This window comes from Psychromonas aquimarina ATCC BAA-1526, assembly GCF_000428725.1.
Taxonomy (GTDB): Bacteria; Pseudomonadota; Gammaproteobacteria; order Enterobacterales; family Psychromonadaceae; genus Psychromonas; species Psychromonas aquimarina.
Map to the genome: position 1 here is coordinate 57672 of NZ_AUAM01000014.1, position 82467 is coordinate 140138.

General features: G+C 42.8%; 78 protein-coding genes. 32 read left to right on the top strand and 46 right to left on the bottom strand.

Annotated features, from left to right (window positions below):
* Nucleotide 1: 1 nt before the first annotated feature.
* Nucleotides 2-580, top strand: a complete 579-nt coding sequence (locus G337_RS0105845; protein ID WP_028863051.1) for a CoA pyrophosphatase — start codon at nt 2-4, stop codon at nt 578-580.
* A gap of 108 nt (nt 581-688) precedes the next feature.
* Here G337_RS0105845 and G337_RS27590 read toward each other — a convergent pair whose 3' ends face one another.
* The 3 genes from G337_RS27590 to G337_RS0105860 all read right to left on the bottom strand — a co-directional run bounded on the left by G337_RS27590 (nt 689) and on the right by G337_RS0105860 (nt 3416).
* Nucleotides 689-2014, bottom strand: coding sequence for a transglycosylase SLT domain-containing protein (locus G337_RS27590; protein ID WP_051302998.1), 1326 nt, complete (start codon nt 2012-2014; stop codon nt 689-691).
* Between the two features lie 9 nt (nt 2015-2023).
* Entirely contained in the window at nt 2024-3049 is a 1026-nt protein-coding gene (locus G337_RS0105855; protein WP_028863052.1) for an acyltransferase, read from the bottom strand.
* Between the two features lie 172 nt (nt 3050-3221).
* Nucleotides 3222-3416, bottom strand: coding sequence for a hypothetical protein (locus tag G337_RS0105860; protein ID WP_028863053.1), 195 nt, complete (start codon nt 3414-3416; stop codon nt 3222-3224).
* Nucleotides 3417-3603: 187 nt separating this feature from the next.
* Here G337_RS0105860 and G337_RS0105865 point away from each other — a divergent pair, with 187 nt between their 5' ends.
* Complete coding sequence (locus G337_RS0105865; protein WP_028863054.1) at nt 3604-5433, top strand: ABC transporter ATP-binding protein; 1830 nt, start codon at nt 3604-3606, stop codon at nt 5431-5433.
* Nucleotides 5434-5458: 25 nt separating this feature from the next.
* Here G337_RS0105865 and G337_RS0105870 read toward each other — a convergent pair whose 3' ends face one another.
* On the bottom strand, nt 5459-5881 hold the full coding sequence (locus G337_RS0105870) for a hypothetical protein (protein WP_028863055.1): 423 nt from the start codon (nt 5879-5881) through the stop codon (nt 5459-5461).
* 285 nt (nt 5882-6166) lie between these two features.
* Here G337_RS0105870 and G337_RS0105875 point away from each other — a divergent pair, with 285 nt between their 5' ends.
* The 3 genes from G337_RS0105875 (at nt 6167) to G337_RS0105885 (ending at nt 9403) form a co-directional block, all read left to right on the top strand.
* A complete protein-coding gene (locus G337_RS0105875) occupies nt 6167-7498 on the top strand; it encodes a Na+/H+ antiporter NhaC family protein (RefSeq protein WP_028863056.1) in 1332 nt (443 codons plus the stop codon).
* Between the two features lie 198 nt (nt 7499-7696).
* Nucleotides 7697-8458, top strand: coding sequence for a substrate-binding periplasmic protein (locus tag G337_RS0105880; protein ID WP_028863057.1), 762 nt, complete (start codon nt 7697-7699; stop codon nt 8456-8458).
* Between the two features lie 57 nt (nt 8459-8515).
* Nucleotides 8516-9403 carry a DMT family transporter gene (locus G337_RS0105885; protein WP_028863058.1) on the top strand — a complete coding sequence of 296 codons (888 nt, stop codon included), beginning with the start codon at nt 8516-8518 and terminating at the stop codon, nt 9401-9403.
* A 64-nt stretch (nt 9404-9467) separates the two neighbouring features.
* Here G337_RS0105885 and G337_RS0105890 read toward each other — a convergent pair whose 3' ends face one another.
* Nucleotides 9468-9728, bottom strand: a complete 261-nt coding sequence (locus G337_RS0105890) for a hypothetical protein (RefSeq protein ID WP_028863059.1) — start codon at nt 9726-9728, stop codon at nt 9468-9470.
* A gap of 312 nt (nt 9729-10040) precedes the next feature.
* Between G337_RS0105890 and G337_RS0105895 the strand changes: the two genes are divergently transcribed.
* Together G337_RS0105895 and G337_RS0105905 are read left to right on the top strand one after the other, a co-directional pair.
* Nucleotides 10041-11276, top strand: a complete 1236-nt coding sequence (locus tag G337_RS0105895) for an outer membrane protein transport protein (protein WP_028863060.1) — start codon at nt 10041-10043, stop codon at nt 11274-11276.
* 308 nt (nt 11277-11584) lie between these two features.
* Complete coding sequence (locus tag G337_RS0105905) at nt 11585-12628, top strand: outer membrane beta-barrel protein (RefSeq protein ID WP_028863061.1); 1044 nt, start codon at nt 11585-11587, stop codon at nt 12626-12628.
* 121 nt (nt 12629-12749) lie between these two features.
* Here the strand turns inward: G337_RS0105905 and G337_RS0105910 are convergent, their stop codons facing one another.
* From G337_RS0105910 to G337_RS0105940, 7 genes are all read right to left on the bottom strand, one after another.
* On the bottom strand, nt 12750-12974 hold the full coding sequence (locus G337_RS0105910; RefSeq protein ID WP_028863062.1) for a PA3496 family putative envelope integrity protein: 225 nt from the start codon (nt 12972-12974) through the stop codon (nt 12750-12752).
* A gap of 529 nt (nt 12975-13503) precedes the next feature.
* Nucleotides 13504-14298 (bottom strand): M48 family metallopeptidase, encoded by a 795-nt coding sequence (locus G337_RS0105915; protein WP_028863063.1) that lies wholly within the window; start codon nt 14296-14298, stop codon nt 13504-13506.
* Nucleotides 14299-14488: 190 nt separating this feature from the next.
* On the bottom strand, nt 14489-15268 hold the full coding sequence (locus G337_RS0105920; RefSeq protein ID WP_028863064.1) for a hypothetical protein: 780 nt from the start codon (nt 15266-15268) through the stop codon (nt 14489-14491).
* A 79-nt stretch (nt 15269-15347) separates the two neighbouring features.
* The gene (locus tag G337_RS0105925; protein WP_028863065.1) at nt 15348-18494 is read right to left on the bottom strand and encodes an efflux RND transporter permease subunit; all 3147 of its coding nucleotides are present in this window, start codon (nt 18492-18494) and stop codon (nt 15348-15350) included.
* Nucleotides 18491-19927: an efflux RND transporter periplasmic adaptor subunit gene (locus G337_RS0105930; protein WP_028863066.1), complete on the bottom strand. Its 1437-nt coding sequence runs from the start codon at nt 19925-19927 to the stop codon at nt 18491-18493. The genes G337_RS0105925 and G337_RS0105930 overlap by 4 nt, the downstream gene beginning before the upstream one ends.
* Before the next feature lie 12 nt (nt 19928-19939).
* The gene (locus G337_RS0105935) at nt 19940-21205 is read right to left on the bottom strand and encodes a TolC family protein (RefSeq protein ID WP_028863067.1); all 1266 of its coding nucleotides are present in this window, start codon (nt 21203-21205) and stop codon (nt 19940-19942) included.
* 192 nt (nt 21206-21397) lie between these two features.
* Nucleotides 21398-21775: a hypothetical protein gene (locus tag G337_RS0105940; protein WP_028863068.1), complete on the bottom strand. Its 378-nt coding sequence runs from the start codon at nt 21773-21775 to the stop codon at nt 21398-21400.
* 285 nt (nt 21776-22060) lie between these two features.
* On the opposite strand from G337_RS0105940, the gene G337_RS0105945 reads away from it, so the two are divergent.
* The gene (locus G337_RS0105945) at nt 22061-23023 is read left to right on the top strand and encodes a glucosaminidase domain-containing protein (protein WP_028863069.1); all 963 of its coding nucleotides are present in this window, start codon (nt 22061-22063) and stop codon (nt 23021-23023) included.
* 75 nt (nt 23024-23098) lie between these two features.
* Nucleotides 23099-23569, top strand: a complete 471-nt coding sequence (locus G337_RS0105950) for a YcxB family protein (RefSeq protein WP_028863070.1) — start codon at nt 23099-23101, stop codon at nt 23567-23569.
* A 70-nt stretch (nt 23570-23639) separates the two neighbouring features.
* Here G337_RS0105950 and G337_RS0105955 read toward each other — a convergent pair whose 3' ends face one another.
* From G337_RS0105955 to G337_RS0105975, 5 genes are read right to left on the bottom strand one after another with little or no spacing between them, the layout of a single operon-like run.
* Entirely contained in the window at nt 23640-23960 is a 321-nt protein-coding gene (locus G337_RS0105955; protein WP_028863071.1) for a YqfO family protein, read from the bottom strand.
* A gap of 1 nt (nt 23961) precedes the next feature.
* Nucleotides 23962-24357 (bottom strand): hypothetical protein, encoded by a 396-nt coding sequence (locus G337_RS0105960; protein WP_028863072.1) that lies wholly within the window; start codon nt 24355-24357, stop codon nt 23962-23964.
* A gap of 14 nt (nt 24358-24371) precedes the next feature.
* Nucleotides 24372-25160 (bottom strand): hypothetical protein, encoded by a 789-nt coding sequence (locus G337_RS27595; protein ID WP_028863073.1) that lies wholly within the window; start codon nt 25158-25160, stop codon nt 24372-24374.
* Nucleotides 25153-25977, bottom strand: a complete 825-nt coding sequence (gene truC / locus G337_RS0105970) for a tRNA pseudouridine(65) synthase TruC (RefSeq protein ID WP_084605295.1) — start codon at nt 25975-25977, stop codon at nt 25153-25155. Before truC ends, G337_RS27595 begins: the two co-directional genes overlap by 8 nt.
* A gap of 17 nt (nt 25978-25994) precedes the next feature.
* Nucleotides 25995-26342 carry a YqcC family protein gene (locus G337_RS0105975; protein ID WP_028863075.1) on the bottom strand — a complete coding sequence of 116 codons (348 nt, stop codon included), beginning with the start codon at nt 26340-26342 and terminating at the stop codon, nt 25995-25997.
* A gap of 100 nt (nt 26343-26442) precedes the next feature.
* Between G337_RS0105975 and G337_RS0105980 the strand changes: the two genes are divergently transcribed.
* From G337_RS0105980 to G337_RS0106005, 6 genes are all read left to right on the top strand, one after another.
* Nucleotides 26443-27486 carry a DUF3549 family protein gene (locus tag G337_RS0105980; protein ID WP_037027126.1) on the top strand — a complete coding sequence of 348 codons (1044 nt, stop codon included), beginning with the start codon at nt 26443-26445 and terminating at the stop codon, nt 27484-27486.
* Between the two features lie 10 nt (nt 27487-27496).
* On the top strand, nt 27497-27811 hold the full coding sequence (locus tag G337_RS0105985) for a DUF3301 domain-containing protein (protein ID WP_037027127.1): 315 nt from the start codon (nt 27497-27499) through the stop codon (nt 27809-27811).
* Between the two features lie 27 nt (nt 27812-27838).
* Nucleotides 27839-28174 carry a hypothetical protein gene (locus G337_RS0105990; RefSeq protein ID WP_245597635.1) on the top strand — a complete coding sequence of 112 codons (336 nt, stop codon included), beginning with the start codon at nt 27839-27841 and terminating at the stop codon, nt 28172-28174.
* 2 nt (nt 28175-28176) lie between these two features.
* Nucleotides 28177-28953, top strand: a complete 777-nt coding sequence (locus G337_RS0105995) for a Zn-ribbon-containing protein (protein ID WP_028863079.1) — start codon at nt 28177-28179, stop codon at nt 28951-28953.
* Nucleotides 28954-29003: 50 nt separating this feature from the next.
* The gene (locus tag G337_RS0106000; protein WP_028863080.1) at nt 29004-29498 is read left to right on the top strand and encodes a CreA family protein; all 495 of its coding nucleotides are present in this window, start codon (nt 29004-29006) and stop codon (nt 29496-29498) included.
* A gap of 226 nt (nt 29499-29724) precedes the next feature.
* The gene (locus tag G337_RS0106005) at nt 29725-29982 is read left to right on the top strand and encodes an HP1242/YdcH family protein (protein WP_028863081.1); all 258 of its coding nucleotides are present in this window, start codon (nt 29725-29727) and stop codon (nt 29980-29982) included.
* 71 nt (nt 29983-30053) lie between these two features.
* Here G337_RS0106005 and G337_RS0106010 read toward each other — a convergent pair whose 3' ends face one another.
* Nucleotides 30054-31622, bottom strand: a complete 1569-nt coding sequence (locus tag G337_RS0106010) for a GGDEF domain-containing protein (RefSeq protein WP_084605296.1) — start codon at nt 31620-31622, stop codon at nt 30054-30056.
* A 561-nt stretch (nt 31623-32183) separates the two neighbouring features.
* Here G337_RS0106010 and G337_RS0106015 point away from each other — a divergent pair.
* Complete coding sequence (locus tag G337_RS0106015) at nt 32184-33149, top strand: TerC family protein (protein ID WP_028863083.1); 966 nt, start codon at nt 32184-32186, stop codon at nt 33147-33149.
* Nucleotides 33150-33235: 86 nt separating this feature from the next.
* On the opposite strand, the gene G337_RS27600 is transcribed toward G337_RS0106015, so the two are convergent.
* Both G337_RS27600 and G337_RS0106025 read right to left on the bottom strand, forming a co-directional pair.
* Nucleotides 33236-34114: a cupin domain-containing protein gene (locus G337_RS27600; protein ID WP_028863084.1), complete on the bottom strand. Its 879-nt coding sequence runs from the start codon at nt 34112-34114 to the stop codon at nt 33236-33238.
* Between the two features lie 33 nt (nt 34115-34147).
* Nucleotides 34148-34504: a DsrE/DsrF/TusD sulfur relay family protein gene (locus G337_RS0106025; protein WP_028863085.1), complete on the bottom strand. Its 357-nt coding sequence runs from the start codon at nt 34502-34504 to the stop codon at nt 34148-34150.
* Between the two features lie 316 nt (nt 34505-34820).
* Between G337_RS0106025 and glpA the strand changes: the two genes are divergently transcribed.
* From glpA to G337_RS0106045, 4 genes are all read left to right on the top strand, one after another.
* On the top strand, nt 34821-36473 hold the full coding sequence (glpA, locus tag G337_RS0106030; RefSeq protein ID WP_028863086.1) for an anaerobic glycerol-3-phosphate dehydrogenase subunit A: 1653 nt from the start codon (nt 34821-34823) through the stop codon (nt 36471-36473).
* Complete coding sequence (gene glpB / locus G337_RS0106035) at nt 36463-37773, top strand: glycerol-3-phosphate dehydrogenase subunit GlpB (RefSeq protein ID WP_028863087.1); 1311 nt, start codon at nt 36463-36465, stop codon at nt 37771-37773. The genes glpA and glpB overlap by 11 nt, the downstream gene beginning before the upstream one ends.
* Nucleotides 37770-38978, top strand: coding sequence for an anaerobic glycerol-3-phosphate dehydrogenase subunit GlpC (glpC, locus tag G337_RS0106040; RefSeq protein WP_028863088.1), 1209 nt, complete (start codon nt 37770-37772; stop codon nt 38976-38978). The genes glpB and glpC overlap by 4 nt, the downstream gene beginning before the upstream one ends.
* Before the next feature lie 106 nt (nt 38979-39084).
* A complete protein-coding gene (locus tag G337_RS0106045; protein WP_028863089.1) occupies nt 39085-39642 on the top strand; it encodes an NnrU family protein in 558 nt (185 codons plus the stop codon).
* 29 nt (nt 39643-39671) lie between these two features.
* On the opposite strand, the gene amrS is transcribed toward G337_RS0106045, so the two are convergent.
* The 10 genes from amrS to G337_RS0106095 all read right to left on the bottom strand — a co-directional run bounded on the left by amrS (nt 39672) and on the right by G337_RS0106095 (nt 53451).
* Nucleotides 39672-40757, bottom strand: coding sequence for an AmmeMemoRadiSam system radical SAM enzyme (gene amrS, locus G337_RS0106050; protein ID WP_028863090.1), 1086 nt, complete (start codon nt 40755-40757; stop codon nt 39672-39674).
* Between the two features lie 55 nt (nt 40758-40812).
* Nucleotides 40813-41844, bottom strand: coding sequence for a M14 family metallopeptidase (locus G337_RS0106055; protein ID WP_051303000.1), 1032 nt, complete (start codon nt 41842-41844; stop codon nt 40813-40815).
* On the bottom strand, nt 41841-43307 hold the full coding sequence (locus G337_RS0106060) for a glutamate-cysteine ligase family protein (protein ID WP_028863092.1): 1467 nt from the start codon (nt 43305-43307) through the stop codon (nt 41841-41843). Before G337_RS0106060 ends, G337_RS0106055 begins: the two co-directional genes overlap by 4 nt.
* Nucleotides 43308-43415: 108 nt before the next feature.
* Nucleotides 43416-44201 carry an alpha/beta fold hydrolase gene (locus tag G337_RS0106065; protein ID WP_028863093.1) on the bottom strand — a complete coding sequence of 262 codons (786 nt, stop codon included), beginning with the start codon at nt 44199-44201 and terminating at the stop codon, nt 43416-43418.
* A gap of 47 nt (nt 44202-44248) precedes the next feature.
* The gene (locus G337_RS0106070; protein WP_028863094.1) at nt 44249-44530 is read right to left on the bottom strand and encodes a hypothetical protein; all 282 of its coding nucleotides are present in this window, start codon (nt 44528-44530) and stop codon (nt 44249-44251) included.
* Between the two features lie 218 nt (nt 44531-44748).
* Complete coding sequence (locus G337_RS0106075; protein WP_084605297.1) at nt 44749-48369, bottom strand: LamG-like jellyroll fold domain-containing protein; 3621 nt, start codon at nt 48367-48369, stop codon at nt 44749-44751.
* Nucleotides 48370-48460: 91 nt separating this feature from the next.
* The gene (locus G337_RS0106080; protein WP_028863096.1) at nt 48461-49171 is read right to left on the bottom strand and encodes a porin; all 711 of its coding nucleotides are present in this window, start codon (nt 49169-49171) and stop codon (nt 48461-48463) included.
* A gap of 43 nt (nt 49172-49214) precedes the next feature.
* Nucleotides 49215-51161 carry a TRAP transporter large permease gene (locus G337_RS0106085; protein ID WP_084605298.1) on the bottom strand — a complete coding sequence of 649 codons (1947 nt, stop codon included), beginning with the start codon at nt 51159-51161 and terminating at the stop codon, nt 49215-49217.
* Between the two features lie 81 nt (nt 51162-51242).
* Nucleotides 51243-52232: a TRAP transporter substrate-binding protein DctP gene (gene dctP / locus G337_RS0106090; protein ID WP_037027128.1), complete on the bottom strand. Its 990-nt coding sequence runs from the start codon at nt 52230-52232 to the stop codon at nt 51243-51245.
* Nucleotides 52233-52266: 34 nt separating this feature from the next.
* Nucleotides 52267-53451 carry a glycoside hydrolase family protein gene (locus G337_RS0106095; RefSeq protein WP_028863099.1) on the bottom strand — a complete coding sequence of 395 codons (1185 nt, stop codon included), beginning with the start codon at nt 53449-53451 and terminating at the stop codon, nt 52267-52269.
* Between the two features lie 270 nt (nt 53452-53721).
* Here G337_RS0106095 and G337_RS0106100 point away from each other — a divergent pair, with 270 nt between their 5' ends.
* On the top strand, nt 53722-54783 hold the full coding sequence (locus G337_RS0106100) for a LacI family DNA-binding transcriptional regulator (RefSeq protein ID WP_028863100.1): 1062 nt from the start codon (nt 53722-53724) through the stop codon (nt 54781-54783).
* Nucleotides 54784-54913: 130 nt separating this feature from the next.
* Here G337_RS0106100 and G337_RS0106105 read toward each other — a convergent pair whose 3' ends face one another.
* From G337_RS0106105 to G337_RS0106115, 3 genes are read right to left on the bottom strand one after another with little or no spacing between them, the layout of a single operon-like run.
* A complete protein-coding gene (locus tag G337_RS0106105; protein ID WP_028863101.1) occupies nt 54914-55576 on the bottom strand; it encodes a YoaK family protein in 663 nt (220 codons plus the stop codon).
* Between the two features lie 45 nt (nt 55577-55621).
* Entirely contained in the window at nt 55622-58054 is a 2433-nt protein-coding gene (locus G337_RS0106110; protein WP_211235783.1) for an ABC transporter permease, read from the bottom strand.
* A complete protein-coding gene (locus G337_RS0106115) occupies nt 58051-58728 on the bottom strand; it encodes an ABC transporter ATP-binding protein (protein WP_028863103.1) in 678 nt (225 codons plus the stop codon). Before G337_RS0106115 ends, G337_RS0106110 begins: the two co-directional genes overlap by 4 nt.
* On the opposite strand from G337_RS0106115, the gene tesA reads away from it, so the two are divergent.
* Both tesA and rarD read left to right on the top strand, forming a co-directional pair.
* Complete coding sequence (gene tesA / locus G337_RS0106120) at nt 58727-59329, top strand: multifunctional acyl-CoA thioesterase I/protease I/lysophospholipase L1 (protein WP_028863104.1); 603 nt, start codon at nt 58727-58729, stop codon at nt 59327-59329. The genes G337_RS0106115 and tesA overlap by 2 nt on opposite strands.
* A 243-nt stretch (nt 59330-59572) precedes the next feature.
* Nucleotides 59573-60469, top strand: a complete 897-nt coding sequence (gene rarD, locus G337_RS0106125; RefSeq protein ID WP_028863105.1) for an EamA family transporter RarD — start codon at nt 59573-59575, stop codon at nt 60467-60469.
* Nucleotides 60470-60487: 18 nt separating this feature from the next.
* Here rarD and G337_RS0106130 read toward each other — a convergent pair whose 3' ends face one another.
* The 4 genes from G337_RS0106130 to G337_RS0106150 form a co-directional block, all read right to left on the bottom strand.
* Nucleotides 60488-61234: a substrate-binding periplasmic protein gene (locus G337_RS0106130; protein WP_342665390.1), complete on the bottom strand. Its 747-nt coding sequence runs from the start codon at nt 61232-61234 to the stop codon at nt 60488-60490.
* A gap of 601 nt (nt 61235-61835) precedes the next feature.
* A complete protein-coding gene (locus tag G337_RS0106140; RefSeq protein ID WP_028863108.1) occupies nt 61836-62114 on the bottom strand; it encodes a helix-hairpin-helix domain-containing protein in 279 nt (92 codons plus the stop codon).
* Between the two features lie 36 nt (nt 62115-62150).
* Entirely contained in the window at nt 62151-62384 is a 234-nt protein-coding gene (locus G337_RS0106145; protein ID WP_028863109.1) for a hypothetical protein, read from the bottom strand.
* A gap of 215 nt (nt 62385-62599) precedes the next feature.
* Nucleotides 62600-63496 (bottom strand): dihydrodipicolinate synthase family protein, encoded by an 897-nt coding sequence (locus G337_RS0106150; RefSeq protein WP_028863110.1) that lies wholly within the window; start codon nt 63494-63496, stop codon nt 62600-62602.
* Between the two features lie 336 nt (nt 63497-63832).
* Between G337_RS0106150 and G337_RS0106155 the strand changes: the two genes are divergently transcribed.
* The gene (locus G337_RS0106155; RefSeq protein WP_028863111.1) at nt 63833-64705 is read left to right on the top strand and encodes a MurR/RpiR family transcriptional regulator; all 873 of its coding nucleotides are present in this window, start codon (nt 63833-63835) and stop codon (nt 64703-64705) included.
* A gap of 13 nt (nt 64706-64718) precedes the next feature.
* On the opposite strand, the gene nagA is transcribed toward G337_RS0106155, so the two are convergent.
* Nucleotides 64719-65879 (bottom strand): N-acetylglucosamine-6-phosphate deacetylase, encoded by a 1161-nt coding sequence (gene nagA / locus G337_RS0106160; protein WP_084605299.1) that lies wholly within the window; start codon nt 65877-65879, stop codon nt 64719-64721.
* Between the two features lie 322 nt (nt 65880-66201).
* Between nagA and G337_RS0106165 the strand changes: the two genes are divergently transcribed.
* From G337_RS0106165 to G337_RS25705, 5 genes are all read left to right on the top strand, one after another.
* A complete protein-coding gene (locus tag G337_RS0106165; RefSeq protein WP_028863113.1) occupies nt 66202-66897 on the top strand; it encodes an N-acetylmannosamine-6-phosphate 2-epimerase in 696 nt (231 codons plus the stop codon).
* The gene (locus G337_RS0106170) at nt 66894-67772 is read left to right on the top strand and encodes an N-acetylmannosamine kinase (RefSeq protein WP_028863114.1); all 879 of its coding nucleotides are present in this window, start codon (nt 66894-66896) and stop codon (nt 67770-67772) included. Before G337_RS0106165 ends, G337_RS0106170 begins: the two co-directional genes overlap by 4 nt.
* 40 nt (nt 67773-67812) lie before the next feature.
* Complete coding sequence (locus tag G337_RS25700) at nt 67813-69312, top strand: sodium:solute symporter family protein (RefSeq protein WP_051303003.1); 1500 nt, start codon at nt 67813-67815, stop codon at nt 69310-69312.
* Between the two features lie 62 nt (nt 69313-69374).
* Nucleotides 69375-69848, top strand: a complete 474-nt coding sequence (gene nanQ, locus G337_RS0106180) for an N-acetylneuraminate anomerase (RefSeq protein ID WP_028863115.1) — start codon at nt 69375-69377, stop codon at nt 69846-69848.
* 169 nt (nt 69849-70017) lie between these two features.
* Entirely contained in the window at nt 70018-71082 is a 1065-nt protein-coding gene (locus G337_RS25705) for a porin (protein WP_051303005.1), read from the top strand.
* A 51-nt stretch (nt 71083-71133) separates the two neighbouring features.
* Here G337_RS25705 and G337_RS0106190 read toward each other — a convergent pair whose 3' ends face one another.
* The 6 genes from G337_RS0106190 to G337_RS0106220 all read right to left on the bottom strand — a co-directional run bounded on the left by G337_RS0106190 (nt 71134) and on the right by G337_RS0106220 (nt 77073).
* The gene (locus G337_RS0106190; protein WP_028863116.1) at nt 71134-72666 is read right to left on the bottom strand and encodes an HD domain-containing phosphohydrolase; all 1533 of its coding nucleotides are present in this window, start codon (nt 72664-72666) and stop codon (nt 71134-71136) included.
* Nucleotides 72667-72675: 9 nt separating this feature from the next.
* Complete coding sequence (locus tag G337_RS27605) at nt 72676-74322, bottom strand: sensor histidine kinase (RefSeq protein ID WP_051303007.1); 1647 nt, start codon at nt 74320-74322, stop codon at nt 72676-72678.
* Between the two features lie 336 nt (nt 74323-74658).
* Nucleotides 74659-75183, bottom strand: a complete 525-nt coding sequence (locus G337_RS0106205) for a CPBP family intramembrane glutamic endopeptidase (protein ID WP_028863117.1) — start codon at nt 75181-75183, stop codon at nt 74659-74661.
* 31 nt (nt 75184-75214) lie between these two features.
* Nucleotides 75215-75772, bottom strand: a complete 558-nt coding sequence (locus tag G337_RS0106210; protein WP_028863118.1) for a HEPN domain-containing protein — start codon at nt 75770-75772, stop codon at nt 75215-75217.
* Nucleotides 75773-75883: 111 nt separating this feature from the next.
* On the bottom strand, nt 75884-76375 hold the full coding sequence (locus tag G337_RS0106215; protein WP_037027131.1) for a GNAT family N-acetyltransferase: 492 nt from the start codon (nt 76373-76375) through the stop codon (nt 75884-75886).
* Between the two features lie 332 nt (nt 76376-76707).
* The gene (locus G337_RS0106220; protein ID WP_028863120.1) at nt 76708-77073 is read right to left on the bottom strand and encodes an OmpH family outer membrane protein; all 366 of its coding nucleotides are present in this window, start codon (nt 77071-77073) and stop codon (nt 76708-76710) included.
* A 146-nt stretch (nt 77074-77219) separates the two neighbouring features.
* Between G337_RS0106220 and G337_RS0106225 the strand changes: the two genes are divergently transcribed.
* Nucleotides 77220-77843 (top strand): hypothetical protein, encoded by a 624-nt coding sequence (locus G337_RS0106225; protein ID WP_028863121.1) that lies wholly within the window; start codon nt 77220-77222, stop codon nt 77841-77843.
* 61 nt (nt 77844-77904) lie between these two features.
* Here G337_RS0106225 and G337_RS0106230 read toward each other — a convergent pair whose 3' ends face one another.
* Both G337_RS0106230 and G337_RS0106235 read right to left on the bottom strand, forming a co-directional pair.
* Nucleotides 77905-78699, bottom strand: coding sequence for a hypothetical protein (locus tag G337_RS0106230; protein ID WP_028863122.1), 795 nt, complete (start codon nt 78697-78699; stop codon nt 77905-77907).
* Nucleotides 78700-78841: 142 nt separating this feature from the next.
* Nucleotides 78842-80140: a C45 family autoproteolytic acyltransferase/hydrolase gene (locus G337_RS0106235; protein ID WP_028863123.1), complete on the bottom strand. Its 1299-nt coding sequence runs from the start codon at nt 80138-80140 to the stop codon at nt 78842-78844.
* Between the two features lie 229 nt (nt 80141-80369).
* On the opposite strand from G337_RS0106235, the gene G337_RS0106240 reads away from it, so the two are divergent.
* Nucleotides 80370-82091 carry an amidohydrolase gene (locus tag G337_RS0106240; protein ID WP_028863124.1) on the top strand — a complete coding sequence of 574 codons (1722 nt, stop codon included), beginning with the start codon at nt 80370-80372 and terminating at the stop codon, nt 82089-82091.
* Between the two features lie 109 nt (nt 82092-82200).
* Nucleotides 82201-82467, top strand: a 267-nt coding sequence (locus G337_RS0106245; protein ID WP_211235784.1) for a transposase domain-containing protein, incomplete at its 3' end; no start/stop codon positions are given.

An 82467-nucleotide genomic window follows, 5' to 3' on the forward strand; every position in this document is an offset into this window, starting at 1 on the left:
TATGGACAAACAAACCTTTTTAAATCGCTTTTTATTTCATCATCAGCAGGTTAGTGACAAAAAATCATTAAATGCAGATAATAAACGCTTAAAAAAAGCGGCCGTTCTAGTGCCGCTGGTAAAACGCCGCCAGGGCTTAAATATAATATTTACCGAACGAGCACTGCATCTACGGCATCACCCTGGCCAAGTCAGCTTTCCAGGAGGGAAGTATGAACAGAGCGACGGAAGCCTGCAGCATACCGCATTACGCGAGACGGAAGAAGAGATCGGCATTTTACAAAATCAGATTAATGTTTTCGGTTCTCTACCGCAGCTGCCGACGGTAAGCGGCTTTGTAGTGAGTCCTTACCTGGGATTTGTTAACAGTAATCACTCGACCTTAATTGATCCGCAGGAGGTAAAAAGTGTTTTTGAAGTACCGCTTGAATATCTGCTCAATAGAGACAATTTTCATAAACAGCACTTATTAGCCAATAAAAAGCGCCATTATACCTATTGTATCGCCTACCAGAATCGAATGATCTGGGGAGCAACAGCGCAGATGATTATCAATCTACAAAAACATCTGGCAGGTTAATCATCTCTGCTGATTATCAATTTACAAAAACATCCGGCAGGTTAATCATCTCTGCTGATTATCAATTTGCAAAAACATCCGGCTGATTAACTGCTCTCCCCATTATCTTCAGGTTTTTGATTCATACAAAGCGATACGGGAATTAACACGTTCCAGATAATGCTTAGTTTCATCATAGGGTAATTTAAACATTAACTGCTGGTAAACCTGATCCGGGGTTAATTTATTAATAATACGTGATGCCTTATTAATACTGCGGGAACCGTCAGAATTAAACACTCTGGCGACATTACCGGCACCGGTATTATAGGAAGCAATCGTACAGTACAAACGACTTCGGTCATTTTTAATCGCTTTCAAATAGCGTTTATCTAAAATATCTAAATAAGCAGTACCTGTTTCTACATTTATCTGCGGTACATAGAGATCATCTTTATTCATAGGTTTATCAATATTACGCACCAGCTTGTTGACATCATGACCGGCAGTTCGCGGCACAATCTGCATTAATCCATAAGCGGGAACTGCTGATTTAGCGCGGGGATCAAATGCAGATTCAGAGTGCATAATCGCCATTACCAAAGCAGCCGGGATTTCACGAATCTGCCCCTCTTTTTCAGCATAACCAGAGTATTTAGCGGCACGCTTAGCCAGGCTGTTTTTAGGCAGCCTCACTTTGTATAAAACAACCTTCTTATCCGGTACTGCCTCAACTGCTGCCTTATCGTAATTTTCCGCAGCGCTGTCAATGCGGATCTGGCTGGATTCAAGCAGCTGCTGTTTTTCTTTAACAGCTAACTGCTGTGACTGGCTTTCCGTTAACGGGCTGTCCGGCAGCTGCGCGCGATCTGTTTTTTTATCAATCTCCTGTGCCTGTGCCTGAGTCTGTTTAATAATAACGTCCTGCATCTGCTGCTTTTTCTCGTCGGAGTACTGCACTTCGCTGACAGAAACCTTACCCTTTTTAATCGAACTGTCGCCTTCAAAGATGCGCGCTATATTAGACTGTTTATCCGCCAGCAGCTGATCGATCTGTACCTTAACCTGTTTTTCCGCCTCTTCTAAGGACAGATCTTTATCAACTAAAACTGCAATGCTGACCTCTTCAGCCTGATAATCTACAACGGATTTAACATTTTTATCTTCGCTGAATTCCACATTGCGGTCTTTTTGTGAAACATCCCCTTCCCCCCACTTATTAATCAGCTCATTCTGGAACTGATCAAACTCTTTTAAATATTGAGTCTGCCAGGTCTGATATTCCAGTTCCCGGGCTTCGACATATTTCTGAAAACTGTCTTCCAGCTCAATCGAGCCGACAGATTCCTGTTCATATAGGGACATCTCTTTATCTAAATCAGCAAAAGGATCACCGGCATATAAAGGCGCGCTGCCGAGCACACCTAAGCTAAGCAATAAGTAACTGTATTTCATTATTTTTCCTTAAGGCACTAAACGTTTGATAAACGGTATTTTTACTAAAAACATAGTACATAACAGTGAGATAAGCATGATGATAATAGTAATAACAGGTATCGCGAGCCAGTTAGTGCCGAACAAACTGTACACACCATTGTCTAAATTACGCACCGGAATCAGCAGTATAGGATGGAGCAGATAAATACCTAAGCTGTATTTGGAAATAACCAATACCAGAGCGCGCAGTTTACCGCTGATTTTATCGGCATAAGTTTGCGCCGTAACAAATAACATAGCACCGATAATAACTGTATTCAGTGTTTTATATCCCATAAAGAAGCTGCTGTATTCACCACTTTCAACCGCCATCTGCCAGGAGCCGAAAAAATTAAACACCAGCATGCAGCCGCCGCCGATCAGCCAGTATTTAAGCTCTTTGCTGTTATCGCGGTTAAACAGATACCAGCCTAAAACCAGGTAACCAGTATAAAGAACCAGGTTCTCCAGTAAAAAGCTTTCCACTTTTAACCAGTTCATCAGAAACATAACCATCCAGCTCATAACGGCCAGCTTAACAAGCTCCGGACTGGCTTTTTTTAACACCGGAATCAAAAAAGGGATCACAAAATACAAAGGAATAAAGTCGTAAAAAAACCACAGGTGATACCAGACGGGTTCGTTAGGCGAATCATTCAGTATCTGCATGACGGCCGTACTTGACCACCCTCCGCCCGTAAAGCCCCCGATCACTGCATAAATAAGTGTCCAGCCGACAAAGGGAACAGCAACTTTAGACAGGCGTTTTGTGAGGTAGTGTTCACAGTTAAAAGCACGTTCGCTTGAAAGCAGCAGCGCCCCGCTGATCATCATAAACACCGGCACAGCCCAGCGGGTTAAACTGTTAATTCCGGTCGCGGCTAACCACTCTGAATCCGGTATTTCACCATATAAATATCGGAAAGGCCCGAGAACATGGATAGCAATAACAGCCAGAGCCGCAATACAACGTAAAAAATCGAGATAAAATATTGAAGGACGTTCCTGACTCATAATTATATTCTTCTTATTTTATGGATGAAAAGGCGCACAATTCAACAAACTGCTTATCGAAAGTACATAACTTACACAGCAATTACTACCAAAGAGGTGTAAAAATTGTCTGAATTTTCCCAGCGGGTGCAAATTATTAATATCCTCTTCGCCGAATCCGTACCTTAAGCATTTATAACCCCTGCTCTTTGAGCTGTTTATCTTTCTGCTCCTGCAGTTTTAATAAATCCTTTTCCAGATCTTTTGCTTTATCCAGCGCATCTAACTGCGCCTGCGGAATAATAATCTGCTGCTGCTTTTTCTCCGCTTCGCAGGCCGTTAGCAATCCACATAAAGCAGTTAAAAGCAGTACACTTGTTATCTTCATATTAAGTCCCGTAATCCGTGGTTATCCATGCTGAAAATCCTTACACAACAAATAAGTACTTGTGTTGTTTTTTGATCCCATTACTATCAAAGGTCAACTGTAATTTCTCTCTAGTGTGTTTTTATTTATAAAAGAAACAGTCACCTAAATCTAAGTGGTTTGAGTATAACCATTAAAAGGCAGCTACATGTTTAAATTTTTTGAAAATTTAGTACCGGCACTTAACGATGCAGAGCCCAGGCAACCACCCGCTACATTAATCGCTTTCTGCCTGCATTACACTAAAGGTTACGGGATTCCTCTGGCTATAATGACTCTACTGACTGCATTATTAGCAATGCTTGAAGTCTCTCTGTTTGGTTTTATGGGACAGCTGGTTGACTGGCTGATTACTAAAAACCCTGAAACATTATTACAGGATGAAGGGTTGACCCTGCTTGGCATGGCGCTGATGGTTTTAGTACTTATTCCGCTGCTGACCATTCTGCATTCACTGGTTGTACATCAGATCCTGCTCGGGAATTATCCGATGTCAATCCGCTGGTTTGCGCACCGTTACCTGCTTAAGCAGAGTGTTTCATTTTATCAGGATGATTTTGCCGGACGCATTGCAACCAAAGTCATGCAGACAGCCCTGGCAGTACGTGAAACGGTAATGAAACTGCTCAATGTGATGGTTTACGTGTTAGTTTATTTTATCTCTATGCTGGTTATGGTCGCACAGGCTGACTACCGTTTAGCCCTGCCTATGCTTACCTGGCTGATTGTTTATATCGGACTGCAGTATTATTTTATTCCGCGTTTAAAAAATGTGGCTGCTGAACAGGCTGATGCACGCTCCACCATGACCGGGCGCATCGTTGACAGCTATACCAATATCTCCACCGTTAAGCTGTTTGCTCATACCGACTCTGAATCCGCTTATGCTAAGCAGGGCATGAAAGGTTTCTTAGATACGGTTTACCGGCAGATGCGTTTAGCAACCGGCATCAACGTCAGCGTACAGATAGCCAACTACATATTAGCCTTTGCTGTCACCGCATTGGCGATTTCATTATGGATGCAGAGTGCCATTACGGTTGGCGCAATCGCTATTTCGATCAGCCTGGCACTGCGTTTAAACGGCATGTCACAGTGGATAATGTGGGAAGTAAGCTCCCTGTTTGAGAATATAGGCACAGTTACAGACGGTATGAATACCCTGGCCAAACCCAATATTATTGAAGATCAAAAAGATGCAGCCCCCCTGGATGTTACCCATGGAGCTATTCATTTTGCTGATATCAGTTTCCATTACGGCGAGCATAAAGGAGTTATCGACAATCTTAATCTGAATATTAAAGCCGGTGAAAAAGTGGGTTTAGTCGGGCGATCCGGGGCAGGAAAATCCACCCTGGTAAATCTGCTGCTGCGTTTTTATGATGTTGAGCAGGGAAAAATAATTATTGATCAGCAGAATATTAACCAGGTGCAGCAGGAAAGTCTGCGTTTACAAATCGGCATGGTTACTCAGGATACCTCACTGCTGCATCGCTCAATTCGTGAAAATATTCTTTACGGACGCCCTGATGCCACTGAACAGGAGATGATCCAGGCTACAAAGCAGGCGCAGGCACATGAGTTTATTATGGGCTTAACCGACAGTTCCGGTAATAGTGGTTATGACGCGCAGGTAGGTGAGCGTGGTGTAAAACTCTCCGGCGGTCAGCGGCAGCGCATTGCTATTTCCCGTGTATTACTAAAAGATGCACCGATTCTAGTATTAGATGAAGCCACCTCTGCACTGGACAGCGAAGTGGAAGCCGCCATTCAGGAAAGCTTGTATGAGCTGATGCAGGGAAAAACAGTTATTGCTATTGCCCACCGTTTATCAACGATTGCCGCTATGGACCGGTTAATCGTTTTAGATCAGGGCAGAATAATTGAACAGGGAACTCATCAGGAATTAATTTACGGAAAAGGCATCTACGCACAGCTTTGGGCTCATCAGACCGGGGGGTTCCTAGGCATGGATTAACACTAAATGGCGCGCCTGCGCCTTTTTAATCTATTTTTTCTACGTTTGTAAAGCCTGCAAACCCTGAATTATGCAGTGCTTTTAAAGCAAAACTTTCTGATGATGCTGAATAAAAGCGGCTTCGCATACGTAAAATATCATCAAAGCCGGCCAGAAATATTTTATAAAAACCAGCCTCGGGTTTATCAATACGGGCGGTTGCTTTAAGCCCCTGCGCAGCCCATACCTCAAGCGCTGTTTCCCAGGCCAGAAAGCACTGCGGGGTAATACTTTTAACATTACTGGTATCAACAATTAATGCAAAATCTTCATTCTTCTGCTGACTTACAAAGTCATTAATAGACTCAATACATTCTTTTGAAAGTTCAGGCTTCCAGACACCATTACCTATAAAAATAATAATATCCTGATCCTGAGACAGGCTGTAATGCTGATTGTGTACATACATAACAAACCTCATTCTTCATATTATTGTTATAACAGATAAACTGCATCTGCTTGCCCGCGGGGTTCTGCGCAGTCCAGATAAACCTGCCTGCTGAGTATTCAGCAGGGCGCCTGCTCTCGTACATAAAGTATAGAAAAGAAGAGACAAAGGTGTAAAAAATATATACAGCATCAGTTAGTTTCATTGATACAGTGCAATTAAACTACGTATTTATAACTGCATGCCGTAGAATGCGCTTCAAAATTTCTTTACACAGTTAACTTCCAATTCCCAATGAGGCTTTAAGTGAATAACCCCGAATCTACTCCGCAGCACTGCCCTGCCCCCTCTTTTACAGCACTTTTTCCGCTGTTTTTATTTTTAGCGCTGTTTATTGGTGCAGGAATTTATTATCAGCAGCAGGGTGTTGATTTTGCGTTTTACCAGCTGCCGAGCGTAGTTGCTATTTTACCGGCAATTATTCTGGCATTAACCTTGTCTAAGCAAAAATTAAACTCTGCAATTGAAACCTTTATCGAAGGTATCGGCCATGCCAATATCATTGCTATGTGCCTGATCTATTTGTTAGCGGGCGCATTTGCAGCTGTGGCCAAAGCAACCGGAGGTGTTGACGCAACGGTTGCACTTGGACTTTCACTTATTCCCTCTAATTTACTGCTGCCGGGCTTTTTCTTAATAGCCGCCTTTATCGCCACAGCAATGGGCACATCTATGGGGACAATTGCTGCCGTTGCACCGATAGCATTAGGCATTTCACAGCAGGCTGATATTGATTCAGCACTGATGGCCGGTACGGTTATTTCCGGTGCATTATTCGGCGATAACCTGTCGATTATTTCTGATACCACTATTGCTGCTACACGCACGCAAGGTTGTGAAATGAAAGATAAGTTTAAAGAAAACCTGATATTCGCATTACCAGCAGCCGCTGTTACCTTAGTGTTATTAACTCTGGCTGGACAAGGTAGTGCAGAGCTTGCTGCGCAAGAAATCGATTTTTTGAAAGTACTGCCGTATTTAACAATACTGATCTTAGCAGTTTCCGGTTTAAACGTATTTGTTGTACTAACTACGGGGATTCTACTGGCAGGGTTAACAGGGTTTATAACTATAAATTACTCAGTAACCTCTTTTGCCGACGATATTTTTACTGGTTTCAAAAATATGCAGGAGATCTTTGTATTGTCTATGCTGGTTGGCGGATTGGCGGCCCTGATGCAGCGGCAGGGAGGACTGGCTTTTATCAGCTTAAAAATTGAAAAAATCATCGCCCGTTTTGCTGCCAGACAAAACAAACGCCTTTCTGAATTAGGTATCGCTTGTTTAGTTTCCTTAACCAATGCCTGTGTCGCTAATAATACCGTCTCAATTATTGTGACCGGTAATATCGCCAGGGAGCTTGCAGAGAAACATGCAGTAAGCCCGAAACGCTCAGCCAGCCTGTTAGATATCTTCTCCTGTGTAATACAGGGAATTATCCCCTACGGTGCCCAGGCATTATTAGCGGCTTCAATATTCAGTATCTCACCGTTAGCGGCGGCAGCTAATGCCTGGTACTGCTTTGTTTTAGCAGCAGCGGCAGTATTAATTGTCAGTTTAAGAAAACATTCCAGTTAAGCTCCTTTCTGCAGCCGGCAAGGCGCACCTGCGCCCTGCCGGCCGCATCATAAATACTCAACAGAAAAGCAAAGATTAATCGTTAGTTATTTAAAAGAATGCTGCCGATAGGTTAACGCTTTTGCAAGTAAACTAAGGCGAATATACAAGGATAGCGCTATAGTAGCTAATGCTGGCTTGAATCTGCAGGAGCACTTAATGATCCGCACACTTTTTCTGTCCTTTTTTATCCTCTTTTCAGCAGGTATACAAGCCAATGCCTGTGTTATTGATATCTATGCAAACGCCAGACAAAAACCCAAAGTTTATTATGAAAACGGCCGCGCCCAGGGTGTGCTTATTGACATGATGCAGTATGTCGGGGCTGATATCGGCTGTCAGTTTAATTACCATTTTTCAACCTGGGCAAGAGCTTATAAAAGTATGCTAGACGGCAAAGGCGGCGTTATCGGTCTTTCCATCAGTCAGGAGAGGCAGAAATTAATCGACTATTCGGATATCATGTATTTCGATGATATTTTATTAGTCACCCATATTGATAACGCTTTTACCTACTCGGGTATTGAGGATCTGGCCGGCAAAACACTAGGTGCTCCCAGGGGGGCAAGTTACGGCGATGAATTTGAAAGAGGCATCAGAGAGAAGGTGTTCACCGTACTCCGTGATAACGGCGACCTGGCATTACGTTTAAAACGCATAGCCAAAGGGCGCCTGGATATCGCAGTTATTAACCCTGGAATACAGCCCTTTAATGAATTTTTCAAAAATAATCCGGAACTGCTCGGTCTTAAGTCACAACTGTATGTTGTGCCTACCCCTTTCTTTAGAGATCCCAATTACCTCGGTTTCTTAAAAGAAAATGACCGCAAAGAATTTCTCATAAAATTTAATCAATCAATGAAAAAAGCACGTGGGAACGGGATATTTCAAGCAATTGAAGCAAAGTATCAGAATCAGTAAAAATACTATGTTAAAGTGATTTTTATATATAAATCAATCACAAGTACTATCACCTCGATGATTAAAAACCAAAAAAAAGCCACCTTGTTTGCATTACTCGCCGTATTAATGTGGTCAACCGTCGCCACTGCATTTAAAATTACACTCAGTTATTTCTCTCCCATACAGATGCTGTTGGTTTCATCATTCACTACCATTGTGTTGTTAACCTGCATCTGTCTGCAGCAGAAAAAACTGCACCTTTTAAAAAGCTATTTCTTAAATCGTCCCTGGTTTTATCTGACCATGGGACTGATTAACCCCTTCTTTTATTACCTTATTTTGTTTGAAGCTTATAATCTGCTGCCGGCGCAGCAGGCGCAGTCATTAAATTACACCTGGGCAATTGCACTGAGTATTTTAGCCGTACCTTTCCTCGGTCAGAAACTCAGCAGAAAAGACATCACTGCAATTATTCTCGGTTATAGCGGAGTATTGATTATAGCCACCAAAGGGGATCTTTTAGCACTGGATTTTGCCAGCCCGCTTGGCGTATTCCTGGCAATGCTCAGTACACTGCTGTGGGCTATGTACTGGATACTAAACAGTAAAAACAGTGCAGATCCGATTGCCTCTCTGTTATTGTGTTTTTTACTTGGTTTTCCGGCGATCTTAATTGCGACACCAATGCTTAGTGATTTTAATATGCCGGGCTGGCAGGGGTGGTTAGGAGCAGTTTACATAGGACTTTTTGAAATGGGCTTTGCTTTTGTCGCCTGGTTAAGTGCATTACGTTATGCACAGAATACCGCTAAAATAAGCAACCTTATTTTCATATCCCCTTTTGTTTCACTGCTGCTGCTGAACTGGATTATTAAAGAGCCTATCTATCCGGCTACCATTATCGGGCTGGTGTTTATTATCAGCGGTCTGTTAATTCAGCAGATAAGATCTAAAAAGAGCTGAGTATTCAGCCGCTGTAAAATGAATCACAACTGCATCTTAAAGCGGCAGATTTAAATCTATCTACTTAATCTTTTTTAATCTCCAGCAGCGCTTCTTGGGCTTTCTGCAGATCCACTGAATCAGCGGCTTTTTCTTTATCAACTGCGTCGTATGCTTTTTTATAATTAACATCAGTTCCTTCAACGGAATCCATTAATTTTTCAGTATCGACAGAATCGCCGGCTTTTTCTTTATCAACCGAGTCTGCCAGCTTACCAAAATCAACAGCCGTGGACAGCGTTGGAAAAGAAAATAACAGTACAGCGAATAAGAGAATTTTTTTCATAACAGGTGCTCCTTTTTGGGGGGATTACTGACTTACAATATACACTAGGAATACAGTGTATATGATTTATTTGAGGTGCTTACACCTACTTTTACGGCATTTCCCCCGCCATAAGTACCAATAATTCAGCCACAGTTCAAATATCCGTCAATATAAAACTCATTATTCCGTATTCACACCGTATTAGGGTTTCTTATTGACTCATCTACCTATAGAATCCCGGAGCCCAAAAAACAACTAACACAAATGCAACATAAAAAAAATAACAATTGAGACTATTTTCTCAAAATTAAGACTGAATACGGAAAAAAAATGAATAAACACAAGCTGCTCCCAGTAACACTTTTAGCCTCCACGGCAGTATTAACATCGACACAGGTAAATGCAGCCGGCTTTCAGCTTAATGCCCAGTCAGCAACCGGTCTTGGCCGAGCTTTTGCCGGTGATGCCGTTATTGCCGATAATGCCTCGGTTATGGCACGTAATGCAGCAGCCATGGCTTTATTTGATGAAACGGCACTGTCATTAGGTGTAAATATGATTAAAACTGACATCAATATCAGTAATGCATCATACAGCCCCTCCGCTGGTCCGGCTGCCGGAGCTTCTTTCGACTCAGACTATGATAATGCCGGTGATACCTCCTACGCGCCTAACCTGCATCTGATTGTGCCGCTGAACGAACAGTTTGCAGTAGGTGTAAACCTGTATTCAAACTTTGGTACCAAAACTGAATTTGATGACAGTTTCAGCGCTTCTGAATACGGCGGTTTAACCGATGTTAAAAGCATGAACCTCGGCCTGAGTGTCTCCTACCGTTTAAATTCGCAATGGAGTATCGGCGGCGGTTTAGATGTTATTTACGGGCAGGGAAAACTACAAAGATCCGGCAGCAAAGCACTCGGTTCTCAAAAGATATTAGATATTGACGCGGCCGGTGTCGGCCTTGGCTTTAACCTGGGCACAGTCTTTGAATTAGATAATAACAACCGTTTCGGCCTCTCCTATCACTACAGCCCGAAGTTAGAAGCAGAGGGCGATATTTACTACAAAGGTGTAACAACAGCTGATGATACTCTGTTTATACCACTGCCGGATATGGCAGAGTTCTCCGGCTACCACCGCCTGCAGGGAACTAAATATGCCGTGCACTACAGTGTACAGTGGATCGGCTGGTCTGCATTTAAGACCTTAGAATCACAAGCAAACGGCACACTTAACGAGTATCAGTGGAAAGATGCCATGCACTTTTCACTCGGCGCCACCTATTACCTGAACAAGGAGTGGACTCTGCGCACCGGATATATGTATGACCAGAGTGCCCAGGATCAGGTTACTTCAGTATCTGTACCGGATTCAGATCGTCAGTGGCTCTCTGCCGGTTTCACTTATCATTTTGATAAGAAATCTAATATCGACTTTGGCGCCACTTACCTGCTTGGTAAAGATGTCAGCGTGACTGAAAAAACTGAGCATGTTTCCGAGCTTTCTGCCACCACTCATGCAGATGCACTGTTAATGGCCGTTCAGTACAGCCGCACTTTTTAGAATAACAACAGCTGCAGACCACCTGATGTTCTTTCAGGTGGTTTCCTTCCGTGCAGATACACTCTCTTCAAAGCACTATAAATTAAACCGTAATTTATACAAAGATCCCTTTATTTTTTCAGCTTTTATCTATACTTATGCTTTATTTGCTTTGTACAAGGCAAATAAATAATGTTCTGTTAATATGTCATCAACAGAATCTTTTTTGATTAATTTTTGCTAAACAGACAAGAAAGAATCTGATTAAAAATAACAATAGAATTTATTCACGTTTTGCGTGATAAAACATATATTAAAAGGATGAAAATATGACTAAGGTAAATTATATACTTCCAGTTGCCCTGCTCTTTTCCGGGGCAGTAACAGCCGCCTCAGAAAATCCCTGGTATGCAGGCGCCCGCCTTGGAGGCACATATTACAATGATCTGTCCAGCAATATGCTGGATGCTAATACGCTGGATAAAAATGATGTCGGTGGCGGTGTTTTCTTAGGTTATAACTTTGTTCCCTGGTTTGCCCTTGAAACGGGTTACACCTACCTGGGGAAAATGGGGCCTGCTGAAATTGAAAATATGGGCTCAATTAAACAGCAGGGTATGGATCTTGTTGGTAAATTTACCTGGAATGCTTCGGATTCTTTAGATATTTTTGCAAAAGCCGGTGCTTTCTACTACAAAGCTGACGGTCAGGACCAGCTCAGTGCTTACGATGATTCAGGTGTGGCTGCAACTGCAGGCCTGGGTCTGGAATACTTCCTTACAAAAAATATTTCAACGCGTCTTGAATATCAGTTTTACAACGAGCTTGAGCTGCAGGATGCAGGTATGAACAGCAGCTGGAATACACACTTTTACGGCTTAAGCCTGGTTTACGGCTGGGGCGCACCGGCACCAGTTGTTGTACAGGATGCACCAATGGCAGAGCCGGAACCAGAGCCGATGGTAGAACCAGAGCCGGAACCGGAGCCTGTAGTACTGCCGGCAATGGTTAAAGTTGAACCGCTGACGGTTGAACTGCCGTTTGCCTTTGACAGCGACGAGCTGCCTCAGGAATATCTGGATCAGTTAGCACCGATTGCAGAGCATTTAATTGAATATCCGGAAGCAGAGCTGTTTGTTATTGGCCATACTGACAGCCGAGGTCCAGAAGCCTACAATCAGAAACTTTCCGAAGAGCGCGCAGCATTAATCGGTGAATACCTGGCGGCTAAATTTAACATCGACAAAAGCCGTATTGTTGAGGAAGGACGTGGTGAGTTAGAGCCTAGAGCAACTAACGATACAGACGAAGGCAGAGCTTTAAACCGCCGCGTATCAGTTTATACACCGGGCTTAGAAGTACAAAACAAATAACTTTCTAGTACTTAACTTATTAATGCAGTGTTATTAATAAATAAGACTGCATTAATTTTTACAACTTCCTCAGCGTCGATACAATCCGGAAGCAGAGCTGCTGTAATACTAATCAGCCCCCTTATAGATCGTAATCATCCCCGAGCAGTTCCTTTAAGCGTCTTTTTTCTTGTATCTCTTCAATATTTCGGCGTACTTGAGCTCTTTTTTTATCGCAGAGCTCCTCTTTTGCGGAAGCAGGCTTAAGTGAGCTGTCCACTTCGTCCCAGTCTTCCTCGTTTAAACATTCCTCAATATCCTGCTGCTCGTTTTCGGCTTCTAGAGAATTATTGTTATTATTTCCCATATAAATCACTCCAACTAATTATCAATACTCAGCTGCGCCTTTAATTTTTTTATTTTTATTAACATGGTGAAATTAAAGGCTAATAAGTATTTTTGAGGTTATCAGCAGCGTCTGATAAAACAAAAATACATGCGGCTATTATTACCGTAAAATTTTATTATTTTCGACAAAAAAAGCGATAGTTACGTCACTATAGTCATAGTTAGCATGCAAATATAACAATACAGTGACAGATTATTTATATTATAGATTAACTTGTATTCACTGCTTACTCGGATAGAGGTTTTGTACATATAAATCACAGATAAACACCGGCCGTCATCATGCTGATTATATTGATGAAAATATGTCTGTGAGTGCCGGTTAATAGAATAGTGTGATATACCCGTTATCATTCTAGATGCAAAAATCAGCAGATCGTGAGGTGAACAAACTCTAGGCGTGAAGGAGAATATCTAACGGATATAAGCAGACAAGGCGCAGCTAAAAGTGAAACGGCACTATTGCCTGCTGTAATACCTGGAATAATTTACATTTTACAATTCTGACGCGGCGCTTTACCGGCGCCTAGTCTGGCAATTTCTGCATTTAAATCCGCAATACGTGTTGAGTGTGAAGGGTGAGTTGATAATAATTCCGGAGGCTGACTACCGCCCGATGCTTTTGCCATATTTTTCCACAGCTCGACACTCTGATTCGGATCAAAACCGGATTCAGCCATCAAATGTAAGCCGAGAATATCCGACTCGCTTTCCTGTGCCCGGCCGTAGGGCATCAGCACACCATACTGCACGCCTAAACCCAGTCCGGCCATGGTAATACTCTGGTATTCACTACCCTCGGTCAATAAACTGCTAAACTCTAAACCGGCATTAGCTATCTGGCTGCGGGAGAGTCTTTCGTTGCTGTGTCTTGCTGTTACATGCGCAATTTCATGACCAATCACAGCGGCTAACTGATCCTGATTCTGTGCCACCTTAAGCAGACCGGTATAAACACCGATTTTACCGCCGGGCAAAGCAAAAGCATTAACCTGCTCGCTGTCAAAAACCACTACTTCCCAGCTACTGAAGTTTTCCTGGGGACCTAAACGGCTTGTAACTGCATTTGCCACACACTGCACATAAGCATTAGTTTTTTTATCAGTACTGATCTTCTCCTGTTTTTTCAACTCTTCAAAGGACTGAGCCCCTAACTGCGACATTTCACTGCCGGAAAAAAGCAGGACCTGCTGGCGTCCAGTGGGTGAATTTGCGCAGGATGAAATTAATAATGAGGATGAAGCCAACAGGGCGGCTGATAATAAGAAGCGTGTAGTCTGCATATGAATGTTCCCTTTTATTCATTAACGGATATTTGTATTTCACACATTAGCATACAATAAATAACAGTAGGCGGGCAGAGGCTGTTAGTCAAAAGAGCAGCTGCCTGCAGCTCTTTTAGAGGAAATTCAAGATATCAATAACAGGCAGCTCTATTCAACAGAGCTGCTTTTTAATTGTTAAAATTGCGGATCAGCTGCAGTTCTGACGGAAAGCCTGATGACTTTTCTTACTATGCTCTTTAATCTGTCCAAGAATTGTTTTTACCTGCTCCGGGCTCTGGCTTTGCGCTAATTCCTTAAACAGCTCCTGCAGCTTAGTTATGCCCTGCATATACATCATATGCTGATGGTGCTGCTGGTCGGTCATGCCGGCCATACTTCCATGGTCCATACCCTTCATATCTGCCATATCGCTATGATCCATCTGCGAATGATCCATACCTTTCATATCACCATGGCCCATCTGCGAGTGATCCATGCCCTGCATATCACCATGGCCCATCTGCGAGTGATCCATGCCCTGCATATCACCATGGTCCATCTGCGAATGATCCATACCTTTCATATCGGCCATATCACCGTGATCCATGCCTTTCATATCTGCCATATCGCTATGATCCATCTGCGAGTGCTCCATGCCCTGCATATCACCATGGTCCATCTGCGAGTGATCCATGCCCTGCATAGCACTTTTATCATCATTGATCATTTTAATTTTCACCGGCGTCTCATTAACCGCCAGTTCACTTAGCTTTAACAGCTCATTAAGGTGCAGCTGCATTTTTTCCTGATCCTGCCCCTTAAAACCTTTTACATAACCGCGCAGTTCACTTTTCATATACTTCATATAATCACCCAGCTGGGTATCTTTAATTTCACAATGCTTTTCATGGGCAAAAGCGGATACAGGCAGTGATAAAAACAGCACAACGCTCAGTGCCGGCAGTATTCTGTTTTTTAGAGTTTTCATATTATTTTCCTTTCTATTAAATAAAAAATGTTTTGCGTAAAGCGCCCGGCGGTGGCCGGGCAGCTATCAGTTATACTTTTTAATTTTCTTCAGCAGACTCAAGCATCTTAAACTGCTTAGCCATGCTGACTTTTTTCCACTGGAAATAAGCAGCCGGCAGAATTAACAGCGTGAGAATAACGGCACTGACCATACCGCCGATCATAGGAGCCGCAATACGCTGCATCACTTCAGAGCCCGTACCGTCGCCGTACATAATCGGCACTAAACCGATAACCACTGTTGCCACTGTCATCATCACCGGGCGAACACGCAGGCCCGCCCCCTGCAGAACCGCGTCTTTTAAATCATCCACATTAAAGTGCGCAAAGCGCTGCTGTTTTTTAGCTTGTAATGACTGATTTAAATACAGCAGCATAATGACCCCGATCTCAATGGAAACCCCGGCTAAAGCAATAAAACCCACACCGACGGCAATTGAGAAGTTAAATCCTAGCAGATACATCAGCCAGACTCCGCCCATTAACGCAAAGGGTAAAGTAGCCAGAATCAGCAGTACTTCACCAACCCGGCGAAATGCCAGATAAAGCAGGATAATAATGATCACAATCGTAACAGGAATCACCTTAGCCAGACGTGCATTGGCTTTTTCCATATATTCATACTGTCCGGACCAGAGCAGTGAATAACCAGCAGGCAGCTGCAGCTGTTCATTGACAACCTGCTGCGCATCCTGAACATATGAACCTAAATCTCGATTTTCAATATCAACAAAAATCCAGCCGTTAAGACGCGCATTTTCAGTTTTAATCATCGGCGCTCCCGCTTCGATATAAACATCCGCCACATCACTTAAACTGATATTTAGTTGTGCCGGGGTAACAATCGGTAAACTTTTCAGAGCGGTCAGCGAATCACGGTAGTCATTCGGATAACGCAGGTTAACCGGATAACGCTCTAACCCTTCAATGGTTTCGGTGATATTCTGACCGCCGATTGCCACGGCGACCAGCTGCTGAATTTCAGCAACATTTAATCCGTAACGCCCGGCCTTTTCTCGATTGATATCCACCTTTACATAACGCCCGCCGCTGACACGCTCTGCGTATACAGAAGCAGTTCCCTCGACCTCTTTTAAGATTGATTCAACCTGTTTACCGATTTTTTCAATTTCATCTAAATCGGCACCGGCAATCTTGATACCGATCGGTGTTTTAATACCCGTTGCTAACATATCGATACGTGTTTTAATCGGCATAACCCAGGCATTCGTTAAACCCGGAAACTGAATCAGACTATCCAGCTCCTGTTTAATTTTCTCTTTAGTCATTCCCGGGCGCCACTGCTCAGCAGGTTTAAACTGGATAGTGGTTTCAATCATGGTTAACGGTGCCGGATCCGTTGCAGTTTCTGCTCGGCCGATTTTACCCCACACGGTTTTCACCTCGGGCACAGCTTTAATCAGCTTATTAGTCTGCTGCAGCAGCTCCCTGGCTTTACCAATTGAGATACCCGGATAAGTGGTCGGCATATACATCAGATCACCTTCATCCAGCGGCGGAATAAACTCGCTGCCGATTTTATTAACCGGATAAAATCCGACTAATAACAGTGCCAGAGCAAAACTGATAATTGATTTAGGAAAACGTAAGCTGAAGCTCAGAACCGGTTTATATAAAGCCACCATAAGACGGTTTAAAGGATTTTTATGCTCAGGTAAAACCCTGCCGCGAATAAAATAGCCCATTAATACCGGGATCAGAGTAACAGCTAAACCAGCGGAAGCAGCCATGGCATAGGTTTTAGTAAACGCCAGCGGTGAAAACATTTTTCCCGACTGCCCTTCTAAAGCAAATACCGGCAGAAAACTAAAGGTGATAATCAGCAGCGAGAAAAACAGTGCCGGCCCGACTTCATTAGCGGCTTTACTGATCACCTGCCAGCGGTTTTTATCGGTTAGCTCGGTTTTTTCCATATGCTTATGGACGTTTTCAATCATCACTATCGCACCGTCAACCATCGCACCGATAGCGATTGCGATACCGCCTAAGGACATGATATTGGCATTAATGCCCTGCCATGACATGACAATAAAAGCGGCAAATATACCCACGGGCAGACTTAACAGCACCACTAAAGAAGAACGGAAATGGAATAAAAACGCGGCACAAACCAGAATAACTACAATGAATTCTTCAAGCAGCTTGTCATATAAATTATCAACAGCCGAATTAATTAATTCTGAACGGTCATAAGTCGGCACGATCTCCACACCATCCGGCAGACTTTTCTGCAGCGTATTTAGTTTATCTTTAACCGCTTCAATCACCCCCTGGGCATTTTCTCCAAAACGCATCACCACCACACCGCTGACTACTTCACCTTCGCCATTGAGTTCAGTAACACCGCGGCGCATCTGCGGACCTAAATTGATTTCTGCTACATCGCCTAATAACAGTGGTGTACCTTTGCTGTTTACCTGCAGCGGCACAGCCTTTAGATCTTCAATAGAGGAGATGTAACCCGATGTACGCACCATATACTCAGCTTCAGCCATCTCGATAACACTTGCACCGCTTTCCTGATTGGCATTTTGAATCACCTGGCTGACTTTATTAAGCGGAATGTTATAAGCGCGCAGCTTGTTAGGATCAACACGTACCTGATACTGTTTAACCATACCGCCGACCGATGCAACTTCAGAAACTCCCGGCACAGTCTGCAGTTCAAACTTAAGGAACCAGTCCTGCAGACTGCGCAGCTCACTTAAATCAAGTTTTCCGCTTTTATCCACTAAGGCATAACTGAAAATCCAGCCGACACCGGTTGCATCCGGACCTAATGCACTGCGCGCCTGTGCAGGCAGATCCGGCGCTACCTGTGACAGATATTCCAGCACTCGTGAGCGTGCCCAGTACATATCGGTATTATCATCAAAAATAATATAAACGTAAGAATCACCAAAAAACGAATAACCACGTACTGTTTTTGCCCCGGGTACCGATAACATCGCGGTCGTCAGAGGATAGGTGACCTGATCTTCCACCACCTGCGGCGCCTGTCCCGGATAACTGGTTTTAACGATAACCTGCACATCAGAGAGATCCGGAATCGCATCAATAGGGGTTTTCTGCAGCGCATACAAACCATAAACAACCACAGCTGCTGTGATCAGCAGAACCATAATCCGGTTTTTAATTGACCAGTTTATTACCTTGGAAATCATAACAGCACCTCTTTCGCTTTCATAACCTGCGCGGGTGGAACAGAGCTAAGATCTAACCAGTCAAGATCTTCATCTTCGATGCTCGGATCGTACTGCGGCTGCGGGCGGGAGGTTTTATTCTCTTCAACGGGCTGCATACGTTCAAAATCAGCACTGATACTGGACTCTGAATCTAATAAAAACTGTGCTGAAGTAACAATTTTCTGTCCTTCGCTAAGCCCGGATAAAATTTCCACTGAATCTTTGTTTTCCAGGCCGAGATTAACCAGCACAGATTTAAACTGACCATCGCCTAAGGCTAAGACTACACGGTTCATACTGCCCGCATAAATCACCGCTTCACGCGGGATCTGCAGTCTTTGTTTGTTCATTTCAGGCATTAATTTAACACTGGCAAACATATTCGGTTTAAGCTCAGCCGTCGGGTTGGCAAACTGCAGGCGCACACGTAATGTACGGTTATCGGCATTCATTTCCGGATAGATAAAATCAACCTGGCCGCTCCATGTTTTCCCCGGGAAATAATCTAAAACCATACTGGCTTTATCACCCAGTTTAACCAGCGAAGCCTGCGCGGCAAAAACTTCCACATCCACCCATACCGTATCTAAATTTACCGCTTTAATAACCTGAGTTGCCGGAGAGATATAGGCGCCTTCATTTAACTGCAGCTCGGAAATAGTGCCTTTCTGCGGCGCATAAACAGTAATATTCTGTAACACTTTTTTATCTTTAATGATTTTATTTATCTGACCACTGCTGACTCCTAATGCTTTTAAACGTGCTTTTGAGGAGCTGACTAACGCGCTGCGGTTAAGATTTAAGGCGTTAAATAAAGACTCCTGTGCTTTTACCAGCTCCGGAGAATATAACTCAAACAAAGCCTGACCTTTTTTGACTTCAGTCCCGACCGATTTAACGTAAAGCTTTTCAATCCATCCGGATACACGGCTGTTAATCTGCCAGAGCGCATCATCATTTGCCTGTACCGTGCCCAGACTATTAATACTGATAGTAAACGAATCTTTAACCGCCGTGCCGGTGCGTACGCCGAGATTATTTTCAACGGCAGGTGAAATTTTAACTAAGCCCGCTTCTGAATCCCCGCCAGCCTCGGCATAAACAGGGACGAGATCCATACCCATCGGCGATTTTCCAGGTTTATCGCGGCGGTAATTGGCATCCATCGGCGCAACCCAGTATAAAATTTCCGGCTCAGCTGCGGCTGCTTTTTCCTGCTCGGCATAAACCGGGACGAGATCCATGCCCATTGGCGACTTACCGGGTTTATCGCGGCGATAATTAGCGTCCATCGGCGCAACCCAGTATAAAACTTCCGGCTGTGCGGCTTGTGCCGTCTTATTGATTTGTGCATTACTGCCGGCAAAGAAACCAACCGTTAAAGCGGCTGTTAAAACTAATAAATAATACATAATATTTTCCTGTTAAAGTGCCTGAAAATAACGAATCTGAGAAAGGCTTTTAAGTCCGTCAAAATACAACTGCTGATATTCAATACTGAGGTTCTGCTCATTGATATAAGCTTGAATAACTTCTTTGAAAGGACGGGTATTAGACTGATAACTCTGCTCTAAGAGTCTGCTCTGCAGCTTAGCCTGCTTAAGCAGAGTCTCTTTGTAGCGAAGCTGGCGGGCGGCAAGCTGCTGATAGTTGATAATCTGGGCATCTAACAAAGCATTAAGCTGACGTAATAACAAACGGTGTTCAGCTTGTTTCTGCCCTTTAATCTGCTGTGCAGAAATCATTTTCTGATCCTGACGTTTATCAGTAAACAACGGGATATCCATGGACACAAAACCACTAAGCAGATCCGGTCTCGCCATGCCGTCGTCCATTTCACTTAAGCGGTGACCGTAACCCACCTCTACTTTAAAGCTGGGTTTATAATCCTGCTCGGCAAGCTTTATGTTATTATCAGCAACTAAAATATTCTGCGCTAACATTTTGACCTGCGGATGACTGCTTAACAGCTGGTAATGCTGCTCAGCACCTTTGCCTGCTTCAATATAAGCCAGGGTATCCCTCCACTCGGGAATGTCGGCAGCTAAACGACCATAAGCATTCTGGCCAATCCACTCGCTTAACAGAGTGCGGTAATTTAGTGACTGCTGAGTTAACAGAGCTGATTTTTCGTCATATCTGCTCAGTTCAATTTCAGCCGCAATCAAGTCTTCATTATCAGCTAGACCTAATGAAAACTGTGACTGCAGGTCGTTATAAAAGCCGCTGAACAGCTTTTTATTTTCTGCGACCAGTTCCTTGGATTTTTCCACAAACAGTATGCTGAACCATAACTCACGTACTGTTTTTTTAACCGTCAACTGACGATCGACAGCGGCATAAACTGCTGTTTCTGACTGCTGATTAAATCCCTTCCGGGCAAGCTCCAGCTGTGAACCGCGGCTGAACTGCTGCGATAAACCGACACTTAGCTGGGTCATGGGATCCTGATCTAACTGAAAACTATCAGTCGGGATATTTGCCATTCCCAGCTTTATCATAGGATCCGCCAGGGTAGAAGCACTCACTCCCTGTGCTCTTAGCGCGCTCTGCTGCGCCTGATATATTTTCTGCGCAGGGTCGGAATTAACCGCCATATGCTCGGCTTCGCTTAATAAAAACCCCTGCGCAGCCAGCTTAAAACTAAGCAGCAGGGTCAGGCTTAAAAAGAAATATTTTCTGACATTCATATTCACTTTCCTTTTTTTACTGCTCCCTTTAAAAACTTAACAAGTTGATTTTTAAAATAAAAAACCAGCCGCTTGCAGTTTTAAATAAAGGCAGTTAAGTAAAAATTAATTAATTTGTTTTTTTGATAAATAGGCTGGTAGAAACACTACAAATCAATATTCCGGGTCAGTTCAAAACTGACCAAAAAACAATTAACTTAGAAAGGGAGGGCGATATAAGGATTCGGGGAAATAATAAGGGGCTTCATTAACAGCAGCTGGATAAGCCAATATAAACTGCGCTTGAGTAACTAAATGATTATCTTCAACAAAGTGCAGCATAAAACCGCCGCTCATTAAATTACAATCATTCTGACAGTCCATCGTATGGGCCATTAGTTCAGCAGCACAATCGCCAGCATGATCCATCTGCTCTGGGCCGGTAGAAGGCATACTGTCGGACATAGACGGCATAGGACAATCAGCAGTCATCACCATATTACTCTGCATTACAAAAGCAGACGCCGTCACTTTCTGAGTGAAAGTTAACAGTGTGCTGAGTATCAGTATTAAAGTAATAAAACGGTTCATATTTAACCAGGCAGCTTATTGAATAAATCCATTGTAGAGGCTTACCTAAGGGTAAGGTCAACAGCTGCACCACGATTAAGCAACATTTTATTACTGCAGATAAAAAGCTGTATTTTCAGTACGTTAAGATAGTAAAAACAAATACTGAAAAGTCGTTAAGGATAATAATGCATATTAACTAAATTCTGCTAAACTGCCTGTTTTTAAAACAAGCAGTAAACGAACAATATGGTCGCTTAAGGAACCAGCAGCTTACGACTATTTTAATCCTTAGGAAATTACACAATGATAAAAGCTATTTACCGCACTACGGCATCGTTACTGGTCAGCACCTCCCTGCTGCTGGGCGGCTGTATTGAACATACAGAAAAAGAAAAGGAAACTGAGACAACAACAGAAACTACGGCGGCCCCGAAAAAGAGCCAGGTAATAACTAAGCCGCTTGAAGTTTCCGTCAACTCACTTGCTGAATTAAACGCCCTGTTTGACAAGTACCAGTACAGCAGTCAGAACTGGTTAGCAGACAGCCGGAACATTCCGCGTTTAACTTTTTCCGGTATCAGTAAAAAATGGCAGACGCAGTCTCATAAACTTGCCGTCAACACTAAAAAAACCGTGTTTTTCCGTTTAATGACACCATTGATACTGCTCTCTAATGAAAAAATACTTAAGGAACGTGAAACAGCAGCAGACAGCGCGTTAGACTCGCCTGAATTAATCAAGCTTGCCCTGAAATACCGTATTATCAAAGACAGTAAAACAGCCTTAGATGAAACCTTACGTGAATCTCTTCTGCAGCGTGTTGATATTCTGCCGCCTTCCTTAGCACTGGCACAGGCAGCAGAGGAAAGCGGCTGGGCAACATCGCGTTTTGCCCTTGAGGGAAATGCCTTTTTCGGTCAGTGGGATTTCAGCGGTAAGGGTATGAAACCCAAAGCACAGCGTAAAGAGCTGGGAAATTACGGTGTGGCGCGTTTTGACAGCCCCCTTGATTCGGTAGAAGCTTATATGCTTAACCTTAACAGCGGCAGTGCTTATCAGCCGCTGCGTATTTTACGGGCAGAATTACGCGCCGGAGATCAGAAAATCAGCGGTTATAAACTGGCGGCAACGCTGGATAAATACTCAGAGCGCGGTCAGGCTTATGCGCAGGGATTACAGAAAATGATCAGTTATAATGAACTGGCAGAGGTAGACCAGGCTTCTCTTGCTGATAATCAGCTAGTGCATATCACCAGCAGTGACTAACTAATTTAACGGCAGTACAAGCGGTATTAGTCATAATGCTGCTTTTATTTTATCCCAAATATTAAGGCATGCTTTATGCAGTTTGAATCTGAATTTACACTCAACCGCCAGCACTTCGAAGAGTGTTTTGATCAGTCATTACCCTTTACAAAAAATAAAACGCCAAGATACAAGTTTATCGCCGCTTTACTTCTCGGCGGCCTGCTTATTATCACTTTTACACAGGAGCAGAAAACCTTAGGTTTCTTTTTGCTGGCATTAGCAGGCTTAGAATATTTCAGCTTTCGCTACCGGCGCGCCTGGTGGTTAACCAGACAGATGTGGAGTAAAAACTCAGGTAATACCATCAAGCTGAATATTGATGATCAGGGAGTGAAAATACACAGCTTACATAACAATACGCAGCTGCAGTGGTCAGAAGTCACTAAGGTCGATGAAACCCCTAAAGGACTGATGCTGACCTTAGAAAACGGCAGCTTTAACTACCTCTCTAAAACGGCGCTCAATGAACAGGTGATCAAATTTATTCTGCAGCAGAATAAATAAAACTACAGAGGATTATATCGGGCACCTTAAAAATTAAACGCTTTTAAGATACCCTGCTCATAATAAGTGCTTAGAAATCCTCTATGGTTTTCATTTCAAAAACGCTATAGGCCGCTGTCTCATAGGGATGGCTGCTAATTAAAGCTGTCAGTACTGCTTTGATAAGCTTTTTCTCACAAACCATCTCCACTTTATACTCTTCAACAGACTGCAGCTGATTAACAGAGCCGATAAAGGGGCTGCTTGCTGCAAGCGGACGAAACTGTCCGCTGCCCGGAGTCTGCCAGCAGCACTGTTCATATTCGCCAATTCGCCCGGCTCCGGCATTAAACAGCGCAGATTTAACCTTCTCAACGTACTCGCCGGGTACATAAAAGACCAGTTGATACATTTTATCTTCCTCTTTTGTGCAGATATAAAAGTACGGGCAGCAGCACCACACAGGTGGTCAGCATATCCGCGACACTATGATAATCAAGCAGCCGCATCAGGTAAAAATAGATGCATAATGACAACGGTGCCAGCAGCCGCAGTTTTCGATTCTTCATACTGAGATCTATAACAAACACTAATGCCAGTGCGCTATGGGTACTATAATCCATTGCTAATGCCGGCCAGATTTGTAAGCTGTTATCCACAAACATCAGACCATAAACAAGGGTTAAAGAGAGCAGTAATATAATAAAACGCAGGCGCCGTTTTACCTGAGGCTCTTTCTGCCAGTAATACAGATAAGCAAGCACCAGAAGCGGTGTATATAAATCAGCAATAACAGGCAGAAATGTCACTATTCTGCAGCCGCTTAAGGACGGGCTCTGCTGTAGTCAACAGTATGATCACAGCTTCCCTCGGACTCGCAGTCATTAATACCGTCCCGGTTTTTATCCCAGCTGGAGTGCATACGTTTTACCTGTTTAAATTCAGCTTGACCGCCGGCTGGTGATAGATTTAACAGCAACAGAGTTTTTTCAGCCTTCTCTGTCGGGTAATCGGCAGTGGACTGCCCTTGAGCATGGGTTAAATAATCAACACGGATTTCATTATCGAGCAGATTAATACTCTCTTCACGAATACGGTTTCCCAGCAGTACTGAATCTAAATGGCTGCTTTGTTTAGTAACAGAATCATAGGAAAACAGACCGACATAAACAAAAACGCCGCTGCCGGCAGTATTAACCACAAAAGGGGCTGCAAAATGAATAAGACCCGTTTCTGCTTCAGTCAGCAGCGCCATTTTAGACATATTCAGGTAAAGGGAGCCGCGGTCATAAAGCGCCTCTTTACCATCAGCCGCTTCCTGTAAAACTTCCTGGTAGTGACCGCGCAGATAGAAGGTATTATCAATCTGCTCCTGTTTATCTAAAACCACCTGCTTATCTGTTTCCGGATAATTCATAGCAATAGGATAACCGGCAGACAGGTTTTCATAAATCATCTGAGTAACAGTCTGTTCACAGCTTTGTTCAGACTCATTCCAGACACCGGCAATTTTTTTACACTCTTCAGGCGAGTTAATTTTACTGTTCAGAAAATAGATCCCTCCAAATACAACAAACACCACAAAAATAATCTGATTAATTCTTTTATGCATTTTCACTATCCCGGTTTAATTTTATTTTGGCTAACAGGTTCTTAAATTCATCATCTAAGGGCGCATTAACTGTTATTAATTGATCTGTTTTAGGGTGCTTAAAGGATAAAAACTCAGCGTGCAGCAGTAAACGATGACTGGTAAATTTTTCACGGAACATGGCGTTATGTTTGCCGTCGCCATGTGACGTATCCCCGACAATGGGGTGACGAAGGTGTGCCATATGACGGCGCAGCTGATGTTTACGTCCTGTTTTCGGAGTCAGCGACATCAGGCTGTAACGAGATGAATCATAGGGTCTGACTGCAATCGGCAGCTCGGTCTGCGCCAGGCAGCGGTATTCAGTGAATGCCTGCTGCGCCGGTTTATCAACAGCCGCTTTTTTATCCGCAATTTTATCGAGAATTTCTTTCAGCGCATAATCCAGCTCTCCGTCTCCTAAGTGTCCGCGCACCACGGCTAAATAAGATTTTTCCATGCTGTGTTGAGCAAACTGATGCATCATATTACGCGCACTTTCTTTATCAAGCGCAAACAATAAAACCCCGGAGGTCGGCCGATCTAAACGGTGCACCGGAAAGACATATTGACCGATCTGATTTCGTACTTTCTGCAGCGCAAACTCTGTGGCATGACTGTCTAACCAGCTGCGGTGTACCAGAAGCCCTGAAGGTTTATTAACGGCAACCAGATATTCATCCTGATATAAAATATCCAGATCCGGGCTGCTTCTCTCAATATTAAGATCCTGATCTTCAAGCGCCTCATCGAAAAGCAGATCCTGGTTTTCAAGCAGATTATTTTCTATATCACTCATTCTTTTTCGCTTAAATTTCAATTATTGTCATTAAAAAGACTGTCGATAGAGGCAATGATCTTCTCTATTTCGGTGCTGTTAACGGGCAGAGGTTTAAAATATTCTTCGGCCATTGCTGACAGCGACAACCTCTCCGGCAGCGCCCCTGAAAACTGTAAAATCTTCCCCATTTTTACAATAAATATAAACTGCAGCCACTGCACAAAACTGAGTTTATCAATGGAAAAAGGCTCAGTGCTGTTAAGCGCATCGGCATCGGGTTTCGTTTCCTGCCATAAATTCTGACGGCGTAATTCACTTTCCAGCTGCTTTAAAAGCTCAAGTAAAAGGCGGCGCTTTTTTAATTCACTATCTCTATCTGTCATATCTGTTACTTAGCAAAATTATTAAGTGACATAATATACCAGCTAGTTATGCAATGGGGTATAATCATCAGCACGTTATGAACAACAGAATAAAACTATTATGAGCATAAATACCCTTACTGAATTTTTACAAGAATCTAAATGCCAGTTTCGAGTTTATGATTTAGGACGTAAAGTCAGCAGAATATCCAGCAGTGTTTTCAAAAAAATTGCACATAATGAACAGCCCTACCCCTATCCGATACAGCAGCATGCTTATATTGCTCTGACTTTCTGGCAGAACAGCGCACAAAAAGAGCATTTCATCTGGTTTTTAAAGATGCCCTTAGATGAACAGGGGCTGATGAAAATCCCCGCGCAAAGCAGCTTTATAAGAATGGTGGTTGAAGCTATCGGTGAAGACCTAACTGCAGATATCAGCAAAAAACTGCAGGAACGTCTGGCCGGCAACCCCTTTGTATTTAAGCCCGGAGCTGAAAAATTAGCTATTTTTAATGCAGCCGTGAATGCCGCTTTTATCCGCCCGCCCTCCTCTTTTTATCAAGGTGCTGTGCACTACTTTTCAGGCGCGGCAGGCTGGAATAACTGGCAGGAATTAGGCATTCAGGGCATTGCAGATTTAACGGCCCGTTTAAATCATGATAATAACCAGGAGCAGTTAATTAATGCTCTGCCGTTTTTACCGCAGCAGCCTCTGCAGTCATTAGCCTTATGTTTAGAGAATCAGGATCAGATAAGTACCAGCCTGGCAGAAGCACTTTCCCGGCAGGCAGATATCGAGCTGCAGGCGGATCACCAGGACAGTGCTATTTTATTATTACGCGCTTTAGCCAGTGCTCCGGCAGCCGGGATTACTAAAACACTTTTAGAAAAGCAGTTCAGTTCGGAGTTAATTCATAACCCGCACTGGTATGTTGGTATCGCCGGACGATTATGGACCATGCTGGAAGATGAAACACTGCTCAACCGTTTTCTGGAAGCCTTAGCGAATCATCAGCCGTCATTGTTTCCGCAGCTGTTTGCGGATTTAGTCGCTATTCCCTCTCTGCGTGATAAGGTGCTTAAACAATTACGCTTACCAGCGCGTTCACCGGCATTAACAGAAGCTATCGGCGTCCTGTTTTCAGGCATAAAAACAACTTAACGGAAAAATTATGTGGGATCTGCTATTTATTTTATTTTGTGTTGCCGCGGGTACGCTTATCTGGAAACTGCGCCAGCAGTCAGAATACGCGAAAGAGCTGATCACTCAGCACTGTTTTAAGCTGGATCTGCAGTTATTGTCAGTTTCCCGTTCTAATTTTAATTTCAAACTGGGCAGGCACTTTCTGCAGGCTAGTTTTGTATTTGAGTTCAGCAGTGATAACGATAACAGTTACCAGGGGCGGCTGTTATTATCAGGGTTACGTAAACCGCGTTTCGAACTGCCTGTTTATCGTACCTTTGAAGATCCCAATACACTGCATTAATTTTTCATTTTTATACAGGATATCCCTATGATGGACCGTATTATTTTAGTTGCTCAACAGATTGCGAAAGAAGGTAAGGTACCTAATACCGCATTAATCAAATCACGCCTGCCGAAAAATGTACCGCTGCCGGCAATTATTCAGGGCCTGAAACTGTGGAAGGAAAACCCGCAGAAAGAGATAGATACTCCAACAGAGCCGGCCCTGACAGCAGCTGCAGGCGGTGAAGGTTCAACAAGTTTTGATGCTTTACTGGAAATAAAAATAGAGCAGATGATAAGGCCACTGGTCACTGAAATAGCTGATTTAAAAGAGCAGCTTGCAGCCTTAAAAAAACAGATTAAAACAGAAGATAAAGAATAGCCGTGTTTATTAAAGAACTCACTTTTGAGTGTTACCAGAATACTCAATACGCAGCCGTTGAAAGAGCTGTTAACAACTACTTTGATATGCTGCGTTATAACGGACAGATCTTAGGCCGTGAATTTCCAATTGCCATGTTTGAAGGCTGGTTTGTCAGCCGTTTAGTCTGCCCGGAAGAAAACAGCTTAGACGAAGCTTTTAACAGCCCGCAGGTAAAGCATGCTTTAAATCAGTTAACCGAAGCGGGTTTACTGGCCCCTAAAATTAAAACCGTCGCTGAAGACTTAAATTCAATGGAATGCGCCCCTCACTTTCAGCCAGGCTGGCAGGTTTTATACACCACATTTCTGGATACCTGCTCACCACTTCGCTGCGGTGAAACGCTTGCGCCGATCCCGCTGTACCGCACTCCGGAGGCAGTCAGTAACGGCGACCGTAAAAGTGTTCTAAAATGGCAGGAGGAGTGGATAAACTGCGATGAACTGCAGATGAACGGCTCCGCAGTTTCCAGCGCGGCATTAAAAGAGATTGGTGAAGTCGACAGTAAACTCTATTACCGCGGCTACAATCTGTGTAAGCGCATTGAATTTGTAACCAGGGTACCCACTTACTATTACCTTTACCGGGTTGCAGGAAAAAGCCTACAGGAAGAGCAGCAGCGTAAGTGCCCGAGCTGCGGTGGTGAGTGGAAATTAGCTGAACCGTTATTTGATATTTTCGATTTTAAATGTGATAAATGTCAGCTGGTTTCTAACCTGTCCTGGGATTTCAAAAAATAAACGTCAGCCCGTTTTCCGATAACACTTTAATAATTAAAGGAATAAACACCATGTTAAAAAAAATAAAAATATTCGCCGTCCTGCTGGTTGTGCTGGTAGTTGTTTTTTTTGGATTAAGAGGCTGCTCTAAAGATGAAGTCGGTGATGTTTCCCTGGGCATGTTTACCACCAAAGATATTAAAATTGAAAAACTAAACGATCCGGTTGTTTCCGGTGTAACCTGCCATATTTCCAATATTGTTGCAGATCTGGACTTTTCTGATCCCTCAGACTCCTCAATCAGCTGCCGCCAGACAGGTGAAATCACCCCGGCAATGCTGACTCAAATAGACAAGTCTAAAGGCGGTGAATTAGTTTTTAAAAAATCCAAAAGCATTCTCTTTAAGAGTTTGAAAATAAAGCGTATTTTTGACCAGTCAACACAGACGCTTATTTATATCGCTTTCAGCACTAAAGAGCTAAACGGCAGCTTTAAGCACTCGATGTCTACCGTTCCACTATGGGGAACAGAAGCCTACAGCACACCGGTTGTTGAAACTAAATAGAGAGTAAAAAGGAGCTGAGCGCGGCTCCTTTTCAAACATCATTCCGCCACCACCTGCAAAAAACTCCGTTCTCATAAATAAAAAAACATAGACTAGTTTTATTTGTGATCTCTCCTGCTCAAAAAAATTTCACAAGAAGCTCAGCTCGACATAAACGAGTTAATTGTATTTGCTCAAATATATACAATGCTATAGTAAAGTTAACTTTCTTTACTGAGGGATCAATATGTTAAATGAAAATCATGCGCTTATTCTCGACTTTCCTGAACTAAAAATGGACATAGTTCATCTCAACCATGACAGTCCGGTATTTAAAGAAAAATCACAGCAGTACCACCAGCTCGATTATGATATTCGCCAGCTTGAAATCGCCGGAAGCCCCACCAATGATGAACATATGAATCAGCTGAAAATAAAAAGAGCGCAGTTAAAAGATTTATTATATCTGCAGTTAAAAGAGCATCACGGCAGCTCAAGCGAGTGAATATTTACAGTTTCACAGCGCTTAACAAAATTTAAACGCCTTTCCTTCATTATATCTGCAGTGATTATTAATCAATAATCACTGCAGAATGACGATTCTTTTTTACTCTTTTTACATGCATACATTTTTTGATCTGCTTCTTTGATCAGCTCATCAATAGATAAATTGTTGGCAGTGGAAATTTCAGCTAAGCCGTAACTAAATTCAATATTTCTTTCACTGATAAGGTGGGGGGTTATTCTCTTCTCTATTATTTCCCGAGCTTGTTTTTCATTACTGGGATTAAATATTATCAGAAATTCATCTCCACCTATTCTACAAAAATAATCTTCTTTCCTTAAATGACACCTAGTCAATGAGACAAAATCTGCCAGATATTTATCACCAATATGGTGGCCAAGGCGGTCATTTATCATCTTCAAATTATCTAAATCAATAAATGCTATGGTCATTTTATTCGCGGACCGTTTTATCTTGCACAGCTCTACCTCTAAAAACATATAAGCGCCGCGGCGATTAAAACATCCCGTCAGTTCATCGGTAATAATCTGCCTTTCGAGTTTATCTTCCAGCTTTTTTCTTTCGGATATTTCTGCATGTAAATTTAAATTAATCGCTTTTAAGTCTTTGGTTTTTTCATCCACTTTTTCTTCTAAGCTGTGATATAAACCGCTAAGCTGCTCTATCATTAAATTGAAATATCTGCCCAGCTCTCCAATTTCATCTTTTGAATCAAAGCCTTTAATTTCGCTTAACTCTTTACTTTCATATATCTCTTTAGTTTTATTACGCAGATTTTCAATTGGATTTATTATCTGCTTTCTTACAAAGAGCACCAGCGAATAGAGTACCAGTACAAAGATCCCTAATATTATTTTTACTTCCAAGTTAATGCTAGCGATTGTCTGTTCAATAAATTTTTCCTGCTCAAATTGAAATGCATTTATTTCTTTATCTGTGATCTGCAGATAAGTGTTATATTCCAGCATTTTTTGATTCAGAGTTTTATCGAAGAGATTAATTTCTAAAAGTAGAAATTTAATTCTTTCACTTGTCACTCGGTATCTATCAATTTTCTTAATTAATTCTTTATCTGTAACAGCGGCTTTCAAGTTGGTGATTATTTCAATCCAGTAATTAAAATGTTCTAAATCTTGGTACTGAAATATTGCCTCTTTACTTTTATAGCTCAGTTCTCCAAACAGTTTTATCTGATGAAGATTTTGCTCTTTATATATTTCATCTCTAATAAGATGTCTGCTGTTTTTTTCATTTTTATAAATAGCGTTAAATTCATTCAATGTTTCTAACTTCAGATAATGTGCCTTTAATATCTGCTGCTCTAAATCCAACATATCAAAAGAGGAATATCGCGGCTCAAACTTTGAGTTTTTTGCAGTGAGCCTATTTTTTTCAAGTCGGTTTTCAGGTTTTTCTAACTCTGAAAATGACTCAATCATTAGAATTCTTCTGATTTGATCTCTGCGTTTGTAAATATTGTCGATCACTTTTTCATTCTCAGAAACTTCTGAATAAGCACTTTTCAGTTTACTCATGCTGAAAGTTAAGCTTATTAAAATTCCTGATATAGATATTAAAAAGAAGGCAGCGGACACACTAAACTTATACTTTATCTTCATCTCTTTTATCTTCTGTTTTTATTAAATTAAAATTGTTTAGTGTATTAGACTTTCTAATTCTCTTATTTTGATAGATTTTATTCGCTGATTATTATCCCGAATAATATTCGCTAAATGTATCGGCTGCAGAGCCTAAAAGCTTAAAAGCTTAAAAGCTTAAAAGCTTAAAAAAAACATGATAATACTGAAAAAGACTTAATTTAACAATTAGTTGTCACAAAACCACCCCAAAAACATAAATTACAATTAATTTTAAAAATTGAATATTATTTGCTGACAAGCACCTGAGTCACTCATTTATCAATTACAATTTAACAGTAAAAAACAGCGCTAGATTATTAATATTAATAGGAATAACATTCGCGTGTTTGGGGAGTAGTCACCAATTTGTCTGTCGTCATCACGAAGCCCCATGCTTCCGGCAGCCGAGAGCCGCGTTATTAATATGATAAACGCACTCTGACGAGACCAACGCCATTACTGCATCTTAGGGTGTGTTATTGTAATGCGCGGATGGTCACGATTAATCCCCCCTTCCGCGCTTTTTAGGAGGGAAAAGAAATGAGCCTGTTTAGCTATGAAGGTTTTGCCGTTTTAACCGTATTAATGCTGGCTGTGGATTTATACCAGACCCGCGGCGGCACAGTCACCATCAAAAAAGCCGCACTATTGAGCCTGTTCTGGGTGTCACTCGCCTTAATCTTCAATGTTATTATCTACCTGTACTGGCCTTTAATGGCACCGCAAAGCAGCTATTCCAGCAGCCAGGCTGCAGTGGCCTTTTTAACCGGCTACCTGCTGGAAAAATCACTTAGCGTAGATAATTTATTTGTCTTTGCACTGATTTTCAGTCAGTTTGCTGTGCCTGAACATTTACGCCCGCGAGTACTGATGCTCGGTGTTGTTGGAGCGCTGATTCTGCGCGCTGTGATGATTGCAGTCGGCGCGCAGCTGCTGGCTGAATTCCATTGGGTTCTGTACATTTTTGCCGCCTTTTTACTTTATACCGGCTTTAAATTATGGAAAGAAGATGAGCACAAGAGTGAAGATTTTTCGGAATCTCTGCCGGTACGTTTAGTTCGAAAATGTTTTCGCGTAAGTGACCACTACCAGGGTTCCAGTATATTGATTAAAGACAATAAGGGCTGGCTGGCAACACCGCTGATGATTGTCGTGACTGTGATTGCCCTGACAGATGTTATGTTTGCGCTAGATTCTATTCCAGCCATTTTCGCGGTCACTAAAGAGCCGTTTATCGTACTTAGCGCAAACGTCTTTGCGCTGCTTGGTTTACGCTCTTTATATTTCGTACTGCAGGGGTTATTAACACGTTTCTGCTACCTGCGGGCGGCTCTGGCATTTATTCTCAGTTTTATCGGCATTAAAATGCTCCTGATTGAAACACCATGGGCAATTCCGACATTAATCTCTCTGCTGGTTATTGCAGTATCACTCACCACCGCTGTTACAGCATCGCTATGGAAAACTAGAGATAAAACAACAGATTTATCGACATTAACAAAATAAAACAGTTTTTATAAATCAGAACTGATATTACAAGGGCAGCCCGGGCTGCCCTTGTAATTCCTTAACTGAAAAACTGCGAAGTTATCTTAATCAGCAAACCCTTCCGGCATATTTTTATGCTCTCCGTTAACTGACATCTTATTAATAATTTCAGCTCTGTCGGGATACAGTTCCAGCAGTTCAGAAGCCAGCCCCGCTTCAAAGCAGGTTCCGGTAAACCCGGGAGCCATGGTACAGCCGAACAGTGCATAACGGCCGCCTTCATTAAGGCAGCCGGCCTGCCAGACACCTGCCGGAATAACATATTGAACATGCTGCCCCTGTAGAATATCCAGCCCCATAATTATCTCTTCAGTCCGCCCGTCTGCATAAAACAGATAAAGTGTAAAAGGGTCGCCGCCGTATACATGCCAGATCTCGTCATAATCCAGCTTATGGAAACACGACAGACTTTCCGGCTCATTAGCATAAAGCCCGATCATCGCAGTTCCAGAAGGTCCCTGCTCAGCAGCTGCGGCTTCTCCTCTCCAGGTGCTTTTGAACAGCGTTCCTTCAACGGGCAGTCTGGCAAAACGATAATGACGCAGCACAGCGGCAGTATCAGGATGTACTGGTTTGTGGTTAAAACGATTTAAGTCAATAACATCAATAACCGCATCTCTGTTTAAAGGACCGTATAAATGCGGAAACAGCTGCTGTTTAGGAAAATCATCGGGTAAGCTGCCGCTGGGGGCTTCAAAACGAAGTTCAGAATGCAGCAGACTGACATCAACAACCAACAGTTTAAGATCCGTTTGATTCGGATAAAAAGCTTCCACTACCGCATCAACCTGACTGCAGCTGCAGAAATGAATAAATCCCTCGGTGTTTAAGCTCGGATCACTATACAGCGTTTCCTGAAGAATGCCGGCAAGCTGATTTTCTGAAGCGATATAAAAAATACAAGTTTCTACTGACTGGTGCATATTATTTCCTAAGTGTTTTTTACCTAAAGCGCTTTAAAATGTCAGCACTTTCTGTGCATCTAATGTCCACTGTGATAAATCAATTAAAGTACCGATCCGGATACCTTCAATCAGGCTCTGCTCTGTTACCCCGCGATCTTGGCAGCAGGTTCTGCACAGCTTAATATCGACTCCCTGTGCCAGCAGTATCTCCAGCATCTGCTCAATATTATAGCCCTCCGAAGGACGCTGATTATGCAGCGCGGCAGTCACCGCATCGGACATTAAAAAGAGCTTAAGTCTCACATTTTCTTCATGCTGTTCTTTGATATTTAATGCCAGACGCAGCGCATTGAATGTTTTCTCTGAACCATAGGGTCCATTATTTAAGATAAAAAGTAAGGTCTGCATAAATTATTACGCTCACTATTAATAGAATAATCAAGGATATACCCGTCATATTAACTCAAAATAAAAACTGTTCGTCTTGTCTTATCTCAAAAAAATAAAATAGACTTTAATAAAAAGAAATTATGCAGTGCCTTAAAAGAATAACAGAAGGCAGTAAATCTCCCCACACAGCTCTCGTACTCCAAACAACCATAAACAGCTCGATAAACAAGCAAACGAAAGCGCGAACGAGCATTTGCGATATAGATCACTTAATAAATTATTTTTGTTAGCCATAATCATAACCAGTTAATTGGGCTGACTAATTGGATGAATTATGGGACATATAAGCCGTTATGAAACAGAAGTTTTAATTATCGGTGGCGGTGCTACTGGTACAAGTATCATGCGCGATTGCGCATTACGCGGCATTAAATGTATGCTGCTTGATAAAAATGATATTGCATCGGGGACAACAGGGCGAAATCACGGCCTGCTGCATTCTGGTGCACGTTATGCAGTCACTGATTCTGAGTCAGCCCATGAATGTATTCAAGAAAATAAAATTCTCAAAAAAATAGCCAGTCATTGTGTGGATAAGACCGATGGACTGTTTATCACCCTGCCTGAAGATGACCTTAGCTTTCAAAGTACCTTTATTCATGCATGCAGCAGTGTGGGTATCGACACACAAAAGCTCACACCAGAGGAAGCACTCAAGTTAGAGCCTAATGTAAATCCCAGTTTATTAGGCGCAGTCAAAGTCCCCGACGGAACATTAGATCCTTTTCGTTTATGCGCATCAAATGTATTAGATGCTAAAAAATACGGCGCGCAGATTTTTACCTACTCAGTTGTGCAGTCATTTATCCGGGCCGGTGAACGTATTATCGGCGCATCCTGCTTAAATGTTCGAACTAATGAAAAATTTGAAATATTTGCACATGAAGTCATTAATGCCGCCGGTATCTGGGGAAAAAATATCTGTCAGTATGCAGATCTGGATGTACAGATGTTCCCTGCCAAAGGCTCGCTGCTGGTGCTGGAGCACCGCATTAATGAACTTGTCATTAACCGCTGCCGCAAACCTGCTGATGCCGACATTTTAGTGCCCGGAGATTCGATTTCATTAATTGGAACAACCTCGGAAGAGATCGACTACAGCGAAATAGACTCGCTGCGGGTCACAGATCAAGAGGTCAATATATTAATCGCAGAAGGTGCAAAATTAGCACCGATCTTAGAAAAAACCCGAATTTTACGTGCTTATGCCGGTGTCCGTCCTTTAGTTGATGTCAGCGGCGGCAACGGCCGTAATATCAGCCGCGGCATTGTTTTACTGGATCATGCACAACGTGACGGGTTAACCGGGCTGACCAGTATTCTCGGCGGAAAACTGATGACCTGCCGCTTGATGGCGGAAATGACCACAGATGTGGTGGCAAAAAAACTAGGTAACAACTCCCCCTGTACCACTCACCTGCAGCCGCTGCCGGGTTCCGTTGAAACAGCAGATAAACAGCCTCAGAAAAAAACCGCGTTAACCTCTAAAGCAGCCGCCTATCGTCACGGCGAAAAGGCGGTGCAGTTATTCGATCAAAGTGCCAAGGGAAAATCCATTGTCTGTGAATGTGAAATGGTTTCCGTAGGCGAAATTGAATATGCCATCAAAAAGCTGGATGTGACTAATCTGGTAGATCTAAGAAGACGCACACGACTAGGTATGGGCTCATGTCAGGGTGAGCTGTGCACCTACCGCGCTTCCGGACTGTTTTGTGAATATGGTCAATGCAGCGGCCATGATTCGAGCAAACTGCTGATCCATTTTTTAGAGGAAAGATGGAAAGGCATCAAACCAGTTTTATTTGATGACGCACTTAGAGAAGCCGAGTTCACTTACTGGATATATGAAGGACTGTTCGGCGCGGCCGATGTCACTCTTCTCGGTACAGCACAAAACGATGAAAAAAAGGAATATTATGAAATTTGACAGCATAATTATCGGCGGCGGTATTGCAGGATACACAGCCGGCCTGCGCTGCCTTGAAGCGGGATTAAAAACAGCAATTATCTCTAACGGCCAAAGTGCCCTGCATTTTTCATCGGGATCCATTGACCTGCTTTCACATACCCCTACGGGAAAAATTATCCGTAATCCTGAAGCTGTCTTTGAAAAATTTGCCCGGGAATTTCCGGAGCACCCCTACAGTAAAGTCGGCAAAGAAATAGTTTTTGAGTCACTTGACTGGTATAAAAAAATATTAGCTTCAGCCGGTATTCCTTTAACACACCAGGAAAATGGTGATAATCATTTCCGTATTACGCCGCTGGGCACATTAAAATCCACCTGGATGTCACAGCCTTATATTTATCAGCTGCCGGTTAGGCTTGAAGAGCATCAAGTACAGCGCATTATTGTTGTGCAGATTGATAATTTTAGAGACTTTAACTCAAAAATGGTGAGCGATAATTTAAGTCAGATCCCTGAGTTTAAAGATATTAAAATAAAAAATGTGTCTGTTTCAATTGACGGGTTTTCCGGATTAAAAAGAAACCCATGTGAATTACGTTCAATTGATATTGCCCGTATTTTAAGTGATGACCATGAAATCAGCTTATTCGCCGAAAAATTAAAAAAAATCGCATCTCCTGATGATATCCTGATTTTACCCGCGATTACCGGCAATGGTGACGGACTGGCAGTACTCAATAAACTGCATCAATTAACCGGCTTAACCATTCACGAAGTGCCGACTATGCCCCCCTCTTTACTGGGCATCCGCCTTGAAGAAGCGATGAGTAGACTGTTTATCAATAACGGCGGCGCGCTGTTAAAAGGTGATCAGGTTACTAAAGGAGACATGGCTGAAGACGGTGACACACTGCGCCTTAAAAGTATCTACACACGTAACTTTAAAGAGATGCCGTTAACCGCGGCTAACTTCATTCTAGCCTCCGGCAGTTTTTTCAGTAAAGGTTTTAAAGCCCATTACAACCAGATTAAAGAGCCCGTTTTTGATTTAGATTTAAATACGATCGAAGAGAGAAAATCATGGCACCAGGAGCAGTTTTTTTCGCAAAAATCTCATCCGTTTTTATCCATAGGCATTAAAACCAATACGGCATTCAATCCGATGCACAAAGGGGTTGTGGTTAATAACCTGTTCTGCACGGGTTCAAGTCTCGCAGGATATGATCCGATAGCCCAGGGGTGCGGCAGCGGTGTTGCCATCAGCACAGGTTATTACTCGGTAAACCAGATGCTTAATAACAGCGGAGTAAACAGATGAATATCGCGCAAAACAGTTTTGAAAAATGCATAAAATGTACTATTTGTACCGTGTACTGCCCCGTTGCTAAAGCCAACCCGCATTATCCCGGCCCCAAAGAGTGCGGCCCTGACGGCGCACGTCTGCGCATAAAAAGTCTGGATTATTACGATCAGGCATTAAAACTGTGTACCAACTGCAAACGCTGTGAAACCGCCTGCCCGTCGAATGTTAATGTCGGCGATATTATCGCCGTTGCCAGAGGCAAGTTTGAAAAGAAAGTTATTAACCCTAAGCTGATGAGAGATTTCATTTTAAGCCGGACGGATCTGTTCGGCACACTGTCAACGCCCTTTGCACCTGTTGTTAATAAAATTACCGACTCACAAATCATTAAAACAGTAATGCATAAAACCATAGGTATTGATAAACATAAAGCGCTGCCGAAATATTCACAGGGTACTTTTAGAAACTGGTTTAAAAAGAATGCCCCGGACCAGGAGCAATACCCGCGTCAAATCAGTTATTTCCACGGCTGTTATGTTAATTATAATGACCCGGATCTGGGTAAAGATCTGCTCAAAGTATTAAATGCAATGAACATCGGACTTAAATTATTAAACAAAGAAAAATGCTGCGGGGTGCCGTTAATTGCTAATGGATTTCACGATAAAGCACGTAAAAATGCGCACTTTAATGTAAAAAATATGACCGAAGCAGTCGAAAAGTTTAATACTCCTATTTTATCGACCTCTTCTACCTGTTCATTTACCTTAAAACAGGAATACCCGCATGTGCTGGATGTGGATAACAGTCAAGTCGTGGATAAAATTGAATATATCACCTCATTTTTACTACGTGAGTTTATGAACGGCAATGCACCGAAACTCAAAGAGATAAATAAAACCATTGTTTACCATACCCCCTGCCATCTAGAGCGAAGCGGTCTGGCAATTTTTACCATTGAACTGCTGCGGGCAGTTCCCGGTTTAAAAGTCATTGTTCTGGACAGCGAATGCTGCGGCCTGGCCGGCACCTATGGTTTTAAAAAAGAAAACTATGATGTGTCCATGAAGATCGGTAAACACCTTTTTGAAACAATCAAAAACTCAGATGCCGATTATGCAATTACCGACTGCGAAACATGTAAGTGGCAGATAGAGGAAAACACTAACTTAAAAACAATTCACCCGATTAACTTAATCGCACAGGGATTAACTGCTTAAGAAAACACTTTTAAAAAACGCGGCGGATCCCATTTGTGGTACCTGTCGGAAAATAATCCGCAAAATGCTTTAATCTTATAAATACCATTCAGTTTGGAGTTTTTATATGACTTATCTGCTTATGGGGTTATTTTTGTTTTTAGGCACACATTCCATATCAATCTTCGCACAGCCGCTGCGTGACCGCTTTGCGGCAAAAAGTGAGCTTGGCTGGAAAGCAGTCTATTCGCTGCTTTCACTAGCCGGCATGGTGTTAATAATCAAAGGTTACTCAGAGGCCCGCTTAAACCCGACACTCATTTATGTTTCACCTTACTGGCTGCGCCACGTCAGCGCTTTACTTATGCTGCCCGTTTTTATTCTGTTTTTAGCCCCTTACTTCCCGGGAAAAATAACAACGCTTATAAAACACCCGCAGTTGTCTGCTGTTTTACTCTGGGCATCCGCTCATTTACTGGTAAACGGAAACTGTGCTGATTTACTGCTTTTCGGCTCTTTTCTAACTTGGGCGGCTGCCGATATTTTCTCCATGAAATATCGAATTTCCCGGCAGCCGCCCGGTTTAAAAAAATCAGCTAGAAATGATATTGTGATTGTTATAAGCGGCTTAGCTTTATATCTTTTATTTGCTGTTTATCTGCACAGAATACTACTGGGGGTGTAATTACTCACGACAGGTAGATAAAGCAGTTATCAATTTCCCATTCTTACCGGGATGCGCAGTCGTCCGAAATTCTCTTTAGGACCGGCAAAGCACCCGGCTAACAGCTGCCCGCAGTGTCGACAATGCCCGGATTGATCAAGATTATATGCTCCCAGCTGATACCAGTCCCTCTCAATCACCAGAGAACGGCAGTTTGGGCAATAGGTACTGTCTGACTCGCTGTCATGCACATTGCCGCAGTACACATAGTGCAGGCCGTAACTCAGAGCAATTTTCCTTGCCCGAAGCAGTGTCGACAAGGGCGTACAGGGTTTATCCCTCATCTTAAAATCCGGGTGAAAAGCACTAAAGTGCAGCGGTACATCCGCGCCGAGGTTTTCGGCTATCCACAAACACATCTGATTTAATTCCTGATCACTGTCATTTTCGCCGGGGATCAGCAGAGTGGTAATTTCAAACCAGACATTAGTTTCATGCTTAAGATAGAGCAGAGTATCCAGAACCGGCTGCAGCTGGCCATGACAAATTTTATGGTAAAAGTCCTCAGTAAAACCTTTTAAATCAATATTAGCGGCATCCATATAAGAATAAAATTCTACCCTGGGCTGATCACACATATAACCGGCACTCACAGCAACACTCTTGAGGCCTAATGCTTTAGCAGCCTGGGCGGCATCAACCGCATACTCCATAAAGATCACCGGATCATTATAGGTAAAAGCCAGACTCCTGCAGCCTTGATTTTTAGCAGCCAGAGCCAGCTGCTCCGGCATCGCACTGTCACAAAGCGTATCAACCTGTCGGGATTTACTGATCTCCCAGTTCTGGCAGAATTTACAGGTAAGGTTGCAGCCTGCGGTACCGAATGACATCACACGAGAACCGGGATAGAAGTGATTGAGCGGTTTTTTCTCAATAGGATCAATACAAAAACCCGATGAACGCCCGTAACTGGTAAGCACTATCTTACCGTGATGATTCATACGCACATAACAAGTACCACGTTTACCTTCACGCAGATGGCAGTGGCGGGGACAGACATCACAGGTGACCAGGTCGTCATGGCTTTTATGCCAGAAACGGGTAGGAAAAAACTCAACCGGCAGCTTACTCATGTTCACATCCAGCAATATTACACACACTTAAAGTATAGTGCAGCGGGCGGTATTTTTAACAGGGAACGGCATACAGCAGACAATCCGACAAGGCAATATCGGCACGGTTGGTTATCATAAACAGATGCAGCGAGACAGCGGGAAACAACTGGCCGCTGCGGCAGGTAAACAGATCTGCTAAGTGATCCTTGCCCTGAGGACCTTTGACGGTAAATATTTCCATTCCTTTGCCGCCTAACCAGCCCAGCGGTCTGTCTGCCCCCCAGACGCCAAAGTTATGCGAGTCGATATCCAGCGGCAGCGTCAGATCTGCCTGCGGGCAGGGACTGTCTGCATAAGCCAGTCTGGTATCGGCTTTTAACTCTAATCTTAAGGGGTTGTTCAGCCATACAGGAGACTCGACTTCCCCCTTCAATTCCGATATTTCCGCACGAAATATCCGGTGCAGCCCCGTATAGGCGATTTCATGTGACATTTCATTGCCGGCGCCGCCGCATTCTATGGTGACATTAGGACAGTTAAAATCCTGCTCGAACAAGGCGCCGACTTTAATGGTAGAATGAATAATAAACGGACTGAACAACAGGCATAAAGCAGCATGGCGCCTATCCTGCACATGCGACACACTGAATGCTGGACTTTCACCAGAAGTATTATGCATATCCATCAGCAGTTCAGGCTGCTTTTTGCGGATAAATTCTTTAATATACAGGGCTAATGCGCCCTGCTGATCGCTAATAGTAACATCGGCAAAACAACGGTTCAGGTCTCTATGCTCCGGCAGCATTCGAAAATAAAATAACGGCTCAGCGGTGGCCGCACGAACAGATGCCACAAAAACATAAGTATCAGCAATAGGCTGTGTCTGATTAGTAATTAAGCGCTGCAGTGCATAAACACCAGAAGGCTCATTACCGTGAAGCAGGGTGGTAATTATTCGGCAGGATCGTTGTGAATCTTTTCCTTTAAATAAAATCAGCGCGGAACAGCGTTTGAACTGGGAAAGAAAAACAGCAATATCTCCCTCTCCGCTAAGCTCGCGGCTGTCGTAAAATCCCACCTGCAGCTGCTTTGAATGTATATTCATTTATTTAAATCCCAGTCACTGACAGCTATATTTTTCTCCTGAAAAAGGCGATATTTAGCAAACATCAGATGCATAGCGTCGTGACGAGTTTCTGTTTTTTCATATTCGGCCGTCATTTGACGCTGCCAGCGGGCACCGCTGGTATTAACCTTAATGCGTTCCTGAAACAGATTAAGATAACGCGTGATTTCCGCCTGATTCACACCTATTTTCTGCAGCCCAAGTTCAGCGTAGGGCATTAAACGCCTTAAAATATCAGCCGGGCTTGTTTCTATCAGGCGATGATTTTTAGGATCCGGCCAGATGAGTTTTGCATCGATACCGCTCTGCGCCGCCCGGTAAAAATTATATTTTGCATGCTTAAACGGCAGGCGCGCAATCAGCTCTTCAATATTATCTTCCAGACCGTAAGCCAGGCCGGTTAAGACAGCTGAATTTGCCATCATATCCGCCACACTAGGACCTGCCGGAAGCGTTCGTGCCTCAATCCTGACATGACCGTTTTTATGATAATCGTAAATACCGCGATTCCAGCTCCATACTGTGCCCTGATGAAGCATTAATTCGTCGAATCTTGGAGGCTGTCCTTTTGCCCAGACAGCGGCCGCATCCTGCGCAAATCCCTGGGTAAACAACGGAGAATATAAACTGACATTTTCCGCAAAAAGTTCATGCAGACCATGGCGGTTCCAGCCAGTTCCATAACTCACCCGCGGCGGTTCCCGCCACTGATGCTGATGGATACGGGTGTCCGTTGACTGCTTAAACAAAGCGATACGGGTTTCATCCCACAAAAAATGTTCAAGCAGGCTGGGGGAATTAGCTGCATAGGCCAGAACAGCAGGGCTGACCAGCTGCACCGCATTATATACATTAGCAAAACGCCGCGGCGGTACTCTTAAATGCAGCTGCAGTGATGTGCCGGCTCCTTCATAGGCAATGGTATCTGTCTCTATTACAAAAGGATTTTCACCGTCGATGTGCAGCTTAAACTGAGCGCCTCGACGTGCGGACAGTTCACTGGCAAAAAATTTATAACGGTAATTGTCTGAAAGAACATTTTTTGTTAAGTCCTGCTGGCGCAGTGTCGGCAGGATACCAATAGCCGTCAGCGAAGCATTGTTTTTTTCCGCTGCTAGATTAACCGCCTTAAGAATTGACAGGATCTCATTACCTATGCTGGTAAAAGGGGTTCCCGAAGCTGTCACCGGTGTTAAATTCAGCTCCAGATTATAACGGTTTAACTCTAGTGTTAAACGCGGGTCTTTACATAAATCCAGCAGCTCATGATTCAGGTATTGAGCAGTACCTTCATGGTTAACAATATTCGTTTCCAGCTCTGCGCCCAGAGATAAATCACCTTCACCAAATCCAGGCGTATTTAATACCTGATGCAGAATATCCAGCTGAGATACCAGTCGTTTATTGAAGCTGTCAATATCGAGTTTCCCGCTGCGGCTCAAAATTTATCTCCCGGTCAGTTTCACCTCTTATATATATAGATCCCCTGCACAAAATAGCCAGTTGTTTAATTTAAGCACGATAAAAGACCTCGCTTAAATCAGCTGTAATTAACTATATTTCGCCAGAAAATCCCTTAAAGCCGAATGCAGGAGCTGCGGCTGCTCAACGGGCAGCGCATGACGACAATCGGCAATAACCTGCAGCTGCGCATTACCAAGCTTATCTGTGTAGGCGGCCTTAAGAGCCACCGGCGTATAATCCTGATCCGAAGCGATAACCAGTACTGGACAAACAATCTCTGCAAGCCGGGCTGTAACACTCCAGCCGATCATCGCTTTTAACGCGGCCAAGTATGCCCGCCGGTCATTCTCAGCCCAGCGTGCAGTAAAAGTTCGGCGCAGCCTTTGCTGTTCAGGTTTTATAAACAGACGCCGGCTTAATATTTTTCCCGTGATACGCACACCGAATAAAGACGCAATCAGCAGCCGCAGGAAGATTTCTAAACGTTCCTTAAGGCTATGCGTAATCAGCTCCGGCATACTGTTTATAACGGTCAGGGTCCTGACTAACTGCGGCGCATCCAGAGCAAGCTGAAAAGCGATACAGCCGCCGAGTGACAAGCCGACTATATGGGCTTTTTCAATAGCCAGCCCCTGCAGCAGTCCAATACAGTCTGCAGCAAGCATCGCCATATTATAGGGACCAGCAGGTTTATCAGAGCGCCCATGACCGCGTAAATCAAAGGTGATAACCTGGTAGGTTCGGGAAAATTCAGCGACCTGCAGCTCCCAGTCTCGGGTGCTGGAGCCTAGGCCATGAATAAACAGCAAAGGCTGACCCGAACCATGGATTTCGTAGTAGAGGTTAATTCCATTGCAGTGTAATTTAGGCATTACAAGTTTTCCGACAGCTAGAGTGAAATATATTGCTTAAATGAAAATCAACGTCTCCCGCAGCCGCTGACTGCTGAATATACCTTACCTAAAATAATAGATAACAACGGGAAACAAACAAAAAATATCAGACTGAGCTGCAGCAGAGCACCTCTGGCAAACTCACCAGGTAAATCAGCAATACATTCCCCCGTTGACAGGGTCGTTGTATCGCAATAATCCTGCGGATTTTGCGGTGTTTCAACACCAATATAATAATACACATATAAATTAACAGCCGTCAGAAGCAGCAGTAAAATGAACTGATTTCTTAACAACCTTCTCAGCACTTTGCACTCCTTAAATAAAGGTTAGGTTAAAATAAAAGCAGCAATACTTAGGCATGCGGCTCTTCTCTGTATAAAACTCGCTCAACAATACGTCGACAGCCAGCTCAACTTACCAAGCTAAATATTGAATATAGAAGCAGTAATAACCATTACTACCGTGGCCATCAAAATTATCTAGGTCAATAAAAAACCGCCTGCTTCAAAGGCGGTTTTTTTATTTATTCTAATCCAACAACCGCTTCAGATTCACTAGTACCAAATAGATCCCATGTACTACCTCCGTCTGAGCTTTTTAGCAGCACTCCATTATGCGCTTTGATTCCTGAATAAAGATTGATATCTGCAGTCCCCCCCGTTTCAATTAGCTCTAACGGCCAGCGCTTACGGTACTCTTCTGCACTATCATCACTAAGAAAATGGTGATAGAAGAAATAATTCAGATACAAATCACCGTTAGGCGATATCGATAGTTTGTGATAGTAAACACTGTATGTTCCTGACGCTGGAATCACCATGCTTCCAATATCTTCCCACTCCTGGCCCTTCTTCTTACGCATATAGTGCAAATTATAGCGATCAAATTCATCAACTTTCCTAAATACCATATGAATCGTGTCATTACGATCAATAACAAGACCTGGATAAGTGTTGAATGGATCTCCATCTCCGTTCAGAGATACAACTTCCACCGCATCGCTCCATTTACCGTCTACATTACCACTAGAGTCTGTCTTTGCCGTTAAGTACTTAAACGGTTTTTGGTGGCTTCCTGCCATGACGTGCAGCTTCCCTTCACTATCAATTAAAATAAAGGGAATATTATGATTATCGGGAGATAAACAGCAGCTGCCGGTAGAAGTTAAATATTCAGGCATACTAACAGTACCAGTCGAATGATTATAGCTGGAGTAATATATATCAGTATCCGTAGTATTATTACCAAGATTGCTGTCAAGCCGTGCGAAAACGAAATGAGTGTAATCCCCGACTGTCACACTACTGTTCATTCCACCTGAATGAGAGTAACCAGCAATAAACTCTGTGATAGCACTTTCAGGCTTGATCAGCTGCTGAGCCTTCTTTATCACCAGCCCCTCACCATTTTTTTCTATCGGGACCAGATTGGATTGATCATAAATTAATGTGGGTGGAACATCTCTATTGATGTACGGTATATATGCTTGAAAGTTATAGTGCCCCTGCTGATACTTACAATGTTCAGCCTTTGATGGAAGGCTATAACCTTTCCACTTCGTAAATTGATGATCACCGTATTCAGAATACAAAAGCATCCACCCGCTAACACCGCTAATGGGCTCATCGATACAGGCCAATAAATATGCATCGCCGCTGCTGTCAAATTCGACCCTCTCATGAATCAGTTTCGAACCAGACCACACTCGGCCATTCCAGTTTGATTCATTAAAAGCTGTACGAACGGCATTTTTTACTGAAAATGACTCCCAGCCATCAATTGACTTACGTTGAATGAACTGGTTTCCAGGAAAACCATAAGATGGATAAACAGTACTGTTATCATCTTTCTCTTCATAGGTACCAGCAACAATTACTTCACGGTTTAAGTTATCAAAAGTAACCATATTTGGATAATACCTAGGATCATAATCAAACAGCTCCCTCTCTCTTTTATACAGGCCTGGATATTTCAAAGGGCTGCCCTCAGATATAATAGGGCCATTTACTTTATCCGCATTAAATTCTGCTTGACCATTATCCCAGTGGGATTGATTTACCCTTTGGCTCGGCATGCGGTATAAATGTGAAACTTGGCTGCGGTTTAGCGCCTGGCTAAACAAAGAGAGTTTATCAATCACTCCCGTTAGATGGCGTCGTTCTCCCTGCTTTTCGTAACCAATCGACATTTTATTAGCATCACTACGCTTTAAGCGAATATTATCTTCCGATATCTGCAGTTCACCGTTAACGTATAGCTGTGCAGTTCCAACAGCTAGTTTTGGATCATCACTATCAGGAATAGAATCAAACGTAATGACTATATGCGAAAGTTTATCGACAATTACATTTTCTCCCAGCAGGGAGTTAAACTCTGTACCGTCACCAACAGAAAACTCCCATTTCCCCTGCTCATTAATATAAAGAGCATGTTCATTGTAACCATCAACAAAACTCCATATTGTCTGCTTTTTGCCGTTCAATCTTTCAACTGCAGCCCAAGTTTCTAATGAGAATTTGACTGGTTTAATTTCTTTAGGGAATTCAACATCAACTCCCTGGTTTCCAGCAAGTTTCAGCCCAAGCCCCTCTACACCACCTCTATAAACCTTCGTCCAGGTCGGAGAGCCTTTTAAAGAACCGACGCTTTCTCCAAAGCTGTCAAAAGCAAAATCACCATAGCCTTCAAAAAAATTCCAGCTTGAAATAGGCATTACGGATTTTCGCAAAACTTCCCCTGTAGAATAAGCACCGCTAACAACTTCAATCAGATCTATATTACCTTCAAAAAAGTACTGTTCGCTGCTGCCGCGATAACCGATTCCCATTCTCGCATCCCGGTTCAGGTTATAGGCAACATCATTCGCTTCACCAACAATTTCTCCATTTAAGTAAAGCCTTGCCGTACCAATAAAGGCATCTTTACCAACCTCATTTTCAGCTTGAAAAGTTGCAATAATATGCTGCCAATGACCAAGTTTTGCTTTACCGTTTCCAATTTGCGTCCAGTTTCCCCCGCTATTTAACCAGAACTGCCAACGCTTATCCGGTGTCAGGTATATCTGATAGCCTCCACTGCTTCCCCGAGAGGCCAATGGCGTCTGGTAGTCTCCACCAGTACCGTCTGGTTTAACCCATAAAGAGAGGCTGAAACTTCTTACATTAAGTTCGTCATTCGCTTCAACCCAAGCCCCTTGAGACCTTCCATCTAAAGATATCGAATAGCCGTGACCAGTTACAGAATCATCACTGAATACAGGGCCGCCTACTAGATTTCCAGGATGATTAAACAGTAATACTTCATTTGGATCCGGGGTTTTCGACAGTGGTTCTTCTACTACATTACCTTCACCTTCATTCATTAACCACTGAGCAATAAGAGTGCCCGGTACAACATTACTACTGTAATGTGAAGAGATCTCATTCGGACTTAATGCCTCCTCAAATACTTCAGTTTGAGCAACATTACCTTGAAAAAAGAATTGATTACTACTGCCGCGGTAACCAATGCCAATATTAGAAGTACTATTTGGCTGATACTTCGCCTGTGTAGTTAAAGATACTTCTTCACCATTGATATAGAGAAAAGCGGTACCCGTAAAGATGCCGTTGTGTTCCTCACCATGAGCATCGAACGTTACCGCAATATGAGTCCACTCACCCAGTTTAACTTTAGGCCCGATTGTTTTTGACCAGCCGTCAGGGCTTTGAAGCCAAAGCTCCCATTGTCCGTTAGGAGCAATATATACGACCGCTCCTTGTGCCTCCCCTCTTGAAGAGTAAATGGATTGATACTGCTCAGTTATCGCCTCAGGTTTAACCCAGACTACTGTACTAAAGCTGCTCGTTGCTAATTTATTGTTTGCGGGGACAACTAATCCTGAGCTAAGTCCGTTGAACTTTAGAGAATAGCCAGATAGTTTCTCGGGAGTATCAGTAGACCAAGTAGGAGGGCTGCCGTAGGTAAGAAATGATGCCTGCAGGTTTTCTGCTTTGTAAAACGTATTAACCTCATCTACAAGCAGCGAATCGTGCTTTTTATCCATAAACCACTTTGCGACGGGTGTTGTCGATACAGGATCTGCAAAACATAAATTTGAAGTAAATATAAACAACAAATACGTTAGACTTTGTATTAATTTCATGTTTCCTCCATAGCATACATAAGTACGCCCTAACTGCTGTAAATCCTGATACACAGTTAGAGCACATTGTAAGTTTTATTTGCTTAAATGGTTACCAGACATATCCAAACCCTATAACCAATGCATTATTTACTGCGCTGCTGCCGTCAGCATTTTCTAATCCATTAGCCTGGTTGCGCCATTCAATAAAAGGCTGTGCTCCGCTGCGAGTCCACGTTACCCGAACTTCATGATCCATGGTGTTCACTTTATCGTTTCTGAACGCATCTTCACTGCCTTTTGCTACATAAATATTCTTGTAACTTAAAAGGAAATCAGCGTCAGTGAATTTATAAGAAACAGCATTGTCAAAGCGAAAATCAGAATCCGCACTCTGCAGCTGCCCGTCAACATCTGCATAGATGTGGGCTCGTGTTCGATGATACAGAGAAATCCCATTATCAAAGTTGTAACCCAGCTTAATCAGGGGACGGTACTGGATCGTTTCTCCAGCTTGAACTAAGTTGTGGTAGCCGACTGATGCCCAAAAATTACTGCTGATATCTAACTTCTGCTCTAAACCTAGCGTTACTACCGGTAAAGGCGCACTTGATTCGACGCTTCCAATAGGAATTGAATCAATTTCCATCAACACTCTAGTTCCAGAGTCAAAATTGTGGCCGACCTCCACTGTTGACGTTGATTTTGAACCGTGCAGGTTAGAATCATGAAACTGCACGTTACCGTTAAAATAACTCGTAGATGCAGCGGCAGGAGCTGCAAGTAAAGGTAAAAATGTTACTAATACAATATTTTTTCTCATTACAATTCTCTCTAAAATAATTAAATATAAATAAGTTTTTCAATTAGTTAACACCAAAGAGTGTCGGCAGGTACATGGTAAAAAACGGGAAGTAGGTGATCAGCATCAGTCCTATAAACTGAAGAATGAATATTGGAATTAAAGGCTTAACAATGCTGGTGATTTTTTCGCCGGTCACGCTGCAGGACACGAATAAAACAGTGCCTACAGGAGGGGTTATCAATCCCATACATAGGTTATAAACGATAACAACACCGAACTGAACAGGATCGATTCCTAACGCCATTGCTACGGGATAGAATATTGGGGTGAAAATTAAAAGCGCAGGCGCCATATCCATGAAGATGCCTACAACCAGTAGAGTAAGATTCATCAAAAGTAATAACAGAAGTTTGTTGTCCGTTATACCTATTAGAATTTCCCCAATAGCATCCGGGATACTCGCAAATGTCATACTCCAGCTCATGAGCCCGGAGCACGCAATAAGAAATAAAATCACAGATGAAGTAAGTGCTGAGTCGAACAAAATTTTGGGCAGCTTTTTTATATCTAATGATTTATAAGCTATTGATAGTATAAGACTATAAAGAACAGCGATTCCACCAGCTTCAATCGCGGTAAACACACCAGAAAGAATACCTCCAATGATCACGAATACCATTGTTAAACTAGGAACTGTTTTCCAAACCGTTATACCAATCTCCCATAGTTGATAATTGGTATCATCAGTTTTGTAATTTAACTTCTTGGCATAAAAATAGGCGACAATCATTACCGACAGGCCCATCATCATTCCAGGTATATAGCCGGCTAAAAACATCGCGGCAATAGACGCACTGCCGCCCGTAATCATTGAGTATATGATAAAGATTCCAGTCGGCGGGATCATCATCCCCGTTGGTGCAGATGCGGCGTTGATGGCTGTGGACACTGCCATGTTATAGCCTTTCTCTCTAGCCATAGGCGAAATAATACCGCCAATAGCGGTTGAGGCGGCGATACCCGAACCAGACAGACAACCAAACAGCATGTTCGATAGAACATTAGCCTGCCACAAATTTCCAGGTACTTTTCTACCAAGCAGCATAGCTAAATCGATCAGCCGGCGAGCAATTCCGCCTTGATTCATTATGTTACCGGCGAGAATAAAGAAGGGTAAAGCCAGGAAACCAAAGCTTTCTAACCCGCTAAAAAGCTTCTCACTTGCTGTAATCATTAAGCTCTGAGATTCAATCTGCAGCGATAAAGCTAATAACCCGGAGAAAGCCAGCCCTACAGAGATAGGCACATTAAGTGCTAACAAGAAGAAAAAAACGCCGAATAACAAAAATGTTGAAGTGATTTCCAAATACTCATCAACCAGATACTCGAACAGAGCACTACTTTGAAATATGCCCCAGGCCAAATACATAACAAAGAAAATACCTGCCATAACCAATGCAGTTGTTAATGTGTTTCTATTGATTCCAACAGTATCTATTAGCCTTTTAAGCTGCATCAGGATGATATAAAACCCGGAAATAACCAAAATGCTTTGTAATACGGACATCGAAACCTGCATCATAGGAGAAGTGAATGCAATATTCTTTTCCATAGCATGTATCCCGCCGTAAATAATAATGACGGATAGAATCACGCTTAGCATCGCATTAAAAACAATCACCCAAGACTGATGCTTTTCAGACAAGGCATCAAAAACCAGCGGCAAGCTAAGGTGTAGTCCTTTTGAAAAACACAGTGCAGATCCTAAGAAACTCAGCCAGATCATTAGATATATCAGCAGCTCTTGTGACAGTCCGCTTGGGTCACTTAGTACATATCTAGTGAAGACTTGATAAATGATCAGTATGCTCATCACAGCCAATATGAGCGTTACAATTTTTGATAAGAGCAGTTCATTCCAATGACAAAATTTATACACGACAGCCTCAATTTTTGAGCCTGTTGAGCCTGCCTTTGTTTTTTTGAGGCTGATAGATTTATCCATCATATTTCACATCCTAATTCGTGCGAAGAATACGGTATTCAAGAAGAGGCTCTGATCAATTTCAAGCAGAGCCTCCGATAAAAACTAAAGTGAACGTTTTTGAAGATCGAGCAGCTCTTTTAGAACAGGCCCTTTTTTCGGATCTTTCAGCGTTTTCTCATAAATAGGTCTCATTGATTCAATCAATGGTCCCTTATCAATTTCAACGATTTTCACACCAAGCTTTTCTTGCGCTAAAGCCATAGACTTATCTGCTTCGGTCTGGATCACAGCATAAGATTTTTCGCTGACTTCTTTCATAAGACGCCGAACAGTTTCCGCATCTTCTGCTCCCATTTTGTCCAGCACTCTGTTATTAATAATGATCAAATCAACCATTCGAGTCTGTTCAGTAAGAACACCATATTTGGCAAATTCCCCAAACTTGAGCTCCCACAACGCTCCAAGGCCGCCTTCACCGCCATCAATCATTCCCTGCTGCATAGCAGAATATATTTCAGTGAAGTCTAAAGGGGTTGGAGAAGTCCCCATTAGATTCAGCATTTCAATATAGGTAGGGCTGGACATTGTCCTCAATTTTAAACCTTTCAGATCCTCAACACTGGCTACAGGTTTGGTTGAATAGATGCTGCGAGGGCCATTATCTAGAAAGCCAATGACCTCAAATCCTTGAGGTTTAGTTGCTTTAAAAAGATCTTTGTTTACTAAATCACTATCCATCACCATCTTGAATTCGTCGAACGTTCGGAAAATATACGGTAGATTCAGCACCCCGAATGATGGTTCGATATTTTCCATCATGGCACTGTTTATCAGCCCCATTTCTACCACACCGCTCTGTACCTGCTGTAAGTACTGCGCCTGTCCACCAAGTGTACCGTTGGCAAAAATCTTAATTCTCACCCGCTTGTCCGTTTCATCAGTAACCCTCTGCGCAAACTCCTGAAGAAGCAGCCCTGGAGGACCGTCTGCAGGAACGTTTGACGCTAGTTTGTAGGTCTTGGCAAGTACGCTGCCCGAGGACACGGATAACATCGTTGTTAGTAGTACAGCTGCTAGTTTTTTTAGTTTCATAATTGTTTTCCTAATGGATTAATTCACCTTCTGATTACCAGAAGAATTTTTTGTGTCCCATCGCCCGAAGAACTCCCTCATAGTAGTAATAGTCACCGTAAGGGAGCATTGAGTTAGCAAGGTTTTCTTTATCCAGCTCCTTCGCTACATGAACAAAGGAAGCGGCTTGATTTAACAGCCCTTGTGCATTTTCGTCTGAAGTGAGATCACACTGCTCACGAAGAGCAAGGAGCATTTTAATACCGAATGTACGGTATTTTTCCGCAGTGCTCTTATTACCAAACTTATCCAGCACTTGACTAAGAAGAACGGCACCAGCAGCAGTAATAGAACCAGCAGAACTGTCTTTGTACTGGATTTCATGTTCCGGCAGCCGATAATCCCATACAGGGAGTAAATCATCTGTAATGTGCTCAATAACCCAGTCCAGGAGCTTAGAGCTCACTTCGGCATAACGCTCTTCACCTGTCATTAACGCTAATTGAGCAAAGCCATGGATTGCCCAGGCCTGGCCGCGGCTCCAGCAAGATTCATCTGCATAGCCTTGATAAGTGCCCCCGCGTATTGGCTCATTGGTCGTGGTGTCAAAGTCAAAGCTGTGATAGGTACTCCAGTCATCTCGAATGATATGTTTAATAGTGGTTTCTGCTTGTGCAATCGCGACTGTTTTAAAAGATTCAATGTTGGTCTCAGAGTATGCCCACATCAGCAAAGGCAAGTTTTCCATACAGTCAATGATGATTTTTCCTTGTATCTTTTCTGCGTGTTCTTTTCCTTCAGAGCCGGCAGTCCATGCAACAAGATAGTTACCATTCCAGTTAAATCGGTTTCTTAATGCTTCTGCCGCACGCAGTGCCAGAGTCCTAGCTTCCTTGTTTCCTGTCAACTTGTAGTCAGCCACAGCACTTAAGCTGAATTGGAATCCCAGATCATGATTCATCAAAATAGGTGTATCCAAAATACGATTGAGATGACCATAGCGCATACGGGCAAGGTTTTTAAATTTGCTAGTGCCCGATACCATGTAAGCCAACCATAGTTGTCCAGTCCAAAATGAATCAGTCCAAAAGATCTCGGTAGAAAAAATATCTTCCGGATAAAGCCATTTGTAGTCTGCAGGACCCGCACCCACCATCGGGTTTCTCAGCCCTATATGAGGCGAATTTCGTTCTACGCTTAAAAAAATATCGTGACTAATGGTTTCAAAATTATTACTCATTAAAGTATCCCAGTTATTACGTGATTGAATAGGTTTAATATATTTACTTACCTAATCATTAACCGTGACAAGGCATTGTTTTGAAATATGACGATTAGTGAAACGTTTCATAACTCGAGCTACAAACTCGATCCAGCGCACAAACCCAATCGCAACCAACTGATACAAAAGGATTGTTTTTATAACCTGATCATTTCAGATAAATGACATTGTTTAAAATGAGAGTTATGATATGTTTTACGAAACAATCCATAGATGATTTGAACAAGAATGGTGAAGAAAAAAAAACGCGTAACGCTAGATGACATTGCGGCACTGTGCGGGGTATCGAAAGCCACTGTATCTAGGGTTATCAACAGAAGTGACCTAGTTAGTGAGAATATAGCCAGGCGTGTGAGAGAGGCACTCCATGAGCAGGGTTATCATCGAACACAACCAAGATTAAACTTGCCAATGCCAATAAAAAAAGCAATTATCATTGGTGACTACGATCTAAATACACCGCATAGTTTTTTCTTCTCAGTACTAAAAGATCTTAACAACTATGCTTCAAATCTTGGTTTGTCATTAGAGCTAGTGTTTCGAACTCAACTGCTCGGTGAAGATAAAAAATCGATTCTTTTAAAAGCACAAGCAGTCATAGTCCTCGGCATGGATGATGAGGAATTACTGAGTGTCCTTAGGCCAGAGGACCTACCCGTTCTTATTATCAATGGATACGACCCGCAAATGCAGTTTCTCAGCGTATCACCAGATTATTACTTAGGAGGATATCTCGCAGCCAGGCACCTCCTCGATTTGGGACATACAAATATTAAGTGCATTACTGCAAACATTAAGTCGACAATAGTTCAACGTGCAGAGGGGTTTCGAAGTGCGCTTATTGCTAATGGAATTACTAATAGCGATGATTATTTTATAGATTTAGGGGCGTTAGCCAAAAACATAACTCACACTTTAGGCGAGCCCTGCAACCCAGGGACGGATTTTGGTGCTCACCAGTTTCTTCCCGAGCTAATAAGGAATGGAACATTCTCCAAAGTCACAGCCGTTTTCTGTATTTGTGATATGGTTGCAATTACACTCATCGAGTCCCTAAACACGCAGGGGATTTCTGTCCCTAAAGACATTTCTGTATTAGGTTTCGATGATATTAATATATCTGAACTGATCAGCCCCCCATTAACAACAATAAGAACAGATCAAAAACAGCTAGCTAAAATAGCCATTCATACGTTACTGCAAACTATCAGCTCCAACAGCACAACTGTTACCAGAAGCTGCGTACCGGTGTCCATTGTCAATAGAAAATCATGTAAAGTAGAAAAATAAAATGCCTAACGCTAGGGTCGCCGTCACATAGATTATGATAATAAAAACAAACTGCACAGTTCCCCTCAAGCATGTCAAAAAGTTTTGAACTCCCTAAATACAAGTTAGATAAATAAGCCCGGCATTATCGCTAAGATTTTTTCTGCCGAGTTGAATATAAACGATAGGAGGCAGCCAGCATAAAACAGATTCCTGCAGGAAAAATTAACGCCATAAACTGATAACTTTGATACAAATAAGCGCCGCCGGTACCGCCCAGTATAAACCCCAGTAAAATAAGGCAGAATAATATACATTTTCTTTTATCAAACTCTTCACCGCGAAGTGCACCGCCTAACATAATGCCGAGATCCGTAAAAATCCCAGTCACATGGGTTGTTCTCACTACGGCGCCGCTGTACCTGGTCGCCAACGCATTCTGCAGTCCGCAGGCTGCCGACGCCAGGTAATGTCCTAGCGGTGCATGCTTATCTAAGAAGAAAATAGCGCCAAGAAGCAGCAGCCCTTCAATCATTAGCAAAAGATCATAGTTTCGTCCCAGTTTTAGCGATTCACTGGAAATGAGATACCCGGAAAGCGCTGAGCCTAATAAGAAGCTGAATAGGATCCCGGCAAGATGAGACAGGCTGCTGGAAAAGGTAAACAACTCAGCTCCGAACATGGTTGTAGTTCCAGACAGATGCGAAACAGACTGGTGCTGAAAACCAAGCAGACCAACCGCATTTACTGTACCGGCCAGTAATGCCAGAGTAAATGCGCCGTATTCGACCCAGCGCGGTAATTTTCTTAACAATTTAGATTCCTTAAATAATTACAAATGGCAAGACCAGAAGCGAGGTTACTTCAAGGGTGTTAACAGCTGCTGAATAACACTCTTTAAACTGACAAATACAATCACTATTGCTAAAGCAGGCAAAGCAAACCACATAATAATATGAACACTCGGCTGTAACTGAAATCCCCATTTCATCAGGCTGAACAGCAGCGCTTCTGCTCCGGCTACGGCCGTTAACCCGGCAGCAGCGGCCATCACACCATACTCACTCCATAAAGTTCGGCTGATGCGCTTTCTGCCTGCTCCTAATGTACGGTACAGGGTTATTTCATTCTGGCGCTGTTTCAGACTTAAGCGTAACAGAGTAAAAATCAGTAAGATGCCGCTGATCACCCCAAGTGCGGCTAATACACTTAACGACCAGGAAATCTGCACCAGCATACTTTGAACCCTTTCGCCCATAGTACGAAAATCTAATAAAGTTACCGTCGGGTAATCCCGCCCAAGCTGATTTAATACCGGGATCTGCTTTTCATCTATACGAAAACTAACCAGCCAGGTTGCCGGCATCTGCGCAATTACATCTTTACTGAATATAAAATAGAAGTTAGGTTTCATGCTCTGCCACTGCACTGTACGTATGGAGTTTACCCGGGCACTGAAAGGCAGACTGTTAACAGAAAAACTTAACTTATCCCCTACGGAAATCCCGAGATCAGCAGCCAGACTTGCCTCGATAGAAACCGCATTTTCTGCTGTCCATTTTCCGGCAGTGAGCTCATTATAAACAGGCAGTTTTTCTGCCCAGGTAAAGTTAATTTCGCGGCGCAGCGCATGAACATCCTGATTATTTTCAGCAGCTTTGTCTTTAGCATTAAGATCATTGATATGAGTCAAACGGCCGCGAATAATAGGATAAGCTTCAGACCTTTGTATGCTGTTATTATCCAGCTGCTGCAGATAGCGGCGCTGTTCTTCCGGGGCAATATTAAGCGCAAAAACATTAGCCGCATCCGGCGGCAGCGTCTGCTGCCAGTCTCCCAGCAGATCCGCTCGTACCAGCCAGATAACCGCCACCAGCATTAAAGATCCCGACAATGCAGCCAGCTGCATCATAGTGGTTTGTGGAGAGCGTTTAATACGGCTTAATGCCAGGTGCATAGCAGCCCCCCATTTCCCGCTGCTAAGCAGGTGCAGCAGGGCGTAACTGATAGCGGCAAGCACTAAAAACAACAGAATAAGTCCGATACAGACCATCCATACTAATTTACTTGCGCCGTAAAACAGCAGAAAAGCCGTCACAGGAGCAGCTGCCAGCCACCAGTTTTTTTTAGACCCCTTGCTGTTCTGCTTCTGCAGCACTTCTATCGCAGCTGTATCCAGCAGACGCAGCAGAGGAATGCCCAGCGCCGGCAGACCGATCAGCAGAGCAACTGAAGCGCCGAAAGCAAAAGGCAGCCAGCCGTAACCCGGCAGCTGTTGCGGTAGAATCCCCTGCAGAGGTAAACGCAATAAGAACTCTAAAGCGATACCGATCACAGAACCGATGATTAGGCTGCAGCTGAACATAACAGCAGCCTGTGACAACAGCCAGCCGCGTAACCAGCGCCTGCCTGCGCCCATGCTTTTAAGCATAGCAACAGACTCTGCACGACTGGCGGCATAATGACGGCAGGTCAGCACCAGAGTGACCGATGCCATCAATATCACCATCAGAATGGTAAGGGATAAATACTGTTTGGCTTTAATAATTAAATCCGCGCTTCTCCCTTGATTTTCTTCGCTGATCCATGAATCGCCCGCCTGCGCTTGATGATTATCTTGAAGCTCCTTTAATGCATCGTTTTCACCATTAAAAAAGATACGGTACTGCACCCGGCTGCCTAACTGTACAGCCCCGGTTTTATCCAGATCTGAATAATGGATAAACACACCCGGCATAGTTCTAAAAGGGTTATAAGCCAGTTCCGGCTGCGCTTCAATTCTGCCGGAAACTTGTAATTCTGCATCTCCAACAGCAACAATATCGCCGATTTTTACATCCAGTAAAGAAAACAGACGTTCAGCAAGCCACAATTCACCTGGCTGCACGGCATTTTTTTGTAAACCTGCGGCTCCGGTTAATAATAAGTCACCGCGCAGCGGATAACTGCTCTGCACCGCTTTAGCACTGACCAGCTGCATATTGTTATCGCTGAATGCCATTGTCTGAAAGCGAATCTGCCGCGATAGACTCAACTCTAAGTCCTCGGCATCCGACAGCAGAGACTCTGGAACCGGATTTGCTGAACGAAACACCAGATCGGCAGCCATCATGGAGCGCCCCTGATCTGTCATCACCTTTTCAACACGAACAGCCAGTGCCGATAATGCAACTACGCAGGCAACAATCAAGGTAAGTGCAGCCGTCACCGGCCACAACTGCCCCGACCAGATTTCCCGCCAGCTCCAGCGGAAAACCATTTTATAACCTGAAGAGTTTTTTATATTTTTCACATCGGCTCCACTAAACGGCCGGCATCAATTGTCAGCAGACGCTCACATCGGCCAGCCAGCACCGCATCATGAGTAATCAAAACCAAAGTTGTGCCGTGATCCCGGTTCATTGCAAACAACAGATCAATAATGTTTTCCGCGGTATGCTGATCCAGATTACCAGTAGGTTCATCAGCAAATAAAATTTCCGGCTGAGTCATAAACGCCCGGGCTAATGCGACGCGCTGCTGCTCACCGCCGGACAGCTGTGCCGGCAGATGTGTCTCCCGTCCGGATAACCCTACAGACTGCAGAAGGCCGCGTGCTTTAGCGCTATCCTCCCCGTCACCACGTAAAACAGCCGGCAGGGTGACATTTTCCAGTGCGCTTAATGAGGGAATTAATAAAAAATTCTGAAAAACAAAACCAATTGATTCACTGCGGATCTTTGCGCGCTGCTCTTCATCTAATAAAGACAGCGGCTGTCCCAGCAGTTCAATTTCACCCGAGCTGGGAATATCTAATCCGGCCAATAATGTCATTAAGGTTGATTTACCCGCCCCGGATGTGCCAATAATAGCGATAGTCTCACCCGCAGAGATTTCAAATGAGATATCTTCTAAAATAGATAATTCAGTTTCATTTGAAAGAACCGATTTAGCCACTGAACTTGCTTTGATAATGGACTTTGACATGACAAAAATATTATCCTTTGTTTTTATTCTACTGTTTCCGGCACTGGCAAACAGCACAACACTTCTGATTCTAGGTGACAGCCTGAGTGCTGGTTATAATATGCCCATTGAGCAGAGTTGGCCATCTTTGCTGAGCGAACAGCTGGATAAACATAATAAATCCAGTCTTGTTATTAACGCCAGTATTTCAGGCGATACCACCGGTAACGGTGCGGCGCGTTTACCCGCCCTGCTCAAAGAGCATAAACCGACTTCGGTATTAATTGAATTAGGGGCTAATGACGGTTTACGCGGTTTTTCCCCGGCAGCGATTAAAACTAACCTGGAAGAGATGATCCGCTTAATTGAAGCACAGAATGTACAGGTTATTTTAATGCAGATAGAGGTCCCGCCGAATTACGGTAAAAGATACTCGCAGGCATTCAGTTCACTTTACCCTAAATTGAGCGAAAAACATGCCGTTCCTTTGATCCCGTTTTTTCTCGAACAGGTGATTTTAAAACCACAATGGATAATGAAAGACGGTCTGCATCCAACTGCACAGGCGCAGCCCTGGATTGCTCAGTTTATGGCAAAAGAATTAAGCCCCTACTTGAAATAATAAGCGCTGCAATAATTATCTATTTTATTGAAAATACAGGTTAAATATCTACAGTAAAAAATATTTAAATTATTACTGCAGATATTTTGCTTATCTAAGAAATATGTTTTATTTTACAGTGACTATAAACACAGATAATGTCTGTCATTTCTTATCGAGCAGCAGCAGGAAGCAGCTACTTATTTACCTTTGAGCTTTACTGCGCCGGATAACGCGCATCGCTTCTTTTTTTCTGGTTTACCTATGCAGCTTCGTAATAACGGCAATTTGCTGGCAGTATTTGCCTTCACTCTCTGGGGGATATTACCTCTTTATTTTAATCAGCTTTCCTCAGCGGATATTTTTGAGCTCCTGGCGGTCCGAATTATCTTTTCTGTACCGATTATGCTCCTGGCAATGCATTTTATTGCCGGCACTCATCCACCAATAAAAACCTTATTAGCAGATAAAAAATCTCTGTTTCTGTGTTTCTTAGCCGGCTTAACCGGATTAATCTCTCTATGGGCTTTTACCAAAGCATCAAGCAGAGGTGATGTTTTAGCAGCCAGTCTAGGTTATTTTATTAACCCGCTCTGCTCTATCGCCCTGGCCGTAGTCGTTTTAGGGGAACGTTTAAGCTGGGCCAAAAAAACTGCCGTTGTACTGGCTGTCTTAGGTATCAGCTACCAGGTCTTCAGTTACGGTGAGCTGCCCTGGCTGTCGCTGATTATGGCCGGCGCATTTGCTGTTTACGGATTAATAAAAAAATTTATTAAATTCGATTCATTTATGTCAATTACTATTGAAGTGATCCTGCTGATGCCTCTGGCGCTGCTGTATATGGGCTGGTTATATTTTAACGGAGAAAGTGACTTCTTTTCGACAACGGCAGCTCAGCAGTGGCTGTATATCGGTATGGCTCCTGCGGTGTTGGCACCGATGATTTTATTCTCTTTTGCTGTCGACAGAGCAAGTTTATCTTCAATCGGTTTAACCCAGTATATTGAGCCCAGCCTGCAGTTTTTAATTGCAGTGCTGATATTCGGCGAGATATTTGATCAGGTTAAACTGGTCAGCTTTGGTTTTATCTGGCTGGGTCTGATTTTTTGTATACTCGAAGCTGCTAAAATAATTAAATCAAAAGAGAAAGTATTGAATTAGGGGCTTAAGGCAGGAAAGTTATTCTTTTAAATATTTATCGTAGATATCCTGAAAGCGTCCGCTCTGCTTTAAAAGCTGCAGGCCGATATTAAAGTCATCCCTAATTTGGGGGGATCTGAAAAGAGGCCGGTAATCTAAGGGATTGAGCTGTATAAACTCATGAATATCAATCTCTTTTAAGACTTCTCCGGTATCGTTTTTACGTTTCAGCATAAAATAGCGGAAAATATTACGATCACTCAAAACAACATCATAACGTCCCCGGTACAAAGTCTGTACCTGCAGTTCCTGATTAGAATGTTCTTTATAGCGGCCTATTTTCTCGGGCATAGTCAACCAGTCAGGGTAGCGTTTTAACGCGCCCTGAAAAGAAATAATACTCAGATTATAAAGATCCTGCGGTTTTTTAATTTTAATATGACGCTCTTTCAGGGTAATAAACACATTTTCATAAATAACAGCAGGATCGCCGTAATATCCGCCATGGACAGACATATCCTGGCCCATATCCGTCATAGCGGCATCAACATGTCTGCTGATAAAAGCGCTCGGCACTCTGCCGAGAGGAAAATATTTAGGCACAAGAGTATGGCCGCGAAATGCTAACGCTTCACCAATAATTTCCAGCTCTATTCCGGTGTTTGTTTCAGGAAAACAAAACGGCGGGATCTTTTCACCAAATGCCATAATAACCTGCTCACTTTTTACAGTATTTGTTATTAACAGCAGGCAGGCGGCCAGCACCTTGAATATTTTCAGCATCATGCTCTCATATCTTATTTCCGTTTATCTTTATCCATATTACCAGACTTATGATTATCCCATTCAACAACACTGATTTAATATAAAGTATAAGAAGAATAAACTTAAATTGTTCAGGTAACATACAAGTTTATGTTAAGCGAAGAGTGAGACTTAATTATTCTAAATGAGTGATGAGCAGCGCAGAGTGAGGTAACAAATTAATTTTTTAAGAACGCTAATAAAAGCAATAAACAGCTGTAGGGCACCATTTTATCAGCGGCTGAATAACGGTTAAAACAGTTTCACCATTTTATAATAAGGGACACCGGATTTATAAAAATACGCACCCTGTGGGGTTAAACCGAAGCTCTGATAAAAAGCACAGGCGCTTTGCCGCGCATCACACCAAAAAAACAAAAAGCCTTTTTCGGTAAGAAGGTCCAGAATATACCCGTTACCAATCAAAACGCATTTATCAGGCCATAAAACCTGATGATGAACAGCTAATGTCTGTGCACTGGAGATAGGGATAATTTTCATAGCTTTGATTATTTTACGCAAAGAGATTAAAAAAGAAGTTTACCGAAATGCCGATCACTGATGAAACGTACAGACTAGCATATTAAGACATCTGCTCTTTACGCTGCCTGGTATAAAACCACCAGGGTTTTGCTTCTCCTCCTTCCATATAGTCAATTGCAGACAGATAAACATCAATCACACAGTAATCCTGACGCCAGCCCAGCTGTTCGCAAAGCTGCTTATGAAGCTCAAAAGCATCTTGACCGATCAACTGTCTGGGGTGGGTTATATTTATTTTTGCTAAATCACGCGCAATCGCTTTGCCGATATTCGGCAGCTGATCCAGTCTGCTGACCGTTTCCCTGTCTGGTGATTTCATAAATAGACCCTCTGAGTGCAGATTAAGGTTAAAGCGCTAAGACCGTCCAAGATTAGAACGTCCTGCTCCATAACGTACAAAGGATTCAATAACTGTATCTTGTGATTTGTTCAGGTCCTCTTCAATAGCCGGAATTTGAAATATATCATCTTGAATTGCAAAGCCCTGCTCAATCAACAGTCCTTTCTCATGGTAATAAGCCGCAGAATCAACATCTAAATATACAACTGTATTTTTTATCTTATGTTTAAAAAATTGATAATCAGCCATTTTCACTCCTGCACAAGGATCCTGTGTGATGCTCTGAACATAACATTCTTAAGGCTGCAAAAAAAGGGAGGAAAAAGCTCAAAACAAAGCTCCGTCACAACATTTATCGTCTATTAATACAGAAAGCAGATGATAAATCTTAACAGCAGTTTAAAGCGGGCAGGAAAAAGCCGCTGCTTGCAGCGGCTGTGAATCTGTTGTTTTATCCGCCAATCTTAAACATTAATAAAATCAGCAGCTCTCATTCGCTCAACAACCAGTGCTTTCTGCTCTGCGCTTAAAGGCGATAATGGTAAGCGAGGATCACCGGCATCGATATCGTGTAACTGCATTGCAGTTTTACCGGCAGCAACTCCGCCGAATTCAACTAAGACACGGATCAGAGCAATCACATTATCCATCCCTTTAAATACCGTATCCTGATCACCTGCATTAAAGGCATCAATAATTTTATGGAAAAGCGGTGCCGCATAGTTATAAGTACTGCCGACTGCACTTTTTGCACCAAGTGCTAATGCACCGGGAAGAAACTCGTCAACACCAAAAGGAATATCAAATTTGCCATCACAGGCACGTAAACAACGCTGGTATTCGTATAAATCACCGCTGTTAAATTTAAGGCCGGATAAGTTGGGAATACGTGACTCAGCTTCGATTAAGAACTGCTCCATATCAAGATTTACACCAGACATGCCTGAATGGTAATAATAAAAACCTTTAGAAGGAGCCGCTGCCGCAACCGCCGCGCAGTAATCAACTAAAGCACTAACCGATGCCGGCTTGAAAAAACACGGTCCGATTGCCGAAGTAGCTAAAATATCTAATGTATCTGCATGGCGTGTAAGCGTTAATGTATCAGCAATACTTAAAGCGCCGGTATGAACAATAATATCCATCTTGCCTGCACAAGCCTGAACCCAGCGCTCAGCAATAGCTTTACGCTCTTCAACACTGCAGTGGATGCCTTCACCCGTTGTACCGCATATATAAATTCCTTTAACGCCGTCTTTAATAAGATGTGCTGCAATTTGATCAATCACGGGAAAATTCACCTGCTGGTTGTGATCAAAAGGGGTATGTGGCGCTGCAATTAAACCGCTTAACTTTTTCATAGGATTTTACCTTAAACAACTAGTGGAGATTTTCTCCAGCGTTACCGACCAATTCGGAGTAAAACCAATATATGGAGTAAAATTTCATAATACAACTAAATAAAAGTGTTTTGTGCTCAATTTCAAAACAAAATGTGATCTGCACCATAATTACACTAAGACAGTTAAGAGTAAAACAGCTCAGCTGCAGGCTTGTCTTTTGCTATAGTTAAGCGCATTTTATGAGAACTGCATTTTTTACCGAGCAGTTATTTATATAATTGGAGTTCCACTTCACAAACTGCTGAAGTCATGCGAAAATTAATTTATATATTATTACATTATCAGGACTTAATTATGTCGGAGCAGAAAGACTCTATCAAAGCAGGAAAAGTGCTGGATACAATTGGAAGTTTATATAACAGCCTTACCCCGTCATCTAAACGAATTGCCGATTACGTATTAAGCAATCCTTCTGAGGTAAGCCAATTATCAATTGCAGAGCTGTCACAAACAGTTAATGCAGGCGAAGCAACTATCATACGTTTTTGCCGCACGCTGGGATTTAAAGGATTTCAAGGCTTCAAAATGGAACTGGCCATTGAACTGTCTAACCTGAATCAGCAGGAAAAATCGATTTTTGATACCGATGTAACAGCCGCAGATAATGCTGAAACTATCGGACAGAAACTAAAATCAACCATTGATAATGTCCTGTCTGAAACAATTAACCTGCTGGACTTTAGTGCCCTTGAGGAAGTAACTGAGCTGATTAGTAATGCGCCTTCCATATATTTCTTTGGCGTCGGCTCATCGGGTTTAGCAGCTGAAAATGCAAAACATAAATTTATGCGCATCGGGCTTAATGTTGATGCGTTAACTAATAACCATTTCATGTATATGAAAGCCAGTTTATTACAGCCGGGTGATATTGCAGTGGGTATCAGTCATTCGGGAAATTCAGATGAAACCACTAAAACGATTAAAATAGCAAAAGAATCCGGCGCAGTAACGGTCGCCTTAACCCATAATCCCCGCTCTGATATTACTCAGTTTGCAGATTTTGTATTAGTTAACGGTAACCGCCAAGGCCAGCTTCAAGGAGATTCAATAGGCACAAAAATAGCGCAGTTATTTATACTCGATTTAATTTATACATCACTAGTTAAACGTGATGTTTCCTATGCGCAAAGTAAAAAGCTGAAAACCACTCAGGCCCTGTTAAAATAAACATTAATCAAGCTTATGGATTAAAGTGCCTGCCCATCTGATACACGCTGTTAACTTCATTATCAGCGTTTAACAGAGTAATATTTGCTTTATAACCCGCTTTAATCCGCCCATACTGGTGCGCCATATTAACCGCTTGAGCTGGATATAAACTGGCCATTCTTAAAGCCTCTTCACGACTTAATCCGACTTTATTAATCAGATTGTGAATCCCCTGAATCATGGTGATGCTTGCTCCGGCAATGGTGCCGTCCGCAAAATGACATTTTCCTTCACTCACAAATGCAGGCGTGCCTGCCATATCAAACTCTGTTATATCAGTACCGGCGGGAGTAACCGCATCGGTTACCATAAATAACCGTTCACCTAAATGTTCATGCGCTAAACGCACGGCGGCAAAATCACTATGGATACCGTCAGCAATAATCCCGGTATAAGGACGGTAATTTAAAACATAACCAACTGCCCCGGGCTCTCTAGATGTTAAAGGCGACATGGCATTATATAGATGCGTTGCCATCACAATACCCTGCTTATTTTCCAGCTGTTCATAGGTTGCATTAGTGTGACCCATGGAAATAAAAAAACCTGCGGCAGTTAACTTATTAAGCACCTCCTGGGGTACGCATTCCGGAGCCACAGTCAGCACTTTTATAACCTGCTGGTGCTGACTTAAATACTCTACCGCTTCGCTGTCAAACTCTCTAATATGCAGCGGCGCATGCGCCCCTTTTTTCTCTTTATTAATAAACGGCCCTTCAAGATGCAGACCAAGAATCCCCTGATTCTCTGGATTTTTCAGCCCTTCAACAAGTTCAACCGCTTTACATAAGTCAGCCTTCGAGCTTGTTACCAGTGTTGGTAAATACTGTGTTGTTCCGGAAATTAAATTAGTGTGATTCATTACCGTTAAGGTTTTCTCTTCAATTGCACTATTGAATAACACACCGCCGCAGCCGTTTAACTGCAGATCAATAAATCCGGCAGTCGCTAATAAACCCGGTGATGCTATCTGTATTTCCGGAAGCGAAGTTACACTGTGCATCGGAGCAACAGATTTAATCGTCTGCCCTTCAACCACAATTACCTGATTATTCAGAATTTTATCTCCATCAAATACATCAACATTGGTTAACGCAAAAGCCGGTAACATTTTTTTTGCACTAATAGGCATACAGTTTCACTCCAACACTTTAAATAAAATAGACACTTTTAATACTAATCAGCCGTTAAACTACAACAAAAAGGAGTTTGACTCCACCAGTTTAAATTTTATGATTACTATTTAACAGCATTCAAAAAACACACAACAGCACGCCGTACACCATAAAACATAGCACTGAGCGAGTTCTCGCACAAAAACGAAAACAACAATGAAAAACAAATAATGAGATCCAGCTCAAAATTCACACAGCACCACATTGAAGTTTCACTCCACCAAGAGCATTATGGAGCCACACTCACACAACAACAATAAGTATTGGAGTTTAACTACAGTGAATAATTGCCTTAATACCTTAAAAAAAGGGTTTGTGGCTTCATGCCAGCCCGTAGATTTCGGACCTATGGATTCACCGGAAATTGTCGCCGCGATGGCGCAGGCAAGTGTTGCAGGCGGTGCCGCCGCTTTAAGAATTGAAGGTATAAATAATCTAAAGGCGGTAAGGCCCCATGTCAGTGTACCGATTATCGGCATAGTAAAACGTGACCTTGAGAATTCAGATATCCGTATCACTGCCTTTATTGAAGATGTTGCTGCATTAAAAGAAGCGGGTGCAGATATCATTGCCATTGATGCAACTCACCGTCCGCGTCCCGTTGCTGTCCGCACTTTAGTACAGGAAATTCAAAAGCAGGGCTGCCTGGTAATGGCCGACTGTTCGACCTTCGAAGAAGGTATTTACTGCCAGAGACTGGGTGTTGAAATTATCGGTACAACATTATCTGGTTATACCGGCGGCCCGGTTCCCGCGGAGCCGGATTTATCACTAGTGACTAAACTGAATGCACAGGGGTGTTTTGTTATGGCAGAGGGCCGCTACAACTCACCGGAACTTGCCCGTAAAGCAGTTGAAGCCGGTGCGTCATCGGTCACTGTCGGCTCAGCCATTACACGTATTGAACATATCTGCGCCTGGTTCAAAGAGCAGGTTGAATCCGGCCGCAATACACAAACTGGAGATGCAGCATGAACAGTTGCTTAGCTATTGACATCGGCGGTACAAAAATGGCCGCCGCGCTTATTTGTGACGGTGTAATTTCTTACCTCACCCAGATAAAAACGCCCTCTTCAACCCGGCCGGAAGCAATGGATGAGGCACTGACAGAGCTGATAAGCGGGCTTGACAAAGATGCTGATTTTATCGCAGTCGCCTCCACCGGCATTATCCACAACGGCATATTAGGCGCACTCAACCCGGTTAATCTGGGGGGATTAAATAATTACCCTCTAAAAAGTAAAGTTCAGGAAATCAGTCAACGTCCAGTTTATGTGATTAATGACGCACAGGCGGCCGGCTGGGCTGAGTATAAATCATTACCACAAGATATCAGCAATATGGCATTTATCACCATCTCCACTGGTGTGGGAGCCGGCATTGTTATCAATAATAAACTGCTGACCGGCAGTCGAGGTATTGCCGGACATGCAGGTCATGTTTTAGCCGACCCGAACGGTTCGCGCTGCGGCTGCGGACGACGCGGCTGTGTTGAAAGTATTGCTTCAGGCACAGCTATCGGCAATGCCGGCAAGGTGCTCTGGGGTGAGCACTGTGACGGTAAATACGTTTATAAAAAATTCCTTGAACAGGATCCCCAGGCACAAAAAATCATTCAACGCTCGGCGCAGACTATCGCGAATTTAGTTGCCGACTTGAGCATCACCTTAGATGTTGAGCAGGTGGTTTTAGGCGGCAGTATCGGCCTTGCCCCAGGTTACATTGAACTGGTGCGGCACTGCCTTGACGAATTTCCCCCCGCACATCAGAGCAGACTGTCTACAGCAGCATGCGGTGCAGATGCAGGGCTGATAGGCGCTGCGCAGTGGGCGCTGTCGTTACAAAAATAAACTAATTTTATCATTAATAATTTTAAAGAGGCTTTTGATCATGGAAACAAGCGCATTTGGTTCATTAAATTACTTTGCACTGCTTATCTATCTGGCAGCCATTATGGGCGTCGGGGTTTATTTTGCCAAACGCCAGAAATCGGCCGATGATTATTTTAAAGCCGGAGGGCGTATTCCCGGATGGGCGGCCGGCTTCAGTGTTTTTGCAACAACTTTAAGCTCAATTACTTTTATGTCTATCCCGGCTAAAGCTTATACTGATGACTGGACATTTCTAATCGGTCAGTATGTTGCGATTGCAATTTTACCTATCGTATTCTGGTTTTATATTCCTTTTTTCCGCAAGCTGAATTTAACATCTGTTTATGAATATTTAGAGCGCCGCTTTGATGTAAAAATGCGTTTATTCGGCAGCATGTCATTTATGCTTTTCCATATCGGCCGTATTGCTATTGTCACCTATTTAACCGCACTTGCTTTAATGCCGTTTATTGATATGAACCCGCTGACGATTGTTTTCTTAATCGGCGTACTGTGCATTATTTATACTTTTCTAGGCGGTATTGAAGGGGTTATCTGGACCGATGTTATTCAGGGTGTAATGCTTTCAGCGGCGGCCATTCTTATCTTTGTAGTTATCTGTTTTAATGTCGACGGCGGGATTGTGGAAATATTTTCGATGTCCGCTCAAGCAGATAAATACTTCCCTGCGGAGCAGTTCAGCTGGAGCTGGACAGAAAGTACCATTCCGGTATTAATGATTGGTTTCTTCTTTGCTTCGCTGCAGCAGTTCACTGCAAGCCAGGACGTTGTGCAGCGTTACATTGTGACGGATAATATTGAAGAGACAAAAAAAGCGCTTATTACTAATGCAAAACTAGTTGCCTGTGTACCGATCTTCTTCTTCGCGGTAGGTTCAGCTTTATTTGCATACTACTCGCAGCAGCCGCAGCTGTTACCGGATAACTTTAATACCGGCGGAATTCTGCCTTTCTACATTATTTCACAAATGCCGGCAGGTGTTGCAGGGTTAATTATCGCGGCTATTTTTGCAGCCTCACAGTCAAGCATTTCCAGCAGCCTGAACAGTATAGCAGCATGTTTTACCTCGGATATTTACGGAAAAATCAACAAGCAGACAACACCGGAGAATAACCTTAAAGTCGGCCGTATTATCACAGTAACCGCAGGTTTATTAGGTGTTGCCGCTTCAACTTACCTGATTATGTCTAATGAGAGTGAAATCTGGGATGCCTTCAACAGCCTGTTAGGTTTGATGGGCGGTCCGATGACAGGTCTGTTTATGCTCGGTATCTTCTTCCGCACAGCTAATGCCGGCAGTGCATTAGCGGGTGTAGCGGCAAGTATTGCCGCGGTGCTGTGGGTTCGCTCGGCAACCGATTTAAACTTCTTCTTCTACGGCGTTATCGGAACCTTAATGGTGGTGATTGTCGGAGTGTTAACAGCGCCGCTGTTTAAAAATAATAAAGATTCAGAAATTGCAGAAGAGCTGACCGTCGGTAAACGCGCACGAGTTTAACTTCCCCTACTAATGAAGGTTTGAGTAGTAAGGCTTAAACCTTCTTTAATGAGAGTACGATTATGATTTTTGGCCATATTGAAGATACACAGCACAATCAGCAGCTGCCCGGCGCCATTCAAAAAGCGGTAGCTTTTCTAAACAACAGTGATTTACAGGAATTAAGCCTAGGACGCCATGAAATTGACGGCGAGTTTATGTTTGCTAACGTAATGACCTTTACAACGGCTGATGCTGCCGACAAACAAGCTGAAGTACACAAAGAATATATTGATGTGCAGTGCCTGATCTCAGGAGAAGAAAAAATTGAGTTCTGTTTAGAAGATTCGACCTGTCCCGTCGCTCAGTCTTACGACGCTGACAATGATTTTTATCTTGTTCAAAGCATCAATAAAGTCAGTGAAATAAATCTGTCCCCTAAAATGTTTGCTGTTTTCTTTCCCGAGCAGCCCCATAAACCGGGATGTTTGATTAATAAGCCCGGAGCGCTTAAAAAAGTTGTGATTAAAGTGCATAAGCATCTTTTAAACAGCTAAACCGATAAGTCCCCTGCCGGCGCTCTCCTCTGCCGGCAGAAGCAGAAGATAATCCCTTTTTTACTCCTTTTTACTAAGGCGGGATTTCTGCAGCCTGAAAAGCATAGAAAGGGACTTTCTGCGCTCATTAACATGGATTAAATATAACTTATAAAACTAAGGTATCACCATGAACAAAAAATTACTTATTACTCTATTCCCTGCTTTACTTGCTTCAGGCGCAGCTAATGCTGCCAAGATATACGAAACTGAAGACGGCTCATTTATTAATCTTTATGCGCGTATGCAGGGTGACTTCAAGTATCAGGATGAAAATAAAAGTGCTACCGGTGAAAGTAAATACTTAGGCTCAACAAATTCTCGATTCGGCTTAAACGGCAGTCAAACTATCAATGAAAACGTATCTCTTATCGGTCTGCTGCAGTATCAACTGGTGCCAACTGATGATAGTGCCAGTATTGACTGGCAAGTTCGTTATGCCTGGGCTGGTCTAGACTTTCATGATTACGGTCGTATAGAAACGGGTCGTGTTCTCTCAGGAGTAACAATGTTTTCTGATATCGGTGATATCTTCTCTACGGGTGGAGACCCCGTTGCCGGTTATCACGCAGGCACAGTTGACAGCAGCTCCGCACTGATCTTCCGTCAAAACGGCACACTGCAGTATCGAAATGAGCTGGGTGACCTTGAAGTAGCGGGTGCTTTTATTGCTAATACCTCAGTAAAATCAGGATATAACTTTGCAGCTCGTTATAACATTGATATGGGTAAGCTGGGTTCGTTACAGCCGTCAGCAATGTTTCAAAGTACCAGAGCTGATAAAAACTCAGAACACTTCCTTGATACAGGGGTTTCAAACTACCAGACTTACGGTATTGGTGCTCGTTATTACTTAGGAGGGCTATATGCTGGTGCATCATACGCTCAAGAAAAGATGCAGCTGGAAAATGCTTCTGACGCTATTACCGATGGTGCAGACTTTCGATTAGCTTATGACTTTGGTGACTGGGTAGTGCGTGCTGGTTATCGTTACCTTAAATTTGAAGATCAGGACCGAAAAGTGGAAGATGCGATTCAAACAGAGGTGCAGTACCGTTTAACCACTCAATCATCACTATTCCTGAACTACTCAGATAATAAAGGCTATCACTCTACCGTAAACGGCTCTGGTGTGACAATGGCGGCAAAAGAGAAAGGTGCAGAGTTAACAGCAAGTTTACGTTACGAGTTTTAATAGAAAAAACCAGAAACCAGCGTCTATACGCTGGTTTTTAGAGGCTGGATGTTAATCGGGATTCTGCTGGTAAATATCGGCAAACACTGAAAAATTATCAATAAATAAAGTGGTCAGCTGCGGATCAAAGTGACTGCCGGAACAGTTCAAGATTTCCTGCCTAGCCAGATCTAACGGCCAGGCCTCTTTATAACAGCGTTTACTGCACAGGGCATCAAACACATCTGCAATAGCTGTGATCCGCCCTTCCAGACTTATCTCAAGCTGCTTTTTCCCATTCGGATAACCACTTCCGTCCCATTTTTCATGGTGATCTGCCACTAAGCTGGAGGCCATTTTTATAATGGAATTATCCAGTCCCTGTAGAATATCCCAGCCTTTACTAACATGCTGCTGCATCTCACTCCACTCTCGTGCGTTAAGCTTGCCCTCTTTTTTTAAAACAGAATCCGGTATGCCCACTTTGCCGATATCGTGCAGCTGGGCGGCCAGACGGATACGCTCGCAGAAATACGCCGTTTCACCATTAAGCTTAGCCAGATGCATTGCATATAAACCAACTCTTACAACATGTGCGCCGGTTTCTTTGGAATGTGACTCCATTGTGCCGCCCATCAAAGTAATGGCTAACTCCTGGGTTTCCTCAAATGCATTAACTAATAATAGATTCTCATAACTCAGCAGCACATTACGCAGAAAAAGATCAATCATACGCACTTCTGCTTTTTCTAAGGTCTGTCTAGTTTCAAAGGCAAAAATAGTGTCATAACCGCGCTCGGAATGATGATAATAAACGTAATAGCGCCCGGCATGGAAGTTATGCTTAACTTTTAACGCGTTAAGGAAAAGATCCCGCTCATGGTCTGGCAGCTGATTTATATCACTATGCTCTAAGACATGAATAACATTCGCATTAGCAGAAAACATATTCAGCCGGTCTTCCATCTGCGAAATAGCAAATGTTTCAGAAGATTCAATCAGCATCTTAGTGGAGGATAAATTAAGCACCAGCTCAATCTGAGCTAAAACGGCGGCCGCAAAATTAAGCAGATCCCCAATCTGGCTGATATCTGCAATTGAATTAATTACCTGCTCTAAAAGTTCACGGTGCTTCTGGAGCTGGCAGATATCCCGGTAGGCGCGCAGTGAAGTATAAAATGAAGATTCTAAATCCTGTTTACGCAGCTCTGTTTTACTTTTATAGCCGTCAATATCAAAGTCTTTAATAACACTATGCTCGGGAGCAACTCCCGGCTGACCGGTACGCAGAATGATACGGGTAAAACTGTTTTTAAGATCCTGGCGGATATATTTTGCTAAGTCTAAACCTGCATTTTCCGTTTCCATCACCACATCTAAAAGAATCAATGAAAACCGCCTGTCCTGATCCAGAATCTGTTTCGCTTCCTGGGCTGAATGAGCGCTAAAAAAACGCATGCTTTTGCCTTCAAACATAAAGCGTTTCATGGTTAATATGGTTGTCGCATGCACATCTTCTTCATCATCAACAATCAGTATATTGCAGTGTTCGGTGCTCACCACTAACTCAATCTCAGTATCATCTTCTTCTGCTAACCAGTCCACAGCTCTCTCCTAATTATTTACCCGTTTTGGAAACCTTAAATTAAAAACAGATCCCTGCCCGAGAGTTGAGCGGCAGCTGATCGTCCCCAGTAACTGATGGACAACCAGGTTATAAACTATATTCAAACCTAAACCGCTCCCGCCGCTGCCGCGCTGCGTGGTGAAAAACGGATCAAATATTTTAGCGCAGACCGCAGGCTCCATGCCTTTTCCGTCATCTGCAACACTGAGTTTTACATCATCCTGCTCAAACTCAATACTAAAGCGAATAACTCCCTTTTCGCTGCCGTTTTTAAAAGCATGAATCAGCGCATTCATCACCAGGTTAGTGATAATCTGTGCGAGCGCTCCAGGGTAGGTCTTCACCTCAGGTTCATCTTCCGGGACTTCTACACTTATTTTAATCTGCGTTTTCTTAAGCTTAGAGCGTAAACTCAGTAATACCTCATGCACATATTCACTAATCTTAAATTTGCGCACCTCAGCACTGCTCTGGTCTACTGCTACCTGTTTAAAACTGCGGATAAGATCAGCCGCCCGCTCTAAATTCGCTAAAAGCATGGTGCAGTTTTCAATACTTTCGATACAGTAGCTGTCTAATTCAGAGCGTTTTAGTGTTCCGCTGACTGCATTTTCCGATAATCGATTTGTTTCATCCTGAAGGTGGGATGCTAAGGTAACGCTCACCCCGAGAGGAGTATTTACCTCATGCGCAACGCCGCTGACTAAACTCCCCAGAGAAGCCATTTTCTCTGACTCCACCAGCTGGTTTTTGGTCAGCTCCATTTCCTGAATAACCACTTTTAACTGTTCCCGTTTTTCAAACAGTTCAAAAGTACGCTTAGCAACCTCTTTCTTCATCTCTTGAACAAAAAAAACTTTGCTCTGATAACTTAAATACAGACTGTAAAGCAGCAGAATAACCAGCAGCACAAAAGACAGCAGTGCAGAATTTGTTGCCCAGTAATACTGAAACTGCATCGACTCAACCAGCTGATCAGTCCGCCTCTCATGAAAATAGAAGAAATCATTAATTGCCGACATGATCTTCGCTTTTTCAATAAAATACTCATTACTGTATAAAAGGGTCAAAGCTTTCTTACGCTGTTCAGACTGTAAATAATCACCTTTTTTCTGCAGCCCGATTTTAACCTCAATAAAAGCATCAAACTCGATGGCCGTCAGCTGGTTTGAAGTGTTTTTGGCTGCTTCCAGAAAATCAAACTCCTGCTCTGTAAAACCTAATTTGTGCATCAGATGTCTAAATGAATTTATTTCTCCGTCCGCAAAGGGCGCACTGCCTTTTTCCGGCATTAACAGATCCCAGTACACCCGGTGATAATTTTCAGGGCGGGCTTTAGTGCCGTTGCGGATAGCTAAAATATCGTTATAAAAACCTAAATACTTTTCATTACCGGTTACTGCGTAAGTACGCGCCATTAAAGTAAGCTGATCCGAGCTTAAGCGTAACTGATCTGCTAATAAGAATGACTGATAACGGTTTTCATTAGCTTTCTGCACTTCCTGCATGGTGTGGTAGGAGTAATAAGAAAAGAACAATGCAACAACAGTGCAGATAAATGTAAGCAGAGTGATAACCGAAGGTAACTTACTCGTGTTTGAGGTTACGTTATGCTTCGCAGAGCTTTCGGTCATTAGCTGCCGCCTTTAATTCATCGTCTATTTATGGAAAAAGTTACACTAAACAGTGTCTCTTTATATTATTTAGATAGTTATAGCTTAATTTACAATTGCAGTTTTTGCGCTGCGGCATTCACACTTTGCAAAGAATAACTGCATATTAAAAATTATATTTTTCAATAGACTTACAACATGATAAACAAACGTTTTTTTAATTCTGCCGAACGGATGCACAGCTTATCCTTCGAGACTGGAGTAATCAGACAGGGAAATGAGGTAAGAGTTGTGAATGCAGAGAAATCCGTATGTTATCGCTTTCAGCGGCTGTCATTATTCAGTACAGGCTTTAAGTTAAATACCCGCGGCCTCGATACCTAACAGAGTAAAAACCAAAGGCACAATAAACAGCACTAAGGTATTCCATAAACTGTGTGCGACACACACCACAATAAACGCACTACGCTCGCCGGCTCTCATACGTACATACTCATAACTCAGTGCTAAAGCGGAACCAAGCCCGAAAATAATAACAGCATTAACTATTGAGTTACTTAAATGGATTAAAGCGAATAAGCAGGCAGTAACAGTAATTGATAAGCACACATTATTATACGCCTGCAGTAATAAGCGCTGAATAAGCGTCTGAAATATTAATGTTTCCCAGACCGGGGCTTCAATTAATGAGGAAACAGCAAGGCGGGTAAACTCCGAATCACTAAGGACAGGAGGAATTTCAGCTGCAGCTGCGAAGAAAAAATAATCAATAAAAGAGACGAACAGCATCCACAATAAAGCCAGTCCGTAAACACCTAAAAAAAATGATTTATTACCTAAATTTAATAAGTAAAAAATCAGATTATTTAAATACTTATACATAGGGCGGCCTTGTAGTTAAAAAAACTGCTGTTTAACGGACGCTTTTATCTGCCAGGCGATTAAGGTGATCAGCCAGTACAAAACACAGCTCAATATACTGCAGCGCCTGAGTCTTACCGACCTCAAAATCTTTAGCATGGGCAACCTTGTTTCTCAGCTGTCTCAATTCGTTAAACAATTTACCTTTTTTACTATCAACTATTTTTTCACTGAGCAGAATATTTTCCATCAGCTTATAGCGGGTACTAATATTAAGATCGATATTTTGATCTAACGACTTAATCAGCTTTTCAGCAGCATCATCAACCTCTTTCCAGGCCTCTAATACTGCAGAATTAGGCAGGTTGTCAGCCGAGGCAGTAATCAGCGATTTTTTATCAAGATTAAACTCCGGAAACTCCCCCTGTGCCTGTTCAGTAAGCGCTTTTAATTCCTGATTGAATTCGACTTCAAACTCTTTATATTTCACTTTTTTTGCTAAAGGAATCAATGCAGACAGAGGCTGGCGCATGATAATAAAGAAAAATACAAGCACCAGCGGCCAGGTTATCTTATCCAGTAATTCAATAATAAACTGCATCCAGCTCATATCAGATCTCTTTTTCTATACAGCAGAATAAAAACAAAACGGTTAAATTATCTGCCGCTCACTGAAATTTAATGCTTTCCAGACAGAGCGGAGAGTACGGCAGCCGGGTTATTAAACCAGGGTTAACATAAAAGAAGCATTTTTATCATAGGAAGGGCCCAGGCTTTTCAGAGTAAGAGGTTCAAAGCCCATTTTTGACCAGAACGAATCCGCATTCTGAATAGCAACCAGTGACAAACTGGAATAATTAAACTGGATAGCCAGGCATTTTAAATAATTAAACAAAACCTTAGCTAAACCTTGTCCCTGTGATTTTTTTTCAACGGCCAGATCATGAATAAAAAGATTATTAGAGGTAATAGTTTCAGCAATAACTACCCCCATTTGCGGCGCCTGGTGACTGGGATAGGCATGTGCTAAACCGTAACCTATTACCTGTCCAGCCGAATTTTCACAAACAATACAGGTTGAAGGAGAGCTTAAATGTTTGGATCTGAGTACATCTTCACTTTCTGCTGCGGTTGAATAATAAGCTTCATTTTGAATTCTCATTATTGCCGGCCAGTCGGACTCAATAATTTCTCTTATTTTATAATTGTTCATAATGTCCCTTACTTTTTACTGCAGGTGTAAAATGATCTCTCTGCGTCAAACACGACAGCATAGACAGGCAGAGGAATAAGTTTAAATTGAAACTGAATTAAGTACCTCTCTGGTTTTATCTGTTAAACCCCTTTTATTTACAAACAGTTATTAAAAACATTTAATTATATGGGCAAAAAGTAACCAGTGAGAATTTCAATATACTACAGTGATTTTTCAGAACCAAACGCAATCAGCATAAAAAAGCAAAAAAAAGGTCCTGTATACCCAAATTGAATAAAAATCATCTGAATATTAAGAACCTTAATTGTCTATACGAACTTTTTATACTGTTATTTTTCTGTCACATCAAAAGCATAACCATTGGTGCCGTGGTAATAATACTCAACTGGATTGCTTAATATAACATCATAACCTTCCTGCTTTGCGTACTCTAAAGCAGCCTTCTGTAACGCGGCTTGATCAGCGCTGGAAAACACAGAAACATAGTCGCTGCTCATCACCAGAAATCTGTCCTCTTTAATTGTACTTGCATGAACAGTTACTTCAGTGCCGTCGGAGCTGGTGAAAGTGTCATACTTTGACATAACAAAGTCAGTTTCAGCACTGATACTTGATAAAGTCGTCACAGTTGCCGGCACCATAACGGAGCAGCCGGAAAGAAAAGTAATAAATAATAATGGGATTAAACGTTTCATAGGTATCCTTTTAATAAAAAATTGTAAATTAAGTGTGCCGCTCTTATTTCTGCTTATTTATATCTGCTGATTATGATAAAAGTTTCAGCGTTTTTTATAGTACGTTATAATTTCCTTCTATTGTTAATCATCTGCGGTTATATAAAATGAATAAAGAAGCCTCTTCCGAGCTGGGCCAGCTTATAGTTTCACAAGATAAATTACTTACTGTTTTAGCACAGAATTTAGAAGCGCTTGATGACTATCCGCATCTGCAGGCTTATGCCGGTAAAAAGCACCCTAATATGATTGCTTATAACAAATTGTCAAAAGTCCAGAAACAGGAGTTCTACGAAACTCTTGATGAACGTCTCGGCTGGATCGCCTACGAGTTATCTCAAGAGGTAAAACTCGACTTTCTGGTTAACCGCGCCGCTTTATTAGTTGGCGATGACTTAAAAAAATTAAGCAGTTTAACCATTGCCGATATTGGTGCCGATACCATAGTTAAGTACCTCAACCTGCTTGCAAGCGGCGTTTATGCTCAGGTCGAACGCAAACCTTCATACCCCTGGATGGCAGAAAAAGGCCGCTGGGATCCAAAATTCTGGGCTAATTCACACTTAGCTTATGATGCCTGGAAAACTGATTATTCCAGTCACTATAAACTGGATATGTGGTGCCAGGACCAGCTGGACTGCAGGGCTCCGCAGTCTTGCATCAAGTTTTTTAAAGCATTCGGCGATCCCCGTGAAATTCCTGAGTGGTCAGAAAAATACGAGAAAAAGTGATATCAGCTCTGCAAAAAGGGTTCTGTCTCCGCAGAGCCCGCTAATGCCGAACTCCATATTTTTAGAAATAATAAGAGACTGCCAGCTCAAATAAGTGATCATTATCCGTTAACTGTGCACCGTCAAATCTAAAAAGCTGCGCATCCGTTCGTGTATAGGTATGGCTCAGTTCAGCCCACCATTTACCCGCATCATCAACCGGCGCGCCGTAACCGCTTTTCATTTTAAATGTACAGACGTCACCGGAAGCAGATTTCCCGTCTCGCGCTTCTGCATCTAAAAACATGTACTGCGGCTGCAGAATAAGATAATCACCGGAATTACCAATGGCCAGAGAGCCGAACAAATTAACCTGATAGCCCTTAAGGTCAAGTTCTGCATCTGCACTGCCGACTTCAGCTTTCCCCTGCACATAAGCGATATTTGGAAACAGAGAAAAACTTTCCCATGGAGTTTTAATCTTAGCAATCGCCCCCAGTGCGGCAATATCACTGCCGGCACTTTGATCATTAGTTTCACTCATTTTCCAGCTTTTCATATAATCAACAGAAAAACCAATTTGAGGCATAATACCTGCGTCTATATCAATGACCTGGAAATAACGAAGCCGGGTATCCTGAGCAAGGCGACCGTCGTCAGAGGTTTTTGTTGCACTTTTATGCTCCAGCAGGCCGATAAAATTATTACCAGGTGAATAACTGCCGGCAATGCCTCCCATTACAGATATTTCTCCATCATTTGAAACAATGCCGGAAGCAAAAGAGTTAGTTGAGGTTAAATCACTTGGATCCGGTTTGCTGTCAGCAAAAGCGCCAAAAGAGATTAACAGTGATAAAGCAGCCGCTGTTTTTTTCATAATAATTCCTACTGTTTAAAAGCCTGAGTAATTTTGAACAAGGGCATTGTTTCAAACTCTTTATTACTAGGCATCTGCACTATGTTTAGTAAACCTTACAAAAAGGAGAGACAAAGCTCCCCTTCCTTTATTCCAGGTAAAATTAGTTATATTTAACTCTAAAGTTTTCAAACTCAAGATTGCCGGGATTACCCGCAGAAACATTGTATTCAATAAACTCACTATCAATTTCAACGGTGTGCCACAGGTTTGAAGTCGCAATCTTTTCATTTACCGGTTTATTGATCGGATGCTGCACAAACAGTTCCTGCCATTTGCCCGGGGTCATCTGCTGCGGCGTTTTACCTTTAATTGTTTTAGTGATCAGATCCACACGCTCAGTACTGTCATGATTAAATTTCCAGTAACGGGCAGGCAGTTTGCTCATATCAACCTCTTTCCCCTGCAGCCCTAATGTCTGGCGGTAAGAGCTGGACAGATCGTTATTAACCCGGGCGACATTTGCAACCGCCATATAATTACCGTCAGTTTTATACTCAACCGCTTTATTAGCAGAGACTTCAACAGTACGTGTACCGTTTTTATCTGTCAGCGTATAACCCAGGCCGGCAGCCGGGTGGACTTTATGCAGGTAAGCAATTGCCTTATCTGTACTGCCCGCTTCAATTAATTTACGGTAGATAAAGATTTGTGCCAGACCATGGTCGACATCATGCTCAATCTGGAATTTTGAGTGAGGGGTAAAAGTGTAACCATGCGTTGCATTAATACCATGACCGATCAAAGTTCCCGCGTAGGTTGTCATCAGCAATACATCACCGTTAGGTTTAACATGCTTAATAAGTGCCTGCGATCCCTCAAAATGACGCGTCCAGTCTAATGTATAAGCCAGTGATGCTTTGCCGTCTTTCCATACCGAGCCCATTGAACAGTGACCGTCAGGTAATTCGTTTGCTAACTCCATCGCCAGCATTGCATCCATACCGGTCATTTTTTCTAATACCCAGAATGTTTCATCGAAGTTAAGGTTGTAGGCAAAAACATCATCAAAAGGCAGGCCGGCACCGTCAGCAATGCCGCGAATTTCATCCACTAAATCGGGAGCCTGCTCCTGTGCTGTTTTAAGCAGGCCGGTCTGTTCATAGAAGAATTTTTTGTAGTCCTGATAGTTATAATCTGTACCGGCCATTTTTAAAAACTCATTAATCATATCGTATTTAAAACGATTAATAGTCGGACGAATAACACGCTTCAGTGCCTGCCCCTGCTGAAAGCCGCGCTGATAGTTACTGCCGGAAACCTCAACGGTAAAAAATTCAGAAGCACTGTCATTTAATGTAAATTGATGCTCAACAGGAGGAATGCCGGTCAGCCCCTCCGCATTAACTGCACCACAACCAAGACCTAATATTAATGTACTGATTACTGCTAATTTTTTCATTTCTATCTCCAGACTTTAAGTATTAACTTTGAGACTGAAGTGTAGCGGTTTAACTTTTATTAAAGGTTACTAAGGTTTTTAATGAAGTTTAGAAACTGCAGAATTCCTCTCTTTATCTCTAAACAGTGCAAATACATTATTCATCACAGAAAGGCATCTGCCGACCGGTAAAAAAACAAAAGAGTGCTACGGTTGTGATGAATATTTTTATCACTACGGACGGGCAGTTATGAAAAATAAAATCAATTCCAGAAAAATTTTTACAGGTACGATTTCACTCTTTGCACTATTCGCGGCTATACCCGCTAGTGCTGTTGATACTATTTATAAAAACGGCAAAGTTTATACCGTCGAAGTCTCTCAACCCTGGGCTGAAGCATTTGCTGTAGAAAACGGCCGCATTGTTTCTGTCGGAAGCTCAGAACAAGTCACAAAATTAAAAACAGATAAAACTAAGGTTGTTGACCTTAAAGGACAGTTTGTAATGCCTGGTTTTATTGATGCTCATATCCATCCAATTCGCTCGCAGTTAATGGCCGACGTGGATTTTTCTAACAATGCGGGGGTACCGGTAACCCCGCAGGAATTTGCCAAAAAAATAAAAGATTATGCCGATGCGAATCCTGATAAAACCTGGCTGACGGGCGGTGCTTTTTCCTGGGGAACATTTACCGACAGTAAACTTAACTCCGACTTTTTAGATGCGGTGGTCAGCGACAGACCCGTTGTTATCGAAGATGAAACCGGGCATATCGCCATTGCTAACAGCAAAGCACTCGAGTTTGCCGGAATAACTGAAGACACTGAAGATCCTGTTGGCGGTTATTACGGCCGGGAGGCAGACGGCTCGTTAAACGGCCTGTTATATGAAACAGCTATGCAGGCTGTGTTCGAAAAATCACCGAATTACAGCGAGGATCAAGTTTATAATTCAGGAAAAACGGTCTTTTCTAAATTGAATTCTCTAGGTTTTACCGGTTTAAAAATAGCACAGGGGGATCATTTATGGCTGGGTGCTATGAAACGCCTGGATAACGATCAGTTACTCAATATGCAGGTCTCAGTTTCCCCCTATGAAAAAGATTTCTATCGCCTGTATTCCAATATAGAAACGATTAAAAACCGCGCTGCATATGAAACCGACCATGTTCGGGTAAACTCAGTTAAACTATTAGCCGATGGTGTTCCTTTTGGTCAGACAATGTTTATTAAGGATACCTACCCTGATTCGGATAACCATGGTCTGCCCATGATCCCGCCTAAACAGTTAACCGAAAAAGTGATTAAATATAATGCAATGGGACTGAGTGTTATGGTCCATGCAACGGGTGATGCAGCGGCTGAATTAGTATTAAATGCAACTGAAGCCTCAATGCAGGAAAACGGCATCGAAAAAGTGCGCGCACTGCGTAATCATATCGCTCATAACGTTATCGTTGATCAAAATGACCATGACCGAATGAAGTACAACAATGTGATCATGGAGTTTTCTCCGTCGTTCTGGTTTCCCCGCCCGATTGTTGAACAGGCTGAGGTTGATTTAGGTAAAGAGATGCTGCAGACCGTTTGGCCGCTAGGTCCGACACTAAGAGCGGGTATCAATGTCGCGATCGGCTCAGACTGGAATCAGGCACAAGCCGATCCCTTTATTAATGCAGAAACCTTAGTGACCCGCCGCGCGCCGGGGGCAGGTAAAAACGATGTTATTTTAGGTAAAGACAGTGCAGTCACTCTGGCGCAGGTGATTCATGCCTACACCATGGGCGGGGCTTATGCGATGTTTATGGAAGAGGAGCTGGGCTCTATCAGACCAGGGAAACGAGCTAACTTTGTTGTTCTAAGTCAGGATCTGTTTAAGATTCCGCATAACAGGATCCACAAAACCTTTGTCCGCCAGACCTATTTTGAAGGGAAGCTGGTTTATCAGGGAGATAAAAAAGTCAGCTTTTAACTGTTTAAAAAATGCCTGCATAATGCATAATGCCGATCGTTTAAGAAAACTTGAACGATCTTGCAGATAGATCATAATCCTCAATCTTATTTAAGGTTGGGGATTTTTTTTGTTTAATCAAGAAATGGAATTAGTTTATGAATCATTTGAAAACAAAGATTCATATGACAACGTATTGACCGCTATTGATGCTAAATGGATCGAAGAAGCATTATTTAGCACTCAAAAAGCCAGCATTCGACGACGTCGCTTACCCGCAGAGCAAGCTATGTGGCTCATTATTATGATGGGCTTGATGCGTAATCGTTCTATTAAAGAAGTTTGTGGTTCTTTGGATATTGCCCTGCAAACCAATCCAGATGAAATGTATTCCCAT

Coding starts and splice junctions, on each gene's coding strand:
- glpC (WP_028863088.1), top strand. CDS start 37,770: ATGAATATCGCGCAAAACAGTTTTGAAAAATGCATAAAATGTACTATT.
- G337_RS0105930 (WP_028863066.1), bottom strand. CDS start 19,927: ATGTATTATTTATTAGTTTTAACAGCCGCTTTAACGGTTGGTTTCTTT.
- G337_RS0105855 (WP_028863052.1), bottom strand. CDS start 3,049: ATGAGTCAGGAACGTCCTTCAATATTTTATCTCGATTTTTTACGTTGT.
- G337_RS0105950 (WP_028863070.1), top strand. CDS start 23,099: ATGCAGTTTGAATCTGAATTTACACTCAACCGCCAGCACTTCGAAGAG.
- G337_RS0106025 (WP_028863085.1), bottom strand. CDS start 34,504: ATGCAGACCTTACTTTTTATCTTAAATAATGGACCCTATGGTTCAGAG.
- G337_RS0106100 (WP_028863100.1), top strand. CDS start 53,722: ATGGTGAAGAAAAAAAAACGCGTAACGCTAGATGACATTGCGGCACTG.
- glpA (WP_028863086.1), top strand. CDS start 34,821: ATGGGACATATAAGCCGTTATGAAACAGAAGTTTTAATTATCGGTGGC.
- G337_RS0106010 (WP_084605296.1), bottom strand. CDS start 31,622: ATGAAGATAAAGTATAAGTTTAGTGTGTCCGCTGCCTTCTTTTTAATA.
- G337_RS0106005 (WP_028863081.1), top strand. CDS start 29,725: ATGTTAAATGAAAATCATGCGCTTATTCTCGACTTTCCTGAACTAAAA.
- G337_RS0105915 (WP_028863063.1), bottom strand. CDS start 14,298: ATGCAGACTACACGCTTCTTATTATCAGCCGCCCTGTTGGCTTCATCC.
- G337_RS0106230 (WP_028863122.1), bottom strand. CDS start 78,699: ATGAAAAAAACAGCGGCTGCTTTATCACTGTTAATCTCTTTTGGCGCT.
- G337_RS0106095 (WP_028863099.1), bottom strand. CDS start 53,451: ATGAGTAATAATTTTGAAACCATTAGTCACGATATTTTTTTAAGCGTA.
- G337_RS0106045 (WP_028863089.1), top strand. CDS start 39,085: ATGACTTATCTGCTTATGGGGTTATTTTTGTTTTTAGGCACACATTCC.
- G337_RS0106210 (WP_028863118.1), bottom strand. CDS start 75,772: ATGAGCTGGATGCAGTTTATTATTGAATTACTGGATAAGATAACCTGG.
- G337_RS0105905 (WP_028863061.1), top strand. CDS start 11,585: ATGACTAAGGTAAATTATATACTTCCAGTTGCCCTGCTCTTTTCCGGG.
- G337_RS0105920 (WP_028863064.1), bottom strand. CDS start 15,268: ATGAAAACTCTAAAAAACAGAATACTGCCGGCACTGAGCGTTGTGCTG.
- glpB (WP_028863087.1), top strand. CDS start 36,463: ATGAAATTTGACAGCATAATTATCGGCGGCGGTATTGCAGGATACACA.
- G337_RS0105940 (WP_028863068.1), bottom strand. CDS start 21,775: ATGAACCGTTTTATTACTTTAATACTGATACTCAGCACACTGTTAACT.
- G337_RS0105925 (WP_028863065.1), bottom strand. CDS start 18,494: ATGATTTCCAAGGTAATAAACTGGTCAATTAAAAACCGGATTATGGTT.
- G337_RS0105955 (WP_028863071.1), bottom strand. CDS start 23,960: ATGTATCAACTGGTCTTTTATGTACCCGGCGAGTACGTTGAGAAGGTT.
- G337_RS27605 (WP_051303007.1), bottom strand. CDS start 74,322: ATGACCGAAAGCTCTGCGAAGCATAACGTAACCTCAAACACGAGTAAG.
- G337_RS25700 (WP_051303003.1), top strand. CDS start 67,813: ATGGAAACAAGCGCATTTGGTTCATTAAATTACTTTGCACTGCTTATC.
- G337_RS0105860 (WP_028863053.1), bottom strand. CDS start 3,416: ATGAAGATAACAAGTGTACTGCTTTTAACTGCTTTATGTGGATTGCTA.
- G337_RS0105890 (WP_028863059.1), bottom strand. CDS start 9,728: ATGAAAAAAATTCTCTTATTCGCTGTACTGTTATTTTCTTTTCCAACG.
- G337_RS0106155 (WP_028863111.1), top strand. CDS start 63,833: ATGTCGGAGCAGAAAGACTCTATCAAAGCAGGAAAAGTGCTGGATACA.
- G337_RS0106215 (WP_037027131.1), bottom strand. CDS start 76,375: ATGAACAATTATAAAATAAGAGAAATTATTGAGTCCGACTGGCCGGCA.
- G337_RS0105910 (WP_028863062.1), bottom strand. CDS start 12,974: ATGGGAAATAATAACAATAATTCTCTAGAAGCCGAAAACGAGCAGCAG.
- G337_RS0105870 (WP_028863055.1), bottom strand. CDS start 5,881: ATGTATGTACACAATCAGCATTACAGCCTGTCTCAGGATCAGGATATT.
- G337_RS0105885 (WP_028863058.1), top strand. CDS start 8,516: ATGATTAAAAACCAAAAAAAAGCCACCTTGTTTGCATTACTCGCCGTA.
- rarD (WP_028863105.1), top strand. CDS start 59,573: ATGCAGCTTCGTAATAACGGCAATTTGCTGGCAGTATTTGCCTTCACT.
- G337_RS27600 (WP_028863084.1), bottom strand. CDS start 34,114: ATGCACCAGTCAGTAGAAACTTGTATTTTTTATATCGCTTCAGAAAAT.
- G337_RS0106150 (WP_028863110.1), bottom strand. CDS start 63,496: ATGAAAAAGTTAAGCGGTTTAATTGCAGCGCCACATACCCCTTTTGAT.
- G337_RS0106000 (WP_028863080.1), top strand. CDS start 29,004: ATGTTAAAAAAAATAAAAATATTCGCCGTCCTGCTGGTTGTGCTGGTA.
- G337_RS0106055 (WP_051303000.1), bottom strand. CDS start 41,844: ATGAATATACATTCAAAGCAGCTGCAGGTGGGATTTTACGACAGCCGC.
- nanQ (WP_028863115.1), top strand. CDS start 69,375: ATGATTTTTGGCCATATTGAAGATACACAGCACAATCAGCAGCTGCCC.
- G337_RS0105985 (WP_037027127.1), top strand. CDS start 27,497: ATGTGGGATCTGCTATTTATTTTATTTTGTGTTGCCGCGGGTACGCTT.
- G337_RS0106015 (WP_028863083.1), top strand. CDS start 32,184: ATGAGCCTGTTTAGCTATGAAGGTTTTGCCGTTTTAACCGTATTAATG.
- G337_RS0106220 (WP_028863120.1), bottom strand. CDS start 77,073: ATGAAACGTTTAATCCCATTATTATTTATTACTTTTCTTTCCGGCTGC.
- G337_RS0106205 (WP_028863117.1), bottom strand. CDS start 75,183: ATGTATAAGTATTTAAATAATCTGATTTTTTACTTATTAAATTTAGGT.
- truC (WP_084605295.1), bottom strand. CDS start 25,977: ATGAGTGATATAGAAAATAATCTGCTTGAAAACCAGGATCTGCTTTTC.
- G337_RS0105945 (WP_028863069.1), top strand. CDS start 22,061: ATGATAAAAGCTATTTACCGCACTACGGCATCGTTACTGGTCAGCACC.
- G337_RS0105895 (WP_028863060.1), top strand. CDS start 10,041: ATGAATAAACACAAGCTGCTCCCAGTAACACTTTTAGCCTCCACGGCA.
- G337_RS0106130 (WP_342665390.1), bottom strand. CDS start 61,234: ATGATGCTGAAAATATTCAAGGTGCTGGCCGCCTGCCTGCTGTTAATA.
- G337_RS0106140 (WP_028863108.1), bottom strand. CDS start 62,114: ATGAAATCACCAGACAGGGAAACGGTCAGCAGACTGGATCAGCTGCCG.
- G337_RS0106075 (WP_084605297.1), bottom strand. CDS start 48,369: ATGAAATTAATACAAAGTCTAACGTATTTGTTGTTTATATTTACTTCA.
- G337_RS0105935 (WP_028863067.1), bottom strand. CDS start 21,205: ATGAATGTCAGAAAATATTTCTTTTTAAGCCTGACCCTGCTGCTTAGT.
- G337_RS0106115 (WP_028863103.1), bottom strand. CDS start 58,728: ATGTCAAAGTCCATTATCAAAGCAAGTTCAGTGGCTAAATCGGTTCTT.
- amrS (WP_028863090.1), bottom strand. CDS start 40,757: ATGAGTAAGCTGCCGGTTGAGTTTTTTCCTACCCGTTTCTGGCATAAA.
- G337_RS0106240 (WP_028863124.1), top strand. CDS start 80,370: ATGAAAAATAAAATCAATTCCAGAAAAATTTTTACAGGTACGATTTCA.
- tesA (WP_028863104.1), top strand. CDS start 58,727: ATGACAAAAATATTATCCTTTGTTTTTATTCTACTGTTTCCGGCACTG.
- G337_RS25705 (WP_051303005.1), top strand. CDS start 70,018: ATGAACAAAAAATTACTTATTACTCTATTCCCTGCTTTACTTGCTTCA.
- G337_RS0106145 (WP_028863109.1), bottom strand. CDS start 62,384: ATGGCTGATTATCAATTTTTTAAACATAAGATAAAAAATACAGTTGTA.
- G337_RS0105975 (WP_028863075.1), bottom strand. CDS start 26,342: ATGACAGATAGAGATAGTGAATTAAAAAAGCGCCGCCTTTTACTTGAG.
- G337_RS0105865 (WP_028863054.1), top strand. CDS start 3,604: ATGTTTAAATTTTTTGAAAATTTAGTACCGGCACTTAACGATGCAGAG.
- dctP (WP_037027128.1), bottom strand. CDS start 52,232: ATGAAACTAAAAAAACTAGCAGCTGTACTACTAACAACGATGTTATCC.
- G337_RS0105980 (WP_037027126.1), top strand. CDS start 26,443: ATGAGCATAAATACCCTTACTGAATTTTTACAAGAATCTAAATGCCAG.
- G337_RS0106065 (WP_028863093.1), bottom strand. CDS start 44,201: ATGCCTAAATTACACTGCAATGGAATTAACCTCTACTACGAAATCCAT.
- G337_RS0105845 (WP_028863051.1), top strand. CDS start 2: ATGGACAAACAAACCTTTTTAAATCGCTTTTTATTTCATCATCAGCAG.
- G337_RS0106225 (WP_028863121.1), top strand. CDS start 77,220: ATGAATAAAGAAGCCTCTTCCGAGCTGGGCCAGCTTATAGTTTCACAA.
- G337_RS0106170 (WP_028863114.1), top strand. CDS start 66,894: ATGAACAGTTGCTTAGCTATTGACATCGGCGGTACAAAAATGGCCGCC.
- G337_RS27595 (WP_028863073.1), bottom strand. CDS start 25,160: ATGCATAAAAGAATTAATCAGATTATTTTTGTGGTGTTTGTTGTATTT.
- G337_RS27590 (WP_051302998.1), bottom strand. CDS start 2,014: ATGAAATACAGTTACTTATTGCTTAGCTTAGGTGTGCTCGGCAGCGCG.
- nagA (WP_084605299.1), bottom strand. CDS start 65,879: ATGCCTATTAGTGCAAAAAAAATGTTACCGGCTTTTGCGTTAACCAAT.
- G337_RS0106235 (WP_028863123.1), bottom strand. CDS start 80,140: ATGAAAAAATTAGCAGTAATCAGTACATTAATATTAGGTCTTGGTTGT.
- G337_RS0105990 (WP_245597635.1), top strand. CDS start 27,839: ATGATGGACCGTATTATTTTAGTTGCTCAACAGATTGCGAAAGAAGGT.
- G337_RS0105880 (WP_028863057.1), top strand. CDS start 7,697: ATGATCCGCACACTTTTTCTGTCCTTTTTTATCCTCTTTTCAGCAGGT.
- G337_RS0106080 (WP_028863096.1), bottom strand. CDS start 49,171: ATGAGAAAAAATATTGTATTAGTAACATTTTTACCTTTACTTGCAGCT.
- G337_RS0106085 (WP_084605298.1), bottom strand. CDS start 51,161: ATGATGGATAAATCTATCAGCCTCAAAAAAACAAAGGCAGGCTCAACA.